General features: G+C 62.3%; 80 protein-coding genes, 4 tRNA genes and 1 riboswitch. Of the genes, 10 read left to right on the forward strand and 74 right to left on the reverse strand.

Annotated elements, in window-relative coordinates; genetic code table 11:
* The 8 genes from HV675_RS20255 to HV675_RS20290 all read right to left on the reverse strand — a co-directional run.
* On the reverse strand, positions 1 to 767 hold a 767-nt coding region (locus HV675_RS20255), incomplete at its 3' end, for an MlaA family lipoprotein (RefSeq protein WP_175112959.1).
* A 38-nt stretch (positions 768 to 805) separates the two neighbouring features.
* Positions 806 to 1,339, reverse strand: coding sequence for an outer membrane lipid asymmetry maintenance protein MlaD (gene mlaD, locus HV675_RS20260; protein ID WP_217478189.1), 534 nt, complete (start codon positions 1,337 to 1,339; stop codon positions 806 to 808).
* Between the two features lie 85 nt (positions 1,340 to 1,424).
* Positions 1,425 to 2,192: a lipid asymmetry maintenance ABC transporter permease subunit MlaE gene (mlaE, locus tag HV675_RS20265; protein ID WP_175112899.1), complete on the reverse strand. Its 768-nt coding sequence runs from the start codon at positions 2,190 to 2,192 to the stop codon at positions 1,425 to 1,427.
* Positions 2,189 to 3,028 carry an ABC transporter ATP-binding protein gene (locus tag HV675_RS20270; protein ID WP_175112900.1) on the reverse strand — a complete coding sequence of 280 codons (840 nt, stop codon included), beginning with the start codon at positions 3,026 to 3,028 and terminating at the stop codon, positions 2,189 to 2,191. Before HV675_RS20270 ends, mlaE begins: the two co-directional genes overlap by 4 nt.
* A gap of 91 nt (positions 3,029 to 3,119) precedes the next feature.
* The gene (thiE, locus tag HV675_RS20275) at positions 3,120 to 4,250 is read right to left on the reverse strand and encodes a thiamine phosphate synthase (protein ID WP_175112901.1); all 1,131 of its coding nucleotides are present in this window, start codon (positions 4,248 to 4,250) and stop codon (positions 3,120 to 3,122) included.
* Entirely contained in the window at positions 4,247 to 5,071 is an 825-nt protein-coding gene (locus tag HV675_RS20280) for a thiazole synthase (protein WP_175112902.1), read from the reverse strand. Before HV675_RS20280 ends, thiE begins: the two co-directional genes overlap by 4 nt.
* 86 nt (positions 5,072 to 5,157) lie before the next feature.
* Positions 5,158 to 5,355 carry a sulfur carrier protein ThiS gene (gene thiS, locus HV675_RS20285; protein ID WP_175112903.1) on the reverse strand — a complete coding sequence of 66 codons (198 nt, stop codon included), beginning with the start codon at positions 5,353 to 5,355 and terminating at the stop codon, positions 5,158 to 5,160.
* A gap of 85 nt (positions 5,356 to 5,440) precedes the next feature.
* Positions 5,441 to 6,643 (reverse strand): FAD-dependent oxidoreductase, encoded by a 1,203-nt coding sequence (locus HV675_RS20290; protein WP_175112960.1) that lies wholly within the window; start codon positions 6,641 to 6,643, stop codon positions 5,441 to 5,443.
* Between the two features lie 241 nt (positions 6,644 to 6,884).
* Positions 6,885 to 6,995, reverse strand: a riboswitch (TPP riboswitch).
* 349 nt (positions 6,996 to 7,344) lie between these two features.
* Between HV675_RS20290 and HV675_RS20295 the strand changes: the two genes are divergently transcribed.
* The gene (locus tag HV675_RS20295) at positions 7,345 to 9,078 is read left to right on the forward strand and encodes an ABC transporter ATP-binding protein/permease (protein WP_175112904.1); all 1,734 of its coding nucleotides are present in this window, start codon (positions 7,345 to 7,347) and stop codon (positions 9,076 to 9,078) included.
* A gap of 437 nt (positions 9,079 to 9,515) precedes the next feature.
* Complete coding sequence (locus HV675_RS20300; protein ID WP_175112905.1) at positions 9,516 to 10,781, forward strand: D-amino acid dehydrogenase; 1,266 nt, start codon at positions 9,516 to 9,518, stop codon at positions 10,779 to 10,781.
* Positions 10,782 to 11,089: 308 nt separating this feature from the next.
* Here HV675_RS20300 and HV675_RS20305 read toward each other — a convergent pair whose 3' ends face one another.
* The 3 genes from HV675_RS20305 to HV675_RS20315 all read right to left on the reverse strand — a co-directional run bounded on the left by HV675_RS20305 (position 11,090) and on the right by HV675_RS20315 (position 18,489).
* Positions 11,090 to 12,556 carry a glutamate synthase subunit beta gene (locus HV675_RS20305; RefSeq protein WP_175112906.1) on the reverse strand — a complete coding sequence of 489 codons (1,467 nt, stop codon included), beginning with the start codon at positions 12,554 to 12,556 and terminating at the stop codon, positions 11,090 to 11,092.
* 130 nt (positions 12,557 to 12,686) lie between these two features.
* The gene (locus HV675_RS20310; protein ID WP_175112907.1) at positions 12,687 to 17,405 is read right to left on the reverse strand and encodes a glutamate synthase-related protein; all 4,719 of its coding nucleotides are present in this window, start codon (positions 17,403 to 17,405) and stop codon (positions 12,687 to 12,689) included.
* A 376-nt stretch (positions 17,406 to 17,781) separates the two neighbouring features.
* Positions 17,782 to 18,489, reverse strand: a complete 708-nt coding sequence (locus HV675_RS20315) for a transposase (RefSeq protein WP_175112908.1) — start codon at positions 18,487 to 18,489, stop codon at positions 17,782 to 17,784.
* A 185-nt stretch (positions 18,490 to 18,674) separates the two neighbouring features.
* On the opposite strand from HV675_RS20315, the gene HV675_RS20320 reads away from it, so the two are divergent.
* Both HV675_RS20320 and HV675_RS20325 read left to right on the forward strand, forming a co-directional pair.
* Positions 18,675 to 19,400, forward strand: coding sequence for an OmpW/AlkL family protein (locus tag HV675_RS20320; protein ID WP_175112909.1), 726 nt, complete (start codon positions 18,675 to 18,677; stop codon positions 19,398 to 19,400).
* Positions 19,401 to 19,826: 426 nt separating this feature from the next.
* The gene (locus tag HV675_RS20325; RefSeq protein ID WP_175112910.1) at positions 19,827 to 20,204 is read left to right on the forward strand and encodes an ElaB/YgaM/YqjD family protein; all 378 of its coding nucleotides are present in this window, start codon (positions 19,827 to 19,829) and stop codon (positions 20,202 to 20,204) included.
* 211 nt (positions 20,205 to 20,415) lie between these two features.
* Here HV675_RS20325 and HV675_RS20330 read toward each other — a convergent pair whose 3' ends face one another.
* From HV675_RS20330 to pilM, 7 genes are all read right to left on the reverse strand, one after another.
* Entirely contained in the window at positions 20,416 to 21,654 is a 1,239-nt protein-coding gene (locus HV675_RS20330) for a deoxyguanosinetriphosphate triphosphohydrolase (RefSeq protein WP_175112911.1), read from the reverse strand.
* A 345-nt stretch (positions 21,655 to 21,999) separates the two neighbouring features.
* Positions 22,000 to 23,076: a 3-dehydroquinate synthase gene (aroB, locus tag HV675_RS20335; RefSeq protein ID WP_175112912.1), complete on the reverse strand. Its 1,077-nt coding sequence runs from the start codon at positions 23,074 to 23,076 to the stop codon at positions 22,000 to 22,002.
* 38 nt (positions 23,077 to 23,114) lie between these two features.
* Positions 23,115 to 23,666, reverse strand: coding sequence for a shikimate kinase (locus HV675_RS20340; RefSeq protein ID WP_175112913.1), 552 nt, complete (start codon positions 23,664 to 23,666; stop codon positions 23,115 to 23,117).
* Positions 23,667 to 23,839: 173 nt separating this feature from the next.
* Positions 23,840 to 25,462, reverse strand: coding sequence for a type IV pilus secretin PilQ (locus HV675_RS20345; RefSeq protein WP_175112914.1), 1,623 nt, complete (start codon positions 25,460 to 25,462; stop codon positions 23,840 to 23,842).
* The gene (locus HV675_RS20350; RefSeq protein ID WP_175112915.1) at positions 25,459 to 26,403 is read right to left on the reverse strand and encodes a type IV pilus inner membrane component PilO; all 945 of its coding nucleotides are present in this window, start codon (positions 26,401 to 26,403) and stop codon (positions 25,459 to 25,461) included. Before HV675_RS20350 ends, HV675_RS20345 begins: the two co-directional genes overlap by 4 nt.
* Positions 26,400 to 27,101: a fimbrial assembly protein gene (locus HV675_RS20355; RefSeq protein ID WP_175112916.1), complete on the reverse strand. Its 702-nt coding sequence runs from the start codon at positions 27,099 to 27,101 to the stop codon at positions 26,400 to 26,402. Before HV675_RS20355 ends, HV675_RS20350 begins: the two co-directional genes overlap by 4 nt.
* Complete coding sequence (gene pilM, locus HV675_RS20360) at positions 27,098 to 28,099, reverse strand: type IV pilus biogenesis protein PilM (protein WP_175112917.1); 1,002 nt, start codon at positions 28,097 to 28,099, stop codon at positions 27,098 to 27,100. The genes HV675_RS20355 and pilM overlap by 4 nt, the downstream gene beginning before the upstream one ends.
* Positions 28,100 to 28,385: 286 nt before the next feature.
* Here pilM and HV675_RS20365 point away from each other — a divergent pair, with 286 nt between their 5' ends.
* A complete protein-coding gene (locus HV675_RS20365; protein ID WP_175112918.1) occupies positions 28,386 to 30,785 on the forward strand; it encodes a penicillin-binding protein 1A in 2,400 nt (799 codons plus the stop codon).
* 170 nt (positions 30,786 to 30,955) lie between these two features.
* On the opposite strand, the gene cyaY is transcribed toward HV675_RS20365, so the two are convergent.
* Positions 30,956 to 31,273: an iron donor protein CyaY gene (gene cyaY / locus HV675_RS20370; protein ID WP_175112919.1), complete on the reverse strand. Its 318-nt coding sequence runs from the start codon at positions 31,271 to 31,273 to the stop codon at positions 30,956 to 30,958.
* 36 nt (positions 31,274 to 31,309) lie between these two features.
* On the opposite strand from cyaY, the gene lptM reads away from it, so the two are divergent.
* Positions 31,310 to 31,630: an LPS translocon maturation chaperone LptM gene (lptM, locus tag HV675_RS20375; RefSeq protein ID WP_175112920.1), complete on the forward strand. Its 321-nt coding sequence runs from the start codon at positions 31,310 to 31,312 to the stop codon at positions 31,628 to 31,630.
* A 9-nt stretch (positions 31,631 to 31,639) separates the two neighbouring features.
* Positions 31,640 to 32,902 carry a diaminopimelate decarboxylase gene (gene lysA, locus HV675_RS20380; RefSeq protein ID WP_175112921.1) on the forward strand — a complete coding sequence of 421 codons (1,263 nt, stop codon included), beginning with the start codon at positions 31,640 to 31,642 and terminating at the stop codon, positions 32,900 to 32,902.
* On the opposite strand, the gene msrQ is transcribed toward lysA, so the two are convergent.
* The 5 genes from msrQ to HV675_RS20405 form a co-directional block, all read right to left on the reverse strand.
* Positions 32,891 to 33,661, reverse strand: coding sequence for a protein-methionine-sulfoxide reductase heme-binding subunit MsrQ (gene msrQ, locus HV675_RS20385; RefSeq protein ID WP_175112922.1), 771 nt, complete (start codon positions 33,659 to 33,661; stop codon positions 32,891 to 32,893). The two genes, lysA and msrQ, sit on opposite strands and share 12 nt — an antisense overlap.
* A 14-nt stretch (positions 33,662 to 33,675) precedes the next feature.
* Positions 33,676 to 34,671, reverse strand: coding sequence for a protein-methionine-sulfoxide reductase catalytic subunit MsrP (gene msrP, locus HV675_RS20390; RefSeq protein WP_175112923.1), 996 nt, complete (start codon positions 34,669 to 34,671; stop codon positions 33,676 to 33,678).
* 194 nt (positions 34,672 to 34,865) lie between these two features.
* Positions 34,866 to 36,065, reverse strand: coding sequence for a c-type cytochrome biogenesis protein CcsB (ccsB, locus tag HV675_RS20395; RefSeq protein ID WP_175112924.1), 1,200 nt, complete (start codon positions 36,063 to 36,065; stop codon positions 34,866 to 34,868).
* 4 nt (positions 36,066 to 36,069) lie between these two features.
* A complete protein-coding gene (locus HV675_RS20400) occupies positions 36,070 to 38,295 on the reverse strand; it encodes a cytochrome c biogenesis protein ResB (protein ID WP_175112925.1) in 2,226 nt (741 codons plus the stop codon).
* A gap of 186 nt (positions 38,296 to 38,481) precedes the next feature.
* Positions 38,482 to 39,135 (reverse strand): c-type cytochrome, encoded by a 654-nt coding sequence (locus HV675_RS20405; RefSeq protein ID WP_175112926.1) that lies wholly within the window; start codon positions 39,133 to 39,135, stop codon positions 38,482 to 38,484.
* A gap of 363 nt (positions 39,136 to 39,498) precedes the next feature.
* On the opposite strand from HV675_RS20405, the gene yihA reads away from it, so the two are divergent.
* Both yihA and hemB read left to right on the forward strand, forming a co-directional pair.
* The gene (gene yihA / locus HV675_RS20410) at positions 39,499 to 40,164 is read left to right on the forward strand and encodes a ribosome biogenesis GTP-binding protein YihA/YsxC (protein WP_175112927.1); all 666 of its coding nucleotides are present in this window, start codon (positions 39,499 to 39,501) and stop codon (positions 40,162 to 40,164) included.
* 295 nt (positions 40,165 to 40,459) lie between these two features.
* On the forward strand, positions 40,460 to 41,458 hold the full coding sequence (gene hemB / locus HV675_RS20415; RefSeq protein ID WP_175112928.1) for a porphobilinogen synthase: 999 nt from the start codon (positions 40,460 to 40,462) through the stop codon (positions 41,456 to 41,458).
* Between the two features lie 227 nt (positions 41,459 to 41,685).
* On the opposite strand, the gene dsbD is transcribed toward hemB, so the two are convergent.
* From dsbD to recQ, 36 genes are all read right to left on the reverse strand, one after another.
* Entirely contained in the window at positions 41,686 to 43,602 is a 1,917-nt protein-coding gene (gene dsbD, locus HV675_RS20420) for a protein-disulfide reductase DsbD (protein WP_175112929.1), read from the reverse strand.
* Entirely contained in the window at positions 43,595 to 43,921 is a 327-nt protein-coding gene (cutA, locus tag HV675_RS20425) for a divalent-cation tolerance protein CutA (protein WP_175112930.1), read from the reverse strand. Before cutA ends, dsbD begins: the two co-directional genes overlap by 8 nt.
* A 263-nt stretch (positions 43,922 to 44,184) precedes the next feature.
* Positions 44,185 to 44,580, reverse strand: coding sequence for a 50S ribosomal protein L17 (gene rplQ, locus HV675_RS20430; protein WP_175112931.1), 396 nt, complete (start codon positions 44,578 to 44,580; stop codon positions 44,185 to 44,187).
* Positions 44,581 to 44,767: 187 nt separating this feature from the next.
* Positions 44,768 to 45,745 carry a DNA-directed RNA polymerase subunit alpha gene (locus HV675_RS20435; protein WP_006052226.1) on the reverse strand — a complete coding sequence of 326 codons (978 nt, stop codon included), beginning with the start codon at positions 45,743 to 45,745 and terminating at the stop codon, positions 44,768 to 44,770.
* 124 nt (positions 45,746 to 45,869) lie between these two features.
* Positions 45,870 to 46,493 carry a 30S ribosomal protein S4 gene (gene rpsD, locus HV675_RS20440; RefSeq protein ID WP_175112932.1) on the reverse strand — a complete coding sequence of 208 codons (624 nt, stop codon included), beginning with the start codon at positions 46,491 to 46,493 and terminating at the stop codon, positions 45,870 to 45,872.
* A 155-nt stretch (positions 46,494 to 46,648) separates the two neighbouring features.
* Complete coding sequence (gene rpsK / locus HV675_RS20445; RefSeq protein ID WP_017777173.1) at positions 46,649 to 47,053, reverse strand: 30S ribosomal protein S11; 405 nt, start codon at positions 47,051 to 47,053, stop codon at positions 46,649 to 46,651.
* A gap of 28 nt (positions 47,054 to 47,081) precedes the next feature.
* Positions 47,082 to 47,447: a 30S ribosomal protein S13 gene (gene rpsM, locus HV675_RS20450; RefSeq protein ID WP_175112933.1), complete on the reverse strand. Its 366-nt coding sequence runs from the start codon at positions 47,445 to 47,447 to the stop codon at positions 47,082 to 47,084.
* Between the two features lie 41 nt (positions 47,448 to 47,488).
* Positions 47,489 to 47,605 carry a 50S ribosomal protein L36 gene (rpmJ, locus tag HV675_RS20455; RefSeq protein ID WP_175112934.1) on the reverse strand — a complete coding sequence of 39 codons (117 nt, stop codon included), beginning with the start codon at positions 47,603 to 47,605 and terminating at the stop codon, positions 47,489 to 47,491.
* A gap of 20 nt (positions 47,606 to 47,625) precedes the next feature.
* A complete protein-coding gene (gene infA / locus HV675_RS20460) occupies positions 47,626 to 47,844 on the reverse strand; it encodes a translation initiation factor IF-1 (protein ID WP_004521905.1) in 219 nt (72 codons plus the stop codon).
* A 7-nt stretch (positions 47,845 to 47,851) separates the two neighbouring features.
* Complete coding sequence (gene secY, locus HV675_RS20465) at positions 47,852 to 49,201, reverse strand: preprotein translocase subunit SecY (protein ID WP_175112935.1); 1,350 nt, start codon at positions 49,199 to 49,201, stop codon at positions 47,852 to 47,854.
* Between the two features lie 46 nt (positions 49,202 to 49,247).
* The gene (rplO, locus tag HV675_RS20470) at positions 49,248 to 49,682 is read right to left on the reverse strand and encodes a 50S ribosomal protein L15 (protein ID WP_175112936.1); all 435 of its coding nucleotides are present in this window, start codon (positions 49,680 to 49,682) and stop codon (positions 49,248 to 49,250) included.
* Positions 49,683 to 49,712: 30 nt separating this feature from the next.
* Positions 49,713 to 49,895: a 50S ribosomal protein L30 gene (gene rpmD, locus HV675_RS20475; RefSeq protein ID WP_175112937.1), complete on the reverse strand. Its 183-nt coding sequence runs from the start codon at positions 49,893 to 49,895 to the stop codon at positions 49,713 to 49,715.
* Between the two features lie 11 nt (positions 49,896 to 49,906).
* On the reverse strand, positions 49,907 to 50,425 hold the full coding sequence (gene rpsE / locus HV675_RS20480; protein ID WP_009888402.1) for a 30S ribosomal protein S5: 519 nt from the start codon (positions 50,423 to 50,425) through the stop codon (positions 49,907 to 49,909).
* Positions 50,426 to 50,440: 15 nt separating this feature from the next.
* Complete coding sequence (gene rplR, locus HV675_RS20485) at positions 50,441 to 50,806, reverse strand: 50S ribosomal protein L18 (RefSeq protein WP_175112938.1); 366 nt, start codon at positions 50,804 to 50,806, stop codon at positions 50,441 to 50,443.
* A 12-nt stretch (positions 50,807 to 50,818) separates the two neighbouring features.
* Positions 50,819 to 51,349: a 50S ribosomal protein L6 gene (gene rplF, locus HV675_RS20490; protein WP_175112939.1), complete on the reverse strand. Its 531-nt coding sequence runs from the start codon at positions 51,347 to 51,349 to the stop codon at positions 50,819 to 50,821.
* A gap of 20 nt (positions 51,350 to 51,369) precedes the next feature.
* Complete coding sequence (gene rpsH / locus HV675_RS20495) at positions 51,370 to 51,765, reverse strand: 30S ribosomal protein S8 (protein ID WP_175112940.1); 396 nt, start codon at positions 51,763 to 51,765, stop codon at positions 51,370 to 51,372.
* A gap of 15 nt (positions 51,766 to 51,780) precedes the next feature.
* Entirely contained in the window at positions 51,781 to 52,086 is a 306-nt protein-coding gene (rpsN, locus tag HV675_RS20500; RefSeq protein WP_175112941.1) for a 30S ribosomal protein S14, read from the reverse strand.
* Between the two features lie 7 nt (positions 52,087 to 52,093).
* Entirely contained in the window at positions 52,094 to 52,633 is a 540-nt protein-coding gene (gene rplE, locus HV675_RS20505) for a 50S ribosomal protein L5 (RefSeq protein WP_006052214.1), read from the reverse strand.
* A 16-nt stretch (positions 52,634 to 52,649) separates the two neighbouring features.
* Entirely contained in the window at positions 52,650 to 52,958 is a 309-nt protein-coding gene (gene rplX / locus HV675_RS20510) for a 50S ribosomal protein L24 (protein ID WP_175112942.1), read from the reverse strand.
* Positions 52,959 to 52,967: 9 nt separating this feature from the next.
* Positions 52,968 to 53,336, reverse strand: a complete 369-nt coding sequence (gene rplN / locus HV675_RS20515; protein ID WP_028213345.1) for a 50S ribosomal protein L14 — start codon at positions 53,334 to 53,336, stop codon at positions 52,968 to 52,970.
* Positions 53,337 to 53,675: 339 nt separating this feature from the next.
* Positions 53,676 to 53,948: a 30S ribosomal protein S17 gene (gene rpsQ / locus HV675_RS20520; protein ID WP_175112943.1), complete on the reverse strand. Its 273-nt coding sequence runs from the start codon at positions 53,946 to 53,948 to the stop codon at positions 53,676 to 53,678.
* Positions 53,945 to 54,139, reverse strand: a complete 195-nt coding sequence (rpmC, locus tag HV675_RS20525) for a 50S ribosomal protein L29 (protein WP_075159014.1) — start codon at positions 54,137 to 54,139, stop codon at positions 53,945 to 53,947. The genes rpsQ and rpmC overlap by 4 nt, the downstream gene beginning before the upstream one ends.
* Before the next feature lie 9 nt (positions 54,140 to 54,148).
* Positions 54,149 to 54,565, reverse strand: coding sequence for a 50S ribosomal protein L16 (gene rplP / locus HV675_RS20530; protein ID WP_075158347.1), 417 nt, complete (start codon positions 54,563 to 54,565; stop codon positions 54,149 to 54,151).
* Positions 54,566 to 54,567: 2 nt separating this feature from the next.
* Complete coding sequence (gene rpsC, locus HV675_RS20535) at positions 54,568 to 55,386, reverse strand: 30S ribosomal protein S3 (protein ID WP_175112944.1); 819 nt, start codon at positions 55,384 to 55,386, stop codon at positions 54,568 to 54,570.
* Positions 55,387 to 55,397: 11 nt separating this feature from the next.
* Entirely contained in the window at positions 55,398 to 55,727 is a 330-nt protein-coding gene (gene rplV, locus HV675_RS20540; protein ID WP_007730533.1) for a 50S ribosomal protein L22, read from the reverse strand.
* A 12-nt stretch (positions 55,728 to 55,739) separates the two neighbouring features.
* Positions 55,740 to 56,015 (reverse strand): 30S ribosomal protein S19, encoded by a 276-nt coding sequence (rpsS, locus tag HV675_RS20545; RefSeq protein ID WP_006998484.1) that lies wholly within the window; start codon positions 56,013 to 56,015, stop codon positions 55,740 to 55,742.
* A 10-nt stretch (positions 56,016 to 56,025) separates the two neighbouring features.
* The gene (gene rplB, locus HV675_RS20550; protein WP_175112945.1) at positions 56,026 to 56,853 is read right to left on the reverse strand and encodes a 50S ribosomal protein L2; all 828 of its coding nucleotides are present in this window, start codon (positions 56,851 to 56,853) and stop codon (positions 56,026 to 56,028) included.
* A gap of 2 nt (positions 56,854 to 56,855) precedes the next feature.
* On the reverse strand, positions 56,856 to 57,170 hold the full coding sequence (rplW, locus tag HV675_RS20555) for a 50S ribosomal protein L23 (RefSeq protein WP_075158350.1): 315 nt from the start codon (positions 57,168 to 57,170) through the stop codon (positions 56,856 to 56,858).
* The gene (gene rplD / locus HV675_RS20560) at positions 57,167 to 57,787 is read right to left on the reverse strand and encodes a 50S ribosomal protein L4 (RefSeq protein WP_175112946.1); all 621 of its coding nucleotides are present in this window, start codon (positions 57,785 to 57,787) and stop codon (positions 57,167 to 57,169) included. Before rplD ends, rplW begins: the two co-directional genes overlap by 4 nt.
* Complete coding sequence (gene rplC, locus HV675_RS20565) at positions 57,787 to 58,446, reverse strand: 50S ribosomal protein L3 (RefSeq protein WP_175112947.1); 660 nt, start codon at positions 58,444 to 58,446, stop codon at positions 57,787 to 57,789. The genes rplD and rplC overlap by 1 nt, the downstream gene beginning before the upstream one ends.
* A gap of 207 nt (positions 58,447 to 58,653) precedes the next feature.
* A complete protein-coding gene (gene rpsJ, locus HV675_RS20570; RefSeq protein WP_027819357.1) occupies positions 58,654 to 58,965 on the reverse strand; it encodes a 30S ribosomal protein S10 in 312 nt (103 codons plus the stop codon).
* A gap of 130 nt (positions 58,966 to 59,095) precedes the next feature.
* Complete coding sequence (gene tuf, locus HV675_RS20575) at positions 59,096 to 60,286, reverse strand: elongation factor Tu (RefSeq protein ID WP_175112948.1); 1,191 nt, start codon at positions 60,284 to 60,286, stop codon at positions 59,096 to 59,098.
* Positions 60,287 to 60,334: 48 nt separating this feature from the next.
* Positions 60,335 to 62,437 carry an elongation factor G gene (gene fusA, locus HV675_RS20580; RefSeq protein ID WP_175112949.1) on the reverse strand — a complete coding sequence of 701 codons (2,103 nt, stop codon included), beginning with the start codon at positions 62,435 to 62,437 and terminating at the stop codon, positions 60,335 to 60,337.
* 135 nt (positions 62,438 to 62,572) lie between these two features.
* Positions 62,573 to 63,043 carry a 30S ribosomal protein S7 gene (gene rpsG, locus HV675_RS20585; RefSeq protein WP_006053291.1) on the reverse strand — a complete coding sequence of 157 codons (471 nt, stop codon included), beginning with the start codon at positions 63,041 to 63,043 and terminating at the stop codon, positions 62,573 to 62,575.
* A gap of 194 nt (positions 63,044 to 63,237) precedes the next feature.
* Positions 63,238 to 63,618, reverse strand: coding sequence for a 30S ribosomal protein S12 (rpsL, locus tag HV675_RS20590; RefSeq protein WP_006053290.1), 381 nt, complete (start codon positions 63,616 to 63,618; stop codon positions 63,238 to 63,240).
* A 227-nt stretch (positions 63,619 to 63,845) separates the two neighbouring features.
* Positions 63,846 to 65,693 (reverse strand): DNA helicase RecQ, encoded by a 1,848-nt coding sequence (recQ, locus tag HV675_RS20595; RefSeq protein WP_175112950.1) that lies wholly within the window; start codon positions 65,691 to 65,693, stop codon positions 63,846 to 63,848.
* Positions 65,694 to 65,880: 187 nt separating this feature from the next.
* Here recQ and HV675_RS20600 point away from each other — a divergent pair, with 187 nt between their 5' ends.
* Entirely contained in the window at positions 65,881 to 66,429 is a 549-nt protein-coding gene (locus HV675_RS20600; protein WP_246270420.1) for a nucleoside 2-deoxyribosyltransferase, read from the forward strand.
* Positions 66,430 to 66,491: 62 nt separating this feature from the next.
* On the opposite strand, the gene HV675_RS20605 is transcribed toward HV675_RS20600, so the two are convergent.
* The 14 genes from HV675_RS20605 to HV675_RS20670 form a co-directional block, all read right to left on the reverse strand.
* The gene (locus HV675_RS20605; RefSeq protein WP_175112952.1) at positions 66,492 to 68,183 is read right to left on the reverse strand and encodes a hypothetical protein; all 1,692 of its coding nucleotides are present in this window, start codon (positions 68,181 to 68,183) and stop codon (positions 66,492 to 66,494) included.
* A 274-nt stretch (positions 68,184 to 68,457) separates the two neighbouring features.
* The gene (gene rpoC / locus HV675_RS20610; RefSeq protein ID WP_175112953.1) at positions 68,458 to 72,702 is read right to left on the reverse strand and encodes a DNA-directed RNA polymerase subunit beta'; all 4,245 of its coding nucleotides are present in this window, start codon (positions 72,700 to 72,702) and stop codon (positions 68,458 to 68,460) included.
* 21 nt (positions 72,703 to 72,723) lie between these two features.
* Positions 72,724 to 76,830, reverse strand: coding sequence for a DNA-directed RNA polymerase subunit beta (gene rpoB / locus HV675_RS20615; RefSeq protein ID WP_175112954.1), 4,107 nt, complete (start codon positions 76,828 to 76,830; stop codon positions 72,724 to 72,726).
* Positions 76,831 to 77,198: 368 nt separating this feature from the next.
* Positions 77,199 to 77,576: a 50S ribosomal protein L7/L12 gene (gene rplL / locus HV675_RS20620; protein WP_175112955.1), complete on the reverse strand. Its 378-nt coding sequence runs from the start codon at positions 77,574 to 77,576 to the stop codon at positions 77,199 to 77,201.
* A 63-nt stretch (positions 77,577 to 77,639) separates the two neighbouring features.
* Positions 77,640 to 78,137, reverse strand: a complete 498-nt coding sequence (gene rplJ, locus HV675_RS20625) for a 50S ribosomal protein L10 (protein WP_175112956.1) — start codon at positions 78,135 to 78,137, stop codon at positions 77,640 to 77,642.
* 308 nt (positions 78,138 to 78,445) lie between these two features.
* Positions 78,446 to 79,144, reverse strand: a complete 699-nt coding sequence (gene rplA / locus HV675_RS20630; protein WP_175112957.1) for a 50S ribosomal protein L1 — start codon at positions 79,142 to 79,144, stop codon at positions 78,446 to 78,448.
* Complete coding sequence (gene rplK, locus HV675_RS20635; protein WP_134197234.1) at positions 79,145 to 79,576, reverse strand: 50S ribosomal protein L11; 432 nt, start codon at positions 79,574 to 79,576, stop codon at positions 79,145 to 79,147. It abuts the gene before it with no gap.
* Between the two features lie 147 nt (positions 79,577 to 79,723).
* Positions 79,724 to 80,281, reverse strand: a complete 558-nt coding sequence (gene nusG / locus HV675_RS20640) for a transcription termination/antitermination protein NusG (protein WP_027797944.1) — start codon at positions 80,279 to 80,281, stop codon at positions 79,724 to 79,726.
* A 1-nt stretch (position 80,282) separates the two neighbouring features.
* Positions 80,283 to 80,663, reverse strand: coding sequence for a preprotein translocase subunit SecE (gene secE, locus HV675_RS20645; protein ID WP_175112958.1), 381 nt, complete (start codon positions 80,661 to 80,663; stop codon positions 80,283 to 80,285).
* 34 nt (positions 80,664 to 80,697) lie between these two features.
* Positions 80,698 to 80,773: transfer RNA gene (locus HV675_RS20650), tRNA-Trp, on the reverse strand.
* A gap of 64 nt (positions 80,774 to 80,837) precedes the next feature.
* Positions 80,838 to 82,028, reverse strand: a complete 1,191-nt coding sequence (tuf, locus tag HV675_RS20655) for an elongation factor Tu (RefSeq protein ID WP_175112948.1) — start codon at positions 82,026 to 82,028, stop codon at positions 80,838 to 80,840.
* 65 nt (positions 82,029 to 82,093) lie between these two features.
* Positions 82,094 to 82,168 (reverse strand) — tRNA-Thr (locus HV675_RS20660).
* Positions 82,169 to 82,181: 13 nt separating this feature from the next.
* Positions 82,182 to 82,255 (reverse strand) — tRNA-Gly (locus HV675_RS20665).
* Positions 82,256 to 82,293: 38 nt separating this feature from the next.
* Positions 82,294 to 82,379, reverse strand: a tRNA-Tyr gene (locus tag HV675_RS20670).
* Positions 82,380 to 82,606: the final 227 nt, after the last annotated feature.

Consider the following 82,606-nt stretch of genomic DNA (forward strand, 5'->3'; position numbering starts at 1 on the left):
GGCGGCACCGCGCCGCCGCCGGGCACGGCGCCTGCCGCACCTGCGGCCGCGCCGTCCTGATCGTAGTTCGGCGGCGGGGCGCCTTCGCCATAGTTCGGCAGCGCGCCGCTGGTGCCGCCGGTCAGCAGATATTGGCGACGCTGCAGATAAGCGTTGCGCACGAACGAATACTTGTCGAGCGCGGCGCCTTCCAGCACGTCGCTCGCGCTCAGCAGGTTCGCGCGCGTGTTGATCAGGTTCACGCCCCACAGGCTCCAGCTGACCGCGTCCGAATCGATATACGTGATCGGACTCGCAAAGTAGTTGCCGATGTACCCGACCGCATCGCGCACCGTGCTCGGGCCGAACAGCGGCAGCACGAGGTACGGACCTGCCGGCACGCCATAGTGGCCGAGCGTCAGCCCGAGGTCGTTGTCGTGCTTCGGCAGCTTCGCGATCGTCGCGACGTCGAACAGGCCGCCGACGCCGAATACCGTGTTGATCACGATCCGCATGATGTCGCCGACGCCGTCAGCGATCTTCAGCTGCAGCAGGTTGTTCGCCGCGATATAGACGTCGCCGATATTCGAGAAGAAGTTCGTCACGCTGTCGCGCACCGGCTGCGGCGTGATCTTCACGTAGCCCTGCGCGACCGGCTTGAGCGCGTACTGGTCGATCTTGTCGTTGAACGTAAACACGCTGCGGTTGAGGCCTTCCCACGGATCCGCCTTGTTCGGCGTCTGCACGGTGGAACAGCCGGCAAGGGCCGCGGCGGCAAGCGCGATCATCGCAACGCGCTGGGGTTTGATCTGCACTCTTGTTCTCCTTATTGCGCCGCGCCCGAAGCGGGTTGAGCCGGGGCGGCCGTGGCCGGAGCGGCAGACGCCGCCGGCTTCGACGCGCCCGAATCGGCGGCCTTGCTATACAGGAACTGTCCGATCAGGTTCTCGAGCACGATCGCGGACTGCGTCATGGCGATCGTGTCGCCAGCCTTCAGCATGTCCGTGTCGCCGCCCGGCTCGAGCCCGATATATTGCTCACCGAGGAGCCCCGACGTGAGGATTTTCGCGGAGCTGTCTTTCGGAAACTGGTACTGCTTGTCGATGTCGATCGTGACCAGCGCCTGGTACGCGTTGCTGTCGAAACCGATCGACGCGACGCGGCCCACCGTCACGCCCGCGCTCTTCACCGGCGCGCGCGGCTTGAGGCCGCCGATATTGTCGAATTTCAGCTTGACCGGGTAGGTCGACTGGAACGACAGCGAACTCATGTTGCCGGCCTTCAGCGCGAGAAACAGCAGCGCAACGAAGCCCAGCACCACGAACAGGCCGACCCAGAAGTCGAGAGCAGTCTTTTTCATCGTCATCCCAAATTGAATCTTGCCGCACCGGCGCGCCGCGCAACGCGCGCGCACCCGGCGCGCGCCATCCGGCACACCGCGCGACCTAACTGAACATCAGTGCGGTCAGCAGGAAATCGAGGCCGAGTACTGCAAGCGATGCGTAAACGACCGTTTTCGTCGTCGCACGCGACACGCCTTCAGGTGTCGCCTTCGCTTCGTAGCCCTGGAAAAGCGCGATGAACGTCACCGCAAAACCAAACACAATGCTCTTGATCACGCCGTTGCCGACGTCGCGCCACACGTCGACACCGCCTTGCATCTGCGACCAGAACGCGCCCGCGTCGACGCCGATCAGCAGCACGCCCACCACGTAGCCGCCGAAGATGCCCACCGCGCTGAAAATGGCGGCGAGGATCGGCATCGCGATGATGCCCGCCCACATGCGCGGCGCAACGACGACCTTCACCGGATCGACCGCCATCATCTCCATCGCGGTCAGCTGCTCGCCGGCCTTCATCAGGCCGATTTCGGCGGTGAGCGACGTACCGGCGCGCCCGGCGAACAGCAGCGCGGTCACCACCGGCCCGAGTTCGCGCACGAGCGACAGCGCGACCAGCAGGCCGAGTGCCTGCTCGGAGCCGTAACGGTTCAGCGTGTAGTAACCCTGCAGCCCCAGCACGAAGCCGACGAACAGGCCCGACACCGCGATGATGACCAGCGAATAGTTACCGACAAAATGAATCTGCTTTGTGACAAGCCGGGGACGGCGCAGCAACGGAAAAAATTCGAGCACGAGGCGCACGAACAGGCGCGTCGCGTAACCGGCGGTGCCGAGGCCGCCCAGAACGGATCGTCCGATTGCCGAGATCATGAGCGCGCTCCGCCCTTATGGCCGTCATCAAGGCCGAAGTCCGCCGCCAGCGACGTGCTGCCCGGATAGTGAAACTTGAACGGACCGTCCGGCGCGCCGTCGATAAACTGCCGCACGACCGGGTCCGTCGACGCGCGCAATTCGGCCGGCGTGCCTTGCGCATGCACGCCGCCGTTCGCGAGGAAGTACACGTAGTCCGCGATCGCGAACGACTCCGGCACATCGTGCGTGACGAGAATCGACGTCGCATTGAGCGCCTGGTTCAGCGTGCGGATCAGATTCGCGGTGATGCCGAGGGAAATCGGGTCGAGGCCGGCGAACGGCTCGTCGTACATGATCAGTTCCGGATCGAGCGCAATCGCGCGGGCGAGCGCCACGCGCCGCGCCATGCCGCCGGAAATCTCCGATGGCGCCAGATCGCGCGCGCCGCGCAGGCCGACCGCGTTGAGCTTCATCAGCACGAGGTCGCGAATCAGGTCTTCCGGGAGATCGGTGTGCTCGCGTAGCGCGAATGCGACATTTTCGAACACCGACATGTCGGTGAAGAGCGCACCGAACTGAAACAGCATGCCCATCCGGCGGCGCAGCGCATACAGGCCGTCGCGCGTCTGCGCGCCGATATCCTCGCCGTGAAACAGCACCTGGCCGCGCCGCGCGCGTTCGAGGCCGCCGATCAGGCGCAGCACCGTCGTCTTGCCACACCCGGAGCCGCCCATGACCGCCACCACCTGACCGCGTCCGAAGCGCAGATTCAGGTTCGACAGAACGAGCCGCCCGCTGTTGTAACCGAAGTCGACGTCGCGCAGCTCGAGAAGGGTCTCGGGAGAAGAAGGCAACTCTGACAGTCCTTTTACACGGAAGGCGAATTATAGGGCCATCGTGAATTTGCTGCCGCGATGCATTCTGTCCCTTTACGCAATCTGACGTTTACTTTTCGAAAGACCTTTGAAGGGCGGCAGTGGCGGCCGCGGGGTCGGCGGCTTCGGTGACCGCGCGCACCAGCGCCGCGCTGCGCGCACCGGTCGCGAGCACGTCCGGCAGCACGTCGGCGCTGATACCGCCGATCGCGACGAGCGGCACCACGCCGTCGAGCAGCCGCACATAGCGCGCGAGCCGCGCGAGGCCTTGTGGCGCGGTCGGCATCACCTTGGTGGTGGTCGGGAACACGGCGCCGAGCGCGAGGTAGCTCGGCCGGAAATGCAGTGCGGTCAGCATTTCGTAATAGCCGTGCGTCGACAGGCCGAGGCGCAGGCCCGCTGCCGCGATCGCGTGGAGATCCGCGGTATGCACGTCTTCCTGGCCGAGGTGGACGCCGTATGCGTGGGCGTCGATGGCCGCCTGCCAGTGGTCGTTGATAAAGACACGCGCGTCGTGCTTGTGCCCGGCCGCGACCGAGCGCGCAATTTCGCTCGCGAGTTCGGCCGCGAGTGAGTCACCGCCGCCGGCCGTCTTGCGACGCAGCTGGATTGTCTTCACTCCGAAGCCGGCCACCCGCTCGACCCATTCGGCGCTCGGCAGCACCGGGTACAAGCCCAGATCGTGCGGACACGGCGCGAACGGCTGCGACGGCGCTGCCGGCAAGCCAACCACGCGCGGGAAACGCGCGAGATCGGTCGGCCACGCGTCGTCGCCGTGCTTTTCGTCGCCGCGCTTTTCGTCGCCGTCTCGCCACGCGAGCGCGAGCACCAATGCGTCGTGCGGCGCGAAACCGCAGTCGAGGAATGCGGCGAGCGCGGCGATCCAGTCTTCGGCCAACTGGCCTTCCAGCGCATAGCGCTCGCCGCCGAGATGCAAGGTCGCGCCGCGCTGGTCCGCTTCGATCACGCCGGCGCCTTGCACCTGCCAGCGCGCGATGTGCTCGTGTTGATGCTGCTCATCGGCGATCACGATCAGATCGCCGCCATTCGGCGCATCCGGCGGCGTCAGGCAGATGCGCCACGGCGCGTGCGTCGGCGGCCAGTCGCCAAGGCGCGCGCGAATCCGCTCGGCCGCCTCGGTCAGTTCATCGGCGGGCGGCCAGAAGAGGTCGCGGCCCGCGAGCTTCAGCGTCCCGGTCATGCTGCGGCACTCCCGTCCTGATGCCAGAACGGCATGCCGACCACTGGTGTGCTCGCATGCGCGGCTTCGCGCTCGGCCATCGGACCGGCGAGATACGCGGTGCGGCCGGCCTCGACGCCGAGCGCAAACGCACGCGCCATCGTCTCCGGATGCGTGGCCTGCGAGACCGCCGTGTTCAGCAGCACGCCGTCGAAGCCCCACTCCATCACCTGGCTCGCGTGCGACGGCACGCCGAGTCCGGCATCGACGATCAGCGGCACGTCGGGCAGCCGCTCGCGCAGCACGCGCAGTCCGTAAGGATTGACCAGCCCCTTGCCGGTGCCGATCGGCGCGCCCCATGGCATCAACGCCTCGCAACCGGCATCGAGCAGACGCCGGCCGATCACCAGATCTTCGGTGCAGTACGGCAGCACCTTGAAGCCTTCCTTCACGAGCCTGGCGGCCGCTTCGATCAGGCCGACCGGGTCGGGCTGCAGCGTGTAGTCGTCGCCGATCAGTTCGAGCTTGATCCAGTCGGTTTCGAATACCTCGCGCGCCATCTGCGCGGTGGTGATGACCTCGCCGACGCTCTGGCAGCCGGCCGTGTTCGGCAGGAGCGGCACCGCGTGGCGCTTGAGCAGATCGAAGAAGCCCGCCTGCGCGCCGGCTTCGTTCATCTGCCGGCGCAGCGCGACGGTGACCATGCCCGGACGTGCGGCCGCGATCGAATCGGACAGCGATTGCAGCGACGGATAGCGCGACGTGCCGAGCAGCACGCGGCTTGCGAAAGTCTCGCCGTACAGCGTGAGCGCGTCGGCGGGCGCGGCATGAGTGGAAGTCATCGGTCAGTCCTTGCCTGTGGCGGTTGCCTTGGGTCTTTGCCCGGTGTCGGTTGAAGAGCGGCGGGGGCGTGCTGAGGCCGGGTGGTCTAGCCGCCCGCGACCGGATGCACGACGTCGAGCCGGTCGCCCGCATTCAGCGCGCGCGCCGCATGCTGCTTGCGCGCGACGAAATCGCCGTTGAGCGCCACGGCGAACGGCGGCTGAGCGCCGAACGCGGCGAGCGCATCGGCGACGGTCGCACCGTCGGGCAACGTCAGCGGCTTCTGGTTGATCTGGATGTCCATGATGGCTTTGAATCTGTCTCTGTCTGGTTCGCGAATCTACGTTCGAATCTGCATTGCGGGCCGCGGGTCATGATGAAGGCCCGGTTCAAGCCGGCTCGCGCACGGTATCGCGCGGGTTCCGATGGTCGAGATGGAACAGCTCGTTCCAGCGCGCGCCCTGCTTCCAGTTCGTGAAAGCATCCGCATCGGCAAGCTTGTTGTCGGCGAGCGCGAGCGCGAAGCGCACCGCTTCGTCCGCGACCTCGGGCGCGATCATGTAGCCGTGCCGATACAGGCCATTCACGCGCAGCGTCTGCGCACCGTCCCACACGAGCGCCGGACGATGGTCGGGCAAGGTCGGCCGGCACTGCGCGTTCAGTTCGAGAATGCGTGCCTCGCCGAAGCCCGGATGCACGGAAAACGCGGCGCTCAGCAACTCGAGCGCGGAACGCACGCTGACCGGCGACATGTCCTCGCCTTCCACCTCGGTTGCGCCGATCACATACAGGTCGTTCTGCTTCGGCGCGACGTACAGCGGGTAGCGCGGGTGCAGCAGCCGCACCGGACGCGCAAGTCCGATGCCCGGCGCGTGCACGCGCGCGACCTCGCCGCGAATGCCGCGCAGCGTCGGCAGCACCGGCTTCGCGCCCAGACCGCGGCAATCGATCGTCACGTGCGCGGCGGGCAATGCGTGGTCGTCGACCGGCGTGTTCCAGTGCGTCTCCACGCCGCGCTCGACGAGGCCCGCGGCCAATGCGGCGAGCACCTGGCGGTTGTCGAGCTGGCCTTCATGCGGCAGCAGCCAGCCTTGCGTAAAGCGGCCGGCAAGCGCCGGTTCCGCCGCGTTGATCTGCGCGCCGGACAACGCGAGCAGACCGCCGTCGAGCAGTTCGGCCGGCGCATTCGCGCGCAGCCGGCGCTCGAAGAGCGGCGCCTCGCTGCGATCGCTGTGATGCCAGACGACAAGTGTGCCGTTGCGCTGAAAGAACACCGGCTGCGGCAGTTCGGCAAGGATGCGCGGCCAGCTGTCGAGCGACGCCGCACCGAGCCGGGTGATCAGCAACTCCGCGCTGGCGGCTTCGGCAAGCGGCGCGAGCATCGCCGCGGCGACCCACGCGGCCGATTGCGAGCCGGCTGCATCGCCGCGCTCGTACAGCGCGACGCGATGCCCCGCGCCCGCGAGCCGCCACGCGACGAGCCGGCCGCACAGGCCGCCGCCGATCACCGCGAAATCGGGCCGCTGACCGGCCCGTGCAGCGGAGTGCTGCGAGCCGGAGTCGGGCTGCAACGCAGGCCGCGAAGCTGACATCACAGGCGCGTTCATCTCGACCGCTCCTTGCGCAGCGCAGCAATACGCGGCGCGACACGCGGAACGGTGCGACAACAGGCCTGACAGAAGACTGAAGAATGAGCGGTCATCGTATCCTTTCCGTACGGCAACAAAATGCACGTACCCAAGGACGAAACACGCGGAGGCGGCGGCGGTAGACGCAGCGGCAGGTGATCCGGCCGGGCGCACGGCTTTCAGATGGAAGGCCGCCCGACAGGAAACGAAAGACTTCGAAACTTCCCGCGCCGGTATTACCCGGATCGGGTGCGAAGGGTCTCTCTCAGCCTCACCGCGACGTGTGGTCCGCGTTAAAGCACCCCTGTTTCGTCCAGGTCATTAGACCATAAAAGACCTGTCGCGCAAACCCGGAGGTTGTGCGGGCCGTAGCGACGCATCGCGCGCTTGCGTTGCCGTGTGAAGGCTAAACGCGAAGCACATTCCGATAGGAGCCGCTCTGGCGGCATCTGACATAATGCGCGACACGCGGTCGGTTCGACACGCGGCGCGAGCCGCGACCGATCCGGCCATGATTGACAGCCGGTGCACCGAACCCGCGGCTCCCGGCGCCGATTAAGCTCCGGTTAAGCCGCGGCCGCGACAATCGCGCCTCGTACGCCGGAGCGCGAACGCGTCACCGTGTCGCCCCGCGTGCCGCGACGAGTTGCTTTAAAGGACGCTTTATGACCGAAAACCCGAACAGCTCCGCGGACATCACCGCGTGGGGTCTCATCAAGCCCTACTGGGTGTCCGAGGACAAATGGCGCGCATGGGGCCTGCTCGCGATCGTCATCGCGATGAACATGACGATGGTGGCCGCCAATGTCTGGTTCAACCGCTGGCAAGGCATCTTCTTCGATGCGATCCAGCAATATAACTACCCGGTTTTCAAGCATTCGCTGCTGCAGTTCACGGTCATCGCGCTCGCGTTGATCCTGCTCGGTTCATACCGCACGTACTTTCGCCAGATGCTCGAATTCCGCTGGCGGCAATGGCTCACGACGAAGTACCTGAACCAGTGGCTCGGCGACGACGCGTACTACCGGATCGAACGCGATCGCCTCGCCGACAACCCCGACCAGCGGGTCTCCGCCGACCTGCAAGGGCTCGCGAGCAACACGCTGAACCTGTCGCTCGGCCTGCTGTCGACCACCGTCACGCTGTTCTCGTTCATCGTGATCCTGTGGAACCTGTCCGGTTCGCTCGCGTTCCACGTGTTCGGCACCGAAGTGTCGATTCCCGGTTACATGGTATGGGTCGCGCTCATCTACGCGGCGATCGGTTCGTGGATCACGCACAAGGTCAACCACCCGCTCGTGTCGATCAACTATCAGCAGCAGCGCGTCGAAGCGGACTTCCGTTTCTCGCTGATCCGCATTCGCGAGAACGCCGATCAGATCGCGCTGTATCGCGGCGAAGAGGCCGAAGAGAAATCGCTGCAAGGCGTGTTCGGCCATATCCGCGACAACTGGCGGCTCGTGATGCGCTTCACGCGGCGCCTGTCGATCGTCGTGATCAGCTACTCGCAGCTCGCGATCGTATTTCCGTATATCGCGGCCGCGCCGAAGTACTTTTCGAAGAGCATTTCGTTCGGCGTCTACCAGCAGGTGACGAGCGCATTCGGCACCGTCAGCGATTCGTTCTCATGGTTCATCAATAATTACGATTCGCTCGCCGAGTGGCGCGCGACGGTCAACCGTCTGCGGGAATTCCATCGCGTGATGCGCGAGCAGCATCTACATGAATCGGTGGTCGACGGCACCGCGCACGGCGGCATCAACACGCATCTGACGGACACCCAGGTGCTCGACGTGAAAGACCTCATGCTGAAGCGTCCGAACGGACAGCCGATCGCCGCGATCGGCTCGTTCCGGATCGCGCCGAAGTCCCGCTGGCTCGTGCGCGGACCGTCCGGCGCCGGCAAGAGCACGCTGCTGCGCGCGCTCGCGGGCCTGTGGCCGTTCGGCGAAGGCACGATCGAAGCGCCGGCCGGCGCGAAGCTGCTGTTCATTCCGCAGCGCAGCTATCTGCCGATCGGCACGCTGAAGGGCGCACTGTGCTACCCGTCGGTCGACGACACGTTCAGCGACGACGCGTGCCGCGACGTGCTGGTTGCGTGCCGGCTGCCCGAACTGGCCGAGCGTCTGGCCGAATCGGCGCATTGGGAGCGCACGCTGTCGCCGGGCGAGCAGCAACGCGTCGCCGCCGCGCGCGCGCTGCTGCAAAAGCCCGACTTCCTGTTCCTCGACGAAGCAACGAGCGCGCTCGATCCGGACAACGAAGCCGCCATCTACACCGCGCTCACCGAACGGCTCGCGGACGCGGCGATCGTGAGCGTCGCGCATCGCAAGACGCTCGAAGCATTCCACGACCAGACGCTGTATGTGGAGCACGCGGTCGAACGCGAGGCCGCGTAAGCGGCGCGGCGCGCACGGTTCCATCTGACGGCGGGCGCGTCACCTGGCTGACGCGCCCGCCGTTGACGTACGCCGACCCTCTCGTTGCGTATGCAACGCTCCTTCCCGCTCGCTGGTGCTGCGTTCTTGACGCACCCGATGCGCCGCTCGACGCGGCCCGTGCAACACGATCGGCTGTACCCTCGGGCGCGATCCGCAGTTCCGGCCCAGGCTTCTGCCGCAAGCCTGGTCACGGCGCCAGTTCGTGGTTTCCGATCCTTGTCGACACGCCGCTGCCGTAATCGATGACGCTCGTGCAAGCGGTCGGCGCGATTGACGCGATCGCGGGCGTCGGCTATCGGATCGTGATCATCGCGGCGCGGTGTCTGCCGCAAAAAAAACCCAGGGTAAATCGCTCGCGCCAGCGGCTTCTGCCGTCTGATGTTACTTTCGCGAGCATGAAAACAATCGTTCTCGGCGCCGGCGTGATCGGCGTTGCCACAGCTTTCTATTTGCGTGAGCGCGGTTGCGACGTCACGGTGATCGAACGCGAAACGGACGTCGCGCTCGAAACGAGTTTCGCCAACGCAGGCGTGATCGCGCCGGGCTATGCGACGCCGTGGGCCGCGCCCGGCATGCCCGCGAAAATCCTCAAATATCTGTTCAGGCCCGCGTCGCCGCTGATCTTCCGGCCGACGCTCGATGCCGCGCAATGGCGCTGGATAGGCCGCTGGCTGCGCGAATGCGAGCTCGCGCGATTCCGTGTGAACAAACAGCGGATGCAGCGCATCGCGTACTACAGCCGCGCGTGCCTGCATGAATTGCGCGCCGCGCATCCGTTCGAATACGGGCGCAGCGAAGGCTATCTGCAGCTTTTTCGCAGCGCCTACGACGTCGAGCTTGCGCAGCCCGCGCTTGCGATTCTGCGCGACGCCGGCATCCCGCACCGCGAACTGAACGGCGCACAATGCGCGGCCATCGAACCGGGGCTGCGCTGGGCGCGCAAGGCGCCGGCCGCGGGCCTCTATCTGCCCGATGACGAAGCCGGCGACTGCGCCGCGTTCACGCGTGAACTGCGCGCAATCTGCGAGCGGCGCGGCGTGCGGTTCCGCTTCGATACGCGCGTGACGGCGCTCGACGTGCGCGGCGGGACGGCGCGCGGCGTGCATGTCGAGAGCGCGCACGGCAGCGAGACGCTGACGGCTGCCGCGGTGGTGGTTGCCGCGGGTGTCGACAGCGCCGGGTTGCTTGCGCCGCTTGGCGTGCGCGTACCGCTCTATCCGGTAAAGGGCTACTCGGCGACGCTGCAGATCATCGACGAGCGGAAAGCGCCGCGCGCCGCGCTGATGGACGAAGCGTTGAAAACGGCAATCACGCGGCTCGGATCCAATCTGCGCATCGCCGGCACCGCGGAACTCGGCGACCGGCAAGCGACGCTGCGCGAACAGTCGCTGCGCACGCTGCTGAAAGTGCTCGACGACTGGTTTCCGCACGCGAGCGTGCCGTCATCCGCGCAATTCTGGGTCGGACGCCGGCCGATGACGCCCGACGGCGCACCGCTGCTTGGGCCGTCCGGTATCGATCACCTGTGGCTGAATATCGGACACGGCTCGACCGGCTGGGCGATGGCGCTCGGCTCCGGACGCGTGGTCGCCGATCTCGTCGCGCAGAAGCGGCCGGAGATCGATCTCGATGGGCTGACGGTTGCGCGTTATCACGGCTGAGCGGGAGAGCAGCTGAGCGGGAGAGCGGCTGAGCGGCTGAGCGGCTGAGCGGCTGAGCGGCGCATGTGACCACGGCCACGAAACCACAGCAAGCGCCTCACACACCATCACCACCCGCATGCACCGCAAAATAAAAGGCCGGACCACCCTTGCGGGTGCCCGGCCTGCGGGCCATGCCCTGGGATCCAGTCCCTCGGGTCATCTCCCTGTACTGCGGTTGTCGTCTCCACCTCTTCCTGCAAAAGCCTTGCTTCGTCGCCGGCGCCTGGCTTTGCCAGCCCCGGCGGCATCAGGAGACGCTCCTGCGGTTAGCGCGGCAACTCCGAGCTGCCCATCAGGAAGGCATCCACCGAACGCGCGCACTGCCGCCCTTCGCGGATCGCCCACACCACCAGCGACTGCCCGCGGCGCATATCGCCCGCGGTGAACACCTTGTCGACCGACGTGTAATACGCCTTGTCGCCTTCCGTCGACGCACGCACGTTGCCGCGCGCATCCTTGTCGACGCCGAACCCTTCGAGCACCGGCGACACCGGCTGCGTAAAGCCCATCGCGAGCAGCACGAGGTCGGCCTTCATTTCGAACTCCGAACCCGACACTTCCTGCATCTTGCCGTCCTTCCACTCGACGCGCACGGCGATCAGCTTTTCGACCTTGCCGTTCTTGCCTTCGAAGCGCTTGGTCGCCACCGCCCAGTCGCGCTCGCAGCCTTCCTCGTGCGACGACGACGTGCGCAGCTTGACCGGCCAGTACGGCCATACGAGCGGCTTGTTCTCTTCTTCGGGCGGCTGCGGCAGCAGTTCGAATTGCGTGACCGCCTTCGCGCCGTGACGGTTCGACGTACCGACGCAGTCCGAGCCGGTATCGCCGCCGCCGATCACGATCACATGCTTGCCTTTCGCGAGAATCTGCTCTGCGACCTTGTCGCCCGCGTTGACCTTGTTCTGCTGCGGCAAAAATTCCATCGCGTAGTGGATACCCGCGAGCTCGCGCCCCGGCACCGGCAAATCGCGCGGCGTTTCCGAGCCGCCCGCGATTACGATCGCGTCGAACTGATCCTTCAGCTCGTCGGGCGTGATTGTTTCCTTCGCAGTATTGCCGATGTACGGCGGCAGCGCGTCCTTGCCGATAAACACATTCGCGCGGAACGTCACGCCTTCGGCTTCCATCTGACGCATCCGGCGGTCGATCAGCCACTTCTCGAGCTTGAAGTCCGGGATGCCATAGCGCAGCAGACCGCCGATGCGGTCGTTCTTTTCAAACACCGTCACGTCATGGCCGGCGCGCGCCAGTTGCTGCGCGACCGCGAGTCCCGCCGGGCCCGAGCCGACCACCGCCACTTTCTTGCCGGTCTTGTGCTTCGGCGGCTGCGGCGCAACCCAGCCTTCAGCCCAGGCCTTGTCGATGATCGCGTGTTCGATCGACTTGATACCGACCGGGTCGTCGCTGATGCCGAGCGTGCACGCGGCCTCGCACGGCGCCGGGCAGATGCGGCCCGTGAACTCCGGGAAGTTGTTCGTCGAATGCAGGACTTCGATCGCGCTCTTCCAGTCCTGGCGGAACACGAGGTCGTTGAAGTCCGGAATGATGTTGTTGACCGGGCAGCCGTTGTTGCAGAACGGGATGCCGCAGTCCATGCAGCGCGCGCCTTGAATCTTCGCGTCGTCATCGGTCAGCGCCGACACGAATTCCTTGTAGTGCTTCACACGCGTGAGCGGAGCTTCGTACGCCTCGTGGCGGCGTTCGAACTCGAGAAAACCGGTTGCCTTGCCCATGTGCTTCTCTTGTCTATCAGATCGGTGGGGGGCGAAACCCGCCGCCGCACAGTCGTGCTGCAGGCGGCGGGTGCGCAGATTGATTTCGTTGCTACAGGCTGACGTCGCCTCGCTTCAATGAGCCGGCGAATCAGGCCGCAAGCACTTCCTTGCTGGCCTTCTTCGCGCCCAGCTCGCCAAGCGCGCGCTTGTACTCGGTCGGGAAGACCTTCACGAACTGGCGGCGCGCCGCGTCCCAGTTCTCGAGCAGCGCCTTGGCGCGCGGCGAGCCGGTGAACTGGAAGTGACGCTCGATCAGACCTTTGAGCAGCACTTCGTCAGTCTCGCCCGCGTGCCACAACGCCTTGTCGATCGTGCGTTCCTGCTCGGCCTGCTGCAGCACCGGATCGAGCGCGACCATCGACTTGTTGCACTTGCTCGCGAACGTGCCGTCCGGGTCGTACACATACGCGATACCGCCCGACATGCCGGCCGCGAAGTTGCGCCCCGTCTCGCCGAGCACGACCACCGAGCCGCCGGTCATGTATTCGCAGCCGTGGTCGCCGGTACCCTCGACGACCGCCGTCGCGCCCGAGTTGCGCACGCAGAAGCGCTCGCCCGCGACGCCGCGGAAGAACGACTCGCCTTCGATCGCGCCGTACATCACCGTATTGCCGCAGATGATGTTTTCCTCGGACTTGCCGCGGAAGTCGTTGGTCGGACGGATGATGATCCGGCCGCCCGACAGACCCTTGCCGACATAGTCGTTGCCGTCGCCGACGAGGTCGAGCGTGACGCCCTTCGCGAGGAACGCGCCGAAGCTCTGGCCCGCGGTGCCCTTCAGCTGGATATGAACCGTATCGTCGGGCAAACCGTCGTGACCGTACTTCTTCGCGATCATGCCGGACAGCATCGCGCCGACCGTGCGGTTCACGTTGCGCACCGGCTGGATAAACGACACGTGCTCGCCCTTTTCGAGCGCGGCCTTCGCCTTTTCGATCAGCGTGTGATCGAGCGCGCGGTCGAGGCCGTGGTCCTGCGATTCGACATGCAGGCGTGCGACTTCGGCCGGCACTTCCGGCTGGTAGAACACGCGCGAGAAGTCAAGACCCTTCGCCTTCCAGTGCTCGATGCCCTTCTTCATGTCGAGCAGATCCGAGCGGCCGATCAGCTCGTCGAACTTGCGCACGCCCAGTTGCGCCATGATCTCGCGCACTTCCTCGGCGATAAAGAAGAAGAAATTTACGACGTGCTCCGGCTGCCCCTTGAACTTCGCGCGCAGCACCGGATCTTGCGTCGCAACACCGACCGGGCACGTGTTCAGATGGCACTTGCGCATCATGATGCAGCCTTCGACGACGAGCGGCGCCGTCGCGAAGCCGAACTCGTCCGCGCCGAGCAGCGCGCCGATCACGACGTCGCGGCCGGTCTTCATCTGGCCGTCGGCCTGCACGCGGATACGGCCGCGCAGGCGGTTCAGCACCAGCGTCTGCTGCGTTTCCGCGAGACCGAGTTCCCACGGCGTGCCCGCATGCTTGATCGACGACAGCGGCGACGCGCCGGTGCCGCCGTCATGGCCGGCGATCACGACGTGATCGGCCTTCGCTTTCGCGACACCCGCGGCGACCGTCCCGACACCCGCTTCCGACACGAGCTTCACCGAGATGCTCGACGGCGGGTTCACGTTCTTCAGATCGTGAATCAGCTGCGCGAGGTCTTCGATCGAGTAGATGTCGTGGTGCGGCGGCGGCGAAATCAGGCCGACGCCCGGCACCGAGTAACGCAGCTTGCCGATATAGTCGGACACCTTGTGACCCGGCAGCTGGCCGCCTTCGCCCGGCTTCGCGCCTTGCGCCATCTTGATCTGGATCTGGTCGGCCGACGCGAGATACTCGGCCGTCACGCCGAAGCGGCCGGACGCGACCTGCTTGATCTTCGAGCGCAGCGAATCGCCATCCTTCAACGGAATGTCGACGATCACTTCATCGCCGATCACCGACTTCATCGTGTCGCCGTTCTTGATCGGGATGCCGCGCAGGTCGTTGCGATAGCGCTTTTCGTCCTCGCCGCCTTCGCCGGTGTTCGACTTGCCGCCGATCCGGTTCATCGCGACCGCGAGCGTCGCATGCGCTTCGGTCGAAATCGAGCCGAGCGACATCGCGCCCGTCGCAAAACGCTTGACGATGTCCTTCGCCGACTCGACTTCGTCGAGCGCGATCGCGCGCATCGGGTCGAACTTGAACTCGAACAGGCCGCGGAACGTCATGTGGCGCTTCGTCTGATCGTTGATCAGATGCGCGTATTCCTTGTACGTCTGATACGAGTTGCTGCGCGCCGAGTGCTGCAGCTTCGCGATCGCATCCGGCGTCCACATATGTTCTTCGCCGCGCACGCGGTACGCGTATTCACCGCCGGCGTCGAGCATCGTCGCGAGCACCGGGTCGTTGCCGAATGCTTCGCGATGCAGACGGATTGCTTCTTCCGCCACGTCGAAGAGACCAATGCCGCCGACCCGCGACGACGTGCCCTTGAAATACTTCAGCACGAGGTCTTCGGCGAGGCCGACCGCTTCGAAAATCTGCGCGCCGGTGTACGACATGTACGTCGAAATGCCCATCTTCGACATGACCTTCTGCAAGCCCTTGCCGACCGCCTTCGTGAAGTTGTAGATCGCCTTGTCCGCCGACAGGTCGCCCTTCAGGCCGGCCGCGAGCTGCGCGAGCGTTTCCATCGCGAGGTACGGGTGCACGGCTTCCGCACCATAGCCCGCGAGCAGCGCGAAGTGGTGCGTTTCACGCGCCGAACCCGTTTCGACGACCAGACCCGTGCTCGTGCGCAGACCTTGCGTGACGAGGTGCGTGTGAATCGCGGAGGTCGCGAGCAGCGCCGGAATCGCGACGTTGTCGCGGTCGGTCTTGCGGTCCGACACGATCAGCATGTTGTAGCCGGACTTCACCGCGTCGACCGCTTCCGCGCACAGCGAAGCGAGGCGCGCTTCGATGCCTTCCTTGCCCCATGCGACCGGATAGCAGATGTTCAGCTCGTACGAGCTGAACTTGCCGCCCGTGTACTGATCGATCGCGCGGATCTTCGCGATGTCCTTGAAGTCGAGCACCGGCTGCGACACTTCGAGACGCATCGGCGGGTTGATGTTGTTCGTGTCGAGCAGGTTCGGCTTCGGGCCGACGAACGACACCAGCGACATCACCATGTTTTCGCGGATCGGGTCGATCGGCGGGTTCGTCACCTGCGCGAACAGCTGCTTGAAGTAGTGGTACAGCGTCTTGTTCTTGTTCGACATGACGGCGAGCGGCGAGTCGTTGCCCATCGAGCCGACCGCTTCTTCGCCCGCCTGCGCCATCGGCGCCATCAGGAACTTCAGGTCTTCCTGCGTATAGCCGAACGCCTGCTGGCGGTCGAGCAGCGCGGCCGCTTCGCGGCGCTCCGTCACGACGTCCTCGGCCTTCGCTTCGATCTCGTCGAGCTTGATGCGCACCGCGTCGATCCAGCTCTTGTACGGCTTCGCGTTCGCGAGGTTGTCCTTGAGCTCCTTGTCGTCGATGATGCGGCCCTGGTCCATGTCGATCAGGAACATCTTGCCCGGCTGCAGACGCCACTTCTTGACGATCTTCGATTCGGGAATGGGCAGCACGCCCGCTTCCGACGCCATGATCACGAAATCGTCGTCGGTGACGAGATAGCGCGCCGGACGCAGACCGTTACGGTCGAGCGTCGCGCCGATCTGGCGGCCGTCGGTGAATGCAATCGCGGCGGGGCCGTCCCACGGCTCCATCATCGCGGCGTGGTACTCGTAGAACGCGCGGCGGTTGTCGTCCATCAGCGTGTGCTGTTCCCACGCTTCCGGAATCATCATCATCATCGCGTGGACGAGCGGGTAGCCCGCCATCAGCAGCAGTTCGAGGCAGTTGTCGAACGACGCGGTGTCGGATTGGCCCGGATAGATGAGCGGCCACAGCTTCGGCAGATCGTCGCCGAGCACGTGCGACGCGATCGCGCCGGTGCGCGCGTTCAGCCAGTTGACGTTGCCCTTCACCGTGTTGATTTCGCCGTTGTGCGCGATGAGGCGGTACGGGTGCGCCAGTTCCCAGGCCGGGAAGGTGTTGGTCGAGAAGCGCTGGTGCACGAGCGCCAGCGCCGACACGACGCGCTCGTCCTGCAGGTCGCGGTAGTACACGCCGACCTGGCCCGCGAGCAGCAGGCCCTTGTAGACGATCGTGCGCGCCGACATCGACGGCACGAAGTATTCCTTGCCGTGCTTGAGCTTCAGCGCCTGGATGCGGTGGCTCGCGGTCTTGCGGATCACGTACAGCTTCCGCTCGAGCGCGTCGGTGACCATGATGTCCTTGCCGCGGCCGATGAAGATCTGGCGGATCAGCGGCTCGGTGGCCTTCACGGTCGGCGAAATCGGCATCGCGTGGTCGACCGGCACATCGCGCCAGCCGAGCACGACCTGGCCTTCCGCCTTCACGGTGCGCTCGAGCTCCTGCTCGCACGCGAGGCGCGATGCATGTTCCTTCGGCAGGAAGATCATGCCGACGCCGTATTCGCCGGCAGGCGGCAGCGTCACGCCTTGCCGCGCCATTTCCTCGCGGTAGTAGCCGTCCGGGATCTGGATCAGGATGCCCGCGCCGTCGCCCATCAGCGGATCGGCGCCGACCGCGCCGCGGTGATCGAGATTCTCGAGAATCTTCAGGCCCTGCTCGATGATCGCGTGGCTTTTCTTGCCCTTGATATGCGCGACGAAGCCGACGCCGCACGCGTCGTGTTCGTTTTGCGGGTCGTACAGACCTTGCGCCTCGGGAACCAGGGCGTGCGCGCTCGCGCTGATCGGTTGCTGTTGGTCTTTCATGGGGGACACCGTCTGTCAGGGGCCGGGGCGGCCGTTAAATCGCGTACTGCGTCGCGTACTGCCGTTTTCTTGTTGCCGGCAGCGGTGTGGGGAACGCCGCTGCATCCGCGCGGGAGCCGGGGCAGGCTGCGCCCCGATTCGCCGGAATTCGGAATATACGCGACGAATCAATCAAATAGCAAACAAAACGTGATGATCGAACCCCTATTTTCACAATGATGCATCGCGTGATAATTTTATTGGTTCCACATCAAATCGCGGCGGAAGAAAACGGCATGCGAAGATGCCGTCGTTCCTGTGCAGATCCGTCGATGCCGGCCCGGGAGTTCGCAGCCCGGCGGACGCCGGCTCGACCCGGTCCGGCGTGCCGCGGCGGTCACTGGGTCTGCGGCGTCTCGCGGACTTTGCGCGGCCGCCCGCGCGGCAGCGGCGACACGCGGCGGTTCGCGGCGCGCGCCGCCCATTCGCGATACGTATCGCTGCCGAGCACCCAGCCTTTGAGTGTCGCCTGCTGCAACTGACTGGCTTCGCGTTCGTCGAGCGGCTGTTCGCATAGCTCGCGATACGCGCGCTGCCGCTCGAACGGCGTATTGCCGAGCGACCAGTACAACGGATGATCGGTGATCAGGCTATCGAGCGTCAGGCCGATGTGATGACGGTAGCTCGACCACCGGTACTCCTCGGGTGTCGCGACGAGCTGCCCGCGCACCGGCGACATCTCGACGACCCGGCTCGCAAGCAGAAAGTAGCGCTCGCCCTCGATCACGGTCGCGCGATAGCGGCCTTCCCACAAGGTGCCGCGTCGCGAGTAGCGACGGTTGAAGTGCGCGACGTAGCGTCGGCCGACGGCCTGCATCGCCTTCGGCAGGCTCGACTCGTCGGTGGGCGTGACGAGCAGTTGCACCGCGCCCGGCATCAGCGCGTACGCATGAACCGCGAGGTGATGATCGCGTGAAGCCGCCTTCAGGCAATCGATGAAGAGCTCGTAGTCCTGGTCGTCGACAAACGCGGGCTGCTGGTCGAGTCCGCGCAGGATCACGTGCTGCGGCTGGTCAGGAACATAAAGACGTGCAAGCCGTGCCATGCTGGATTATCCAAATTCGCGTTGGTACATACCCGAAGGTCCGACAGGCGCCACCGGCGCGGCGTTCCGCGCGACGGGCCTGAGCCAGAAACCGCGCATCGTCCAGAGTGAACGCTCTAGCCGACGCGTATGGTTTGTTTCAAACGTAGTCTTCATAATGTGCGGGCCTTTCAGGAGGAGCACATATGAAATTAAAACAGGCCATCACGGGGGCCGTTGCATTCGCATGCATATCGACTGCAGCTCACGCTCAAACGGCCGGAAGCTTTTACGTCACGACAGGCTGGTTCCATCTTGCGCCTCAGTCCAGTAGTGATCCGTTGAAGGAGACAAGCGTCGGCGGCACGCCCGTTAACATCACAGCGCCGAACACAGGCGCCAAGATCAGCAGTGCGGATACAGCCGGTTTCACCGCGGGCTACTTCATCACCGATCATATCGTCGCGCAGTTCGACATGGGCATTCCACCGACCTTCGACATCAAAGGCACGGGCCAGCTCGAACAGTTCGGCAAGCTCGGCGAAGCGAAACAGTGGAGCCCTGCGCTGCTGCTCAAGTACTACTTTCTCGCACCGCAATCGAAGTTCCGTCCGTATGTCGGCATCGGCGTGAGCCGCGTCTGGTTCACCGATGAGAAAATCACGAACGGCGCCTTCGAACAAGCCGTGCTGCATGGTCCGACCACGGTTACCACGGATAGTTCGTGGGCGCCTGTGTTTAATGCGGGCTTCACGTACGCGTTCACCGAACACTGGTTCGCAGGGTTCTCGATTTCGTATCTGCCGGTCAGCACGACAGCGAAGCTGAATACCGCTGCGCAAACGCCGGTCGGCACGCTTAACGTGCAGTCCCAAACCAAGATTCGACTCAACCCGATCGTCACGCTGCTGAGCGTCGGCTATCGGTTCTAACCTAGGTTAGACGAGTTTTTCTGCGTTGGACAACGCCGTCGCGCGCTGCGCAGCGGCGTTTTCGTTTTTGCGCAATCGCACGTCGCGATTGGGGCGTATGCCTGGTCAACCGTGCAAGCATTGTAAATTTGACGCCCGGCAAGAGTTGCCGCTGAAAATTCTGCTGGATGGCGCAGCCGCGTGCCTTTGCACGCGGCGAAACATCGCGGCGCGAGGCAGCGCGCTGCGGCGCTGGCTGCTTGCCGATCGTCTGTTGTGCAATGATCCCTTGGCCTGCGCAACCTGACCGTATGCGTGGCGCTTCGTCGTGAGCGCTTTCGCTTCGCCCGGCAGGCATCGAAGTTGCGTTCTGTTGGATTTACCGCTGAATTTGCCGTGTCGAACAGCGGGGCCATTCATCAAACCATCATCATCGACGGAGCGACCATGACAGCACTACCGAATACGCGAGATGCCATCGGCGAATCCTGGACGACCACGGGGCGTCGGGCACGCCGCATTGCGCGGCACAGCCGTCACGCCGCGGAAGACATTGCGGCCGAACTGCGCACGCTGATGAACGAACTCGAAAGCACGCTCGGCGACGGCACGCAAGCCGATGCGGCAGCGCTGCGCTCGCAGGTGCGCAAACGCCTCGATGACGCGCGCGAGCGGCTCAACGAAACACGCGCTGTCGTGCGCGAGCGTGCGCACGATGCGCTGGTCGGCGCGGATGAATATGTGCATGAGAACCCGTGGCGTACGCTGGCTGTGGTTGGCGCGGTTGCGCTGATCACAGGCGTGCTGTTGTCGCGCAGCCGTTGAGGACGCATTGGTGCGGGGTTGATCGCCCATTGTTGGGGCGTTGATACGCGCCGCACGCGGGCCGTGTGTGCGTGCGCCTGAGCGTGCATCCGCGCGCACGTGCTGACGCTCGATTCTTGTAGCGTGTAGCGCAACCGCCGTGTTGATGCTGATTTCCTCGCTTTGCGCCGGCCGCATGGGCGATGGGCCGGCCGCACGAGCGAGCGGCAGGTCAATTGTCGTCGACGACGAAAAGCCGCGCGTACTCCTTCAGCGCATAGCGGTCGGTCATGCCCGCGATGTAATGGGCGATGAGGCGCGCCTGCGTCGACGGGTCCGACGACTGGTAGTTCGGCGGCAGCAGCCGCGCGTCTTCGCTGAACGCGTCGAAAAGGCCGGTCACCACGCGGCGCGCCTTGCTGGCCATGCGCATCACGCGATAGTGGCGATACAGGTTCTTGAACAGAAAGCGCTTGAGCGCCGTCGCTTGTGCGGACACCGCTTCGCTGTGCGCAACGAGCGGCGGCGCGACGCGAACGTCGTCGAGCGAGCGAGGGGCGTGGTGGATCAGATTGCGCGTCGTCGTATCGATCAGATCGACGATCAGCGTATTGATGACGCGCCGCACCGTCTCGTGAATCAGGCGGCGCCCTTCGATATGCGGATAGTCGCGGCGCGCGGCGTCGTAGTGCGTGCGCCATAGCTCGACTTCGGCGAGTTGATCGATCGTGATCAGGCCGGAGCGCAGGCCATCGTCGACGTCATGGTTGTTGTAGGCGATTTCGTCGGCGAGATTCGCGATCTGCGCTTCGATCGACGGCTGACGTCCTTGCAGGAAGCGCTCGCCGAGCGCGCCGAGCCGCCGCGCATGGTCGCGCGAGCAGTGCTTGAGAATGCCTTCGCGCGTCTCGAAACACAGATTCAGCCCATCGAACGCGCCATAGTGCTCCTCGAGTTCGTCGACGACCGCGAGGCTCTGCAGGTTGTGCTCGAAGCCGCCGTGCGCGCGCATACAGTCGTTCAGCGCGTCCTGCCCGGCATGGCCGAACGGCGTATGGCCGAGGTCGTGCGCAAGCGATATCGCTTCGACGAGGTCTTCGTTCACCCGCAGGTTACGCGCGACCGAGCGGGCAATTTGCGCAACTTCGAGACTATGCGTGAGCCGCGTGCGAAACAGATCGCCTTCGTGATTGACGAAAACCTGGGTCTTGTACTCGAGCCGCCTGAAAGCCGTTGAATGAACGATGCGGTCGCGGTCGCGCTGAAATTCGGTGCGCGCGCTCGGCGGCGCTTCCGGATGGCGGCGTCCGCGCGATTGCGCGGAATGCGCGGCGTACGGCGCGAGATGCGCCTCCAGCGCAGCGACGGACGGCAGCGACGCCGCGTGGTGCGGCGCGAGATCGGGCGCAAGATCGGACGCGGGAAACGCGCGAGGCGCGTCGGACGGATTGTCGCTGGGTCTTTCGGTCACCGGTCTCTCCGGAACATGAACGTGAACGTGACCGCGGCGATTGCGCCTGAGCGGGTTGGCGTCGGGGCGTGTCGCGTGTCGGATGTCGACGGTTGGCGGCGGCAGCGTCCGTTCAACCGGGCTCATTTGGCTCATTTGGCTCGCTTGACGCAATCGACGCAATCGACGCGTGTGGCGCAGTCGGCGCGTCGCTTAGCGTGTGACGGTGCTGCGTATGCCAGGCTGCGTGCGCCATGCTGCGTACCGTGTGGCGTGCCGACATCGGCGGTCGGCGGTCGGCGGTCGGCGGTCGGCGGTCGGCGGTCGGCGGTCGGCGGTCGGCGGTCGGCGGTCGGCGGTCGGCGCTTAGACGGTTGCCGCGAGTGTCGCGTTCACTGCATCGTCAGGCGCGCGCGTGATCAACGTCTCGCCGAAGCGCTTGAGCACAATGAACTTGATCTCGCCGGCTTCCGCCTTCTTGTCGACGCGCATCAGATCCACGTAACGCGCGGCGCCAAGCGCGGGCGCGCGCGTCGGCAAATGCGCGGCCTTGACGAGCGCCACCAGACGTTCACGCGACGCGTCGTCAAGATAACCGAGCCGCACCGACAGATCCGCCGCCATCACCATTCCGCAACCGACTGCCTCGCCGTGCAGCCACTCACCGTAACCGAGACCCGCTTCGATCGCGTGACCGAACGTATGGCCGAAATTGAGGATCGCGCGCAGACCGCCTTCGCGTTCATCGGCCGCGACAACCGATGCCTTGATTTCACACGACCGTTTGACCGCCTCGGCCAGCGCTTGCGGTTCGCAGCGATTCAACGCGTCGACGTTGGCTTCGATCCAGTCGAAGAACGCCGCATCCGCGATCGCACCCGTCTTGATCACTTCGGCGATGCCCGCCGCCAGCTCGCGCGGCGGCAGCGTGCGCAGCACGCCAATATCCGCGATCACCGCCTGCGGCTGGTAGAACGCGCCGATCATGTTCTTGCCGAGCGGATGGTTGATGCCGGTCTTGCCGCCCACCGACGAATCGACCTGCGACAGCAGCGTGGTCGGCACCTGGATGAACGGCACGCCGCGCATGTAGCACGCGGCAGCGAAGCCGGTCATGTCGCCGATCACCCCGCCGCCCAGCGCGATAAGCGTGGTTTTGCGATCGGCGCGCGCGCCGAGCAGCGCATCGAAAATCAGATTCAGCGTTTCCCAGTTCTTGTACGCTTCGCCATCCGGCAGCACGACGGTCGATACGCTCTTGCCGAGGGGGCCGAGCGCGCGGCGGAACGCGTCGCCGTACAGTGGCTCGACGGTCGTATTGGTGACGATCGTCACCGATGAGCCCGCGATATGCGGCGCGAACAGTTCGGTCTTGCCGATCAGATCGGCGCCGATATGAATCGGGTAGGCGCGTTCGCCCAAATCGACATTGACGGTAATCATGGAGGGACTCATGGTGCTCACAATGCTCATGCTCGCGATTATGACGCAGGAGGTTTGCCGACGCCGGACATCTCGAGCTGCATCAGCACCATGTTGACCAGCCCGTTGACCGACGGACGTCCGGTTTCGATCACGAAGTGCGCGCATTCGCGATAAAGCGGATCGCGCACTTCATACAGCGCTTCGAGCTTCGCTTTAGGGTCTTCCGTCTGCAGCAGCGGGCGGTTCTTGTCGCGCCGCGTGCGCAGCCACAAATCGTGCGGATTCGCGCGCAGATAGACGACCAGCCCGCGATTGCGCAGCGCATCGCGATTTTCAGGCCGCAGAATCGCACCGCCGCCCGTGGCGAGCACGATGCCGCTGCGGCTCGTCAGTTCTTCGATCACCTGCGCTTCGCGTTCGCGAAATCCCGCTTCGCCCTCGAGCTCGAAAATGACCGGGATGCGAGCGCCCGTGCGCTCCTCGATCTCGTGGTCTGAATCGAAGAACGGACGATCGAGCCGCCGCGCCACGGCGCGGCCGACGGTCGTCTTGCCCGCCCCCATGAGCCCTACGAAAAAAACATTGGCGTGTGCGTCCCGCGCTTGCAACGGTGTCCTCTTGCTGATCCGGTTGGTTCGTGCCGCAGCTTACTGTCAAAGCGGCCGGCTTGTCGAGCCTGCGGCCTCATGCGTACGTCATGTGCGCTTCGAGCGCGCCTCACGTGCCGCCCTGCGTGCGCCTCACGTGCACCCTGCATGTGGCCGGCCTGCACCCTTACGCGTCAATTCATCTGCACAACGGTCGGCGTGATAAAAACGACGAGTTCGCTGCGCGCATCGCGATGCGCCCGATGGCGAAAAAATGCGCCTAAAAGCGGTATTTTGCCCAGGACCGGCACACGCGTCACATCGTCGCGATCATCGGTCTCGTAAATGCCGCCGATCGACACGGTGCCGCCGTCCTCGACCTGCACGCGCGTTTGCACATGCTTGGTGTTGATCGCGGGCCCCGCCGCAGTCTGCTCGCCCACGCTGTCTTTTGCGACGTCGAGGTCGAGCACCACTTTGCCGTCCGGCGTGATTTGCGGCTCGACCTCGAGTTTCAGGCTCGCGCGGCGAAACTGCACGCCCGACACGCCCTGACCGACCTTCGCCTGATACGGCAGTTCCGTACCTTGCTCGACGATTGCCTTCATCCTGTCCGCTGTGACGACCCGTGGGCTCGACACGATCTGCCCGCGCCCTTCCGCTTCGAGCGCGCTCAGCTCGAGGTTGATCAGGCGCGTCGCGCGCGCCGCGAAAAGCGTCAGCCCCGCGGTCGCCGCATCGAACCCGGAGATCGGCCGCGCGGATAGATCCTGGACCGCGCCGTCCTTGCCGCCCACCACGCCGATCGCCGAGCCGTCCTCGCTGGTGCCGACCATCGACAGCTTCACACCGAGGTTGCGAGAAAACCCTCGCTCGCCTTCGACGATACGCGCTTCGATCATCACCTGGCGCGTCGGCCGGTCGATCGCCGCAATCAGCTGGGTGATTTGCGCGAGGCGGGCTTCAAGATCGGTGATGAAAAGCAGATTCGTGCGCGCATCGGCCGTCACTGCGCCGCGCTTCGACAACACGCGCTGATTACCGGACGCAGTCAGCATCTTGCGGACCTCGTCGGCGTGCGCATAGTGCAGCTCGAACGTGCGGCTCGCCAGCGGCTCGAGGTCTGCGCTGCGCGCGTGCGCCTCGAAGCGCTGCCGCTCGCGCGCGGCAAGTTCGGCAAGCGGCGCGACCCAGATCACGTTGCCGCGCCGCTCCATCGCCAGCCCGCTGACGTCGAGCAGCGTATCGAAAGCGGTGCGCCACGGCACCTTGTCGAGGTGCAGCGTGACGGCGCCGCGTGCCTTGTCGCTCGCGATGATGTTCAGACCGGTGAATTGCGCGAAAGCGTTCAGTACGGCGCCAAGCTCCGCGTGCCGGAAATTGAGCGAGATCGGCCGGTCGGGCGGCAGGTCGTCGGCGTCTGCCGCGCCTCGCGATGCCGAGAGCCGCGCGACCGGCGCAAGCGGTACCGGCGGTCCTTCCAGTGCGGCTTGCGGGTCTTCTACGCGCGATGCGTCAGGACGCGGTGTCGACCCGCCGCCGGGCGCCGTTTCTCGCAGCCCGGCATCGTCGGTGTTCCCCGCGACGGACGGTTCGGCAAACGCCTGCGCTTCTGCCGGCCCATCGAGCGCCGTATCCGGGCTGAACGGATTGCGCACGTCGCCCGACGTGACACGCGGCAACGGCGGTTCACCATACGGTGCGGGCGCATCGTTCAGCGGCAGCGGTTCAGGTAGCGGCGGCAGCGACGCATGCGCCGCCACCGTCACCATCGACGCCAGCGCAAGCGTCCACTTCGAACGGCGCGCTGCGCTCATCGCACCGCTTCCTCGAACGTCAACCGATGCTCGCTGCCGTCGCGCGCCGCGAGCGTCACGCCGAGCCTGTCGACGCGCGCGACGTTTTCGCCGCCGACGCGTTGCCCTGCTTCGAGCGTCGCTTCGCCGTCGGGCGTTTCGACCAGCCCGAGTCCGCGCGCGAGATCGTACAGAAGGCCGACGAGGCGAAACCCGGCCGCGTCCGGCTCAGCCACGCGCGCCTCGGGTCGCAAAGGCCACGAGAACGGGTCGTAGAACACGATGTCGTCATCGTCGTTCATGGTGATGTCGTCCGGGAACCCCGTTGCGAAATCATCGAGCGGACGAAGCGCGTCGAACACGTTCAGGGTCGCGCTGACCGACAGCAGACCGCCTGCCGGCCCGTCGTTCGTCCGCTTGACCAGCAGTTCGCCCGGCACGATTAGCACCGGCAGACTCGGCAACGCTTGCACGAACGCGAGCAATTGCGAAAAGTCGGCGAGCGCCGTCATGCGCAACGGACGCGCCGCATCGCTCCCGGCACCGGTCACCGCGCCGGGCTCGAGCGTGAGCAGCGTCATGCCGCCACGCGCGGCCAGTTGCGACACGATGCGCACATCATCTGTCGATGCGCCGCTATCGGACGACCGCTCCGGGCTTGTCGAATGCGCGGAACCCGCCGCTGCGCGCAGCGCCGGCAGTTCGCTGAGCGCGCGCTGTGCGCGCTCGAAACGGCGCTGTGTGTCGTCGAACAACGCATGCGCGGTTCGCGCGCCGGCAAGATCGGCTGCGACCCATGCATTTGCGCCGAGCGCGAACGTCACGAGCGCAATCAGACTCGCAACGAGCAACCGGCGTCGCACACGCCACGCATGCGACGGGACACGCAAACGCCCGGCCCGGCGCCGTGGCGTCATGCGCTGATTGATCGGACCGAAGCGGTCCGCGATAGCCATACTCATTTCACACCTCGCATATTGCCGCTTTGAACCGGCCGCGCGTCGGCAGGCACAGGCCTGCGTGGCGTCGGTTCACGCGCACCATTCCAGGAAAGACGCGCCGAAAATTCGATCGCGCCGCTCGCGTTTTGCAAAGCGCCGCGCGCGGGGGTCGCCGCGCGGCGCAGGTCTTTCACTTCGGCATCCTTGACTCCACGTATTGCGCCCAGGCGCTTCACCCATGCAGCGGGCGCGGCATGATCGCGCGCCGTTGCGAGCAGTTCCGTCTCGTGATCGCGCTGACGCAGTTGCAGCACCGCGACCTGCTCGTCGCGCTCGCGGCTTAGCGCATCCAGCAGCGCCAGCAGATGCGCGAGCGGTTCGGAAAGCGTCGCCGCGCGCGCGATGCGCATGCGTGCGTCGTTGGCATCGCGCGTGAGCCGGGCATGTTCGGCGAGCGGCGCAGCCAGTTGCGCGAGCGAACGCTCGAATGACGTGCGTTGCGCGTCCAGCTTCATGCGATCGACCGCCTGCCACGCGGCGAGCGCGAGTACCGCGACCGTGCCGGCCACCATCGCAGCGCACGCTACGACGACGCGACGCCGCCGTTCAGCGCGCGCGCTGCGCTGCCGGTGCGGCAGCAGATTGAACCCACCCAGCCACACCGGACGCACACGCCTCGGACGCACGGCCGCGCCGAAGCGCAACGTGGGGCACTTCATTCGTAGACGCCGCGCACGGCGAGACCGAAGGCGACCGCACAGGCCGGATCGCGCAGCAGTTCGGACTCGTACGACTCATCGACCTGGCAAAGCAGCGCGCACTGGAACGGCAACACCGTGCAGCCCAGCACATCGCCGATGTCCGCCATCGACAACGAGACGCCATCGAGCAGGCCGACGTCGCCAGCAACGAACACCGACGCGAGTTCACGGCCGCCACTGAGCTCACGCAACGCTTCGGCGAGACTGCCGTGCTCCGGCGCCGGATAGCGCATATAGGCGGCGATCTCGTCGTCGGTGATGCGCCAGCCGTAGACACCGTCACTGCCGATCCAGAGGGCCACGTATTCGTCGTTCATCTCGAGTTCGCTCGCCGCTGCATAGCGCATTGCCCGCAGCGCCGCATGCGGCTCGCCGTCGATCGCCGTCAACGAAATGCCGGCAATGGCCGCGCATTCGATGCGCGCTTCGAGATGCTGCCGCCCGGTGGCGGCGATCGTCACCTCGCCCTCGATAGGCGACGACTCGTCGATATACCAGTCGAACGCGAGCGCGTGCCGCTCGATGCCCGCAATACGCTCGATCTCGACCAGCACTGCGGGCTCGAGGGTGGCCAGCACGTTGCCGTTCGAGTATTGCAGCTTCGGCAGCGGCCCGAAGCGCCGCAGGTGCGGCGCAAGCCGCTCGAGCGGCACGTTTGCCGTCAACGTCGCGGAGCCTGGAACGGCCATCGCGCATTGCAACGAAAACAGGATGCGCTCCGTCGCAAGGCAATCGAACAGTTCGTTCAACGCTTGCGCGACCGCCTGCCGGTCCACGATCTCGGTGCCCGCCATCGCGCCGGGCCGCAGCGGCATCTGCGCAACGCAATCGACCCGTACCGGCCCATCGCCGCACACGCGCCGGCTCAGCACTACGAGCCGCACCGCTTGCGGACTCACATCGATGCCAGCCGAGAACCGGCGCACCGCCATTTGCAATGAAGTTTTCAACGCCATCTTGCCTCCCTTTCACCAACCCGCGAACAACCCATTCGAACGCGGACAACGGAAAGGATTGTGCTGAGACTGCGCGGTCTGCGAAATTCGGCCGAATGGCTAACGCGCGCCGAAGCAGTGTGCGGACGAGGCCGGAGGCGCTACAGTGATGTCATTCCGTGAGGCTGTTCTCATGAGCGCTTGCAGGCGTCCCTGGAGATGGGCGCCAGCGGTCGATGCAATGTAAGCGCATCGAAAGCTATGAGTGAGCACGGCTATAATCGCGGGACTGGTTTCTGGTGGTCATATGCAACAAACGTCGACTCCTTCGTCTTCGCCGCCGGCGCCCCGCAAACGCAGGCGTCCGTTGTGGCTCACGCTTATTCTTGCTTTCGTAGGACTGATCGTCGCGGGCATCCTGTGCGTCGTGCTCGTGCTCGGCTATGCGCTGGTCGTCGCGACACCCAATCTGCCGTCGCTCGACGCGCTCACCGACTATCAACCGAAGGTGCCGCTGCGTATCTACACGGCCGATCATGTGCTGATCGGCGAGTTCGGCGAGGAGCGCCGCGACATCGTCCATATTCGCGACGTGCCCGACAACCTCAAGAAAGCGGTGCTCGCGATCGAGGACGCGCGCTTTTACGATCACGGCGGCGTCGATCTGACCGGCATCGCGCGCGCGGGCTTCGTCGCGCTGACGAACGGGCACGCGACGCAGGGCGCGAGCACGATCACGATGCAGGTTGCGCGCAACTTCTTTCTGTCGAGCGAGAAGACGTACACGCGCAAGGTGTACGAAATGCTGCTCGCGTACAAGATCGAATCGAAGCTGTCGAAGGATCAGATTCTCGAGGTCTACATGAATCAGATCTATCTCGGGCAGCGCGCCTACGGCTTTGCGAGTGCGGCGCGCGTGTACTTCGGCAAGGATCTGAAAGACCTCACGCTTGCCGAATGCGCGATGCTCGCCGGTCTGCCGAAAGCGCCGTCCGCGTATAACCCGGTTGTCAACCCGAAGCGCGCAAAGGTGCGCCAGGAATACATCCTGCAACGGATGCTCGAGCTGCGCTACATCACGCAGCAGCAATATGACGACGCGGCGCGCCAGCCGCTCGTCGTCAAGGGCGCCGGCAAGGAATTCAGCGTGCACGCGGAGTACGTCGCCGAAATGGTCCGGCAGATGATGTATGCGCAGTACCGCGAAGAGGCGTACACGCGCGGCCTGAACGTGGTCACGACAATCGACTCCGCCGATCAGGACGTCGCCTATCGCGCGCTGCGCAAAGGCCTGATGGACTACGAGCGCCGGCACGGTTATCGCGGTCCGGAGGCGTTCATCGACTTGCCGAACGATGCGGACGATCGAGAACAGGCGATCGACGATGCGCTGCTCGAACATCCGGACAACGGTGAAATCTTCGCCGCGGTCGTCACGTCCGCGACCCCGAAGCAGGTGCAGGCCACGTTGATCGGCGGCAATTCCGTGACGATCAGCGACGGCGGATTGCGTTACGCCGCGTCCGCGCTGAACCCGCGCGCGCAGCCGAACCAGCGGATCCGTCCGGGCGCGATCATCCGTGTCGTGACGAACGACGACGGCGACTGGTCGATCACGCAACTGCCGCAAGTGGAAGGCGCGTTTGTCTCGATCGTGCCGCAGGACGGCGCGATCCGCTCGCTGATCGGCGGCTTCGACTTCAACAAGAACAAGTTCAACCATGTGACGCAGGCGTGGCGCCAGCCGGGTTCGAGTTTCAAGCCGTTCATCTATTCCGCGTCGCTCGAAAAGGGTCTCGGGCCGGCGACCGTCATCAACGACGCGCCGCTCTTTTTCAGCGCCGCCGAGACCGGCGGCCAGGCGTGGGAGCCGAAGAACTATGGCGGTGGTTTCGACGGCCCGATGACCATGCGCACGGCGCTGCAAAAGTCGCGGAACCTCGTGTCGATCCGCATTCTGAACCAGATCGGCACGAAGTACGCGCAGCGGTACATCACGCAGTTCGGCTTTGATGCGGACCGTCATCCCGCGTACCTGCCAATGGCGCTCGGCGCGGGTCTCGTCACGCCGCTGCAAATGGCGGCCGCCTATTCGGTGTTCGCAAACGGCGGCTATCGGATCAATCCGTATCTGATCGCGGAAGTGACCGATCAGCGCGGCGCCGTCGTCGCGCATGCGCAGCCGCTCGTTGCCGGGCAAAGCGCACCGCACGCGATCGAGCCGCGCAATGCGTATGTGATGAACAGCCTGCTGCAAAGCGTAGCGCAACGCGGCACGGGCGCGAAATCGAATGTGTTGAAGCGCACCGACCTCGCGGGCAAGACCGGCACCACGAACGATTCACGCGACGCGTGGTTCGCCGGCTACCAGCACACGCTCACCGCGATCGCGTGGATCGGCTACGACAACCCGCGCAGCCTCGGCGACAAGGAGACCGGCGGCGGACTCGCGCTGCCGGTGTGGATCGACTACATGGCCCGTGCGCTCAAGGGCGTGCCCGAGTACAGGATGCCGATGCCGCAAGGTGTCGTCACGCTCGGCGACGAGCTGTATCTGGATGGCTTTACGCCGGGCAATGGTTTTGTCGCGGCGGTCGGCGTCACGCTACCGCAGCCGGGCGAGGAGGCGAGCGGAGCCGGCGTCGCGCCGGAACAGGTTGGCGAACAGGAGAAGCAGGACATCATGAACCTGTTCCGCGGGCATTAGCGGGGGCTGGTTGGTACTGGCGGGGGCTGGCCGGGTGCTTGCAGCTGCTGGCGCGCATCAACAGGCTCTCCGGCGCGCCGCCGCCCCATTCCCGAACCATCGCCCATGCGTCGCACAAGCGCCATTTTCAGAAGCCGATCACCGCGCAGCGCGACGCGCCACAACACCATTCAAGGTGCAATGCGCACCGGCTCCCCTGCCTGCTGCGTCGCGTAGTCCGACAGTGCGGCGAAAAATTCCGTGCCGTTGCGTGTATCGCGCCATGCGTCATCGACGAAACGGAAGTGGTAGCCGCCCGATTTCGCGGCAATCCAGATCTCGTGCATCGGCGGCTGCAGGTTCACAATAATCTTCGTCCCGTTCTCGAATTCGAGCGTCAGAACATTGCCGCTGCGCTCGAACTCGATATCGGCGTCGGAGTAGTCGAGTGCGCGCTCGACCGCCGTCAGCACGGCCTCGGCACGAGCCAGGTAATCAGTATCGGACATGCTAAACTCCAGCGGATTCGTTATACAGGGACAGTTATGCGAGCCGTTTTCCGGATGAGCGCGATTGTAGCGGCTTTGTCCATTCTCGCAGCGGGCACGCTTGCCGGCTGCGGGCAACGCGGTCCGCTTTATCTGCCTACCGTACCACCGCTGCCGCCCAAGCCGCCGCAAGAACAGACACAACCACCGTCGCCGGAAGACGTGAAACCGACGCCGGATACGGCATCATCGAGCATTCCGGACACGTCGGGCGCCGCGCTGACGCTCTCGCCTGACGACTCGATGCAGATGCCCGCCAGCGGTTCCACCGTACCCAACCCGCAACAGCCCGCATCCGGCGTTCCTCAAGCTCAATAAGACCTTCGCATGACTCGATCAGCTTTCGCCCACGTCGATGGCGTGCTGCACGCCGAACGCGTGTCCGCCGTGTCGCTCGCCGAGCGCTTCGGCACGCCGCTTTACGTCTACTCGCGCGCCGCGTTGACCGACGCGTGGCAAGCCTATGCGGGCGCATGCGCGGGCCGACGTGCGAGCGTTCACGTCGCCGTGAAGGCGAACAGCAATCTGGCGGTGCTCAATGTATTCGCGCGCATGAACGCGGGCTTCGACATCGTGTCGGGCGGCGAGCTGGCGCGCGTGCTGGCTGCGGGCGGCAAGGCGGAAAACACCGTGTTTTCGGGCGTCGGCAAGAGCGCCGCTGAAATGCGCGATGCGCTCGTGGCCGGCGTCAAATGCTTTAACGTCGAATCGATTCCGGAGCTCGACCGCCTGAACGAAGTCGCGGGTTCGATCGGCAAGCGGGCGCCGGTGTCGCTGCGCGTGAATCCGGATGTCGATGCGAAAACGCATCCGTACATCTCGACGGGGTTGAAGTCGAACAAGTTCGGCGTCGCATTCGACGATGCACGTGCAACCTATCGCGCGGCGGCCGCGATGCGGCACCTCGAAGTGATCGGCATCGATTGCCACATCGGCTCGCAGATCACCGAAGTCGCGCCGTATCTCGATGCGGTCGACCGGCTGCTCGAACTCGTCGCGCAGATCGAAGCGGACGGCGCGACCGTGCGCCATATCGACGTCGGCGGCGGTCTCGGCATCACGTACGACAACGAAACGCCACCCGATATCGGCGTATTCGTGCGCACCGTGCTCGACCGGATCGACGCGCGTGGGCATGGGCACCGCGAAGTGTACTTCGAGCCGGGCCGGTCGCTGGTCGGCAACGCCGGCATTCTGTTGACGCGCGTCGAGTTTCTGAAGCCCGGCGCGGAAAAGAATTTCGTGATCGTCGACGCGGCGATGAACGACCTCGCGCGCCCCGCCATGTACGAGGCGTATCACGCGATCGAGCCGGTGGTGATGCGCTCCGCGCCGCAACAGGTATACGACGTGGTCGGTCCGGTCTGCGAAAGCGGCGACTGGCTGGGCCGCGACCGGGCGCTGGCCGTCGAACCGGGCGATCTGCTCGCGGTCCGCTCGGCCGGTGCGTACGGTTTCGTGATGAGCTCGAACTACAACACGCGCCCGCGTGCGGCTGAAGTGATGGTCGACGGCGACAAGGTGCACCTGGTTCGCGCGCGGGAAGACGTGCAGCAGCTGTTTGCCGGCGAAGCGCGGCTACCGGACTGACGCCGAAGAAGAGGCAGAGGCAGAGGCGTGCCGACGCCGCGCGGCCCGCTCGCGCGCCCACACGATCAGCCGCCAGCCGAGCAGCGCGATGACAATCGCACCGTAGATCTTCGGCAAGATCAGATCGTGCTTGCCGGCCTTCATCCACCAGAAGTGCAGAATCGCGAGCGTCGCGATCAGATAGATCGCGCGATGCAGCACCTGCCAGCGGCGGCCGAGCCGGCGCACCATCGCTTTCGGCGATGTCACGGCAAGCGGAATCAGCAGCACGAACGCGGCAAAGCCGACGGTGATGAACGGCCGCTTGCCGATGTCCTTCAGAATTTCGGCGACGTCAAACCACTTGTCGAACCAGAAATACGTCGTGAAGTGCAGCGCGCCGTAAAAGAACGCATAGAGACCGAGCATCCGGCGAAACCGCAGCAACGCATTGACGCCGGTGAGCTTGCGTAACGGCGTGACGGCTAGCGTGATGCAAAGGAACACGAGCGTCCACAGTCCGGTCGAGCGCGTGATGAATTCGATCGGATTCGCGCCCAGCTGACCGGTAAAGCCGAACAGCACGAGCCGCCCGAGCGGATAGAGCGCCGCGATAAACACCGCGATCTTCACCGGCACGACCCAGCGCGCCCCGGCCGCCGCGGCAGGCCGTTTCGTCGCCGCAACGACGCCGGCCGCACCTGCGGCGCCGCCAGTCGCGGATGGCGACGAGCGCTGCGCGTTGCCGCCTCCGGGTACCGCTTGCGTGTCCGTTGCCATCTGCGTCTTCCCGCTCAGAAATATTTCTTCAGGTCCATGCCCTGATACATCGACGCGACCAGATCGCCGTAGCCGTTGAACATCAGCGTCTTGCGCTTCGGCGTGAAAAAGCCGTCTTCGCCGATCCGGCGTTCGGTGGCCTGACTCCAGCGCGGATGGTCGACGTTCGGGTTGACGTTCGAATAGAAGCCGTATTCGTGCGGCGCATAGGTGTTCCAGCTGGTCGGCGGCTGCTGCTCGACAAAGCGGATTTTCACCAGTGACTTCGCGCTCTTGAAGCCGTACTTCCACGGCAGGACAATGCGCACCGGCGCGCCGTTCTGATTCGGCAGCACCTGGCCGTACAGGCCCATCGTCAGCAGCGTCAGCGGACTCATCGCTTCATCCATCCGCAGGCCTTCCGAATACGGCCAATCGAGAATCGGGTCCGACAGGCCGGGCATCTGCGACGGATCGGCTAGCGTGATGAACTGCACATACTTGGCGTTGCCGGTCGGCTGCGCGCGCTTGATCAGTTCGGACAACGGCACGCCGACCCACGGAATCACCATCGACCAGCCCTCGACGCATCGATGCCGGTACACGCGCTCCTCGAGCGGCGCGAGCTTCAGCAACTCGTCGATATCGTAGACTTTCGGGTTCTTCACCTCGCCTTCGACGCTCACCTTCCACGGACGCGGCCGCAGCGTGCCCGCGTGATGCGCCGGGTCGGACTTGTCGGTGCCGAACTCATAGAAGTTGTTGTACGTGGTGATGTCCTGATACGGCGTCGCCTTGTCGGCTACGACAAATTTCGGATTGGTCTTTGCCGCCAGCTTCTGGGCCTTCGAATCGGGCGACGAGAACGCCGCAAATGCGTCGCCGGGCGCGCCGATCAGTCCGCCGAGCGCCGCGGCGCCGGCTGCCTGCAGCACGCGCCGCCTGTTTTCAAATATCCGCTGCGGGGTGATCTCGCTGCGCGGAATGTCGTCGCCGGCCAGCCGCGACGCGCCGGTTCGCCTGATCCACATGATGCTGCTCCTCGCGCGCCTGCCCCGGCCCGCTCATTGATGGTTCGACCCGTGGTCGATGTGGTCGTCCACTACTTCCTGTTGTAGCAAACGAAAGAGATTCCGAAATCATCCCGTACCAGCATAAAAAAACCGCCGGTGCAGCGCACACGGCGGTTGTTTGGTCGGCTTCCGGCCGTGGATATGACAGCTTGCTACAGCTTTCCGTAGCTGTGCAGCCCGGAGAGGAACATATTCACGCCGAGGAACGCGAACGTCGTGACCAGCAGGCCGGTGAGCGCCCACCATGCGGCGACCGCGCCGCGCAGTCCCTTCATCAGGCGCATATGCAACCATGCCGCATAGTTCAGCCAAACGATCAGCGCCCAGGTTTCTTTCGGATCCCAGCTCCAGTAGCCGCCCCACGCCTCGGCGGCCCACAGCGCGCCGAGGATGGTCGCGACGGTGAAGAACGCAAAGCCGACCGCGATCGACTTGTACATCAGGTCGTCGAGCACATCGAGCGTGGGCAGCCGGTCGGCCAGCACGCCGCGCTCTTTCATCAGATACGCGACGCCGACCATCGCCGACAGCGCGAAGCTGCCGTAACCGATGAAGTTGGCCGGCACGTGGATCTTCATCCACCAGCTCTGCAGCGCCGGCACGAGCGGCTGGATCTGCTGCGCATCGCGCGCGATCGAATACCACATCAGGAAGCCGACCGCGGCGGTGATGACGAGCAGCACGAAGGCACCGAGCGCGCGCGTGTTGTAATGCGATTCGTAATACAGATAGAAAAGCGCGGTGATCAGGCTGAACAGCACGAACACTTCGTACAGGTTCGAGATCGGAATATGGCCGACGTCCGCGCCGATCAGATACGACTCGTACCAGCGCACCATCAGGCCGGTGAAACCCATCAGCACGGCCGCCCACGTCATCTTCGAACCGATTGCGGCGCCCACCGGCGAACGCGATAGCAGGCCGATCCAGTAGAAGAGCGTGGCGAACACAAAGAGCGCGCTCATCCAGAGAATCGCGGACTGGCTCGACAGGAAATATTTGAGGAAAAACGCGTTATCGGCGCGCGACAGGTCGCCGTGGTAAATCTGGATGGCCAGCAGCGACAGTGCCGCGATGCCGATCATCAGAGGCCGCACCGGTTTCCAGCGCCAGCCGAGCACGACGAACACCGGCACCGAGCACACCAGCACCAGCTTGTCGTAATAGTTCATGAACCCGTGGTAGCGCGTCAGCGCAAACCCCGCACCGCCGACCAGCACCAGCGCGAATAGCCAGTCGAACGCTTTGAGACGCTTCAGGAACGGGCGGTCGTCGAGCAGGCCGCTGTATGCCGCGGGCGCGGCGCCGGGCCGTTGGGAAGGCGTGGAGGAGGAAACCTGAGTCAAGTCCATGATCTTACCGGTTCGAATCTTGTGGGCCGGTTGCCGGCGCAGCCGGATGGCTGCCGCCGCCGGACGCAGCGGACGCTACGGAATCGTCGGCCGGTTTGGCGCCGAGCACCGCACCGACCGCATCGCGCGTCTCTTTGAACTCTTTGTCGAAGTCGAACGTCTTGCGTGCGCTCGACATCGCCATCACGACGTTCACGCCGCGATCCGTGTCTTTGAGCCAGAACCACAGGCGCCGTTCGCGCACATAGAACATCGAGAAGATGCCCAGCACGAGGAGCAGGCTGCCAAGATACACGACTTTTTTGCCCGGCGCGCGCGTCAACTGAAATACCGAAGCTTGCACCTGCTTGAAGGAGTCGAGTTGCAGATAAACCGGCGATCCGTACAAAAAGCTGTCAGAAATTGCATTGATCGAGTTCTGCACGAAACGGCTGGACGCATCGCCGGGCTGCACCGGCGCCTCGCCCGCTTGCGTGCGCGACAGCTGCCAGACGTCCCACATCGCGCCTTCCAGCATGCGCAGCAACAGTCCCGCCGCCTTCTCCTGCTCGGCTTTCGGCACCGAATGGTCGATAAACGTCGCGATCGCCTGGAAGCCGCCGAACGCCTGGCCGCGCGGCGGCGTGCCCAGACTGCTGTCGGCGCCGGCAAACAGCGTCAGGACGCGCACCGCGCTCTCCTCCAGGTGCTGCTGCAATTCCTGATTCGAGCCCGGCACCGAACGCTGCGCGAATCGATGCGCGGCTTCGGCGCGCGTCGCCGGATTTTCCAGCGCCGCGCGCAGGTTCATCCACTCCTTGACCGTGCCGCCCTCGTCCGCGGGGATGCGCAGGTAGCGGAACGAATCGTCCGGATTCGTGCGCATGCCGGCGAGGAACACGCGATCGCCGGCAACCTCGACCGGCAGCATGTAGTTGTTGTACTCGCGCGCCTGGCCGTCCTTGTCGCGCACTTTGTATTGCACCGACGGCCCGACATTGTGCAGATCGAGCGGCCTGGATGTCTTCGCGCCGGAACCGAGGCGCTCATCGAACGCCTGTTGCAGCGTTTGATGCGCCGCGACGCCGCGCGCGTCGGTCTGGCCGCTGCCGTTCGTGATGTTTTCGACGTTGATCGCGCGGAAATCGGCGAATTCGACAGTCTGGCCGTCCTCGCCGGGAACGTTGCCCGTGAGCGGCGTGGAACTGCCGATCGTGCCGTCGAACGGTACCGTTTTCGCGCTGCCGCCGCTCATCGGATACGCGGTCATCTTCATCTCCGAGCCGCCGTCCTGGAAGCTCGACTGATAGATCGACACGCCGTCGTACTCGAAGGGCTTGTTCACCTCGACGCGAGCCGGAATGCGCTGGCCAGTCTTATGGTCGATCACGACGATGTCGCTCGCGAAAAGCTTCGGCATCCCCGTCGTGTAGTAATCGACGATGAACTTGTCGAGCTGGATCGAGAACGGCAGATCCTGGATCAGCGAACCGTTCGGCTCGTTCAGAATCGCAGTCGACACGTGCTGCCCTTCGGGCACCCACGCGTAACCGCGGAACGTCGGATTCGACTGCGACAGCCGATGCTCGGGCGGGATGTCGTTGATCACCGTATTGCTGCTGATCGGCGATTTATCGAAGAGCCACATCTGCAGCTTGATCGGCAGATTGCTGTCGAGCAGGCCGCCGATGCAGATGATCACGATCGCAAGATGCGCCGAGATATAGCCGAGCTTCGTCATCGCGCCGCGCTTCGCGGCAATCAGCGTTGCGCCGTCGGACTCGCGCGTGACGAACCTGTAGCCGAGCTTGCCGGACAGTTGCGACAGCGTCGCGGCAGCCTCGGCGCGCGAACCCTGCGCGACGAACTCACCCTTGTGATGGAACGCGCGCAGACTCGCTTCGCGCACCTTGTCCTTCCAGCTCTTCGTATCGGCGATCATCTTCGGCGCATTGCGGATCACGCACAGCGACACCGACGTGATCAGAAAGCCGAGGATCAGCATGAACCACCACGCGCTGTACACCGTGTAGAGGCTGAGTGACCGGAAGATGTCCGCCCAGAACGGGCCGAACTGATTGACGTAGTTCGGGTACGGGTCGTCCTGAGTCAGCACGGTGCCGATGATGCTCGCGATTGCGAGGATCACCAGCATCGCGATCGCAAAGCGCATCGAGCTAAGCAACTCGATGAGTTCGCGCGCGATTCGCTGGCGCGATTTCGACTGCAGACCCGATGTGGTAACGCTCATTCAAACTCCGACTGAACAGCAAAAAAGGGTGCAGGGCCGTCGCATCGCGGCGACGCCCTCACCCTTTTCTTGTTTTTTGCCCGCTTTGACGACGGGCTCTACGACTCGTCAGCAGACCGTGCACGCATAGCGGCAATGGTCTGCCCGGTTCGCCGCCAAGTCCGCGCGACTGGTGCGGACGCTAGCTTAATGCAAACCGGCGATGTAATCAGCGACGGCCTTGATTTCACTATCCGAGAGACGCTGCGCGATAGCATGCATCGCCTCGTTGTTGTTGCGCGCGCCCGGCCCTTGCTGGAACGCGGTCAACTGCGCCGCAACGTACTCGGCCCACTGCCCCGACAGCCGCGGATACTGCGACGGAATGCCCTGGCCGGTCGGCCCGTGGCAACCTGCGCAGGCCGGCACGCCCTTATCCGCGATGCCCGAGCGGTAGATCTTTTGTCCGAGCGGGACCGTGTCCTTGTTGTGCGCGTAGCCGGGCTTCGGCACCTGCGTGGAGAAATACGCGGCCACGTTCACCATGTCCTGGTCGGACAGCGCGCCCGAGATGCCGGCCATGATCGGATTGCTACGCGCGGGCTGCTTTGCGCCCGGCTGCGTTTTGAAATCCTTGAGCTCTTTGACGAGGTATTCCGGATGCTGGCCGGCGAGTTTCGGATACGCACCGCCTGCGCTATTGCCATCCGCACCGTGACACGAAGCGCATACCTGCGCTGCGATTGCCTGCCCCCGATTCAAATCCGGCTTTGCCTGCTCTGCCGCTTTTGCCTGTACCGCCAAACCTGAAAGACCTACCGCTGTGTGAAGCACCACCAGCATCCTGCCCAGTCGATTCATTCGCACACCCTGTTTCGTCTTGTGGGAATTAGAGGTTCTGCAAAATACGACGGCGACCGAATTACCTGATTGAATTACCCCATGTCACGCAACTCAAGCCAGGCAACGCTGTTACGCATTGAGCGTGCGCCTTGTTGCATACGGCTTTACAGGTTTTCAGTAAACCATCGTATTGTACAATAACTCGCTAATCGCGAAGACGCCAGTCGGGCTTGCCCCGCAGCCAGTCCGGACACGGCCTTCGACGCGCGCTGGAAAAATGCCCTTCACGCGGGGCCGATATGCCCCGCTTCTGCCCGTTCCACCGTTGCCAGGCATCGCTCCGTGCGTCGTCAGGTCCTGCATTCCATTCCGGTCTCTTTCATGTCCTTTCTGCTCCACCAGGCCCGCTTTTTCACCACGGTCAATCATTTGCGCGATCTGCCGAGCACCGCGCAACCTGAAATTGCATTTGCCGGGCGCTCGAATGCGGGCAAGTCCACGGCGATCAACGTGCTGTGCAATCAGAAGCGTCTCGCGTTCGCCAGCAAAACGCCGGGGCGTACGCAGCACATCAACTACTTCTCGGTCGGGCCGGCCGACGAGCCGGTCGCGCATCTGGTCGATCTGCCGGGTTATGGCTATGCGGAAGTGCCAGGCGCCGCGAAGGCGCACTGGGAAGCCTTGCTGTCAACTTACTTGCAGTCGCGCGCGCAGTTGCGCGGCATGATCCTGATGATGGATTCGCGCCGCCCGCTCACCGAACTGGACCGGCGCATGATCGAGTGGTTCGCGCCCACCGGCAAGCCGATTCATACGCTGCTGACCAAATGTGACAAATTGACGCGTCAGGAAGGCACCAACGCGCTGCGCACGACACAAAAAGGGTTTGCCGAGTATCGTGCGGCCGGCTATCAGGGCGAACTCACCGCGCAGCTCTTTTCCGCGCTCAAGCGCATCGGTTTCGAAGAAGCACATGAGTTGATCGAGAGCTGGGTTGCGCCCGATATCGGCAGCGATCCGGCCGACGATTCGGGCAGCGCGGCGTGATTGCGGCCATTGTCGAATGCCGCGCGGCTGACGCGCTCGTTCGCGACGATGGGCTTGGCGCCGCAGAACGTACGCCCAGCAACAGCGAGCGCAGTTTCCGGCCGACCATAAAAAAACCCGCCGCACATTGACGGCGGGTTAAACAGCCTAATCGAAAAACGACAGGCACCCGCTCAGGGAGGAGAAGCGGGGAGGTCGGCGCAGCGCGCCTTGCTCGATCGGTATGATATACCATTGTCTCAAAAAGTTTCTGGCACCCACCCGCCCTCGGTTTCACATTCGCACGAGTTTCGATATGAGTTTTTACCCGCATCACCGTCCGCGCCGGATGCGGCGCGACGAGTTCTCGCGCCGCATGATGCGCGAGAACGTTCTCACCACTAATGACCTGATCTATCCGGTGTTCGTCGTCGAAGGCGCCAACGTGCGGCAGGCCGTGCCTTCGATGCCCGGCGTCGAGCGCGTGTCGGTGGATCTGCTGATGGGCGTGGCCGAACAGTGCGTCGCATTGGGCGTGCCGGTGTTGTCGCTGTTCCCGGCGATCGAAGCGTCGCTGAAAACGCCCGACGGCCGCGAAGCGACCAACTCCGCCGGCCTGATCCCGCGTGCCGTGCGCGAATTGAAGAAGCACTTCCCCGAGCTCGGCGTGCTGACGGACGTCGCACTCGATCCTTACACCAGCCACGGCCAGGACGGCGTGCTCGACGAAGCCGGTTATGTGATCAATGACGCCACTGTCGAGATTCTGGTCGAACAGGCGAAGGCGCAGGCCGAAGCGGGCGTCGATATCGTTGCGCCGTCGGACATGATGGACGGCCGTATCGGTGCGATCCGCGAGATGCTCGAGAGCGAGGAGCACATCCACACGCGGATCATGGCGTATTCGGCCAAGTTTGCGTCGGCGTTCTACGGGCCGTTTCGCGATGCGGTCGGTTCCGCGGCGAATCTCGGCAAGAGCAACAAGATGACGTATCAGCTCGACCCCGCCAATTCGGACGAAGCGATGCGCGAAATTCGCGCCGACATCGATGAAGGCGCGGACATGGTGATGGTCAAGCCGGGCATGCCGTATCTCGACATCGTGCGCCGCGTACGCGACGAGTTTCATTTTCCGACGTATGTGTATCAGGTCAGCGGTGAGTACGCGATGTTGAAGGCAGCCGCGCAGAACGGCTGGCTCGATCACGACAAGGTGATGATGGAATCGCTGCTCGCGTTCAAGCGCGCAGGTGCGAACGGCATCCTGACGTATTTCGCCCTCGACGCGGCGCGGCTGCTTCGCGCGCAGAAGTGAACGGTTGATTCTTGACAGGGATGTCGTGAATTGCAGGTTTGCGTAGTGTGGGCCTTGCGTGTGCCTTGAAGTAGTGCGGTATGCAAGGCGACGCGCGACGAGCATTGCAGTCGCGGCAAATTGAGAAAGCGGAGCATTCGTCGTTCAGAATGCTCCGCTTTTTTGTTGGTTTGCTTCGTTGATGTAACGCCGATGTGCGTACCGCGCTTTCGCGCCGGCGGCATCGATCAGGACTGCGGTAACGGTTGCGCAGCGGCGACGCGATCGAGGCTGCGCAGGAACGTATCGGCCGATTCGTATCCGACGACGCGCAGCACCTCTTTGCCATCCTGATTGAAAAAGATGATGCCCGGCGGTCCGAACAGATTGAACCGCTTCAGCAACGCCTGGTCGTCGGTATTGTTGGCGGTGACGTCAGCGCGCAGAAGTTTCAGTTGCTTTAAGCGCGCATTCACGCGCGGGTCGCTAAACGTGAATTTCTCCATTTCCTTGCAGCTGACGCACCAGTCCGCATAGAAGTCGAGCATCGCGGGCTGCGCAGCCGATTTGACGACCTGATCCAGCTGCCCTGACGAGCTGACCGGCGCGAACGCCAGATCGCTTTGTACATTGGCAGTCGGATTCACAGCGCCGTTTGCAGTCGGGCCTGGGCCTGCAGCGCGGCTGGCGAGCACGGCAAGCGGCCGAAGCGGGTCGCTCGATCCCGCGGCCACCCCGACGAGCAGGACCGCGGCCCAGATCGCGAAGGCGGCGCCGAGACCACGTCCGAGGCCACGCCAGACCGAGCTGCTGCCCGCCTGCTGCGGCGAAAAGAGTCCCAATGCCGCGGCGGCGATAAGCAGCCAGAGCACGCTCAACAGCATCTGCGCGGTGCCACCGAGCACCGGCCACACGATCCACAGCGCGGCGCCAAGCAGGACGACGCCGAAAAACACCTTCACGCTGTCCATCCACCCGCCGGCACGCGGCAGAAGCGTGCCGGCGCCCAAGCCGATGATAAGCAGCGGCACGCCGAGCCCGATTCCCATCGAGAACAAAGCGGCACCGCCTAGCACCGCGTTGCCGGTATGCGCGATAAACGCGAGCACCGCGAACAGCGGCGCGGTCATGCACGCGCCGACCACGAGCGCCGACAGCGCGCCCATCACAGCGACGGCGGCGAACTTGCCGCCCGAGCGCCGCTCGGAGACGCTCGACACACTGTTTTGCCAGCGCTGCGGCAACGCGATATCGACGCCGGCGATCAGCGTCACGGCGAACGCGGTCAGCAGGATGCCGAATGCGCCGAGCACCCAGGGGTTTTGCAGCCACGCGCCGAGGCTCTGGCCGACAAGCGCGGCGGCGATACCGAGTGCGGTGTAGACGAGCGCCATGCCGATTACGTACGCGAGCGACAACGCGAAGCCGCGCGCACGCGTGACACGAGCACCTTCCCCGATGATGATCGCGGACAGGATCGGAATCATCGGGTAAGAGCACGGCAGCAGGCTCAGCACCATGCCCGCGACGAAGTACAAGCCGACGATCGCGAAGAATCCCCCGCCCTGCAGCAACGATTGGGCGTAGTCCGCGCTGGTCGCGCGTTCGTACCAGTTGCCTTGGCTGGACGTCGTGGAGGATTTTGCTGTTTGTTGTATCGCGTTGCTCGTCGCGCCCGCTGCGGCAGACTGCAGCGCGGCGCCGTCGACGTGATACACACGCTCCATCGGCGGATAACAGATGCCCGCGTCGGCACACCCCTGCGACGTCACGGCCAGATCGAATGCTCCGGCCGCCTGCTTGACGGGGATACGGATCGTCAGCTCGTTGCGATACGTTTCGACGTTTTTCTGGAACGTCTCATCAAACTTGATATGCCCGGCGGGCAATTGCGGATCGCCGATCGTCGAGGTGCCGTTGCGGACTGCAAAGGAAAAACGTTCGCGGTACATGTAGTAGCCGTCCGCGATCTTGTAATGGACGTCGACCTCGCCGGGTTGTTCCGTCGCGCTGAATTTGAACGCGACGGCCGGGTCGAGAAAATCGTCGGCGGCGCGCGCCACGCCGGCTGAAAACAGCGCAATAAGCAGACTCGCGAACAGCAACTTGAACAGCTTGGCAACGCGCGCGACGTCGCGCGATGGCGAATTCAGGCAGTTAAACATGGATCGGACGTTGAGTTTCGGTATTGACCCACTGCCCGTACGCGGCCGACGCAATGGCCTGCCACGAAAGGATTTCCGGGGTGTCGTAAGGATGATGCGACAGGATGAACTGCTCGAGCTCCTGTGCCCGGCCCACGCTTGTTTTGAACAGTATTTGCACTTCATCGGCTGATTCGATCTTGCCCTGCCAGTGAAAGCTCGATCGCACCGCGCCCAGCTGCGTTGCGCATGCCGCGAGGCGCGCGGCCAGAATGGCTGACATCAGCTTTTCGGCGGCGGTCGTGTCAGGCATCGTGGTCAACATCAGGATCACGTTCATCGTCTGCGACGCCTCCTCAAGCTGTGCAGAATCTGCACGCACTATCGTATCACCTGGCAGATTGGGCCTCCGGCTTTGGGTGCTGCCTTGCGCTGCCGTATGCCACCTGAGCTGCCTTGCGCTGCCTTGCGCTGCCTTGCGCTGCCTTGCGGCCAAAGTGTATTCGGCCCGTGCCTGCGCCGCGGCGTCACAACGCGCCTTAAAGCAAAAAACCAGGCACGAGGCCTGGTTTTTTGTGTTCTTCGTATCAGCCGACAGCAAGCTTATTCAGCTTCAACGACGTTCTCGGCTTCTGCCGGCTCCGGACGGTCGAGCAATTCGACCAGCGCCATCGGCGCATTGTCACCGACGCGGAAACCGAACTTCAGAATCCGCAGGTAACCACCCGGACGGTTCGCGAAACGCGGACCGAGCACGTCAAACAGCTTCGTGACCGAGTCACGATCGCGCAGGCGGTTGAACGCCAGACGACGGTTCGCGAGCGACGGCTTCTTGCCGAGCGTGATCAGCGGCTCGACGACTTTACGGAGTTCCTTCGCCTTCGGCACCGTGGTCTTGATGACTTCGTGCTCGATCAGCGAGTTGGACATGTTACGGAGCATTGCCAGACGGTGGCTGCTCGTGCGGTTCAGTTTCCGCAGGCCATGGCGGTGACGCATTTCAATTTCCTTGATTCAAAGTTTTAACCCAGCTCTTCTATCGCACCAGGTTCAGGTGATTGCCTTCTTCACATGAACCTCGGGGCACGGGCCGGTAGAGAAACGGCAAGACGCGGATTTTAAAGGAAAATCCGCGTCTTTGCCAGTTGCGGTGCAGCTACTGCACTGAGTGCCGACGCGCTACGACTTACTTGTCGAGACCAGCCGGCGGCCAGTTTTCGAGCTTCATACCAAGCGTCAGACCGCGCGACGCAAGCACTTCCTTGATTTCGTTCAGCGACTTGCGGCCGAGATTCGGCGTCTTCAGCAGTTCGTTTTCGGTGCGTTGGATCAGATCGCCGATGTAGTAGATGTTCTCGGCCTTCAGGCAGTTCGCGGAACGAACCGTGAGTTCGAGGTCATCGACCGGACGCAGCAGGATCGGATCGATCTGCGGTGCACGCGACGGCGCTTCCGCAGTGGCTTCCGTGCCTTCCAGCGCAGCGAACACCGACAGCTGATCGACCAGAATGCGCGCCGATTGGCGAATCGCTTCTTCCGGCGAAATCACACCGTTGGTTTCGATGTTCATCACGAGCTTGTCGAGGTCGGTACGCTGTTCGACACGCGCGCTTTCCACCGCATAGCTCACGCGGCGAACCGGCGAGAAGGACGCGTCCAGCACGATGCGGCCGATGATCTTGGCCGACTCTTCGCCATAACGACGCACGTTGCCCGGCACATAACCACGGCCCTTCTCGACCTTGATCTGCACGTCGAGCTTGCCGCCCTTCGACAGATGCGCAATCACGTGATCCGGGTTGATCACTTCGCAATCGTGCGCGAGTTCGATGTCGCCCGCGGTCACGACGCCTTCGCCTTCCTTGCGCAGCGTAACCGTCACTTCATCACGGTTATGCAGCTTGAACACCACGCCTTTCAGGTTCAGCAACAGGTTGACCACGTCTTCCTGCACACCGTCGAGCGTCGAATACTCGTGCACGACGCCTGCGATCGTCACTTCGGTCGGCGCATAGCCGATCATCGACGACAGCAATACGCGCCGAAGCGCGTTACCCAAGGTATGGCCATAGCCGCGTTCGAACGGCTCCATGACCACCTTCGCGTGGCTCTCGCCCAGCGATTCCACAGCGATAATCTTGGGTTTCAACAAACTGGTTTGCATAGGTTTTCCTTTTCAATACCCTCGGCTCGTTACACCGATAAGGCTGACCGGTAACAACCTGAAAATAAACAGCCGAGGTGCCCCCTTGCACAACGCAATCAGGGTACCCCGGCCGTCAATCCGATTAGCGCGAATACAATTCGACGATCAGGCTTTCGTTGATATCACCAGCGATGTCGCTGCGTTCCGGCATTTGCTTGAACGTGCCTTCGAACTTCTTCGTGTCGACAGCGACCCAGCTCGGCAGACCGCCTTGTTCAGCCAGCGACAGCGCCTCGAGAATGCGCGCCTGCTTCTTCGACTGTTCGCGCACCGCGACCACGTCGCCTGCCTTCACTTGCAGCGACGGGATGTTCGCGACGGTACCGTTCACGGTGATCGCCTTGTGGCTCACCAGCTGACGCGCTTCAGCGCGCGTCGAGCCGAAGCCCATGCGGTACACGACATTGTCGAGACGCGACTCGAGCAGTTGCAGCAGGTTTTCACCCGTATTGCCCTTGCGGCGGTCGGCTTCGGCAAAGTAGCGGCGGAACTGACGCTCGAGAACGCCGTAAATGCGCTTCACTTTTTGCTTTTCGCGCAATTGCGTGCCGTAGTCGGACGTACGCGCGCCCGACGTGCGGCCGTGCTGGCCCGGCTTGCTGTCGAGCTTGCACTTGTCGGCGAGCGAACGGCGCGCGCTCTTCAGGAAGAGGTCGGTGCCTTCACGGCGGGACAGCTTGGCTTTAGGGCCGATATAGCGTGCCACGTTGCATTCCTTCTATGTTTGATCACGTGAACTCGGGTTCACGCTAGTCCGAACCCTTTGGGTCGAACGGTGGGCTTAGTCAATTCAATAAAGCAAGTCGCCCGTTGCCGCCGATTTCACACCCGGCGGAAACAGGCGTATGCGAAAAGCGTGTCTTAGATACGACGACGCTTCGGCGGACGGCAGCCGTTGTGCGGAACCGGCGTCACGTCGGAGATCGCGGTGATCTTGATACCAAGACCATGCAGCGCGCGCACCGCGGACTCACGGCCCGGGCCCGGGCCCTTGATCCGCACTTCGAGGTTCTTCACGCCGTATTCCATCGCCACGCGGCCAGCCGATTCTGCCGCGACCTGAGCCGCAAACGGAGTCGACTTACGCGAACCCTTGAAGCCTTGGCCACCCGAGGTCGCCCAGGCAAGCGCATTGCCTTGACGATCGGTGATCGTGATGATGGTGTTGTTGAACGACGCGTGAACGTGAACCACGCCCTCGGCGACGTTCTTCTTGACCTTCTTGCGAACGCGTTGCGCCGCGGTGTTGTTCGAAGCCTTAGCCATACGTTTTCCTGGTAACTGTCAGTCCCGCTTACTTCTTCAGCGATTGCGCTGCGCGACGCGGACCCTTACGCGTACGGGCATTCGTGCGCGTGCGCTGGCCACGCAGGGGCAGCCCTTTGCGATGGCGCACGCCGCGGTAGCAGCCGAGATCCATCAGGCGCTTGATGTTCATCGTCGTTTCGCGACGCAGATCGCCTTCGACGATAAACTTGCCGACTTCTTCACGCAGCTTTTCGAGGTCTGCGTCGTTCAGGTCTTTGACCTTCTTCGAAAATGCCACACCAGCGGCTTCACAGATGACGCGCGAGCGCGTGCGGCCGATACCGTAAATAGCCGTCAGGCCGATTTCGGTATGCTGGTGGTTCGGGATATTTACCCCTGCGATACGAGCCATTGTTTTTCCTCAAACAAAAAGCGCAAGCAAAAGCGCGGCGTTCAGCCTTGGCGCTGTTTGTGGCGCGGATCAGAGCTGCAAATCACGCGCACAACGCCCTTGCGCTTGATGATCTTGCAATTGCGGCAGAGACGCTTAACCGATGCCATCACTTTCATGATATTACCCTTTTTTCAAATCACTTCGCCCGGAACACGATCCGCGCACGCGACAGATCGTAAGGCGTCAACTCAACTGTCACCTTGTCGCCGGGCAGGATACGGATGTAGTGCATCCGCATCTTTCCGGAGATGTGTCCCAATACGACATGGCCGTTCTCCAGCTTTACCCTGAAGGTAGCGTTAGGCAGGTTTTCGATAACTTCACCCTGCATCTGGATGACATCGTCTTTTGCCATAAGTCCTTTAGCGCATTGGGACGCCGCCGCCTTTGAAATTGGCTTTCTTCAGCAGCGATTCATACTGTTGCGACATTACGTACGACTGCACCTGCGCCATGAAGTCCATGGTGACGACGACGATGATCAGCAGCGACGTTCCACCAAAATAAAACGGCACATTCCAGCGCAGCACCAAAAATTCGGGTAGCAGACAAACGAACACGATATAGATCGCACCGGCCAACGTCAGACGCGTGAGGATCCGGTCGATATAGCGTGCCGTCTGGTCGCCCGGACGGATACCCGGGACGAATGCGCCACTCTTTTTCAGGTTGTCGGCGGTCTCCCTGCTGTTAAACACCAGCGCGGTGTAGAAGAAGCAGAAAAATACGATCGCCAACGCATACAACAATACATACACCGGCTGGCCCGGCTTCAGCGCCTCGGCCACGTTATGCAGCGTGTCCGCGAACCAGCCACCGGCGGTTGCACCGGAACTGAACCAACTCAGAATCGTTGCCGGGAACAGGATGATCGACGATGCGAAGATCGGCGGAATCACGCCCGACATGTTCAGCTTGAGCGGCAGGTGCGACGACTGACCGCCGTAAATCTTGTTACCAACCTGGCGCTTCGCGTAGTTCACGAGAATCTTGCGCTGGCCGCGTTCGATGAACACCACCACAAACGTCACCGCGCCAATCAGCGCGACAACGATGATCGCGGAGATGATCGACATCGAGCCGGTACGAACCAGTTCGAAGAGACCACCGATCGCATTCGGGAAGCCCGCCGCGATACCACCGAAAATGATGATCGAGATGCCGTTGCCCAGACCGCGCTCGGTAATCTGCTCGCCGAGCCACATCAGGAACATCGTGCCCGTCACCAGCGTCACGACCGTCGTCAGGCGAAACACCATGCCCGGATCGATCACGAGGCCCGGCTGATTCTCAAGTGCCACTGCGATACCGAAAGCCTGGAAAGTCGCAAGCAACACAGTGAAGACACGCGTGTATTGCGTGATCTTCCGCTGCCCAGCCTGCCCTTCCTTCTTCAGCGCCTCCAGTTGCGGCGACACGATTGCCAGCAATTGCATGATGATCGACGCCGAGATGTACGGCATGATCCCCAGCGCAAACACCGTGAATCGCGAAAGCGCGCCACCCGAGAACATGTTGAACATGCCAAGGATGCCGCCCGCCTGGCTCTGAAACAGCTTCGCCAGTTGATCCGGGTCGATACCCGGCACCGGAATATGCGCGCCGATACGGTAGACAACCAGCGCCAGCAGCAGAAACACTGCCCGCCGGCGCAGGTCACCGAACTTCGCCGCGCCACGACCCGGTTTTGCGAGACTCGGACTGTTAGCCAAGTACCTTCTCCGATGCAAATGCTAGTGACGGCAACCGACTTGCCCGTTACTCAGCAAAAGAGCCGCCGGCTGCTTCAATCGCGGCACGCGCACCCTTCGTCGCACCCAGACCCTTCACGACGATCTTGCGCTTCAACTCGCCCGTCGCGATGATCTTGGCGCTCTTCATCAACTCGCCGACCAGGCCGGCTTGCTTCAGCGCGAGCAGATCGATTTCATCGACCGGCAGCTTCTCCAGATCGCCCAGACGCACTTCGCCAACGAATTCCTTCGTCAGCGACGTGAAGCCGCGCTTCGGCAGACGACGCTGCAGAGGCATCTGACCGCCTTCGAAGCCGACCTTGTGGAAGCCGCCCGAACGCGATTTCTGACCCTTGTGACCACGACCCGCGGTCTTACCGAGGCCAGAGCCGATGCCACGGCCCACGCGACGCTTTGCATGCTTCGCGCCTTCGGCCGGCTTCAGGTTATTCAATTCCATTATCAACTCCTTGAGTACCCGATCAGCCGCTTAGCCGAGGACCTTAACGAGGTACGAGACCTTGTTGATCATGCCGCGCACAGCCGGCGTGTCCTGCAGTTCGCTGACCGAGTTGAGTCGGCGCAGGCCCAAGCCGCGCACCGTCGCACGGTGCGATTCGCGGGTGCCGATCAGGCTCTTGACGAGCTGAACCTTCACAGTTTTTTCAGACATCGTGCCCACCTTTAGCCCAGAATTTCTTCGACGGACTTGCCGCGCTTCGCCGCGATATCACCCGGCGTGGACTGCTTGCGCAGGCCGTCGAGCGTCGCACGAACGAGGTTGTACGGGTTCGTCGAACCGTGGCTCTTCGCCACAACGTTCTGCACGCCCATCACGTCGAACACCGCGCGCATCGGGCCACCGGCGATCACGCCGGTACCGTCCTTCGCCGGAGCGAGCAGGACCGTGGATGCACCGTGCTTGCCGTGCACTTCATGTTGCAGCGTGCCGTTCTTGAGCGGCACCTTGAACATGTTACGGCGCGCCTGTTCCATAGCCTTCTGGACAGCAACCGGCACTTCCTTCGCCTTGCCCTTGCCCATACCGACGCGGCCATCGCCATCGCCAACCACGGTCAGTGCGGCGAAGCCGAGAATCCGGCCACCCTTGACGACCTTGGTCACACGATTGACCGAAATCATTTTTTCGCGAAGGCCGTCGTCGCGCTCGTCAGCCTGAACTTTCGCTTGCATCTTTGCCATGACGAATTCCTTCCCTTAGAACTTGAGCCCGGCTTCGCGCGCCGCGTCAGCCAGCGCTTTCACGCGGCCGTGGTAGCGGAAACCCGAGCGGTCGAAGGCGACGGATTCGATGCCGGCAGCCTTAGCCTTTTCAGCGATGCGCTTGCCGATCAGGGTCGCAGCAGCAACGTTGCCACCCTTACCCGAATTGTCAGCGAGTTGCGCACGCACTTCGGCTTCGAGCGTCGACGCGCTGGCGAGCACCTTGGTACCGCACGGCGAGAACACTTGCGCATAAATGTGCGTGTTCGTGCGATGAACGGCCAGACGCGCGACCTGCAGCTCAGCGATCTTGATACGCGTCTGACGAGCGCGGCGCAGGCGAGATTGAGTCTTATCCATGATTGCGCACCCTTACTTCTTCTTCGTTTCTTTGAGGATCACGACCTCGTCGGCATAGCGCACGCCTTTGCCCTTATAGGGCTCCGGCGGACGGTGACCGCGCACTTCCGCGGCAACCTGGCCGACCTTCTGCTTGTCGATCCCCTTGATCACGATTTCGGTTTGCGACGGGGTTTCAGCCTTGATGCCTTCCGGCATCTGGTGCACCACAGGGTGCGAGAAACCCAGCGACAGGTTCAGCTTGTCGCCTTGCGCCTGTGCACGATAACCAACGCCAACCAGCGTCAGCTTGCGCTCGAAACCCTTCGTCACGCCGTTCACCATGTTCGCAACCAGTGCGCGCATCGTGCCCGACATCGCGTTTGCTTCGCGGCTTTCGTCCACCGGCTCGAACTTCAGCGTGCCGTTGTCGTTCACCACCTTCACCAGACGATTCGCGTTTTGCGAGATCGTACCCAGCGGGCCCTTGACGGTAATGCGCTCGTCGCTGATAGCCACTTCGGCGCCTTTCAGCACGATCGGGCTTTTACCTACTCGAGACATGTTTCTCTCTCCTTTCGGTCTTAAGCAACGTAGCAGATGACTTCGCCGCCCACGCCAGTCGCGCGCGCCTTGCGGTCCGTCATCACACCCTTCGGCGTCGACACGATTGCAACGCCGAGACCGTTCATGACCTGCGGAATGTCATTGCGACCACGGTACACACGCAGACCAGGCTTCGACACGCGCTCGAGGCGCTCGATAACCGGACGACCAGCGTAGTACTTCAGAGCGATATTCAGCTCCGTCTTCGCGCCTTCGGACTTCACTGCGAAATCCTCGATATAACCTTCGTCCTTCAGGACCTGCGCGATCGCAATCTTGACCTTCGACGAGGGCATCGTCACCGAAACTTTCTCGACCATCTGCGCATTGCGGATGCGAGTCAGCATATCGGCGATAGGATCACTCATGCTCATCTTATGTTTCTCCTATTACCAGCTCGCCTTGGTCAGGCCAGGGATCTCGCCACGGAACGCGATTTCACGAATCTTGTTACGGGCCAGCCCAAATTTACGGAACGTGCCACGCGGACGACCCGTGATCGCGCAACGGTTGCGTTGGCGGGTCGGGTTTGCGTTGCGGGGCAGTTGCTGCAGGTCCAGACGAGCCGCATAACGCTCCTCGTCCGACTTGCTCGCGTCGTCGATGATCGCCTTCAGCTCTGCACGCTTGGTCGCATATTTTGCGACGAGGCGAGCGCGCTTCTTTTCACGTTCGATCAGTGCCAGTTTAGCCACGGTAACCTCAGTTTCTGAACGGGAACTTGAAGCTGGCGAGCAGTGCCTTTGCTTCATCGTCGGTCTTCGCAGTCGTCGTGATGCTGATGTTCAGCCCACGCAGCGCGTCGATCTTGTCGTAGTCAATTTCGGGGAAAATGATCTGCTCTTTCACACCGATGTTGTAGTTACCACGACCGTCGAATGCACGACCCGACACACCGCGGAAGTCGCGCACACGCGGGAGCGCAACCGTCACGAAACGGTCGAGAAATTCGTACATAGCCTGGCCACGCAACGTGACCATCGCACCGATCGGATAACCCTGGCGAATCTTGAAGCCCGCGATTGCCTTACGCGCCTTCGTGATCACCGGCTTCTGACCCGCGATCTTCGTCAGATCGCCAACGGCGTTCTCGATGATCTTCTTGTCAGCGACGGCTTCGCCAAGACCCATGTTCAGCGTGATCTTGGTGATGCGCGGCACTTCCATGACGGACTTGTAGCCGAACTTCTCGATCAGGCCGGGAACAACCTTCTCTTTATAGAATTCTTGCAAACGTGCCATTTTTTACTCCGCGGCGTCAGGCGCCCAGCACAGCACCGGTCGTCTTCAGGAAACGAACCTTCTTGTCCCCTTCGACCTTGATGCCAACACGCGACGGCTTGCCATTCGCGTCGACCAGAGCAACGTTCGAGATATGCAGCGGCATGACCTTCGCCTCCACACCACCCGTCGTACCCTTCATCGGGTTCGGCTTCACATGCTTCTTGGCGATATTGATGCCTTCGACCGTCACGCGCTCATCACCAACGGCCAGCACGACGCCGCGCTTGCCCTTGTCTTTGCCGGTCGTGACGATGACCTCGTCGCCTTTACGAATCTTCTTCATCTCGGCTCCTTACAGCACTTCCGGCGCGAGCGAAACGATCTTCATGAAGCGTTCGCTACGCAACTCACGCGTGACCGGCCCAAAGATACGGGTGCCGATAGGCTCGAGCTTGGTATTCAAAAGCACGGCGGCATTGCCGTCGAACTTGATCAGCGAGCCGTCTTGACGGCGCACACCCTTGGCGGTGCGAACCACCACGGCGTTATAGATTTCGCCTTTCTTCACGCGCCCGCGCGGCGTTGCCTCTTTGACGCTCACCTTGATGATGTCGCCGATGCTGGCATAACGACGCTTCGAGCCGCCGAGCACCTTGATGCACATAACTTCACGCGCACCCGTGTTGTCGGCCACTTCAAGCCGAGTTTCGGTCTGGATCATGGTTTACTTTTCCCAACTTAATCCGGTTGCACCACCATGGCACATCCGGTCAGTCTTGGCCCCGTCAGCCGTGGCGGCTGCTTGGGATAGAACAGGCAGCGACGGCTAACGAAACCCGCCATCGCAATCCGGTGAAGCTTTCAGCACGGGCCGCTGCCCGCACCATCTTCCCACCAGGGTTTCCACCTACGATTTGCCCCACCGCCTTGCCAACTGCAGACAACGGCTGGGCTCCCAGAAAGAGGGAAGACCGAGATTATATCAAATAATCTCGGTCCTGCAAGCGGAATCTACTGCGATTTCAACTACTTCTACGACTCACCGACAATTCCGGCTGCGTTAGATGATGCGAGCAGCCTCAACAAGACGCGACACCGACCAGGCCTTCGTCTTCGAAATCGGACGAGTTTCCTGGATTTCAACGAGGTCGCCCTCTTTGTAGGTGTTCGCTTCGTCGTGAGCGTGGTACTTCTTCGACCGTACGACGTACTTGCCGTAGATCGGATGCTTGACGCGGTGCTCGACCAGCACGGTGACCGTCTTGTCCATCTTGTTGCTGACGACCTTGCCGACCAGCGTCCGCTTAAGCGAGGTTTTTACGCTATCGTTCATTTCTGGTTCGCCTTCTCAGTCAGGACGGTCCGCACACGCGCGATGTCGCGACGAACCTTCTTCAGCTGACTCGTGTTCGTAAGCTGCTGGGTCGCGAGCTGCATGCGCAGGCCGAATTGCGCCTTCAACAGGTCCGACAACTCCTTGTTGAGCGCGGCCTTATCTTTCTGGTGAAGTTCGGAAGCCTTCATCATCACTCCTTAGGCGCCAAGCTGACGAACGATGAAGGTCGTCTTCAGCGGCAGCTTTGCTGCAGCCAGACGGAACGCCTCGCGTGCCAGCTCTTCGGTTACGCCGTCCATTTCGTACAGCATCTTGCCCGGTTGAATCTCCGCGACGTAGTACTCCGGGTTACCCTTACCGTTACCCATACGTACTTCAGCCGGCTTTTGCGAGATCGGCTTGTCCGGGAAAATGCGGATCCAGATGCGGCCGCCGCGCTTGATGTGACGCGTCATTGCACGACGCGCCGCTTCAATTTGACGCGCGGTCAGGCGGCCGCGACCGATGGCCTTCAGACCATATTCACCGAACGACACTGCGTTGCCGCGCGTCGCCACACCGGTGTTACGGCCCTTCTGCTCTTTGCGATACTTCCTGCGTTTCGGTTGCAGCATGGTTATTCTCCAGTCTTGCCGTCGCCGCCGGCATTACCACCACCGGCGCCGCCGCGACGGGGACCGCCGCGGCGAGCACCTGCCGGACCGCCACCTTCACCGTCACGGCGCGGACGGCGATCGCCACCCGGGCGAGCATTGCGGCGCGGACGCTTTTCTTCGGCCACTTCTTCGACCACCGGTGCGTCGTTGCGGCCGAGCGTGTCGCCCTTATAGACCCACACCTTCACGCCGATGATGCCGTACGTCGTCTTCGCTTCCGACGTTGCGTAGTCGATGTCCGCACGCAGCGTATGGAGCGGCACGCGACCTTCGCGATACCACTCGGTACGTGCGATTTCGATGCCGTTCAGACGACCCGCGCTCATGATCTTGATGCCTTGAGCACCCAGACGCATCGCGTTTTGCATCGCACGCTTCATCGCGCGACGGAACATGATCCGGCGCTCGAGCTGTTGCGTGATCGAATCGGCGATCAGTTGCGCATCGGTTTCCGGCTTGCGAATTTCTTCGATGTTGACGTGAACCGGAACGCCCATGCGCTTCTGCAGTTCCGACTTCAACTGTTCGATGTCTTCGCCCTTCTTGCCGATCACCACACCCGGACGCGAGCTGTAAATCGTGATGCGCGCGTTCTTCGCCGGGCGCTCGATGACGACGCGACCGACCGAAGCGTTCTTCAGCTTCTTCTTCAGGTATTCACGAACACCGATGTCTTCCTGCAACATCGCCGCGAAATTATTGTTGCTCGCGTACCAACGCGACGCCCAATTGCGGCTGACGGCCAAACGGAAGCCAGTCGGATGAATTTTCTGTCCCATCGTATGACCCCTTAATTCCCGACCGTCACAGTGATGTGACAGGATTGCTTCTCAATGCGGTTGCCGCGGCCTTTCGCACGCGCGGTAAAACGCTTGAGCGACGCAGCCTTGTCGACGTAGATGCTCGTGATCTTGAGCTCGTCGATATCGGCGCCTTCGTTGTGCTCCGCATTCGCGATCGCCGACAGCACGACCTTCTTCACGATGCCAGCCGCCTTCTTCGGCGAGAACGTCAGGACGTTCAGCGCCTTGTCGACCGGCAAACCGCGGATCTGGTCAGCCACAAGGCGCGTCTTCTGCGCCGAGATGCGGGCACCGCGATGAATTGCTTTCACTTCCATCTTGATAGCCCCTTATTTCTTGGCCTTCTTGTCGGCCGCGTGACCCTTGAACGTACGGGTCAATGCGAACTCGCCAAGCTTGTGGCCGACCATGTTTTCCGTGACATACACCGGAACGTGTTGACGGCCGTTGTGAACGGCGATCGTCAGACCGATGAAGTCCGGCAGAATCGTCGAGCGGCGCGACCAGGTTTTGATCGGCTTCTTGTCACGCGAAGCTGCAGCCGCCTCAACTTTCTTCAGCAAATGGGCGTCGCAGAACGGACCTTTTTTGATTGAACGTGCCATTGCCTACTCCTTAACGCTTGTGACGGCGCTGGACGATCATGCTCGTCGTGCGCTTGTTGCTGCGGGTGCGATAGCCCTTCGTCGGCGTACCCCACGGGCTCACCGGATGGCGACCTGCTGCCGTCTTGCCCTCACCACCACCGTGCGGGTGATCGACCGGGTTCATAGCAACGCCACGCACCGTCGGGCGGATGCCGCGCCAGCGGTTCGCGCCGGCCTTACCGATTTGACGGAGGCTGTGCTCTTCGTTGCCCACTTCACCGATCGTCGCGCGGCACTCGACGTGCACGCGGCGGATTTCGCCCGAACGCAGACGCACCTGTGCGTAGACGCTTTCGCGAGCCAGCAGCATCGCCGACGTGCCCGCCGAACGCGCGAGTTGCGCGCCCTTGCCCGGCAGCATTTCGATGCAATGAATCGTCGTACCGACCGGAATGTTGCGGATCGGCAGCGTGTTACCTGCGCGGATCGGCGCCTCGGCACCCGACATCAGTTGCTGACCAACCGTCACGCCCTTCGGCGCGATGATGTAGCGACGTTCGCCATCTGCGTACAGCACCAGCGCAATGTTCGCGCTACGGTTCGGGTCGTACTCGAGACGCTCGACCTTTGCCGGAATGCCGTCCTTCGTACGACGGAAGTCGACGACACGGTAGTGTTGCTTGTGGCCACCGCCTTGATGGCGCGTGGTGATGCGACCGTTGTTGTTACGGCCTGCCTTCGACTTCTGCGTGTCGAGCAGCGGTGCAAAGGGCTTGCCTGTATGCAAGTCCTTGTTCACCACCTTGACCATCGCGCGGCGACCCGGCGAAGTCGGCTTAACTTTCACGAGCGCCATGATTACTTGGCCTCCGCTTCAAAGTTGATTTCCTGGCCGGGCTTCAGGCAGACGTATGCTTTCTTCACGTCCTTGCGCTTGCCCATGAAGCGGCCAAAGCGCTTTGCCTTGCCCTTCTGAACCAGCACGTTGACGGAATCGACTTCCACCTTGAACAGCAGCTCGACAGCAGCCTTCACTTCCTGCTTCGTGGCATCCGGCGCGACTTCGAACACGACTTGCTCGTTCTTGTCGGCCACCAGCGTCGCCTTTTCGGAGATCACCGGCGCGAGCAGGACCTGCATCAAACGATGATCGTTTTTGCGAATCTCGCTCATGACAGCAACTCCTCGATCTGGGCGACCGCAGCCTTCGTAATCAGCACTTTCTTGAAGTAGATCAGCGACAGCGGGTCGGCGTAACGCGGCTCGACAACCGCCACGTGGGCGAGGTTGCGCGACGCGAGGTACAGGTTCTCGTCAACCGTGTCGGTGATGACCAGCACGGAATCGAGACCCATTGCCTTGAATTTCTGGGCCAGCAGCTTGGTCTTCGGCGCTTCGAGCGTCAGCTCGTCGACCACCGAGATACGGCCTTCGCGGGCCAACTGCGAGAAGATCGAGCAGAGACCTGCGCGATGCATCTTCTTGTTGACCTTGTGCGAGAAGTTTTCTTCCGGCGAGTTCGGGAAAATGCGACCACCGCCACGCCACAACGGGCTCGACGTCATACCGGAACGAGCGCGGCCCGTGCCCTTTTGACGCCACGGCTTCTTCGTCGAGTGGTGGACCTGTTCACGGTCTTTCTGCGCACGGTTGCCGCTGCGAGCATTGGCCTGATACGCGACCACGATCTGGTGGATCAGCGCTTCGTTATAGTCACGGCCGAACACGACGTCAGACGCGGTGACTGCCGCACCTTCCTGACCATTGGCATTCAGGAGCTTAAGTTCCATTATTTCGCTCCTTTCGCAGCAGGCGCCTTCACAGCCGGCGTCACAAAAACCTTGCCGCCCTTCGCGCCCGGAACGGCGCCCTTGACGAGCAGCAGCTTGCGTTCAGCGTCGATACGCGCGATTTCGAGGTTCTGCACCGTCACCGTCTCGTCACCCATGTGACCGGTCATGCGCTTGCCCGGGAACACACGACCCGGATCCTGCGCCATACCGATCGAGCCCGGCACATTGTGCGAACGCGAGTTACCGTGCGACGCGCGGCCCGAAGCGAAGTTGTAGCGCTTGATCGTACCGGCGTAGCCCTTACCGATCGACACGCCCTGCACGTCGACCTTCTGGCCCACTTCGAACAGATCCGGACCCACGATAGCGCCGTTCGACAACTCGGCTGCCTTCGCGGCATCGATGCGGAATTCTTTGAGGATTTCGCCAGCTTGAACGCCGGCTTTGGCGAGATGACCTGCGAGCGGCTTCGTCACACGCGATGCACGGCGCGTGCCGAACGCAACCTGAACAGCCGTGTAGCCGTCGGTTTCAACAGTCTTGATCTGCGTCACGCGGTTGTCGGACACGTCCAGCACGGTGACGGGAATCGAATCCCCTTCCGCCGTGAAGATACGGGTCATGCCAACCTTGCGACCTACGAGTCCAAGGCTCATCGTTTTCTCCATTCCCGACTGCGATTGGTCGGGGCTAATTTACAAAATGCCGTGCTTCCGGGCGCGCTTCTGGACACTTCAGCGGCACCGACTACCACGACTTTTTTGCGCAAATGCGCGAAAAGCCTTGCATTATAGCGAGGCTTTTCGTTTTCCGCAAGCAATCAAAGACTTAGCGGCACCCATACGCTGAGTGCCCTGTCAGGCTTATTGCAGCTTGATCTCGACGTCCACGCCAGCCGGCAGATCGAGCTTCATCAGCGCGTCGACCGTCTTGTCCGTCGGATCGACGATGTCCATCAGGCGCAGGTGCGTGCGGATTTCGAGCTGGTCGCGCGACGTCTTGTTGACGTGCGGCGAACGCAGGATGTCGAAACGCTGAATACGGGTCGGCAACGGCACCGGACCACGAACAATTGCGCCAGTCCGCTTCGCGGTCTCAACGATTTCAGCCGCCGACTGATCGATCAGACGGTAGTCGAATGCTTTCAGGCGAATACGGATTTTCTGGTTCTGCATGACGATTCCTTGAAAAGAGCGAGGCGATATTGCATCGCCGGATTAAAAAAGAACGAAGGATGAGGGCTTGCGCCGGGAGCGCGTGCCCTCACCCCGGGCACCATCTATTACTGACTGCGAACCAGCGATTTTACTCGATGATCTTGGCGACGACGCCGGCACCGACGGTACGACCGCCTTCACGGATCGCGAAGCGCAGACCTTCTTCCATCGCGATCGGCGCAATCAGCTTCACCGTGATCGACACGTTGTCGCCCGGCATCACCATTTCCTTGTCCTTCGGCAGCTCGATCGAGCCCGTCACGTCCGTCGTGCGGAAGTAGAACTGCGGACGGTAGTTGTTGAAGAACGGCGTGTGACGGCCGCCCTCATCCTTGCTCAGCACATACACCTCGGCCGTGAAGTGCGTGTGCGGCGTGATCGAACCCGGCTTGGCCAGCACCTGGCCACGCTCCACGTCCTCACGCTTCGTGCCGCGCAGCAGGATACCCACGTTGTCACCCGCCTGCCCCTGATCCAGCAGCTTGCGGAACATTTCCACGCCCGTGCACGTCGTCTTCACCGTCGGCTTGATCCCGACAATCTCGATTTCCTCGCCGACCTTCACCACGCCGCGCTCGACACGCCCCGTCACCACCGTACCGCGGCCCGAGATCGAGAACACGTCTTCCACCGGCATCAGGAACGAGCCGTCCACCGCGCGCTCCGGCGTCGGGATGTACGTGTCCAGCGCATCGGCCAGGTTCATGATCGCCACTTCGCCCAGCTCGCCCTTGTCGCCTTCCAGCGCCAGCTTCGCCGAGCCCTTGATGATCGGCGTGTCGTCGCCCGGGAAGTCGTACTTCGACAGCAGCTCGCGCACCTCCATTTCCACCAGCTCGAGCAGCTCCGCGTCGTCCACCATGTCGCACTTGTTCAGGAACACGATGATGTACGGCACACCGACCTGACGCGCCAGCAGGATGTGCTCACGCGTTTGTGGCATCGGGCCGTCTGCGGCCGAGCACACCAGGATCGCGCCGTCCATCTGCGCGGCGCCCGTGATCATGTTCTTCACATAGTCCGCGTGGCCCGGGCAGTCAACGTGCGCGTAGTGACGGTTCGCCGTTTCGTACTCCACGTGCGCCGTGTTGATCGTGATGCCGCGCGCCTTTTCTTCCGGCGCCGCGTCGATCTGGTCGTACGCCTTCGCCTCGCCTCCGAACTTCGCGGTCAGCACCGTCGTGATCGCCGCCGTCAGCGTGGTCTTGCCGTGGTCAACGTGACCGATCGTGCCCACGTTCACGTGCGGCTTGGTCCGTTCGAATTTACCTTTAGCCATGTTTCTCTTCTTTCAAAAAAGTTGATCGGCTCTTGCGTTGCCGAATGATTACTTCGCCTTCGCGTTGATGATCGCTTCGGAGACGTTGCGCGGCGCTTCAGCGTAGTGCTTGAACTCCATCGTGTACGTTGCACGGCCTTGCGTGAGCGAGCGCAGCGACGTCGAGTAGCCAAACATTTCGGACAGCGGCACTTCTGCGCGGACGATCTTGCCACCGCCCACCATGTCTTCCATGCCCTGCACGATACCGCGACGACCCGACAGGTCGCCCATCACGTTACCCATGTAGTCTTCCGGCGTTTCCACTTCGACCGCCATCATCGGCTCGAGAATCACCGGGCTCGCCTTGCGCATCGCTTCCTTGAACGCCATCGAACCGGCCATGCGGAACGCGTTTTCGTTCGAGTCAACGTCGTGGTACGAACCGAAGGTCAGATGGACCTTCACGTCGACGACCGGGAAGCCAGCCAGCACGCCGCTCTTCAGCGTTTCCGAGATGCCCTTGTCGACCGCCGGGATGTATTCACGCGGAATCACACCACCCTTGATCTCGTCGAGGAACTCGTAACCCTTGCCCTGCTCGTTCGGCTCGAGCGTAATGACCGCATGACCGTACTGGCCGCGACCGCCCGACTGCTTGACGAACTTGCCCTCGACATCCTTCGCCGTGCTGCGGATCGTTTCGCGGTACGCAACCTGCGGCTTGCCGACGGTCGCTTCTACGCCGAATTCGCGCTTCATCCGGTCCACCAGAATTTCGAGGTGCAGCTCACCCATGCCCGAAATGATGGTCTGGCCCGACTCTTCGTCCGTTTGCACGCGGAACGACGGGTCTTCCTGAGCCAGGCGGTTCAGCGCGAGGCCCATCTTTTCCTGGTCCGGCTTGGTCTTCGGCTCGACGGCCTGCGAAATCACCGGTTCCGGGAAAATCATGCGCTCGAGCACGATCGGATGGGCCGGATCGCACAACGTGTCGCCCGTGGTCGCTTCCTTCAGGCCGACCGCGGCGGCGATGTCGCCCGCGCGAACTTCCTTGATTTCTTCACGCTGGTTCGCGTGCATCTGCAGAATACGGCCGAGGCGTTCCTTCTTGCCCTTGGTCGAATTCAGCACCGTGTCGCCCGAGTTCACCACGCCCGAATAGACGCGGAAGAAGATCAGCTGACCGACGAACGGGTCGGTCATGATCTTGAACGCGAGCGACGAGAACTTTTCTTCGTCCGATGCGTGACGTTCCGCGAATTCACCGCTTTCCAGTTCGCCCTTCACCGGCGGAATGTCGACCGGCGACGGCAGGAAGTCGATCACGGCGTCCAGCATGCGCTGTACACCCTTGTTCTTGAACGCGGTGCCGCACAGCATCGGCTGGATTTCGCAGGCAATCGTACGATCGCGCAGCGCCTTCACGATCTCGGCTTCGCTCAGCTCTTCGCCGCCAAGATACTTTTCCATCAGCTCTTCGCTCGCTTCCGCGGCTGACTCGATCATCTTCTCGCGCCATTCGTTGCACGTGTCGACGAGTTCAGCCGGGATGTCGATGTAGTCGAACTTCGTACCTTGCGAAGCCTCGTCCCAAATGATCGCTTTCATCTTCAGCAGATCGACGACGCCCTTGAAGCTCTCTTCCGAACCGATCGGCACCACGACCGGAACCGGGTTTGCCTTCAGACGGGTCTTCAACTGGTCGTAGACCTTGAAGAAGTTCGCGCCGGTACGGTCCATCTTGTTGACGAACGCAAGACGCGGCACCTTGTACTTGTTTGCCTGGCGCCACACCGTTTCCGACTGCGGCTGTACGCCGCCGACCGCGCAATAAACCATGCACGCGCCATCCAGCACGCGCATCGAGCGCTCGACTTCGATCGTGAAGTCGACGTGGCCCGGCGTGTCGATGATGTTGATCCGGTGTTCCGGATAGTTGCCGCCCATGCCCTTCCAGAAAGCGGTCGTGGCAGCGGACGTAATGGTGATACCGCGTTCCTGCTCCTGCTCCATCCAGTCCATGGTGGCAGCGCCGTCGTGAACTTCACCAATTTTGTGGTTCACGCCGGTGTAGAACAGGATGCGCTCGGTCGTCGTCGTTTTGCCGGCGTCGATGTGAGCGCTAATACCGATATTGCGGTAGCGCTCGATAGGTGTCTTGCGAGCCACTTTAATCCTCTATGGGAATGACGCGATGGGGAGTGAAATGCCCGCGCGCCCTAACACAAACGGGCGAGGCGCCTGTTTAGCGCACCCGCCCGGAATTTCTTTCCGTTATTGACTGCTAACCCGGGGTCGGGAAGCTTAGAAACGGAAATGCGAGAACGCCTTGTTGGCTTCCGCCATCCGGTGCACTTCGTCACGCTTCTTCATCGCGCCGCCGCGACCTTCCGCGGCTTCCGACAGTTCACCAGCCAGACGCAACGCCATCGACTTTTCACTGCGCTTCTTCGCGGCCTCACGCAACCAGCGCATCGCCAATGCCATACGACGCGACGGACGCACTTCGACCGGAACCTGATAGTTCGCACCACCAACGCGACGGCTCTTCACTTCAACCACCGGCTTCACGTTGTTGAGCGCCACCGTGAACACTTCCAGCGGGTCCTTGCCACCCTTGGTCTGGATCTGCTCAAAAGCGCCGTACACGATACGCTCGGCAACCGACTTCTTGCCCGAGAGCATCAGCACGTTCATGAATTTTGCTACATCAACGTTACCGAATTTCGGATCCGGCAACACTTCCCGCTTGGGGACTTCGCGACGACGCGGCATGTTTCTTCCTTTACCTTTTCAGTTGGAGCGACGCTTGATGCGCGCCCAGCTCCGCGGCCACCAACTAACCCGATTCATCTTCTGAGACTAACCAGCCTGGTCGGGTGACCACTTACTCGACAGCACCGGCGACCCGGCACCACCGCCAATAACGCCTTTACAGGCGACCTGAACCGACACTGACCGGCGATGACTTACTTGCCGGCCTTGGCGCGCTTCGCGCCGTACTTCGAACGAGCCTGCTTACGATCCTTGACGCCCTGGGTATCCAGCGAGCCACGAACCATGTGATAACGCACACCCGGCAAGTCCTTCACACGACCGCCGCGGATCAGCACAACCGAGTGTTCCTGCAGGTTGTGGCCTTCGCCGCCGATGTACGAAATGACTTCGAAGCCGTTCGTGAGACGCACCTTGGCGACCTTACGAAGTGCCGAGTTCGGCTTCTTCGGCGTCGTGGTGTACACGCGGGTGCACACGCCACGACGCTGGGGGCAGTCCTGCAAGGCCGGGCTCTTGCTCTTCGTCGTTTCCGACGTCCGGCCTTTGCGAACCAGTTGATTGATGGTTGGCATTGTTTATTCCTGAAATTGAACAAAATCGACGCATCTGTTTCCGGGCAAAGCGAAAACGACTGCGCATCGAACTCCGATTCGATGACGACTGGGTGACATGTGCGCACCCACAAACGCTACGAACGCGCGCCGCCACCCCAAGAATCGGAACCTAGCATGATATTCCGAAAATACTAAAAGAGTCAACAAGTTGCAGCCGGTGACGGCCTGCCGGCAGACTTCTGTACTCAGTCAGCGGCCACGACTTCCAGCAAATCGGCGCCGAACCGATCGAGCTTGCGTGCGCCCATGCCTGGAATATGGCGCAGGTCCTCGAGAGAATCGGGTTCGCTGCGGGCAATTTCGGCCAGCGTCGCGTCGTGGAAAATCACGTACGCCGGCACGCCGTCACTCTTCGCGGTCTCGGAACGCCACGCTCGCAGGCGCTCCCAGCGGGCGCGCTCACGCGCGCTCATGCCAATGGTCGGATCCGCCCGTTCGCTCGTGCGACCCGACGTCTGACGTGAGCGGGTCGGCTTCACGTAGCGGCGCATCGTGACCTTCTGCTCCCCTTTGAGCACAGGCTTGCTGGCCTCGGTCAGCACGAGCGCGCCAAAGCCGTCATGGTCGACGGTCAGATAACCGAATGCGACGAGCTGGCGGAATATCGCTCGCCACTCGTGCTCGGACAGCGACGAGCCGATTCCGAACGTGCTCAATCGATCGTGCCCACGCTGCGTGATCTTCTCGGTGCGATTGCCGCGCAGGATGTCGATCAGATGTCCGGCGCCGAAGTTGAAACCGCTTGCGCGCTGCGCCCGGAACGCGCACGAAAGCGCCATTTGCGATTCGCGCGTCGCGTCCCACGACGCCGGCGGCTCGAGGCATGTGTCGCAATTGCCGCACGGCTCGCTGGCTTCGCCGAAATAGGCGAGCAGTCGTACGCGCCGGCATGTGGGCGCCTCGCACAGCCCAAGCAGCGCGTCGAGCTTGCCGGACTGGACACGCTTATGCGCGTCGTCGGCGTCCGATTCGTCGATCATCTTGCGCTGTTGCACGACGTCGCCCAAGCCGTAGGCCATCCATGCGTTCGCCGGCAGACCATCACGTCCCGCGCGCCCCGTTTCCTGGTAGTAGCCCTCGACGCTTTTCGGCAAGTCCAGGTGCGCGACAAACCGCACATCGGGCTTGTCGATGCCCATGCCGAACGCGATCGTTGCGCACATGACGACGCCCTCTTCGCGCTGAAAAATCTCCTGATGTTGCTGGCGGATTTCGAACTCCATCCCGGCGTGATAGGGCAGCGCGCGAACGCCCTGCGCTTTCAGCCACTCGGCGGTTTCCTCAACTTTCCGGCGCGACAGGCAATAGACGACGCCGGCATCCGTCGTACTGTCGGACCGGGTGTGCTCCGAGCGGATGAAGTCGAGCAACTGAGAGCGGGCGTTGTCCTTTTCGACGATCCGGTACCGGATATTCGGCCGGTCAAAGCTGGACACGAACACGCGAGCATCCTCGAGCGCGAGGCGCTGGATGATTTCGTCGCGCGTGATGGCATCGGCGGTTGCGGTAAGCGCGATGCGCGGCACGGACGGAAACCGCTCGTGCAGCACCGACAACTGGATGTACTCCGGCCGGAAATCGTGCCCCCATTGCGACACGCAATGCGCTTCGTCAATCGCAAACAATCCGATCGGCGCGCGCTCGAGCAACTCGAGAAAACGCGGTGTCATGAGCCGTTCGGGCGCCACATAAAGCAGATCGATATCGCCGTCGCGCAGCGCGCGTTCGGTCGCGGCCGCTTCCGCACCGGACAAGGTGGAATTCAGATAAGCCGCACGCACGCCCACTTCGGTGAGCGCCGCCACCTGATCCTGCATCAGCGCGATCAGCGGCGACACGACAATGCCCGCGCCCAGCCCTTTTTCGCGGCGCACGAGCGATGGAATCTGATAGCAAAGCGACTTTCCCCCACCGGTCGGCATCAACACCAGGCAATCGCCGCCGCTAGCCACGTGCTCGACTATTTCGCCTTGCTGGCCCCTGAATGCAGGGTAGCCAAAGACCTCATTGAGAATTTCGAGCGGACGGGACATGAACGGTTACAGATGTAGTGGGAAACGGCAAACGCAAATGCGTCCGCGAATTCTACCAATGCATTCGCGTTGTGCCGGTGTTGTCCGTCGATGTTAGCCGAACGGCCAGGGTGTAAGTGTGCGCGTATGCGAGATACACTCGTCACCGAGTTCACTTCTGTCTGGAATCCGCATGCTCACACAGGACATGGCCGCGAAACCGCCGCAAATCTATCTGGCCGGCTTCGATGTATTTCGTCCCGACGCGGCCGGACATGGCCAATACCTCAAAGCGCTCTGCACGGAGCGAGGCCTCATCGGACTGTATCCAAGCGACGGTGCGGTGCCGGCTGGCCTCGGCGCACATGACGCCGCCCGGTGGATTTGCAACGCAAACCTTGCCTTGATACGCGCGGCGGATGCGGTAATGGCCAATCTGAACGACTTCCGCGGCGCAGGAGAGCCCGATGCGGGCACGGCGTTCGAGGTGGGGTTTGCGGTCGCATTGGGCAAGCCCGTCTGGGGTTATCGATCGGACAGTCTCGCGCTTATCGAGCGCGCCGCCGTGCGTGTGGAAGATCGTGCGGCATTCTGCTCGCAAGGCTTTGTCGTCGAGGACTTCGGCCTTCCGCTGAACCTGATGCTCGCTTGCACGGCGCAACTGGTAATAGGTGATGCCGCTGCCTGCCTCGATGCGGTTCGCGAAACGCTGGCAGCGCAGCGGCAACATACCTCAGCGAAACCCGCTTCCTCGTAGCCGGTTGCACCGATCCGATAAGCGTGGGTAACGCTTCGCGCGTGGCGCAGCGGCAAAAGCAGTCACGCACCGCCCGCGGTCCGGCCGACCACTTCAATGACAGGACGCTCACCGTTAATCGTCAAACTGGACAATGCCTGTCTTGCGCGCTCAATCTGGTATTCCCCGATGCCGGTCCCATCCGGGCTCTTGACGTCATTCAGCCTGCGGTACAACGGGTCATTGACCGTCACCACTATTTTTTCGGGTTTAACGTCTATCGTTTCGATTGCTTCGCAACCGCCGAAATGAAGAATGGATTCCCCGTTCAACCGATATCCGACCTCGCGCAAGCTTGAACGCTCGGCCTCGGAAAGGCTGTGCGCGACCGGGCTGTCCAATACGCTGTCTACAGTAGACCGTATCAGCAACCGGCGAGCGGCCAATGCATCCAGATCGCGGATCGCGTCCGGGGCGAGTCGCTCGGCGACGCCGGAAAGAATCCGCGAGTCAACGTCCGTCGACGCGCTGCCGCTTGCTGCCTGCCGCAAACCGCGCAAGATATCAGGCACATCAGATGTGTTTTTGCCATCGAGCCTGTTCAGTGCGAAGAGTGTCCGGGCGATCGGCCCGTGATCACCGAGCTTCCAATACATGGTTCGGAATGCCGTAGTCCGCTGCAGGGGGCTCAGGCGGCCTGCTGTCATATCGAGATTGTCGGCAAGGCGAATAATGGCGAATGGATTTTTCGTGAGTTCCTGCTCGGTGTAGCGCAACCCGACCTTCACCTCATTACGCGTATCAAGCGAGGCCGGCCGCCCCGCATACTCGGGCTTGTCTTGCCGAGCCGTTACCTTGATGGATCGCGGCAGCATGCGGGTCTTCAACATGCCGGTAATCTGCTTTTCAATCGCCGCCGCATCGCGCCCTTGAACTGCTATTGCCGAAATGCGATGAGAGCGACGCGATGCGGTCGAATAATGGTCGAATAGCTTGCCCAACGCGTCCACGTTCTGAGTCAGCAGTGAGCCGCGATCGGTCTTCACGTTGATTGGGTAATGCTCGACATTAACGTCCGCAGAGTGCAGTTGAATGGCTTTGCGCATATCAAGAAGCGCCTGATCTGCCTCGCCATTTTCGCGCCGGATAAGCGTGCCCAATTGATCGACCAGGTTGTCGCTGAACAGGGATGCGCTCGCGAGTCCGTGCGTCGACTTGGGACGGCTATTGAGATCCGGATAGCCGACGTCGTGCCAGTGCGCCAAAACGTGAAACAGAAAGCGCGCGAGATGTGGCGAAATTTTGTATTTGCTCGCAGTAGCAGCCTCGATTTCCGGATGGGCATTGGCAATCTTGTCCATGTACTCGGACACACGCTCGGAGTGATCGAACCCGTGCGAAACGTATTGCTGCGGATTACTGAGTTGCTGGGCGAGAGCAGGTTTGCCGAGCCGGCTTACCATACCTCTCAGGATGGCGACCGTATTCGTGTCCGCCAGTTGCCCTGTATTTTTCAAATAATTCACATACGGATCAGTCACACGCTCAGCAATCAATCGAGGCCTGGAACGAATACCCATTCCGGCTTCCGCGAACGTGTACATATTTTCCCGACCGACCTGATTTCGAAGGTCGAGGGCCATTTGAGTTTTACGGCCTGCCGGCAGATAGGCTGAGGTCGACGAGGTCGGAATGCCACTCGACGACTCGCGCGTGAAAGAATCACGCCCATATTGATGTTCAAACGATACGTTGGGAATTCTGGTATTCGGCATTGACGGATGGGCTCCACGTAACGGGACAGTGGAGACTTTGCCAACGCGAATCGGGCGGTTGCTCTACTGAATCCTTGCAATGCAGTTTGAACTCAGTCTGATCCAGACGGTAATACCCGATGTAGCAGATCAACGCGGGGGCGAACTCGCGAAAACTCACCTGCGTGTGCCTGGGAGAAACCGCAAAGAGATCGCACATAAAAAAAGCCGCCCAGTCGATGACTGAGCGGCCTTTGCCAACCGGCTCAAGCAAGGCGGCTTGCGCCGCCCGCCGTTACTCGTTGGTGTGAGGTGCCTGCTGTTCGGCAGCCGGTGTTTCCGGCGTACCGAAGTCGAAGGCCTCTTCGGCTGCGATCTGGTCGAAACGCTCGCGATCCGACAGTTCCTTGCTCTTGCGCGCCTTGTGGAACGCGAGACCGGTACCGGCCGGAATCAGACGACCGACGATCACGTTTTCCTTCAGGCCACGCAGATCGTCGCGCTTGCCCATAATCGCCGCTTCGGTCAGCACGCGCGTCGTTTCCTGGAACGACGCGGCCGAGATGAACGAATCGGTCGACAGCGACGCCTTCGTGATACCCAGCAGCACGTTTTCGTACGTCGCCGGACGCTTGTCTTCCGCGTTCATACGGTCGTTCTCGTCGAGCATGTCCGACCGCTCGACCTGTTCGCCCGGGATGAAACGCGTATCGCCGTTGTCGGCGATCTGCACACGGCGCAGCATCTGACGCACGATCACTTCAATGTGCTTGTCGTTGATCTTCACGCCCTGCAGACGGTACACGTCCTGCACTTCGTCCACGATGTAGCGCGACAGCGCCTCGACGCCCTGCAGACGCAGGATGTCGTGCGGATCCGCCGGTCCGTCGACGATCATTTCGCCCTTGTTGACGACCTGACCATCGTGCACCAGAACCTGCTTTTCCTTCGCGATCAGGAACTCGTGCTGGTTGCCTTCGAGGTCCGTAATCACGAGACGCTGCTTGCCCTTCGTGTCCTTACCGAACGACACCGTACCGGTGACTTCCGCGAGGATACCGGCGTCCTTCGGCGAACGTGCTTCGAACAGCTCGGCCACGCGCGGCAGACCGCCGGTAATGTCACGGGTCTTCTGCGATTCGGTCGGGATACGTGCAAGCACTTCACCCACCTGAACCTGCTGACCGTCCTTCACCGTGATCAGCGCACCGACCTGGAAGCCGATCTGCACCGAATGCTCGGTACCCGGGATCTTCACTTCGTCGCCGCTCGCGTCGAGCAGTTTCACCTGCGGACGCACGCTCTTCGACGATTGCGAGCCACGGCGCTTCGCGTCGATCACGACGAGCGTCGAAAGACCCGTCACGTCGTCGATCTGCTTGGCGACCGTCACGCCTTCCTCGACGTTCTCGAACTTCACCGTACCGCCGTACTCGGTGATGATCGGACGCGTCATCGGATCCCACGTCGCGAGTTGCGTGCCGGCCTTGATCTGCGCACCGTCGAGTTGCAGCAGCGTCGCGCCGTACGGCACCTTGTGACGCTCGCGCTCACGGCCGTGATCGTCGGTGATCATCGCTTCGCCCGAACGCGAGATGACGATCTGCTCGCCCTTCGCATTCGTCACGTAACGCATGGTCGACGTGAAACGCACGGTACCGTTCGACTTCGCTTCGATCGACGAAGCCACCGCCGCACGCGATGCCGCACCACCGATGTGGAACGTACGCATCGTCAGCTGCGTGCCCGGTTCGCCGATCGACTGCGCGGCGATCACGCCGACCGCTTCGCCGACGTTCACGAGCGAGCCACGGCCAAGGTCGCGGCCGTAGCACGACGCGCACAGGCCATAGCGCGTTTCGCAGGTAAGCGGCGTACGCACGCGCACTTCGTCGATGCCGAGGCGCTCGATTTCTTCGACCGCCGTTTCATCGAGCAGCGTGCCCGATTCGTACAGCGTTTCCTGCGTTTCCGGGTTGACGACGTCCGCCACCGCGACGCGGCCGAGAATCCGGTCGCGCAGCGCTTCGACGACTTCACCGCCTTCCACGAGCGCCTTCATCGCCACGCCTTGCGACGTGCCGCAATCGTCCTCGACCACCACCAGATCCTGCGTCACATCGACCAGACGCCGCGTCAGGTAACCCGAGTTCGCGGTCTTCAGTGCCGTATCAGCCAGACCCTTACGTGCGCCGTGGGTCGAGATGAAGTACTGCAGCACGTTCAGGCCTTCGCGGAAGTTCGCGGTAATCGGCGTCTCGATGATCGAGCCGTCCGGCTTCGCCATCAGGCCGCGCATACCGGCCAGCTGACGAATCTGCACCGCGGAACCGCGCGCGCCCGAGTCGGCCATCATGTAGATCGAGTTGAACGACTCCTGGCGCGTTTCGTTGCCGTCGCGGTCCGTCACCGGCTCCGTCGACAGCTGCTCCATCATCGCCTTGCCGACCGCTTCCGACGTTGCCGACCAGATGTCGACCACATTGTTGTAGCGTTCCTGCGCGGTGACGAGACCCGACATGTACTGACGGTCGTACTCCTTCACCTTGCGCGCCGCGTCGCCGACGATGGTTTCCTTCTGCGGCGGCACGAGCATGTCGTCGACGCAGATCGAAATACCGGCGCGCGTCGCGAGGCGGAAGCCCGACTGCATCAGCTGGTCGGCGAAGATCACCGTTTCGCGCAGACCGCACTTGCGGAACGCCGTGTTGATCAGACGCGAAATTTCCTTCTTCTTCAGCGGCTTGTTCAGCACCGTGAACGGCAGGCCCGGCGGCAGAATTTCCGACAGAATCGAGCGGCCGACGGTCGTCGCGTACAGCGAGATCTTCGGCACGAACGCCGGCGCGCCTTCCGACTTGTCTTCGTTGTGGACCATTTCGGTGATCCGCACGTTGACTCGCGACGCGAGCTCGACTTCCTTGTTCTCGTACGCACGCAGCACTTCCGACACGCCGGTGAAGGACATGCCTTCGCCCTTCGCGTTCACTGCTTCACGCGTCGCGTAGTACAGGCCGAGCACGATATCCTGCGACGGCACGATCGACGGATCGCCGTTCGCCGGGAACAGCACGTTGTTCGACGCGAGCATCAGCGTACGCGCTTCCATCTGCGCTTCGAGCGACAGCGGCACGTGCACGGCCATCTGGTCACCGTCGAAGTCGGCGTTGAACGCCGCGCAAACGAGCGGGTGCAGCTGGATTGCCTTGCCTTCGATCAGCACCGGCTCGAAAGCCTGAATGCCGAGACGGTGCAGCGTCGGCGCGCGGTTCAGCATCACCGGGTGCTCGCGGATCACCTCTTCGAGGATGTCCCACACCACCGGCGTCTGGTTCTCGACTTCCTTCTTCGCCGCCTTGATGGTCGTCGCCACGCCCATCACTTCGAGCTTGTTGAAGATGAACGGCTTGAAGAGTTCGAGCGCCATCAGCTTCGGCAGACCGCACTGGTGCAGCTTCAGCGTCGGGCCGACCACGATCACCGAACGGCCCGAGTAGTCGACGCGCTTGCCGAGCAGGTTCTGACGGAAGCGGCCGCCCTTACCCTTGATCATGTCGGCGAGCGACTTCAGCGGACGCTTGTTCGCGCCGGTCATCGCCTTGCCGCGACGGCCGTTGTCGAGCAGCGAATCGACGGCTTCCTGCAGCATCCGCTTTTCGTTGCGGACGATGATTTCAGGCGCCTTCAGCTCGAGCAGACGCTTCAACCGGTTGTTACGGTTGATCACGCGGCGATACAGGTCGTTCAGGTCCGACGTCGCGAAACGGCCGCCGTCGAGCGGCACGAGCGGACGCAGTTCCGGCGGCAGCACCGGCAGCACTTCGAGAATCATCCACTCGGGCTTGATGCCCGAACGCTGGAAGGCCTCGAGCACCTTCAGGCGCTTCGCGTACTTCTTGATCTTCGCTTCCGAACCGGTGTTCTTCAGTTCCGAGCGCAGCGTTTCGACCTGCTCGTCGATGTTGATCGCGCGCAGCAGTTCGCGCACGCCTTCCGCGCCCATTTCGGCACGGAATTCGTCACCGTACTCTTCGACCTTGTTGTAGTAATCCTCTTCGGTCATGATTTGCCGCGCTTTCAGCGGCGTCATGCCCGGATCGATCACCACATATGCTTCGAAGTACAGCACGCGCTCGATGTCGCGTAGCGTCATGTCGAGCACCATGCCCAGACGCGACGGCAGCGACTTCAGGAACCAGATGTGCGCGACCGGCGAGGCCAGTTCGATGTGGCCCATCCGTTCGCGACGCACCTTCGCGAGCGTCACTTCGACGCCGCACTTCTCGCAGATCACGCCGCGGTGCTTCAGGCGCTTGTACTTGCCGCACAGGCACTCGTAGTCCTTGATCGGACCAAAGATCTTCGCGCAGAACAGACCATCCCGCTCCGGCTTGAACGTGCGGTAGTTGATCGTTTCCGGCTTCTTGACTTCACCGAACGACCAGGACCGGATCTTGTCGGGCGAGGCCAGACCGATCTTGATCGCGTCGAAAACTTCTTCTTGTTGGACTTGCTTGAATAGATCGAGCAGAGCTTTCATTGCCTTCTCTCCGTAGTCCGATTAGTTGCGGTCCAGATCGATGTCGATACCGAGCGAACGGATTTCCTTCACCAGCACATTGAAGGATTCCGGCATGCCCGCATCGATTACGTGATCGCCCTTGACCAGGTTCTCATACACCTTGGTCCGGCCTGTCACGTCATCCGACTTGACCGTCAGCATTTCCTGCAGCACATACGATGCGCCGTACGCTTCGAGCGCCCACACTTCCATCTCACCGAAGCGCTGACCGCCGAACTGCGCCTTACCACCCAGCGGCTGCTGCGTGACGAGCGAGTACGGACCTGTCGAACGCGCGTGCATCTTGTCGTCGACCAGGTGGTGCAACTTCAGGTAGTGCATGTAGCCGACCGTTACCGGCCGCTCGAACGGCTCACCGGTGCGGCCGTCGCACAGACGCACCTGATTCTTCGACTTCGTCATGCCGAGGTGTTCCGCGATGTCGTCCGGGAACGCGAGGTCCAGCATCTTGGACATCTCTTCCTCGGTCGCGCCGTCGAACACCGGCGTCGCAAACGGCACGCCTTCACGCAGGTTCTTCGCGAGCTCGACGATCTCGTCGTCATTGAAGCTGTCGAGTTCCTCCGCACGGCCCGACTCGTTGTAGATCTTGGTCAGGAACGCGCGCAGTTCTTCGATCTTCGTCTGACGCTGCAGCATTTCGCCGATGCGCCAGCCGAGACCCTTCGCGGCCCAGCCCAGATGCACTTCGAGCACCTGACCCACGTTCATCCGCGACGGCACGCCGAGCGGGTTCAGCACGACGTCGGCCGGACGGCCATCCGCCATGTACGGCATGTCTTCGATCGGCACGATCTTCGACACCACGCCCTTGTTGCCGTGACGGCCGGCCATCTTGTCGCCAGGCTGCAGACGGCGCTTCACCGCGAGGTACACCTTGACCATCTTCAGCACGCCCGGCGGCAGTTCGTCGCCTTGCGTGAGCTTCTTGCGCTTTTCTTCGAACGCGAGATCGAACTGGTGACGCTTCTGTTCGATCGAGTCCTTGATCGCTTCGAGCTGCGCCGCTGCATCTTCGTCCGCGAGGCGGATGTCGAACCAGTGGTAGTGGTCGAGATCTTCGAGGTAAGCCTGTTCGATCTTCGTGCCCTTCGCGAGCTTCTTCGGACCGCCGTTCGCGACCTTGCCGACGAGCATACGTGCGAGACGCTGGAACGCGTCGCCTTCGACGATACGCAACTGGTCGTTCAGGTCGAGGCGATAGCGCTTCAGTTCATCGTCGATGATCTGTTGCGCGCGCTTGTCGCGCTGGATGCCTTCACGCGTGAACACCTGCACGTCGATGACCGTGCCGCTCATGCCCGACGGCACGCGCAGCGACGTGTCCTTCACGTCCGACGCCTTCTCGCCGAAGATCGCACGCAGCAGCTTTTCTTCCGGCGTCAGCTGGGTTTCGCCCTTCGGCGTGACCTTGCCGACCAGCACGTCGCCCGCTTCGACTTCCGCGCCGATGTACACGATGCCCGACTCGTCGAGACGGCCAAGCTGCACTTCCGCGAGGTTCGAAATGTCGCGCGTGATTTCTTCCGGTCCGAGCTTCGTGTCGCGAGCGACCACGTTCAACTCTTCGATGTGGATCGACGTGTAGCGATCGTCGGCCACCACCTTTTCAGAGATCAGGATCGAGTCTTCGAAGTTGTAGCCGTTCCACGGCATGAACGCGACCAGCATGTTCTGGCCAAGCGCCAGTTCACCGAGGTCGGTCGATGCGCCATCCGCCAGCACGTCGCCACGCGACACGATGTCGCCGACCTTCACGATCGGGCGCTGGTTGATGTTCGTGTTCTGGTTCGAACGCGTGTACTTGATCAGGTTATAGATGTCCACGCCGACGTCGCCAGCAACGGCTTCGTCATCGTTCACGCGAATCACCATACGGCCTGCGTCGACGTAATCGACCACGCCGCCGCGGAACGCCTGAACCGTCGTACCCGAGTCGACCGCAACCGTGCGCTCGATGCCCGTACCGACCACCGCCTTTTCAGGACGCAGACACGGCACCGCCTGGCGCTGCATGTTCGAGCCCATCAACGCGCGGTTCGCGTCGTCGTGCTCGAGGAACGGGATCAGCGAAGCGGCCACCGACACGATCTGCGACGGCGCCACGTCCATGTACTGGATGCGGTCCGGCGTGACCATCAGCGTTTCGCCCGCTTCACGCGACGACACGAGCTCGTCGGTCAGCGTGCCGTCGTCGGCCACTGCCGCGTTCGCCTGAGCGATCACATAGCGACCTTCTTCGATCGCCGACAGATAGTCGATCTGATCGGTCACCTTGCTGTCGACCACCTTGCGATACGGCGTTTCGAGGAAGCCGTATTCGTTCAGGTGCGCGTACAGCGCGAGCGAGTTGATCAGGCCGATGTTCGGACCTTCCGGCGTTTCGATCGGGCACACGCGACCGTAGTGCGTCGGGTGCACGTCGCGCACTTCGAAGCCTGCGCGCTCACGCGTCAGACCGCCCGGTCCGAGTGCGGAAACACGACGCTTGTGCGTGATTTCCGACAGCGGGTTGGTCTGGTCCATGAACTGCGACAGCTGCGACGAACCGAAGAACTCGCGAATCGCCGACGAAATCGGCTTCGAGTTGATCAGGTCGTGCGGCATCAGGTTTTCGCTTTCAGCCTGGCCAAGACGCTCCTTCACCGCGCGCTCGACACGCACGAGACCAGCGCGGAACTGGTTCTCCGCCAGTTCGCCGACGCAACGCACGCGACGATTGCCCAAGTGGTCGATGTCGTCCACTTCGCCCTTGCCGTTACGCAGCTCGACGAGGATCTTGATCGTTGCGAGGATGTCGTCGTCCTGCAGCGTCATCGGGCCGACGATTTCATCGCGGCCGACGCGGCGGTTGAACTTCATGCGGCCGACCTTCGACAGGTCGTACGCGTCTTCGCTATAGAACAGGCGATTGAACAGCGCCTCGACCGCTTCTTCGGTCGGCGGCTCGCCCGGACGCATCATGCGGTAGATCGCGATACGCGCAGCCATCCGGTCCGCGGTTTCATCGATACGCAGCGTCGACGAGATGTACGGACCCTGATCCAGATCGTTCGTATAAAGCGTCTGGATGTCCTTGATCTTCGCTTCGCGCAGCTTCTCGAGCACGGTCTCGGTGATTTCGTCGTTCGCGTTCGCGATGACCTCACCGGTTTCTCCGTCGATCACGTTCTTCGCGAGCACGCGGCCGAGCAGATAATCTTCGGGAACCGAAATAAATTTCGTTTTCGCGTTATCGAGGTCGCGGATATGCTTCGCGTTGATCCGCTTGTCTTTCGTGACGATCACGTTGCCATCACGGTCGGTGATGTCGAAGCGCGCGACTTCACCACGCAGACGCTCGGGCACGAACTCCATCTGCGCGCCTTCCGGCATCAGCGCGAAGTTATCGAACACGAAGAAGTTCGCGAGGATCTGTTCCGGCGTGAGGCCGATTGCCTTCAGCAGAATCGTCACCGGCATCTTGCGGCGACGGTCGACGCGGAAGTACAGCACGTCCTTCGGATCGAACTCGAAATCGAGCCATGAGCCGCGGTAAGGAATGATACGCGCCGAAAACAGCAGCTTGCCCGAGCTGTGCGTCTTGCCCTTGTCGTGTTCAAAGAACACGCCAGGCGAACGGTGCAGCTGCGATACGATCACACGCTCGGTACCGTTGATCACGAACGAGCCGGTCGGCGTCATGAGCGGAATTTCGCCCATGTACACTTCCTGCTCCTTCACTTCCTTGACGACCGGCTTGCTCGGCGACTCCTTGTCGAGCAATACGAGGCGCACCTTCGCGCGCAGTGCCGAGCAGTAGGTCAGGCCACGCTGTTGGCATTCCTTGATGTTGAACGCCGGCGGCGACAGCATGTAGCTGACAAACTCTAGACGAGCGAAGCCGTTGTGAGAAACAATTGGAAAAACCGACGTAAACGCAGCCTGCAAACCCTCAGGCTTGCGCTGCGTAGCCGGCACATCTGCTTGCAGAAACGTACTGAATGATTCAAGCTGGGTAGCCAGCAGGAAAGGTACTTGGTGAACGATGGGGCGCTTCGCGAAACTCTTGCGAACACGCTTCTTCTCGGTGAAGGAATATTGCATACGATCTCCGAATCACGGCGGGCATTGTTGTCGAGGCGAGATACCTTGATGTGACAACCCGAGTGTTCACCGACTGAGACCCGTTGGCCGTCCGATGGCTTGAACGAGCCGAAAAGCTTGGTGGTTGGCCGCTACCAACCGCTGGCTGACGGCAGCGGATGCCTATGTTGCCCGCTGCCCGACCAAACTTGCCTTCTGCAGTCGCTTCAGAAGACAAAGAGAAGCGTCACTCAATTTACCGAGTGGCGGTTTTCTTTGGCTTCTAGGGCGCATTGTTGCCGAAAACAATGCTGCAAAACGTTGCGCCCACAAAGCACAAAAAGGCCGGCGGTGGAAAAACCGCCAGCCTTCGCGAAGCGCGCCGAAATTTACTTGATTTCAGCTTTCGCGCCCGCGTCTTCCAGCTTCTTCTTGGCTTCTTCAGCAGCAGCCTTGGGCACCGCTTCCTTAACGGGCTTCGGTGCACCGTCGACCAGGTCCTTCGCTTCCTTCAGGCCGAGACCCGTCAGTTCACGAACAGCCTTAATCACGGAAACCTTGTTCGCGCCGGTTTCCGTCAGGATAACCGTGAACTCGGTTTGCTCTTCCGCAGCAGCAGCACCGCCGCCACCACCTGCCGGGCCAGCAACTGCGACAGCAGCAGCCGACACACCAAACTTCTCTTCGAACGCCTTGACCAGCTCGTTCAGTTCCAGAACCGACATCGAGCCTACGGCTTCGAGGATCTCGTCTTTTGCGATTGCCATTTGAAATACTCCTAGATTGAATTCGGATACAGCCAGCGATTCTTTACGCTCGACTGAAGTGCGTCAGGCAGTCTCGCCTTGCTTCTTTTCAGCCAGCGCGGCCAGAGCGCGCGCAAAGCCGGAAACAGGGGCTTGCATAACGAACAACAGCTTGGAGAGCAGCTCTTCGCGGCTCGGGATGTTGGCGAGCGCCTGAACGCCAGCCTTGTCCATCACCTTGCCTTCGTAAGAACCGGCCTTGATGATCAACTTGTCATTGCCCTTGCTAAATTCGTTGACGACCTTAGCAGCAGCAATTGCATCTTCAGAGATGCCGTAGATCAGAGGACCGGTCATCTGCTCAGCCAGCGGAGCAAACGGAGTACCCTCGACAGCACGACGCGCCAACGTGTTCTTCAACACGCGCAGGTACACCTTCTGCTCACGCGCTTTCGCGCGCAGCTTGGTCAGATCGCCAACCGTGATCCCACGATACTCGGCCAGAACGATGGACTGAGCTTTCCCAACTTGCGCGGAAACCTCAGCCACGACGGCCTGCTTACCTTCTTTGTTCAGTGGCACGGTTAACCTCCAGATTCGATACACATGACTTGCGTCTCATGCATCGCATTCAACAACGGCGTCCGACCAGTCAGGAGTATTTCGACCGCATGACGCTCGCGTCGCCGCGAGTGGCAAACAGCTTCATCACCACAAAACCTTTTCGGGTTCGCCATCTGCGTTGGCTTGCATTAAGGTCACGCCCGACTGCTGCGCTTCCGCCAACGGTCTTTGACAACCGGTCGCTCGCTGTTCACTACCCAGTTCACGACCGCCCAAAGCCCTTTATTTCGCTTCGCCCTCTTACGACGACAAAGCGATAAATCTCGTTACTGTGCGGCGAGCGAGGTCTGATCGACACGCACACCGACGCCCATCGTGCTCGACAGCGCGATCTTACGCAGGTACACGCCCTTGCTCGTCGCCGGCTTCGCCTTTTGCAGTGCATCGACGAGTGCGTCGAGGTTGCTGCGCAACGCGGTGGCTTCAAACGATGCACGACCGATCGTGGCGTGGATGATCCCCGCCTTGTCGACACGGAATTGCACCTGACCTGCCTTTGCGTTCTTCACGGCGGTCGCCACGTCCGGCGTCACGGTACCGACCTTCGGGTTCGGCATCAGGCCGCGCGGGCCAAGAATCTGGCCGAGCGTACCGACGACGCGCATCGTGTCCGGCGAAGCGATGACCACGTCGAAGTTCAGGTTGCCCGCCTTCACCTGCTCGGCGAGGTCTTCCATACCAACGATCTCGGCACCAGCGGCACGCGCCTGCTCAGCCTTTTCGCCTTGAGCAAACACGGCGACGCGCACCGACTTACCGGTACCTGCCGGCAGCACGACGGAGCCGCGGACCACCTGGTCCGACTTCTTCGCGTCGATGCCTAGTTGCACGGCAACGTCGATCGATTCATCGAACTTCGCGCTAGCGCACTCTTTCACGAGCGACAACGCATCGGTGATCGGATACAGCTTCTCGCGATCGACCTTACTTGCAAATGCTTGCAAACGCTTCGAAAGCTTAGCCATTTACACGCCCTCCACGGTGATGCCCATCGAACGGGCGCTGCCAGCGATCGTACGAACCGCTGCGTCCATATCTGCAGCCGTAAGATCCGGCATCTTCGTCTTGGCGATCTCTTCAGCTTGAGCGCGCGTGATCTTACCGACCTTGTCGGTGTGCGGCTTGCTCGAGCCCTTATCGACCTTCGCGGCTTTCTTGATCAGAACAGTGGCCGGCGGCGTCTTGAGAACGAACGTGAAGCTCTTGTCGGCGAAAGCGGTAATAACGACAGGAATCGGCAGACCCGGTTCCATTGCCTGGGTCTGCGCGTTGAACGCCTTGCAGAACTCCATGATATTCAGGCCACGTTGACCCAGTGCCGGGCCGACCGGCGGCGACGGATTGGCTTTACCTGCAGGAATCTGCAGCTTGATAAAGCCGACAATTTTCTTTGCCATGTTTGAACCTCGTTGAAACGCTTTCGCGTTCGGTGAGTAGTAACGCGCGTTCGCCAAACCTCGACTACTGACGCTCCTCAACGGTCATTACGCGGACCGTAGGCGCGAAACGCGGATCGCGCCGATGGCGCGATCCGCAAAAGATGCTCACAACTTCTCAACCTGTCCGAATTCCAGCTCGACCGGTGTTGCGCGGCCGAAAATCGTGACAGAAACGCGAACTCGCGATTTCTCGTAGTTCACTTCTTCGACGCTGCCGTTGAAGTCGGTGAACGGGCCATCCTTCACACGAACCATCTCGCCGACTTCGAACAAAGTCTTCGGGCGCGGCTTTTCAACGCCTTCCTGCATCTGCGACATGATCTTTTCGACTTCGCGTGGCGAAATCGGGCTGGGGCGGTTGCGCGCACCACCGACGAATCCGGTCACCTTAGCCGTGTTCTTCACGAGGTGCCATGTTTCGTCGGTCATTTCCATCTCGACCAGGACGTATCCCGGGAAGAAACGGCGCTCGGTCACCGATTTGTGACCACCCTTTACTTCCACCACCTCTTCCGTCGGGACAAGAATCTGACCGAACTTGTCCTGCATGCCAGCCCGGTCAATGCGCTCCTGCAACGCACGTTGCACGCTCTTCTCCATGCCGGAGTAGGCGTGCACGACGTACCAACGTTTTCCACTCGGGGATGCCGGCGTATCACTCATATCATTTCCAACCCAGAATCGCCGAGAAAATCGCCCATTCTATGGACTTGTCACAAATCCAAAGAAACAGCGCCATGACCAACACGAACGCGAAGACCACGAGGGTCGTTTGACTCGCCTCTTTGCGAGTCGGCCACACGACCTTGCGAACTTCTTTATACGAGTCCTTGGCGAATGCGATAAAACCCTTGCCGGGCGCAGAAAGAAGACCGACTGCGACGCCCGCGATCAACCCGACGGCCAACGCCGCACCGCGAACGTACCACTCCTGGCCGTTGAGCCAGAAGAACCCCACGAACCCGGCCACGACCAACAATACACCGACGACCAGCATCAGCTTGTCACCGGACGTATTTACAGTTTCGACGGATGGATTCGCCATAACACCTTAACGAGCGTCAAATTGACGCAAGAATTGGCAGGGGCAGAGGGAATCGAACCCCCAACCTTCGGTTTTGGAGACCGACGCTCTGCCAGTTGAGCTATACCCCTAAACCATTTGGGGCTGACGACACCGCCAACCCCGAAAACAACCGATCAACGAGAACTAGCTGGCTTACTCGATGATCTTGGCGACGACGCCGGCACCGACGGTACGACCGCCTTCACGGATCGCGAAGCGCAGACCTTCTTCCATCGCGATCGGCGCAATCAGCTTCACCGTGATCGACACGTTGTCGCCCGGCATCACCATTTCCTTGTCCTTCGGCAGCTCGATCGAGCCCGTCACGTCCGTCGTGCGGAAGTAGAACTGCGGACGGTAGTTGTTGAAGAACGGCGTGTGACGGCCGCCCTCATCCTTGCTCAGCACATACACCTCGGCCGTGAAGTGCGTGTGCGGCGTGATCGAACCCGGCTTGGCCAGCACCTGGCCACGCTCCACGTCCTCACGCTTCGTGCCGCGCAGCAGGATACCCACGTTGTCACCCGCCTGCCCCTGATCCAGCAGCTTGCGGAACATTTCCACGCCCGTGCACGTCGTCTTCACCGTCGGCTTGATCCCGACAATCTCGATTTCCTCGCCGACCTTCACCACGCCGCGCTCGACACGCCCCGTCACCACCGTACCGCGGCCCGAGATCGAGAACACGTCTTCCACCGGCATCAGGAACGAGCCGTCCACCGCGCGCTCCGGCGTCGGGATGTACGTGTCCAGCGCATCGGCCAGGTTCATGATCGCCACTTCGCCCAGCTCGCCCTTGTCGCCTTCCAGCGCCAGCTTCGCCGAGCCCTTGATGATCGGCGTGTCGTCGCCCGGGAAGTCGTACTTCGACAGCAGCTCGCGCACCTCCATTTCCACCAGCTCGAGCAGCTCCGCGTCGTCCACCATGTCGCACTTGTTCAGGAACACGATGATGTACGGCACACCGACCTGACGCGCCAGCAGGATGTGCTCACGCGTTTGTGGCATCGGGCCGTCTGCGGCCGAGCACACCAGGATCGCGCCGTCCATCTGCGCGGCGCCCGTGATCATGTTCTTCACATAGTCCGCGTGGCCCGGGCAGTCAACGTGCGCGTAGTGACGGTTCGCCGTTTCGTACTCCACGTGCGCCGTGTTGATCGTGATGCCGCGCGCCTTTTCTTCCGGCGCCGCGTCGATCTGGTCGTACGCCTTCGCCTCGCCTCCGAACTTCGCGGTCAGCACCGTCGTGATCGCCGCCGTCAGCGTGGTCTTGCCGTGGTCAACGTGACCGATCGTGCCCACGTTCACGTGCGGCTTGGTCCGCTCAAACTTACCTTTGGCCATTTTCGACTCCTAAGAGGGTTTTTCCGTACGTTTGCGGGGCGCAAACAATCACTAACTTAACCTGCTGGTGCCCATGGGCAGGATCGAACTGCCGACCTCTCCCTTACCAAGGGAGTGCTCTACCACTGAGCCACATGGGCATTTACTTCTTGCTGGAGCGGGTGAAGGGAATCGAACCCTCGTCATAAGCTTGGAAGGCTTCTGCTCTACCATTGAGCTACACCCGCAAGGATCTATCGATTCCCGACAACTGCTCAGCGCATTCTGGTGGAGGAGGTTGGATTCGAACCAACGTAGGCGTAAGCCAACAGATTTACAGTCTGCCCCCTTTAGCCACTCGGGCACCCCTCCGCAGAGAACTGATGATTATGGGGGGACAGCACAGCATTGTCAAGACTAGCTTGACTGTTGTCCGCCCAGATAGTTCTCACTATAAGTGCTGCCGTAAACGCCACGACCCCGCCTTTTGGGCGGGGTCGCGGGATGAGGCAGGAGGAGCCTGACGATTACCTACTTTCACACGGGCAATCCGCACTATCATCGGCGTGGAGTCGTTTCACGGTCCTGTTCGGGATGGG

Source organism: Paraburkholderia solisilvae (assembly GCF_902859875.1).
Lineage (GTDB): Bacteria > Pseudomonadota > Gammaproteobacteria > Burkholderiales > Burkholderiaceae > Paraburkholderia > Paraburkholderia solisilvae.

What these genes read in the sequence shown, in the direction of transcription:
- mlaD (WP_217478189.1), bottom strand. Translation starts at nt 1,339, where the DNA reads ATGAAAAAGACTGCTCTCGACTTCTGGGTCGGCCTGTTCGTGGTGCTG.
- mlaE (WP_175112899.1), bottom strand. Translation starts at nt 2,192, where the DNA reads ATGATCTCGGCAATCGGACGATCCGTTCTGGGCGGCCTCGGCACCGCC.
- thiE (WP_175112901.1), bottom strand. Translation starts at nt 4,250, where the DNA reads ATGACCGGGACGCTGAAGCTCGCGGGCCGCGACCTCTTCTGGCCGCCC.
- HV675_RS20280 (WP_175112902.1), bottom strand. Translation starts at nt 5,071, where the DNA reads ATGACTTCCACTCATGCCGCGCCCGCCGACGCGCTCACGCTGTACGGC.
- thiS (WP_175112903.1), bottom strand. Translation starts at nt 5,355, where the DNA reads ATGGACATCCAGATCAACCAGAAGCCGCTGACGTTGCCCGACGGTGCG.
- HV675_RS20290 (WP_175112960.1), bottom strand. Translation starts at nt 6,643, where the DNA reads ATGTCAGCTTCGCGGCCTGCGTTGCAGCCCGACTCCGGCTCGCAGCAC.
- HV675_RS20295 (WP_175112904.1), top strand. Translation starts at nt 7,345, where the DNA reads ATGACCGAAAACCCGAACAGCTCCGCGGACATCACCGCGTGGGGTCTC.
- HV675_RS20300 (WP_175112905.1), top strand. Translation starts at nt 9,516, where the DNA reads ATGAAAACAATCGTTCTCGGCGCCGGCGTGATCGGCGTTGCCACAGCT.
- HV675_RS20305 (WP_175112906.1), bottom strand. Translation starts at nt 12,556, where the DNA reads ATGGGCAAGGCAACCGGTTTTCTCGAGTTCGAACGCCGCCACGAGGCG.
- HV675_RS20310 (WP_175112907.1), bottom strand. Translation starts at nt 17,405, where the DNA reads ATGAAAGACCAACAGCAACCGATCAGCGCGAGCGCGCACGCCCTGGTT.
- HV675_RS20315 (WP_175112908.1), bottom strand. Translation starts at nt 18,489, where the DNA reads ATGGCACGGCTTGCACGTCTTTATGTTCCTGACCAGCCGCAGCACGTG.
- HV675_RS20320 (WP_175112909.1), top strand. Translation starts at nt 18,675, where the DNA reads ATGAAATTAAAACAGGCCATCACGGGGGCCGTTGCATTCGCATGCATA.
- HV675_RS20325 (WP_175112910.1), top strand. Translation starts at nt 19,827, where the DNA reads ATGACAGCACTACCGAATACGCGAGATGCCATCGGCGAATCCTGGACG.
- aroB (WP_175112912.1), bottom strand. Translation starts at nt 23,076, where the DNA reads ATGATTACCGTCAATGTCGATTTGGGCGAACGCGCCTACCCGATTCAT.
- HV675_RS20345 (WP_175112914.1), bottom strand. Translation starts at nt 25,462, where the DNA reads ATGAGCGCAGCGCGCCGTTCGAAGTGGACGCTTGCGCTGGCGTCGATG.
- HV675_RS20350 (WP_175112915.1), bottom strand. Translation starts at nt 26,403, where the DNA reads ATGAGTATGGCTATCGCGGACCGCTTCGGTCCGATCAATCAGCGCATG.
- HV675_RS20355 (WP_175112916.1), bottom strand. Translation starts at nt 27,101, where the DNA reads ATGAAGTGCCCCACGTTGCGCTTCGGCGCGGCCGTGCGTCCGAGGCGT.
- pilM (WP_175112917.1), bottom strand. Translation starts at nt 28,099, where the DNA reads ATGGCGTTGAAAACTTCATTGCAAATGGCGGTGCGCCGGTTCTCGGCT.
- HV675_RS20365 (WP_175112918.1), top strand. Translation starts at nt 28,386, where the DNA reads ATGCAACAAACGTCGACTCCTTCGTCTTCGCCGCCGGCGCCCCGCAAA.
- cyaY (WP_175112919.1), bottom strand. Translation starts at nt 31,273, where the DNA reads ATGTCCGATACTGATTACCTGGCTCGTGCCGAGGCCGTGCTGACGGCG.
- lptM (WP_175112920.1), top strand. Translation starts at nt 31,310, where the DNA reads ATGCGAGCCGTTTTCCGGATGAGCGCGATTGTAGCGGCTTTGTCCATT.
- lysA (WP_175112921.1), top strand. Translation starts at nt 31,640, where the DNA reads ATGACTCGATCAGCTTTCGCCCACGTCGATGGCGTGCTGCACGCCGAA.
- msrQ (WP_175112922.1), bottom strand. Translation starts at nt 33,661, where the DNA reads ATGGCAACGGACACGCAAGCGGTACCCGGAGGCGGCAACGCGCAGCGC.
- msrP (WP_175112923.1), bottom strand. Translation starts at nt 34,671, where the DNA reads ATGTGGATCAGGCGAACCGGCGCGTCGCGGCTGGCCGGCGACGACATT.
- ccsB (WP_175112924.1), bottom strand. Translation starts at nt 36,065, where the DNA reads ATGGACTTGACTCAGGTTTCCTCCTCCACGCCTTCCCAACGGCCCGGC.
- HV675_RS20400 (WP_175112925.1), bottom strand. Translation starts at nt 38,295, where the DNA reads ATGAGCGTTACCACATCGGGTCTGCAGTCGAAATCGCGCCAGCGAATC.
- HV675_RS20405 (WP_175112926.1), bottom strand. Translation starts at nt 39,135, where the DNA reads ATGAATCGACTGGGCAGGATGCTGGTGGTGCTTCACACAGCGGTAGGT.
- yihA (WP_175112927.1), top strand. Translation starts at nt 39,499, where the DNA reads ATGTCCTTTCTGCTCCACCAGGCCCGCTTTTTCACCACGGTCAATCAT.
- hemB (WP_175112928.1), top strand. Translation starts at nt 40,460, where the DNA reads ATGAGTTTTTACCCGCATCACCGTCCGCGCCGGATGCGGCGCGACGAG.
- dsbD (WP_175112929.1), bottom strand. Translation starts at nt 43,602, where the DNA reads ATGTTTAACTGCCTGAATTCGCCATCGCGCGACGTCGCGCGCGTTGCC.
- cutA (WP_175112930.1), bottom strand. Translation starts at nt 43,921, where the DNA reads ATGAACGTGATCCTGATGTTGACCACGATGCCTGACACGACCGCCGCC.
- rplQ (WP_175112931.1), bottom strand. Translation starts at nt 44,580, where the DNA reads ATGCGTCACCGCCATGGCCTGCGGAAACTGAACCGCACGAGCAGCCAC.
- HV675_RS20435 (WP_006052226.1), bottom strand. Translation starts at nt 45,745, where the DNA reads ATGCAAACCAGTTTGTTGAAACCCAAGATTATCGCTGTGGAATCGCTG.
- rpsK (WP_017777173.1), bottom strand. Translation starts at nt 47,053, where the DNA reads ATGGCTAAGGCTTCGAACAACACCGCGGCGCAACGCGTTCGCAAGAAG.
- rpsM (WP_175112933.1), bottom strand. Translation starts at nt 47,447, where the DNA reads ATGGCTCGTATCGCAGGGGTAAATATCCCGAACCACCAGCATACCGAA.
- rpmJ (WP_175112934.1), bottom strand. Translation starts at nt 47,605, where the DNA reads ATGAAAGTGATGGCATCGGTTAAGCGTCTCTGCCGCAATTGCAAGATC.
- infA (WP_004521905.1), bottom strand. Translation starts at nt 47,844, where the DNA reads ATGGCAAAAGACGATGTCATCCAGATGCAGGGTGAAGTTATCGAAAAC.
- rplO (WP_175112936.1), bottom strand. Translation starts at nt 49,682, where the DNA reads ATGGAATTGAATAACCTGAAGCCGGCCGAAGGCGCGAAGCATGCAAAG.
- rpmD (WP_175112937.1), bottom strand. Translation starts at nt 49,895, where the DNA reads ATGTCTGAAAAAACTGTGAAGGTTCAGCTCGTCAAGAGCCTGATCGGC.
- rpsE (WP_009888402.1), bottom strand. Translation starts at nt 50,425, where the DNA reads ATGGCAAAGATGCAAGCGAAAGTTCAGGCTGACGAGCGCGACGACGGC.
- rplR (WP_175112938.1), bottom strand. Translation starts at nt 50,806, where the DNA reads ATGGATAAGACTCAATCTCGCCTGCGCCGCGCTCGTCAGACGCGTATC.
- rplF (WP_175112939.1), bottom strand. Translation starts at nt 51,349, where the DNA reads ATGTCTCGAGTAGGTAAAAGCCCGATCGTGCTGAAAGGCGCCGAAGTG.
- rpsH (WP_175112940.1), bottom strand. Translation starts at nt 51,765, where the DNA reads ATGAGCATGAGTGATCCTATCGCCGATATGCTGACTCGCATCCGCAAT.
- rplE (WP_006052214.1), bottom strand. Translation starts at nt 52,633, where the DNA reads ATGGCACGTTTGCAAGAATTCTATAAAGAGAAGGTTGTTCCCGGCCTG.
- rplX (WP_175112942.1), bottom strand. Translation starts at nt 52,958, where the DNA reads ATGAAGAAGATTCGTAAAGGCGACGAGGTCATCGTCACGACCGGCAAA.
- rplN (WP_028213345.1), bottom strand. Translation starts at nt 53,336, where the DNA reads ATGATCCAGACCGAAACTCGGCTTGAAGTGGCCGACAACACGGGTGCG.
- rpsQ (WP_175112943.1), bottom strand. Translation starts at nt 53,948, where the DNA reads ATGAACGATAGCGTAAAAACCTCGCTTAAGCGGACGCTGGTCGGCAAG.
- rpmC (WP_075159014.1), bottom strand. Translation starts at nt 54,139, where the DNA reads ATGAAGGCTTCCGAACTTCACCAGAAAGATAAGGCCGCGCTCAACAAG.
- rplP (WP_075158347.1), bottom strand. Translation starts at nt 54,565, where the DNA reads ATGCTGCAACCGAAACGCAGGAAGTATCGCAAAGAGCAGAAGGGCCGT.
- rpsC (WP_175112944.1), bottom strand. Translation starts at nt 55,386, where the DNA reads ATGGGACAGAAAATTCATCCGACTGGCTTCCGTTTGGCCGTCAGCCGC.
- rplV (WP_007730533.1), bottom strand. Translation starts at nt 55,727, where the DNA reads ATGGAAGTGAAAGCAATTCATCGCGGTGCCCGCATCTCGGCGCAGAAG.
- rpsS (WP_006998484.1), bottom strand. Translation starts at nt 56,015, where the DNA reads ATGGCACGTTCAATCAAAAAAGGTCCGTTCTGCGACGCCCATTTGCTG.
- rplB (WP_175112945.1), bottom strand. Translation starts at nt 56,853, where the DNA reads ATGGCGCTCGTGAAAGTTAAGCCGACTTCGCCGGGTCGCCGCGCGATG.
- rplW (WP_075158350.1), bottom strand. Translation starts at nt 57,170, where the DNA reads ATGAGCGAGATTCGCAAAAACGATCATCGTTTGATGCAGGTCCTGCTC.
- rplD (WP_175112946.1), bottom strand. Translation starts at nt 57,787, where the DNA reads ATGGAACTTAAGCTCCTGAATGCCAATGGTCAGGAAGGTGCGGCAGTC.
- rplC (WP_175112947.1), bottom strand. Translation starts at nt 58,446, where the DNA reads ATGAGCCTTGGACTCGTAGGTCGCAAGGTTGGCATGACCCGTATCTTC.
- rpsJ (WP_027819357.1), bottom strand. Translation starts at nt 58,965, where the DNA reads ATGCAGAACCAGAAAATCCGTATTCGCCTGAAAGCATTCGACTACCGT.
- tuf (WP_175112948.1), bottom strand. Translation starts at nt 60,286, where the DNA reads ATGGCTAAAGGTAAATTCGAACGGACCAAGCCGCACGTGAACGTGGGC.
- rpsG (WP_006053291.1), bottom strand. Translation starts at nt 63,043, where the DNA reads ATGCCGCGTCGTCGCGAAGTCCCCAAGCGGGAAGTGTTGCCGGATCCG.
- rpsL (WP_006053290.1), bottom strand. Translation starts at nt 63,618, where the DNA reads ATGCCAACCATCAATCAACTGGTTCGCAAAGGCCGGACGTCGGAAACG.
- recQ (WP_175112950.1), bottom strand. Translation starts at nt 65,693, where the DNA reads ATGTCCCGTCCGCTCGAAATTCTCAATGAGGTCTTTGGCTACCCTGCA.
- HV675_RS20600 (WP_246270420.1), top strand. Translation starts at nt 65,881, where the DNA reads ATGGCCGCGAAACCGCCGCAAATCTATCTGGCCGGCTTCGATGTATTT.
- HV675_RS20605 (WP_175112952.1), bottom strand. Translation starts at nt 68,183, where the DNA reads ATGCCGAATACCAGAATTCCCAACGTATCGTTTGAACATCAATATGGG.
- rpoC (WP_175112953.1), bottom strand. Translation starts at nt 72,702, where the DNA reads ATGAAAGCTCTGCTCGATCTATTCAAGCAAGTCCAACAAGAAGAAGTT.
- rpoB (WP_175112954.1), bottom strand. Translation starts at nt 76,830, where the DNA reads ATGCAATATTCCTTCACCGAGAAGAAGCGTGTTCGCAAGAGTTTCGCG.
- rplL (WP_175112955.1), bottom strand. Translation starts at nt 77,576, where the DNA reads ATGGCAATCGCAAAAGACGAGATCCTCGAAGCCGTAGGCTCGATGTCG.
- rplA (WP_175112957.1), bottom strand. Translation starts at nt 79,144, where the DNA reads ATGGCTAAGCTTTCGAAGCGTTTGCAAGCATTTGCAAGTAAGGTCGAT.
- rplK (WP_134197234.1), bottom strand. Translation starts at nt 79,576, where the DNA reads ATGGCAAAGAAAATTGTCGGCTTTATCAAGCTGCAGATTCCTGCAGGT.
- nusG (WP_027797944.1), bottom strand. Translation starts at nt 80,281, where the DNA reads ATGAGTGATACGCCGGCATCCCCGAGTGGAAAACGTTGGTACGTCGTG.
- secE (WP_175112958.1), bottom strand. Translation starts at nt 80,663, where the DNA reads ATGGCGAATCCATCCGTCGAAACTGTAAATACGTCCGGTGACAAGCTG.
- tuf (WP_175112948.1), bottom strand. Translation starts at nt 82,028, where the DNA reads ATGGCCAAAGGTAAGTTTGAGCGGACCAAGCCGCACGTGAACGTGGGC.